At 73.3% G+C, this 115,343-nt stretch carries 73 protein-coding genes, 1 pseudogene and 1 riboswitch (1 of these 75 running past the window's edge); of the genes and pseudogenes, 17 read left to right on the top strand and 57 right to left on the bottom strand.

From position 1 onward, the window contains the following. Nucleotides 1-744, bottom strand: part of the annotated coding region (locus ACMA1D_RS24315) for an acyl-CoA carboxylase subunit beta (protein ID WP_414726140.1) (this coding region is incomplete at its 3' end). 727 nt of the annotated region lie to the left of the window's left edge; 744 of its 1,471 annotated nt are in view. Nucleotides 745-1,005: 261 nt separating this feature from the next. Next, nucleotides 1,006-1,536, bottom strand: a complete 531-nt coding sequence (locus tag ACMA1D_RS24310; RefSeq protein WP_414726139.1) for a hypothetical protein — start codon at nucleotides 1,534-1,536, stop codon at nucleotides 1,006-1,008. Nucleotides 1,537-2,303: 767 nt separating this feature from the next. On the opposite strand from ACMA1D_RS24310, the gene ACMA1D_RS24305 reads away from it, so the two are divergent. Then, nucleotides 2,304-2,954 carry a YceI family protein gene (locus ACMA1D_RS24305; RefSeq protein ID WP_414726138.1) on the top strand — a complete coding sequence of 217 codons (651 nt, stop codon included), beginning with the start codon at nucleotides 2,304-2,306 and terminating at the stop codon, nucleotides 2,952-2,954. A gap of 475 nt (nucleotides 2,955-3,429) precedes the next feature. Here the strand turns inward: ACMA1D_RS24305 and cimA are convergent, their stop codons facing one another. From cimA to ACMA1D_RS24290, 3 genes are all read right to left on the bottom strand, one after another. Continuing rightward, complete coding sequence (cimA, locus tag ACMA1D_RS24300) at nucleotides 3,430-5,028, bottom strand: citramalate synthase (protein WP_414726137.1); 1,599 nt, start codon at nucleotides 5,026-5,028, stop codon at nucleotides 3,430-3,432. Between the two features lie 566 nt (nucleotides 5,029-5,594). Further along, nucleotides 5,595-6,692, bottom strand: a complete 1,098-nt coding sequence (locus tag ACMA1D_RS24295) for a branched-chain amino acid aminotransferase (RefSeq protein WP_414726136.1) — start codon at nucleotides 6,690-6,692, stop codon at nucleotides 5,595-5,597. A 660-nt stretch (nucleotides 6,693-7,352) separates the two neighbouring features. Continuing rightward, entirely contained in the window at nucleotides 7,353-8,393 is a 1,041-nt protein-coding gene (locus tag ACMA1D_RS24290) for a 3-isopropylmalate dehydrogenase (protein ID WP_414726135.1), read from the bottom strand. Between the two features lie 138 nt (nucleotides 8,394-8,531). Here ACMA1D_RS24290 and ACMA1D_RS24285 point away from each other — a divergent pair, with 138 nt between their 5' ends. Next, on the top strand, nucleotides 8,532-10,151 hold the full coding sequence (locus ACMA1D_RS24285; protein ID WP_414726134.1) for a purple acid phosphatase family protein: 1,620 nt from the start codon (nucleotides 8,532-8,534) through the stop codon (nucleotides 10,149-10,151). Between the two features lie 474 nt (nucleotides 10,152-10,625). On the opposite strand, the gene ACMA1D_RS24280 is transcribed toward ACMA1D_RS24285, so the two are convergent. From ACMA1D_RS24280 to ACMA1D_RS24270, 3 genes are all read right to left on the bottom strand, one after another. Continuing rightward, nucleotides 10,626-10,754: a hypothetical protein gene (locus ACMA1D_RS24280; protein ID WP_414726133.1), complete on the bottom strand. Its 129-nt coding sequence runs from the start codon at nucleotides 10,752-10,754 to the stop codon at nucleotides 10,626-10,628. A gap of 693 nt (nucleotides 10,755-11,447) precedes the next feature. Further along, nucleotides 11,448-13,079 (bottom strand): L-glutamate gamma-semialdehyde dehydrogenase, encoded by a 1,632-nt coding sequence (gene pruA, locus ACMA1D_RS24275; protein ID WP_414726132.1) that lies wholly within the window; start codon nucleotides 13,077-13,079, stop codon nucleotides 11,448-11,450. A 350-nt stretch (nucleotides 13,080-13,429) separates the two neighbouring features. Next, nucleotides 13,430-14,356, bottom strand: coding sequence for a proline dehydrogenase family protein (locus ACMA1D_RS24270; protein WP_414726131.1), 927 nt, complete (start codon nucleotides 14,354-14,356; stop codon nucleotides 13,430-13,432). A gap of 892 nt (nucleotides 14,357-15,248) precedes the next feature. On the opposite strand from ACMA1D_RS24270, the gene ACMA1D_RS24265 reads away from it, so the two are divergent. Then, nucleotides 15,249-16,856 (top strand): helix-turn-helix domain-containing protein, encoded by a 1,608-nt coding sequence (locus ACMA1D_RS24265; RefSeq protein ID WP_414726130.1) that lies wholly within the window; start codon nucleotides 15,249-15,251, stop codon nucleotides 16,854-16,856. 335 nt (nucleotides 16,857-17,191) lie between these two features. Here the strand turns inward: ACMA1D_RS24265 and ACMA1D_RS24260 are convergent, their stop codons facing one another. The 9 genes from ACMA1D_RS24260 to ACMA1D_RS24220 form a co-directional block, all read right to left on the bottom strand. Beyond that, the gene (locus tag ACMA1D_RS24260; protein WP_414726129.1) at nucleotides 17,192-18,112 is read right to left on the bottom strand and encodes an SAM-dependent methyltransferase; all 921 of its coding nucleotides are present in this window, start codon (nucleotides 18,110-18,112) and stop codon (nucleotides 17,192-17,194) included. Nucleotides 18,113-18,393: 281 nt separating this feature from the next. Then, a complete protein-coding gene (locus ACMA1D_RS24255; protein WP_414726128.1) occupies nucleotides 18,394-19,953 on the bottom strand; it encodes an MFS transporter in 1,560 nt (519 codons plus the stop codon). An 81-nt stretch (nucleotides 19,954-20,034) separates the two neighbouring features. After that, a complete protein-coding gene (locus ACMA1D_RS24250; RefSeq protein ID WP_414726127.1) occupies nucleotides 20,035-20,790 on the bottom strand; it encodes a TetR/AcrR family transcriptional regulator in 756 nt (251 codons plus the stop codon). Nucleotides 20,791-21,644: 854 nt separating this feature from the next. Next, the gene (gene serA / locus ACMA1D_RS24245; RefSeq protein ID WP_414726126.1) at nucleotides 21,645-23,249 is read right to left on the bottom strand and encodes a phosphoglycerate dehydrogenase; all 1,605 of its coding nucleotides are present in this window, start codon (nucleotides 23,247-23,249) and stop codon (nucleotides 21,645-21,647) included. Between the two features lie 653 nt (nucleotides 23,250-23,902). Then, a complete protein-coding gene (gene ilvC, locus ACMA1D_RS24240) occupies nucleotides 23,903-24,901 on the bottom strand; it encodes a ketol-acid reductoisomerase (RefSeq protein WP_414726125.1) in 999 nt (332 codons plus the stop codon). A gap of 355 nt (nucleotides 24,902-25,256) precedes the next feature. After that, nucleotides 25,257-25,781 carry an acetolactate synthase small subunit gene (gene ilvN / locus ACMA1D_RS24235; RefSeq protein WP_414726124.1) on the bottom strand — a complete coding sequence of 175 codons (525 nt, stop codon included), beginning with the start codon at nucleotides 25,779-25,781 and terminating at the stop codon, nucleotides 25,257-25,259. A gap of 50 nt (nucleotides 25,782-25,831) precedes the next feature. Beyond that, nucleotides 25,832-27,697, bottom strand: a complete 1,866-nt coding sequence (locus ACMA1D_RS24230; RefSeq protein WP_414726123.1) for an acetolactate synthase large subunit — start codon at nucleotides 27,695-27,697, stop codon at nucleotides 25,832-25,834. Between the two features lie 202 nt (nucleotides 27,698-27,899). Then, nucleotides 27,900-30,794, bottom strand: a complete 2,895-nt coding sequence (locus ACMA1D_RS24225; protein WP_414726224.1) for a putative bifunctional diguanylate cyclase/phosphodiesterase — start codon at nucleotides 30,792-30,794, stop codon at nucleotides 27,900-27,902. A gap of 374 nt (nucleotides 30,795-31,168) precedes the next feature. Then, nucleotides 31,169-32,131 (bottom strand): 2-hydroxyacid dehydrogenase, encoded by a 963-nt coding sequence (locus ACMA1D_RS24220; protein ID WP_414726122.1) that lies wholly within the window; start codon nucleotides 32,129-32,131, stop codon nucleotides 31,169-31,171. Nucleotides 32,132-32,205: 74 nt separating this feature from the next. On the opposite strand from ACMA1D_RS24220, the gene ACMA1D_RS24215 reads away from it, so the two are divergent. Together ACMA1D_RS24215 and ACMA1D_RS24210 are read left to right on the top strand one after the other, a co-directional pair. Next, entirely contained in the window at nucleotides 32,206-33,225 is a 1,020-nt protein-coding gene (locus ACMA1D_RS24215) for an aldo/keto reductase (protein WP_414726121.1), read from the top strand. Between the two features lie 712 nt (nucleotides 33,226-33,937). After that, nucleotides 33,938-35,131 carry a PQQ-dependent sugar dehydrogenase gene (locus ACMA1D_RS24210; RefSeq protein WP_414726120.1) on the top strand — a complete coding sequence of 398 codons (1,194 nt, stop codon included), beginning with the start codon at nucleotides 33,938-33,940 and terminating at the stop codon, nucleotides 35,129-35,131. Between the two features lie 167 nt (nucleotides 35,132-35,298). Here the strand turns inward: ACMA1D_RS24210 and ACMA1D_RS24205 are convergent, their stop codons facing one another. The 4 genes from ACMA1D_RS24205 to ACMA1D_RS24190 form a co-directional block, all read right to left on the bottom strand. Beyond that, nucleotides 35,299-38,895 carry an AAA family ATPase gene (locus ACMA1D_RS24205; protein WP_414726223.1) on the bottom strand — a complete coding sequence of 1,199 codons (3,597 nt, stop codon included), beginning with the start codon at nucleotides 38,893-38,895 and terminating at the stop codon, nucleotides 35,299-35,301. A 702-nt stretch (nucleotides 38,896-39,597) separates the two neighbouring features. Continuing rightward, the gene (locus ACMA1D_RS24200) at nucleotides 39,598-39,786 is read right to left on the bottom strand and encodes a hypothetical protein (RefSeq protein WP_414726119.1); all 189 of its coding nucleotides are present in this window, start codon (nucleotides 39,784-39,786) and stop codon (nucleotides 39,598-39,600) included. Between the two features lie 762 nt (nucleotides 39,787-40,548). Next, nucleotides 40,549-43,044, bottom strand: coding sequence for an MMPL family transporter (locus ACMA1D_RS24195; protein WP_414726118.1), 2,496 nt, complete (start codon nucleotides 43,042-43,044; stop codon nucleotides 40,549-40,551). Nucleotides 43,045-43,407: 363 nt separating this feature from the next. After that, complete coding sequence (locus ACMA1D_RS24190) at nucleotides 43,408-45,651, bottom strand: phosphocholine-specific phospholipase C (RefSeq protein ID WP_414726117.1); 2,244 nt, start codon at nucleotides 45,649-45,651, stop codon at nucleotides 43,408-43,410. Between the two features lie 722 nt (nucleotides 45,652-46,373). On the opposite strand from ACMA1D_RS24190, the gene ACMA1D_RS24185 reads away from it, so the two are divergent. Further along, entirely contained in the window at nucleotides 46,374-47,084 is a 711-nt protein-coding gene (locus ACMA1D_RS24185; RefSeq protein ID WP_414726116.1) for an SDR family NAD(P)-dependent oxidoreductase, read from the top strand. A gap of 1,123 nt (nucleotides 47,085-48,207) precedes the next feature. Next, nucleotides 48,208-49,491, top strand: a complete 1,284-nt coding sequence (locus ACMA1D_RS24180; protein WP_414726115.1) for a hypothetical protein — start codon at nucleotides 48,208-48,210, stop codon at nucleotides 49,489-49,491. 320 nt (nucleotides 49,492-49,811) lie between these two features. On the opposite strand, the gene gatB is transcribed toward ACMA1D_RS24180, so the two are convergent. The 5 genes from gatB to ACMA1D_RS24155 form a co-directional block, all read right to left on the bottom strand. Next, on the bottom strand, nucleotides 49,812-51,320 hold the full coding sequence (gatB, locus tag ACMA1D_RS24175; protein WP_414726114.1) for an Asp-tRNA(Asn)/Glu-tRNA(Gln) amidotransferase subunit GatB: 1,509 nt from the start codon (nucleotides 51,318-51,320) through the stop codon (nucleotides 49,812-49,814). Nucleotides 51,321-51,334: 14 nt separating this feature from the next. Further along, nucleotides 51,335-51,577: a hypothetical protein gene (locus ACMA1D_RS24170; RefSeq protein WP_414726113.1), complete on the bottom strand. Its 243-nt coding sequence runs from the start codon at nucleotides 51,575-51,577 to the stop codon at nucleotides 51,335-51,337. A gap of 103 nt (nucleotides 51,578-51,680) precedes the next feature. Then, nucleotides 51,681-53,183: an Asp-tRNA(Asn)/Glu-tRNA(Gln) amidotransferase subunit GatA gene (gene gatA / locus ACMA1D_RS24165; RefSeq protein WP_414726112.1), complete on the bottom strand. Its 1,503-nt coding sequence runs from the start codon at nucleotides 53,181-53,183 to the stop codon at nucleotides 51,681-51,683. Nucleotides 53,184-53,188: 5 nt separating this feature from the next. After that, the gene (gatC, locus tag ACMA1D_RS24160; protein WP_187060759.1) at nucleotides 53,189-53,485 is read right to left on the bottom strand and encodes an Asp-tRNA(Asn)/Glu-tRNA(Gln) amidotransferase subunit GatC; all 297 of its coding nucleotides are present in this window, start codon (nucleotides 53,483-53,485) and stop codon (nucleotides 53,189-53,191) included. A 722-nt stretch (nucleotides 53,486-54,207) separates the two neighbouring features. Further along, on the bottom strand, nucleotides 54,208-54,567 hold the full coding sequence (locus ACMA1D_RS24155; RefSeq protein WP_414726222.1) for a winged helix-turn-helix transcriptional regulator: 360 nt from the start codon (nucleotides 54,565-54,567) through the stop codon (nucleotides 54,208-54,210). 432 nt (nucleotides 54,568-54,999) lie between these two features. Here ACMA1D_RS24155 and ACMA1D_RS24150 point away from each other — a divergent pair, with 432 nt between their 5' ends. Continuing rightward, complete coding sequence (locus tag ACMA1D_RS24150; protein WP_414726111.1) at nucleotides 55,000-55,377, top strand: VOC family protein; 378 nt, start codon at nucleotides 55,000-55,002, stop codon at nucleotides 55,375-55,377. 198 nt (nucleotides 55,378-55,575) lie between these two features. Here the strand turns inward: ACMA1D_RS24150 and ACMA1D_RS24145 are convergent, their stop codons facing one another. The 9 genes from ACMA1D_RS24145 to ACMA1D_RS24105 all read right to left on the bottom strand — a co-directional run bounded on the left by ACMA1D_RS24145 (nucleotide 55,576) and on the right by ACMA1D_RS24105 (nucleotide 69,007). Further along, nucleotides 55,576-57,735, bottom strand: a complete 2,160-nt coding sequence (locus ACMA1D_RS24145; RefSeq protein WP_414726110.1) for a putative bifunctional diguanylate cyclase/phosphodiesterase — start codon at nucleotides 57,733-57,735, stop codon at nucleotides 55,576-55,578. 195 nt (nucleotides 57,736-57,930) lie between these two features. Next, nucleotides 57,931-60,129, bottom strand: coding sequence for an NAD-dependent DNA ligase LigA (gene ligA / locus ACMA1D_RS24140; protein ID WP_414726221.1), 2,199 nt, complete (start codon nucleotides 60,127-60,129; stop codon nucleotides 57,931-57,933). 138 nt (nucleotides 60,130-60,267) lie between these two features. Continuing rightward, nucleotides 60,268-61,269: a methionine synthase gene (locus ACMA1D_RS24135; RefSeq protein ID WP_349994317.1), complete on the bottom strand. Its 1,002-nt coding sequence runs from the start codon at nucleotides 61,267-61,269 to the stop codon at nucleotides 60,268-60,270. Between the two features lie 402 nt (nucleotides 61,270-61,671). Then, nucleotides 61,672-63,162, bottom strand: coding sequence for a DHA2 family efflux MFS transporter permease subunit (locus tag ACMA1D_RS24130; protein ID WP_414726109.1), 1,491 nt, complete (start codon nucleotides 63,160-63,162; stop codon nucleotides 61,672-61,674). Between the two features lie 466 nt (nucleotides 63,163-63,628). After that, complete coding sequence (locus ACMA1D_RS24125) at nucleotides 63,629-64,099, bottom strand: MarR family winged helix-turn-helix transcriptional regulator (RefSeq protein WP_414726108.1); 471 nt, start codon at nucleotides 64,097-64,099, stop codon at nucleotides 63,629-63,631. Nucleotides 64,100-64,593: 494 nt separating this feature from the next. Further along, complete coding sequence (locus ACMA1D_RS24120) at nucleotides 64,594-65,283, bottom strand: SDR family oxidoreductase (RefSeq protein WP_414726107.1); 690 nt, start codon at nucleotides 65,281-65,283, stop codon at nucleotides 64,594-64,596. A 104-nt stretch (nucleotides 65,284-65,387) separates the two neighbouring features. After that, nucleotides 65,388-65,930 carry a TIGR00730 family Rossman fold protein gene (locus ACMA1D_RS24115; RefSeq protein WP_414726106.1) on the bottom strand — a complete coding sequence of 181 codons (543 nt, stop codon included), beginning with the start codon at nucleotides 65,928-65,930 and terminating at the stop codon, nucleotides 65,388-65,390. A gap of 207 nt (nucleotides 65,931-66,137) precedes the next feature. After that, nucleotides 66,138-67,301 (bottom strand): tRNA 2-thiouridine(34) synthase MnmA, encoded by a 1,164-nt coding sequence (mnmA, locus tag ACMA1D_RS24110; protein ID WP_414726105.1) that lies wholly within the window; start codon nucleotides 67,299-67,301, stop codon nucleotides 66,138-66,140. Between the two features lie 536 nt (nucleotides 67,302-67,837). After that, the gene (locus ACMA1D_RS24105) at nucleotides 67,838-69,007 is read right to left on the bottom strand and encodes a cysteine desulfurase family protein (protein WP_414726104.1); all 1,170 of its coding nucleotides are present in this window, start codon (nucleotides 69,005-69,007) and stop codon (nucleotides 67,838-67,840) included. 541 nt (nucleotides 69,008-69,548) lie between these two features. On the opposite strand from ACMA1D_RS24105, the gene ACMA1D_RS24100 reads away from it, so the two are divergent. Beyond that, nucleotides 69,549-70,475 (top strand): alpha/beta fold hydrolase, encoded by a 927-nt coding sequence (locus tag ACMA1D_RS24100; RefSeq protein ID WP_414726103.1) that lies wholly within the window; start codon nucleotides 69,549-69,551, stop codon nucleotides 70,473-70,475. A gap of 365 nt (nucleotides 70,476-70,840) precedes the next feature. Here ACMA1D_RS24100 and ACMA1D_RS24095 read toward each other — a convergent pair whose 3' ends face one another. The 15 genes and pseudogenes from ACMA1D_RS24095 to ACMA1D_RS24025 form a co-directional block, all read right to left on the bottom strand. Then, nucleotides 70,841-71,452, bottom strand: coding sequence for a hypothetical protein (locus ACMA1D_RS24095; protein WP_414726102.1), 612 nt, complete (start codon nucleotides 71,450-71,452; stop codon nucleotides 70,841-70,843). Between the two features lie 188 nt (nucleotides 71,453-71,640). Next, nucleotides 71,641-77,691 (bottom strand): BTAD domain-containing putative transcriptional regulator, encoded by a 6,051-nt coding sequence (locus tag ACMA1D_RS24090; RefSeq protein ID WP_414726101.1) that lies wholly within the window; start codon nucleotides 77,689-77,691, stop codon nucleotides 71,641-71,643. Continuing rightward, nucleotides 77,688-78,773, bottom strand: a complete 1,086-nt coding sequence (locus ACMA1D_RS24085) for an AAA family ATPase (RefSeq protein WP_414726100.1) — start codon at nucleotides 78,771-78,773, stop codon at nucleotides 77,688-77,690. Before ACMA1D_RS24085 ends, ACMA1D_RS24090 begins: the two co-directional genes overlap by 4 nt. A 637-nt stretch (nucleotides 78,774-79,410) precedes the next feature. Then, nucleotides 79,411-82,230, bottom strand: a complete 2,820-nt coding sequence (locus ACMA1D_RS24080) for a serine protease (protein ID WP_414726099.1) — start codon at nucleotides 82,228-82,230, stop codon at nucleotides 79,411-79,413. A gap of 6 nt (nucleotides 82,231-82,236) precedes the next feature. Continuing rightward, nucleotides 82,237-82,737 (bottom strand): CU044_2847 family protein, encoded by a 501-nt coding sequence (locus ACMA1D_RS24075; protein ID WP_414726098.1) that lies wholly within the window; start codon nucleotides 82,735-82,737, stop codon nucleotides 82,237-82,239. 88 nt (nucleotides 82,738-82,825) lie between these two features. After that, the gene (locus ACMA1D_RS24070; protein WP_414726097.1) at nucleotides 82,826-83,716 is read right to left on the bottom strand and encodes a thioesterase family protein; all 891 of its coding nucleotides are present in this window, start codon (nucleotides 83,714-83,716) and stop codon (nucleotides 82,826-82,828) included. Nucleotides 83,717-84,413: 697 nt separating this feature from the next. Next, the gene (locus tag ACMA1D_RS24065) at nucleotides 84,414-85,082 is read right to left on the bottom strand and encodes a trimeric intracellular cation channel family protein (RefSeq protein WP_414726096.1); all 669 of its coding nucleotides are present in this window, start codon (nucleotides 85,080-85,082) and stop codon (nucleotides 84,414-84,416) included. A gap of 490 nt (nucleotides 85,083-85,572) precedes the next feature. Beyond that, complete coding sequence (locus ACMA1D_RS24060) at nucleotides 85,573-86,754, bottom strand: ABC transporter ATP-binding protein (protein WP_414726095.1); 1,182 nt, start codon at nucleotides 86,752-86,754, stop codon at nucleotides 85,573-85,575. A gap of 11 nt (nucleotides 86,755-86,765) precedes the next feature. Then, complete coding sequence (locus ACMA1D_RS24055) at nucleotides 86,766-87,935, bottom strand: ABC transporter ATP-binding protein (protein WP_414726094.1); 1,170 nt, start codon at nucleotides 87,933-87,935, stop codon at nucleotides 86,766-86,768. Further along, complete coding sequence (locus ACMA1D_RS24050; RefSeq protein ID WP_414726093.1) at nucleotides 87,932-88,930, bottom strand: ABC transporter permease; 999 nt, start codon at nucleotides 88,928-88,930, stop codon at nucleotides 87,932-87,934. The genes ACMA1D_RS24055 and ACMA1D_RS24050 overlap by 4 nt, the downstream gene beginning before the upstream one ends. A 158-nt stretch (nucleotides 88,931-89,088) precedes the next feature. After that, entirely contained in the window at nucleotides 89,089-90,858 is a 1,770-nt protein-coding gene (locus tag ACMA1D_RS24045; protein WP_414726092.1) for an ABC transporter substrate-binding protein, read from the bottom strand. A gap of 70 nt (nucleotides 90,859-90,928) precedes the next feature. Then, on the bottom strand, nucleotides 90,929-91,936 hold the full coding sequence (locus ACMA1D_RS24040; RefSeq protein WP_414726091.1) for an ABC transporter permease: 1,008 nt from the start codon (nucleotides 91,934-91,936) through the stop codon (nucleotides 90,929-90,931). 1,058 nt (nucleotides 91,937-92,994) lie between these two features. Then, the gene (locus ACMA1D_RS24035) at nucleotides 92,995-93,735 is read right to left on the bottom strand and encodes an enhanced serine sensitivity protein SseB C-terminal domain-containing protein (RefSeq protein ID WP_414726220.1); all 741 of its coding nucleotides are present in this window, start codon (nucleotides 93,733-93,735) and stop codon (nucleotides 92,995-92,997) included. A 199-nt stretch (nucleotides 93,736-93,934) separates the two neighbouring features. Then, entirely contained in the window at nucleotides 93,935-94,726 is a 792-nt protein-coding gene (locus ACMA1D_RS24030) for an enhanced serine sensitivity protein SseB (RefSeq protein WP_414726090.1), read from the bottom strand. A 601-nt stretch (nucleotides 94,727-95,327) separates the two neighbouring features. Continuing rightward, a pseudogene (locus ACMA1D_RS24025) lies at nucleotides 95,328-95,990 on the bottom strand (AAA family ATPase); the annotation flags it as partial. Between the two features lie 615 nt (nucleotides 95,991-96,605). Then, nucleotides 96,606-96,724, top strand: a riboswitch (glycine riboswitch). Nucleotides 96,725-96,873: 149 nt separating this feature from the next. On the opposite strand from ACMA1D_RS24025, the gene gcvT reads away from it, so the two are divergent. From gcvT to ACMA1D_RS24005, 4 genes are all read left to right on the top strand, one after another. Beyond that, nucleotides 96,874-98,010 carry a glycine cleavage system aminomethyltransferase GcvT gene (gene gcvT / locus ACMA1D_RS24020; protein WP_414726089.1) on the top strand — a complete coding sequence of 379 codons (1,137 nt, stop codon included), beginning with the start codon at nucleotides 96,874-96,876 and terminating at the stop codon, nucleotides 98,008-98,010. A 159-nt stretch (nucleotides 98,011-98,169) separates the two neighbouring features. Continuing rightward, nucleotides 98,170-98,547: a glycine cleavage system protein GcvH gene (gene gcvH / locus ACMA1D_RS24015; protein ID WP_349997867.1), complete on the top strand. Its 378-nt coding sequence runs from the start codon at nucleotides 98,170-98,172 to the stop codon at nucleotides 98,545-98,547. Nucleotides 98,548-98,592: 45 nt separating this feature from the next. Then, nucleotides 98,593-99,852 carry a serine hydroxymethyltransferase gene (gene glyA, locus ACMA1D_RS24010; protein ID WP_414726219.1) on the top strand — a complete coding sequence of 420 codons (1,260 nt, stop codon included), beginning with the start codon at nucleotides 98,593-98,595 and terminating at the stop codon, nucleotides 99,850-99,852. Nucleotides 99,853-100,268: 416 nt separating this feature from the next. Further along, on the top strand, nucleotides 100,269-101,666 hold the full coding sequence (locus ACMA1D_RS24005; protein ID WP_349997868.1) for an L-serine ammonia-lyase: 1,398 nt from the start codon (nucleotides 100,269-100,271) through the stop codon (nucleotides 101,664-101,666). A gap of 98 nt (nucleotides 101,667-101,764) precedes the next feature. Here ACMA1D_RS24005 and ACMA1D_RS24000 read toward each other — a convergent pair whose 3' ends face one another. From ACMA1D_RS24000 to ACMA1D_RS23990, 3 genes are read right to left on the bottom strand one after another with little or no spacing between them, the layout of a single operon-like run. Next, nucleotides 101,765-101,896 carry a DUF397 domain-containing protein gene (locus tag ACMA1D_RS24000; RefSeq protein WP_414726218.1) on the bottom strand — a complete coding sequence of 44 codons (132 nt, stop codon included), beginning with the start codon at nucleotides 101,894-101,896 and terminating at the stop codon, nucleotides 101,765-101,767. Between the two features lie 11 nt (nucleotides 101,897-101,907). After that, entirely contained in the window at nucleotides 101,908-102,132 is a 225-nt protein-coding gene (locus tag ACMA1D_RS23995) for a DUF397 domain-containing protein (protein ID WP_414726088.1), read from the bottom strand. Continuing rightward, entirely contained in the window at nucleotides 102,132-103,001 is an 870-nt protein-coding gene (locus ACMA1D_RS23990; RefSeq protein ID WP_414726087.1) for a DUF5753 domain-containing protein, read from the bottom strand. The genes ACMA1D_RS23995 and ACMA1D_RS23990 overlap by 1 nt, the downstream gene beginning before the upstream one ends. A gap of 253 nt (nucleotides 103,002-103,254) precedes the next feature. On the opposite strand from ACMA1D_RS23990, the gene ACMA1D_RS23985 reads away from it, so the two are divergent. Beyond that, complete coding sequence (locus ACMA1D_RS23985; RefSeq protein WP_414726086.1) at nucleotides 103,255-103,926, top strand: hypothetical protein; 672 nt, start codon at nucleotides 103,255-103,257, stop codon at nucleotides 103,924-103,926. 142 nt (nucleotides 103,927-104,068) lie between these two features. Continuing rightward, the gene (locus ACMA1D_RS23980) at nucleotides 104,069-105,064 is read left to right on the top strand and encodes an alpha/beta hydrolase (RefSeq protein ID WP_414726085.1); all 996 of its coding nucleotides are present in this window, start codon (nucleotides 104,069-104,071) and stop codon (nucleotides 105,062-105,064) included. 133 nt (nucleotides 105,065-105,197) lie between these two features. On the opposite strand, the gene ACMA1D_RS23975 is transcribed toward ACMA1D_RS23980, so the two are convergent. Together ACMA1D_RS23975 and ACMA1D_RS23970 are read right to left on the bottom strand one after the other, a co-directional pair. After that, the gene (locus ACMA1D_RS23975; RefSeq protein ID WP_414726084.1) at nucleotides 105,198-106,484 is read right to left on the bottom strand and encodes an MFS transporter; all 1,287 of its coding nucleotides are present in this window, start codon (nucleotides 106,482-106,484) and stop codon (nucleotides 105,198-105,200) included. Nucleotides 106,485-106,935: 451 nt separating this feature from the next. Next, complete coding sequence (locus ACMA1D_RS23970) at nucleotides 106,936-107,673, bottom strand: SDR family oxidoreductase (RefSeq protein ID WP_414726083.1); 738 nt, start codon at nucleotides 107,671-107,673, stop codon at nucleotides 106,936-106,938. Nucleotides 107,674-107,843: 170 nt separating this feature from the next. On the opposite strand from ACMA1D_RS23970, the gene ACMA1D_RS23965 reads away from it, so the two are divergent. After that, nucleotides 107,844-108,335, top strand: coding sequence for an RrF2 family transcriptional regulator (locus ACMA1D_RS23965; RefSeq protein ID WP_414726082.1), 492 nt, complete (start codon nucleotides 107,844-107,846; stop codon nucleotides 108,333-108,335). 137 nt (nucleotides 108,336-108,472) lie between these two features. Here ACMA1D_RS23965 and ACMA1D_RS23960 read toward each other — a convergent pair whose 3' ends face one another. Continuing rightward, on the bottom strand, nucleotides 108,473-110,587 hold the full coding sequence (locus tag ACMA1D_RS23960; protein ID WP_414726081.1) for an AMP-binding protein: 2,115 nt from the start codon (nucleotides 110,585-110,587) through the stop codon (nucleotides 108,473-108,475). A 1,869-nt stretch (nucleotides 110,588-112,456) separates the two neighbouring features. Between ACMA1D_RS23960 and ACMA1D_RS23955 the strand changes: the two genes are divergently transcribed. Further along, nucleotides 112,457-114,448 (top strand): sugar-binding protein, encoded by a 1,992-nt coding sequence (locus tag ACMA1D_RS23955; protein WP_414726080.1) that lies wholly within the window; start codon nucleotides 112,457-112,459, stop codon nucleotides 114,446-114,448. Between the two features lie 150 nt (nucleotides 114,449-114,598). Here ACMA1D_RS23955 and ACMA1D_RS23950 read toward each other — a convergent pair whose 3' ends face one another. Beyond that, nucleotides 114,599-115,054 carry a carboxymuconolactone decarboxylase family protein gene (locus ACMA1D_RS23950; RefSeq protein WP_414726079.1) on the bottom strand — a complete coding sequence of 152 codons (456 nt, stop codon included), beginning with the start codon at nucleotides 115,052-115,054 and terminating at the stop codon, nucleotides 114,599-114,601. Nucleotides 115,055-115,343 lie beyond the last annotated feature (289 nt).

Here is a 115,343-nt window from a genome sequence, read left to right as displayed (position 1 = left end):
GAGGCAGGTCTCTTCGTCGTCGTAGGCGAAGTGACACACGCCCGAGGTCTCGGCGTGCACGTCGGCGCCGCCGAGGCCGTTCTGGGAGACCTTCTCGCCGGTCACCGCCTGGACGACGTCGGGCCCGGTGATGAACATCTGCGAGGTCTCGCGGACCATGAAGACGAAGTCGGTCAGCGCGGGGCTGTACGCGGCGCCGCCGGCACACGGGCCGAGCATCACGGAGATCTGCGGGATGACGCCGGAGGCGCGGGTGTTGCGCTGGAAGATGCCGCCGTACCCGGCGAGCGCCGAGACGCCCTCCTGGATGCGCGCGCCGGCACCGTCGTTCAGCGACACCAGCGGGGCGCCGGCGGCGATGGCCATGTCCATGATCTTGTGGATCTTGGTGGCGTGGGCCTCGCCCAGCGCGCCGCCGAAGATCCGGAAGTCGTGCGCGTAGGTGAAGACGGTGCGGCCGTGCACGGTGCCCCAGCCGGTGATCACGCCGTCGGTGTACGGCTTCTTCGCCTCCAGGCCGAAGCCGACCGCACGGTGCCGTCGCAGGGGCTCGACCTCGTTGAAGGAGCCCTCGTCCAGCAGCAGCTCGATCCGTTCCCGAGCCGTCAGTTTGCCCTTGGCCTTCTGCGCCTCGGTGGCCCGCTCACTCGGGCCGCGCCGAGCCTGCTCGCGAATGGCTTGCAGCTCGGCGACGCGCCCACGGACGTCACTCGCCGCTACGGGCGCACCTTCGAGATTGGTCATGCCAAGACGGTACGTTCCTTGGGCCCGGGAACCTCATGTCGTTTTCCTACAACGTCATGCTCGTTTTCGTGTCACAGGCGACAGAACCGTCCAGCGCACTTCCCGCATCGCGGGGACCTTAACCCCCATTTTCCCCTGTGTATACCCCACAAAGGATAAGGGGCTCCCCCAGCGGGCCCGCACAGCCGGGGCATGCCGCCGGCCCCGTTCGCCGCCCGAGCAGGGCGGAGAACGGGGCCGGCGACCTAGGGGGTCGACGGGTCAGCAGCCCCCGCAGTTGTGGAACGTGACGTCCCAGTGGTTGCTCTCGCGGTAGTAGATGTTGCCGGAGGCCGACTTCCACTTCGACCCGCCGATGGACGTGAACGTCTTGGTGATGTAGTTCGTCAGGCAGGTGGAGAGGCTGAAGTCGAGCTTGTAGCCGTTCCAGTGGCTGTAGGTGCCGCTGGCGTGGCCGGTCTCCGTACCGCCGGTGATGTTCAGGGCGCAGCGGCTGGCCGACTTGAGCGTCTGCGCGCCCTGCGCGGAGCTGAGGTTGAGCTGCGTGAAGGACGTGCAGTTCGGCTTGTTGCGGTCGGAGCAACCACCGGAGGACGACCAGGTGATCCCGGCGCTCCGGAACATCGCGGTCGCCTGCTCATGGGTCAACTTGCTGACCGCCTGCGCCTCACCGGCGCCGCTGACGACACCGACACCGGGCGCGAACAGCGCACCGAGCGTCAGCGCGAGCGCGGTGAGAAGGGAACGGACACCGCGCCGGGGGCGCGGACTGCCGTGCGTCGCGTGATCCATGGGGGGCCTCCTGCTGAGGACGGACCTGACGGTTGACGGGCCTGTGGTGCAGGTGGAGCCCCAGGATGATGCCCGAGTTCTACGCGCGTCGCCAGAGCCTTCACATGAACAGGGCATCACGGGCTGCGGAACGGGGCGGCGGGGACGCGGGCACGGAGCCCCGGGGCGCGGGGCACGGGTGGGCACGGGGCACGGGGCACGGGGCACGGGGCACGGGGCACGGGGCACGGGGCACGGGGCATACGAGGCTAGGCCCAGGGAGCACGGCACGGGCCCCGGCGTACGGGGTCGACAGGGCAAGACCCGACATTCGGGGGTGTGAGCTGCGCGTGGCGCGGCACTCGGAAGGGTGCGGGCGTGGACGACCGCGGTGCGGGGCCGCCCGCTCCGCAGCAGCGTCCGGGCCGGAGGGCGGACCGGCCGACCGGATCGGAGCCCGACCCGGAACCGGGGCCAGAGCCCCGGGCCGGGTCCTCCGACCGGCGCCTTGGACTGGGAGCCCGGGGCCAGGAGCCCGGCCCCGACACGGAGCCCGGGATCAGACCCGGGACGGGGCCTGCGACCAGGCCCGAGACCCGGCCTGAGACCCGATTCGAACCAGGTCCGGGACCGGGACCCGAGACCCGAGACCCGAATCGCAGCCTGCGGCGAGATCCGGAACGAGGTTGCCGAGTGAGGGCCCGAGAGGAGAAGTTGAAAATTGAACGGAATGCCTCTACGGTAGATCTCGTTGAAGCTTGAACAACAACGTCCCCCGAGGAGGAGCCATGGCTCTGTTCAACCGCAAGCGCAGCACCGCTCCGGCAGCCCACGCCGCCACCGGCACCGCCGTCACCGACGCCGCGGCGCCGCAGCAGGCGAACCCGGCCCTCGCGGGGCTCACCGGTGACTACACGATCGACCCGGCGCACAGCAGCATCGGATTCACCGTCCGGCACGCGATGGTCACCAACGTGCGGGGCTCGTTCGGCGAGCACGAGGGCACGCTGCACCTCGACGGGGCCGACCCGACCCGCTCCACCGCTTCCATCGACATCAAGATCGCCAGCGTGGACACCGGCATCGCGGACCGCGACGCGCACCTGCGGAGCGACGACTTCTTCGCCGCCGACACCTTCCCCCTGATGTCCTTCCGCAGCACCCGCGTGGAGCAGGTCGACGACGAGAGCTTCCGCGTCACCGGCGACCTGACCATCAAGGACGTGACCCGGCCGCTCACCATCGACCTGGACTTCAACGGTGCGGCGACCGACGTCTACGGCGCCGAGCGCGTCGGCTTCGAGGGCAGCGCCACGATCCTGCGCTCCGAGTGGGGCCTGACCTGGAACGCCGCGCTGGAGACCGGCGGCGTGATGGTCAGCGACAAGGTGAAGCTCACCTTCGACATCTCTGCCGTGAAGGCCACCCCGGCCGCCTGATCCGCCACGCCCCCCATACCCCGCGGCCCCGTCCGAGCCTTCCCCCCCGTAGGCCGGCCGGGGCCGCGGCCTGTCCACCGCCGCCCCGGGGTGTCCACCACCGCCCCGGGGCCCCTGCCGATCCGACCCGCGCCAAGCAGTCCGCGCCGCCCCGTGCGTACCGGGCGGGTCCGTCCCGTACGCCCGACGCGCCGGCTCCGTACGGCGCGCGTCTGGCGCGTGGGCCCCGGGGCCCGGGGCCGCCACGTAACCGCCCCGTCCGGCCACGGCGCCGACGGGGCGGGGCACAGCCGCGCCGACCCCATCGCCCGCGACTGCGCGCGCACGCGCGCGTACCTGCCGGGTCCGGAGGGTGGGCGAAGGATGGCCACGGACGGAGAGATGGCTACCGTTCGCGCGCACGCGCGCACGTACGTGCCCCGGGAGCCGGGGCACGTACGGACGGCCGTTCGGCGCCGCACCCGCGCCGCGCGGGCTACTCCTGCGGATCGACGCCCGCGCGCAGCAGGCCGTAGGTGTAGGCGTCCTCCAGCGCCTCCCAGGAGGCGGCGATCACGTTGTCGCCGACGCCGACGGTGGACCATTCGCCCCGGCCGTCGCTCATCGACACCAGGACCCGGGTGGTGGACTCGGTGCCGTGCCGGCCCTCCAGGATGCGCACCTTGTAGTCGACCAGCTCCAGGTCGGCCAGGTCCGGGTAGATGCGCTCCAGGGCGACACGGAGCGCCCGGTCCAGCGCGTTGACGGGGCCGTTGCCCTCGGCGGTGGCGACGATGCGCTCGCCCTTGGCCCACAGCTTGACCGTGGCCTCGTTGGCGTGGGCGCCGTCCGGGCGGGTCTCGACGATGCCGCGCCAGGACTCCACCCGGAAGTAGCGGCGCGCCCGCCCCTCCGCCTCGGCGCGCAGCAGCAGTTCGAAGGAGGCGTCGGCGGCCTCGTAGGTGTAGCCCGCGAGTTCCCGTTCCTTGACCCGTTCGACGACCCGGGTGACCAGTGCGCGGTCGCCGCCGAGGTCGACGCCGAGTTCCTTGCCCTTGAGCTCGATGGAGGCGCGGCCCGCCATGTCGGAGACCAGCATCCGCATGGTGTTGCCGACCTGCTCCGGGTCGATGTGCTGGTAGAGGTCCGGATCCACCTTGATCGCCGACGCGTGCAGGCCGGCCTTGTGGGCGAAGGCCGAGACGCCCACGTACGGCTGGTGGGTGGAGGGCGTGAGGTTGACGACCTCGGCGATGGCGTGCGAGATGCGGGTCATCTCGGCCAGCGCGCCGGCGGGCAGCACGGTCTTCGCGTACTTCAGCTCCAGTGCGGCGACCACCGGGAACAGGTTGGCGTTGCCGACCCGTTCGCCGTACCCGTTGGCGGTGCACTGCACGTGGGTGGCGCCCGCGTCGACGGCGGCGAGGGTGTTGGCGACGGCGCAGCCGGTGTCGTCCTGGGCGTGGATGCCGAGGCGGGCCCCGGTTGCGGCGAGCACCTCGGCCACCACGGCCTGGACCTGGGCGGGCAGCATGCCGCCGTTGGTGTCGCAGAGCACGACCACGTCGGCGCCCGCCTCGTGCGCGGCGCGCACCACCTGGAGCGCGTAGTCGGGGTTGCCCCGGTAGCCGTCGAAGAAGTGCTCGCAGTCCACGAACACCCGGCGGCCCTGCGCGCGCAGGTGGGAGACGGTGTCCCGGACCATCTCCAGGTTCTCCTCCAGGGTGGTCCGCAGGGCGAGTTCCACGTGCCGGTCATGGGACTTGGCGACCAGCGTGATGACCGGCGCCTGCGCGTCCAGCAGCGCCTGGACCTGCGGGTCGTCCTGGGCCCTGGTGCCCGCCCGCCGCGTCGAACCGAACGCGACGAGTTGCGCGTGCTTGAAGTCGATCTCGGTACGGGCCCTGCTGAAGAACTCCGTGTCCCGCGGATTGGCCCCCGGCCAGCCGCCCTCGATGAACCCCACCCCGAACTCGTCCAGCCGCCGGGCGATGGTCAGCTTGTCCGCAACGGTGAGGTTGATCCCCTCACGTTGCGCCCCGTCGCGCAGCGTGGTGTCGAACACGTGGAAGTTGTCGTCGGGTGCGTCCGTCATGCTGATCTGGCTCCTGTCGGGATCTCGGTCTACCGGAATGACCGGCTCCACCGCCCCCACTATGCTCCGTGCGCTCCGCCCCCGGGTGCAGATGGCCCGGGAAACGAAAAGACCCCTCGCGGGTGCGAGAGGTCTGCGCGCGGGTCTGGGACGACGATGTCCGCGCCGTACTCGGTTCGTACGGGGCGGTCACTGCGGACCGGCGCGCCTGCTGCCAATAATGCTGGCGAACGAGAGCACGGCAGGAGTGTGCCACACCGCACGCCCCACGGCCCCACCGTCTCACCATGCGGGAGCCGCGCCGCGGGCGCCGCATTCGGCCACGGCTGACCATCACGCGGGCCGCTCCGTCGGACCGCGGGGTGGGCTCCGTCGGACCGCGCGGTGGGAGCACGGGCGGGCGGCGCGGCCTCGCGCGCGGGGCGCCGGCTCGGTGCAGGCCGTCCGCTCGTACGAGGAGATACGCGGCGGCCCGCTCGCACTCGCCGGGTTCGGCGGTGCGGGCGGGCCGTCGTGTCCGCTGGGGCGGAAGCCGTCGGGGGGCCTTCGCCACTCAGCGGGGTGCCTCAGCCGAGCGGGTGGCGCCAGCCGTGCGGGTCCGGGGCGGCACCGGTCTGGATGTCGAGCAGCGCCTGGCGCAGCTTCATGGTGATCTCGCCGGGCTGGCCGTCTCCCACCGTCCAGTCGGCACGGGCGGACTTGACGGAGCCGACCGGGGTGATGACCGCGGCGGTGCCACAGGCGAAGACCTCGGTCAGCGTCCCGTCGGCGTTGGCGTTCTTCCAGTCGTCGACGGAGATCCGGCCCTCTTCGAAGCCGTACCCGAGGTCCTCTGCGATGCGCAGCAGCGACGCGCGCGTGATGCCGGGCAGCAGCGAGCCGGACAGTTCGGGGGTGACGATGCGCACCGCGTCGCCGTCGCGGTAGACGAAGTAGAGGTTCATGCCGCCCATCTCCTCGATCCACCGCCGCTCGATGGCGTCGAGCCAGACGACCTGGTCGCAGCCCTTCTCGGCGGCCTGGGCCTGGGCGACCAGCGAGGCGGCGTAGTTGCCGCCGGCCTTGGCGGCGCCGGTGCCGCCGGGAGCCGCCCGGACGTACTCCTCGGACAGCCACACCGAGACCGGCTTCACACCGCGCGGGAAGTACGCACCGGCCGGCGAGGCGATGACCACGAACAGGTACTCGTTGGCCGGGCGCACGCCCAGCCCCACCTCAGTGGCGATCATGAACGGGCGCAGGTACAGGGACTGTTCGCCGTTGGCCGGCACCCAGGCCCGGTCCTGCTTGACGAGCGCGTCACAGGCCGCGATGAAGGTCTCGACGGGGAGTTCGGGCATGGCGAGCCGGCGGGCGGACGCCTGGAAGCGGGCGGCGTTGGCGTCGGGGCGGAAGGTGGCGACGGTGCCGTCGGGCTGCTGGTACGCCTTGAGGCCCTCGAAGATGGTCTGCGCGTAGTGCAGCGTCATGTTCGCCGGGTCGATCGACAGCGGCGCGTACGGAACGAGCTGCGCCTCGTGCCAGCCGCGGCCCTCGGTCCACTTGATGGTCACCATGTGGTCGGTGAAGTGGCGGCCGAAACCGGGGTTGGCCAAGATCGCCTCGCGCTCCGCGGCCGGCAGCGGATGCGAGGAGGGCTTGAGCTCGATCGTGGTCGTCGTCATGAGAACGTGTCCTTCGCCATATGGGTTCGACGGACCGCGCTCACTTCCGTCCCTGTCAGTCGGCTATAACGTCCAAGTTTCGCCTTGTGCTGCGGCCCCACGTTCGATTATCGCTCGCGCGGAACCGTCCAGGGAACACAAGGCCACTCTTCGGCATGCGCGGGCCTGACCTCGATGGTCGCACCCCGCCGCGCGGAAGCACAGCGACGGTGAGCAGGCTCTCGAACCGGGTTTTCGCCCTCCAGCGCCGTATCGCCGCCGCGTCCGTACGACTCAGACGTACGCTTTGGGCCGCCCCGCCACATCCATCACATCCGGAGGCCGAGCCACCGCTCTGCGCCCGCGCCCCGGAGCGCGGGCAGGGGCGCGACCGCGGGCGCACCACGCTGGTGCCGCGGCGCCGGCCGTGGTGCTGGAGCCCGCCCGTACCGGTCATTCCCGCCGCTCCGTGGCCCGTGCGGCCGGCACGGAGGCAGGCGGCGCGGACGCGGATGCGCCGCGCGGAACGTACAGCGGGTACGTTCCGCGCGGCGCACCGGTACGGAGTGGGCGGGCGAGCCGCGGCGAGGTGTGGGTGATGTCACGGCCCGCGCGCCGACAGGCGGCGCGGGGCGGCGCGTCAGCCGGCAGCAGGAACGCGCCCGCCGGCGGGGCGGGGCGTCAGGCCGTGACGCGTACCGCCAGCGCGTCGCCGATCTCGTCCGTGGTCCTGGTCACACCGGCACGGCCGGCCAGGTCGTCGGTGACGGCGTCCTCGACGCGGGTGGCCTCCGCCTCGTACCCGAGGTGACGCAGCAGCAGGGCGACCGAGAGCACCGTGGCGGTGGGGTCGGCCTTGCCGGTGCCGGCGATGTCCGGGGCCGAGCCGTGCACCGGCTCGAACATGGACGGGAAGGCGCCCGACGGGTTGATGTTGCCGCTGGCGGCCAGGCCGATGCCGCCGGTGACCGCGGCGGCCAGGTCGGTGATGATGTCGCCGAAGAGGTTGTCGGTGACGATCACGTCGAAGCGCTCGGGCTGTGTGACGAAGAAGATCGTCGCGGCGTCGACGTGCAGGTAGTCGGTGGTGACGTCCGGGTACTCCTGGCCGACCCGGTCGAAGGTGTTCTTCCACAGGTGCCCGGCGTAGACCAGGACGTTGTTCTTGTGGACGAGGGTGAGCTTCTTGCGCGGGCGGGCGTTGGCGCGCTCGTACGCGTCGCGCACCACCCGCTCCACCCCGTACGCCGTGTTGACGCTGACCTCGGTGGCCACCTCGGCCGGCGTTCCGGTGCGCAGGCTGCCGCCGTTGCCCGTGTACGGGCCCTCGGTGCCCTCGCGGACCACCACGAAGTCGATGTCGGGGCGGCCGGCGAGCGGCGTCGGGGTGTTCGGGAAGAGTTTGGACGGGCGCAGGTTGACGTAGTGGTCGAAGGCGAAGCGCAGCTTGAGCAACAGGCCGCGCTCCAACACGCCGGAGGGCACGGAGGGATCGCCGATCGCGCCGAGCAGGATGGCGTCGTGGTCCTTGAGCGAGGCCAACTCGGCGTCCGGCAGGGTCTCCCCGGTCGCGTGCCAGCGGCGGGCGCCCAGGTCGTACTCCCTGGTCTCCAGCTTCACGTCCTGGGGAAGCACGGCCGAGAGCACCTTGAGGCCCTGGGCCACGACTTCCTGGCCGATTCCGTCACCGGGGATCACTGCGAGGCGAATGCTGCGAGACATGCGAGGACCCTACTCGTCGTCCCAACGGTTGACACGTGGCGTCCACCATGCGGACTCGACCTGCCAGACGGGTGGCGTTCACCCGCAGGACGACCGTCATGCAGGGCGCAGTTGGTCATGACTGGGAACTTTTCTGTCATGACCGCTCATTCCCGCCAGTCGGGCCCCCACTCCCCTGGTTCCGCCGACCTCCCGCGCGTCGGCATCCCCGATGAGCTCGCCGGCCGAATGTCGATGCCGGAGCAACACGCGTACCTGCGCGCGAAGCTGTCGCGCCGCGGCGCCCTGCGCACCAGCGTGGCCACCGCCGGCGCGGTGGCCGGCGCGGGCCTGCTCGCCGGCTCCGCCAGTGCCTCCCCCCACTCCGCCGGGCCCGCGACGGGGCAGGTGAGCGGCGCGTTCGTGGCCCCGTTCGGGCGCCACCTCGCGTTCGGTGCCGACCCGCGGACGCAGATGCGGATCTCCTGGCAGGTCCCGTTCGCCGTGCGGCGGCCGTACGTGCGGATCGGGCTCAAGCCCTGGCAGTTGAGCCGGAAGATCGAGGCGGAGGTGCGCGACCTGCACACGCCCGCGCTGTCCAGCAAGCTGCCCGCGGTGGAGCAGTACTACCTGCACGCCGCGCTGGACGGGCTGCGCCCCGGCACCACGTACTACTACGGCGTGGGGCACGACGGTTTCGACCCGACCGAACCCAGCAGGCTCTCCACGATCGGCAGCTTCCGCACCGCCCCCGCCCGGTCCGAGGAGTTCGTCTTCACCGCCTTCGGCGACCAGGGCGTGAGCTACCACGCGCTCGCCAACGACCAGGTGATCCTCGGTCAGAACCCGTCCTTCCACCTGCACGCGGGCGACATCTGCTACGCGGACTCCTCGGGGCGCGGCGCGGCCACGGACGTGTACGACACGCGGGTGTGGGACCAGTTCCTGGCGCAGACCGAGTCCGTCGCCGCCCGGGTGCCGTGGATGGTCACCACCGGCAACCACGACATGGAGGCGTGGTACAGCCCCAACGGCTACGGCGGCCAGCGCGCCCGTTGGACGCTGCCGGAGAACGGCCCCGACCCCCGCGAGTCGCCCGGCGTCTACTCCTTCACCTACGGCAACGTCGGCGTGGTCGCACTGGACGCCAACGACGTCTCGTACGAGATCACCGCCAACCTCGGGTACTCCGGCGGTCGGCAGACGGCCTGGCTCGACCGGCGGCTCGGGGAGTTGCGGCGCACCCGCGGGATCGACTTCGTCGTGGTCTTCTTCCACCACTGCGCCTACTCGACCACCAGCGCCCACGCCTCGGACGGCGGCGTGCGCGACGCCTGGGTGCCGCTCTTCGACAAGCACCAGGTGGACCTGGTCATCAACGGCCACAACCACGTGTACGAGCGCACCGACGCGCTGCGCGGCGGCGCGGTGGCCAAGGCGGTGCCGATCGGCGAGACCGTGGACCCGGCGCGCGACGGCATCGTGTACGTGACGGCCGGCGGCGCGGGCAAGGCGCTGTACAGCTTCCCGGTGCCGGACAGCTTCGAGGGGCACGTCAAGGACCTGGACAGCGTGCACACCTACCACTGGGTCAAGGGCGCCCAGAAGAGCGAGGAGGAGGTGGAGTGGTCCCGGGTGCGGTACACGGGCTTCTCCTTCCTCGCGGTCGCCGCCCGGGGCGGCGCACACCCCCGGCTGCGGGTGACCACCCTCGCGGAGACCGGCGAACGCGTCGACCACTTCGACATCGTCCGCCGGCGCCGCCCCGGCCATCACTGACGGAGGCCGCGTACGGGGCGCGGGGCGCCGCGGAGGCCGCGTACGGGGCGCGGGGCGGCGCGGAGTACGGGGCGGGGCACGGGGCGGCGCGGGCCCCGTGCCCCGTCCGCGTGCTCCGTACCTGCGCCCCGTACGGCTCCGTGCTGTACGGCTCCGTGCCGTACGGCTCCGCTCCGCTCCGTGCCCCTGTACGGGCTCTCTGCCCGGCGCCCCGTGTCTGTGCTCCGTACGGCTCTACTCCGTGCATGTGGCGCTGTTCCTTGAGGGGCTGCCCCGCGCGCCCGTGCCTCGTGCAGTTCCGCGCTCCGTACGCTCCGTGTCCCCGCAACGGGGACCGCGCCCCGCCTGTCGGGTACGCGCCCGCAGCACGGCGCCGGCACCGTGCTGCTCCGCGCGCCCCCGCAGACGCGGTCCCGTGGACGGGGCGGGGTGGCGGGACGAGGAGTGGGGCGGGAGGACCGGGCGCGGGTCCGGTCAGTGACCGGTGGCGCCGCCGTTGTCGCGGCGGTCCAGGGCGCGCTGGAGTGCGGCTGCGGCGTTCTTGCGGTCGGTGTCGTCGTCGCGGCGGGTAGCGTGCCGGATCTTGCGAACGGTGTCGGCCATGATGCACGTCTCCAATGCCAATGCCAGTACCCGAGGGGAATGGAATCGCCGGAAGGGGCGGGAGCGTGGATACGGCAGGGGTCACCTGCGTCGCGTAGCCGGCTCATCCGCCGTCGCTGATGGAGCGAGACGTTCGGCTTCCACAAACGTAAGCCAGCGGAGCCGTGCTGTCTGCACCATTACTCGGACTTCCTACTATCTGAGACGGCGCCGCTACTGAAACTCCGCTGGCACATGCCATGGGCGTCCCGCAGACCGGACCGCTGCGGGCACCGTGCACGGTGCGGCGACAGCCGGTGTACTCAGCCGCGCGGCCTTCGCGGGTGCCTTCCGGATCGGCGGTCGGACGGGGCGTCCGGCACGCCCCACGACGGGGTACACGGACGTGCCCGCCTGTTGCTCCGATGTGGTAGGCCGCACGGGGCACGGGGCACGGGGCACGGGGCACGGGGCACGGGGCACGGGGCACGGGGCACCCCGCAGCCGACGGAGCACGGAGCGCGGAGCACCACGCAGCCGACGGAGCACGGAGCGCGGCGCCCAGCAGGGGCGTGGTGGGCGACGGGGCCGCCCTGACATACCTCCGCCCCCGGCCGGTTGGGGGACCGGACGGGGGCGGAAGCTGACGGTGCGCGCGGCATCGCGGGCACCGGGCCGGCCCGGTGGGTGGGCCGGCCGGTGTGCGGGGCTGGATCAGCCCATGTGCGGGTAGCGGTAGTCGGTCGGCGGGACCAGGGTCTCCTTGATGGAGCGGGTGGAGGTCCAGCGCATCAGGTTCTGCTTGGCACCGGCCTTGTCGTTGGTGCCCGAGGCGCGCCCGCCACCGAACGGCTGCTGGCCGACGACGGCGCCGGTCGGCTTGTCGTTGATGTAGAAGTTGCCCGCGGCGAAGCGCAGCGCCTCGCAGGTGGCGGCGGCAGCGGCGCGGTCCTGCGCGATGACGCAGCCGGTCAGGCCGTAGGCCGAGGCGGACTCCATCTGGGTCAGCATCTTGTCGTACTTCTCGTCGTCGTAGACGAAGACGCCCAGGATCGGGCCGAAGTACTCGTCCTTGAAGATCTCGTTCTCGGGGTCGGTCGAGACGAGGACGGTCGGGCGGACGAAGTAGCCCACGCTGTCGTCGTAGGTGCCACCGGCGACGACCTCGATGGTCGGGTCGGCCTTGGCGCGGTCGATGGCCGCCTTGTTCTTGGCGAAGGACCGCTCGTCGATGACGGCGGACATGAAGTTCGTCAGGTCGGTGACGTCACCCATGGTCAGGGCGTTCACCTCGGCCGCGAACTCCTCCTTCAGGCCGTTCTCCCACAGCGACCGCGGCACGTACGCGCGCGAGGCCGCGGAGCACTTCTGGCCCTGGAACTCGAAGGCGCCGCGGGTCATCGCCGTCTTGAGCACCGCCGGGTCGGCGGACGGGTGGGCGACGATGAAGTCCTTGCCGCCCGTCTCGCCGACCAGCCGCGGGTAGGTCTTGTACTTCTCGATGTTGGTGCCGACCGTCTTCCACAGGTACTGGAAGGTCTTGGTGGAACCGGTGAAGTGGATGCCCGCCAGGTCGGGGTGGTTCAGGGCCACCTCGGAGACGGCGATGCCGTCGCCGGTCACCAGGTTGATGACGCCCTTCGGCAGCCCGGCCTCCTCCAGGAGCTGCATCAGCAGCACGGCGGCGTGGGTCTGGGTCGGGGACGGCTTCCACACGACCGTGTTGCCCATCAGCGCCGGGGCGGTCGGCAGGTTGCCCGCGATGGCGGTGAAGTTGAACGGGGTGATCGCGTAGACGAAGCCCTCAAGCGGCCGGTGGTCGCTGCGGTTCCACACGCCCGGGGCGTTGGCCATCGGCTGCTCGGCGATGATCTGGCGCGCGAAGTGCACGTTGAAGCGCCAGAAGTCGACGAGCTCACAGGGGGTGTCGATCTCGGCCTGCTGCGCGGTCTTGGACTGGCCCAGCATGGTGGAGGCGGCCAGCGTCTCGCGCCACGGGCCGGAGAGCAGCTCGGCGGCCTTCAGGATGATCGCGGCGCGGTCGTCGAAGGAGAGCGCGCGCCAGGCCGGAGCGGCGGCCAGCGCGGCGTCCACGGCGTCCTGCGCGTCCTGGGCGGTCGCGTTGCCGTAGGTGCCGAGCTTGGCGGCGTGGTTGTGCGGCTGCACGACGTCGAAGCGCTCGCCGCCACCCAGCCGCTTCTCGCCACCGATGGTCATCGGCAGGTCGATGGGGTTCTCGGCAAGCTCCTTGAGCTTGATCTCAAGGCGAGCACGCTCGGGAGTGCCGGGTGCGTACGTGTGCACCGGCTCGTTCACCGGCGCGGGGACCTGGGTCACAGCGTCCATGGCCGTGTCTCCTTCGATCGTCGGGTCTGCGTACGAAAACGTTCTGCGTACGGAACGTAAGGGCGGCGGCACGGGGCCACCAGGGCGCGGGGCGCGCGGGCTCCGCTCCGGCCCCGTCCCGCGGGGTCGGCCGGCGCCGTGTGCACCGGGGCCGCCGCGGCGGTCTGCCGGGCGGACCGGCGCGGGCCGGACGGGGAGCCACCGGCCACGCCGGGTGCCCCTGCCAGTCTTACTCTTCTCGGCCGCCAGCCACGGGCGACGGGGCGGCCGAGCAGGGCCTACGGGGCCGGGCCGCGGCGCCCCACGGAGCGGCCGGAGCCGCCGTGGGGCCCAGGGCCCGGCGCGGGCGATCAGCCCCGGCTCACCAGCGAGCGCAGGAAGAACACCAGGTTGGCGGGGCGCTCCGCGAGACGGCGCATGAAGTAGCCGTACCAGTCGGTGCCGTACGGGACGTAGATGCGCATCTGGTGGCCCTCGGCGCGCAGCCGCTCCTGCTCGGCGACCCGGATGCCGAACAGCATCTGGAACTCGTACTCGTCCAGCTTACGGCCGTTGCGGCGGCCGAGTTCCTGCGCGATGGCGATCAGGCGCGGGTCGTGGGAGCCGATCATCGGGTACCCGTCGCCCGCCATGAGGATCTTCAGGCAGCGCACGTACGCCTTGTCGACCTCGCGCTTGTCCTGGAAGGCGACGTCCGCCGGCTCCTTGTACGCGCCCTTGACCAGGCGGACCCGCGAGCCCTCGGTGGCCAGCGCGTGGCAGTCCTCCTCGGTGCGGAACAGGTAGGACTGCACGACCGCACCGGTCTGCGGGAAGCGCTCGCGGAGCTCGCGGAGGATGGCCAGCGTGGAGTCGGTGGTGGTGTGGTCCTCCATGTCGAGGGCCACGTTCATGCCGGCCTCGGCCGCGGCCTCCACGACGGGGGTGACGTTCGCCAGCGCGAGGTCGTGCCCGCCGGGCAGCGCCTGGCCGAACGCGGAGAGCTTGACCGACATCTCCGTACGGGCGCCGAGGCCCAGCGGGGCGAGCGACTCGGCCAGGGCCAGGTAGGCGTCGCGGTTGCGGCGCGCCTCGGCGGGGTCGGTGATGTCCTCGCCGAGGAAGTCCATCGTCACGTCGAGGCCGCGCTCGGTCAGGCCCTGGATGACCGACATGGTCGGGTCCAGGAGCTCACCCGCGACGAAACGGTCCACCATGGGGCGGGTGACCGGCGCGGCCGAGACGATACGGCGGATGGCGTCGCTGCGGGACGCAGCGAGCAGCACGGGACCCAGCACGGGGCACCTCCACGTTGCGGTTGTTCTTGTCAAGGCTGATCGCACCGGGCGGCCGGTGGCCACGACGGCAAGGTGAGCCACTGTGAAACCTAAGGAGCAGATCCGGTGCACGACCATCGACACCTGTCACGCATCGGTGGCTGAGATCTCAGACAGATGTATGACAATGGTGTAGGTGATGCACTTCGTTGTCCGCCGGGCGTACGCCGGGGCGAAACAGGGGGCGCTGGTCGTGATCCGGCCAGTGCTCTCGCAGCGGCGCTCCCGGGGTCGTGCGCGCACCGCCTGTTCCTCGCGCCGGCCGGCTGTCCGGCCGGGTGCCCGTGCCGCGTGGCGGGTCGCCCGTCCGGCCGTACGGGGCGTACGCCGCCTGCGGGGTGCCCCGTACCGCCGGCACACGGCGCGACGGAGCACGGAGCCGCGGGGCACGGAGGGGCCCCGTGCGGGACGGGTCCGCACCGCAGGGGCGACACTCCGCGGAGTGCGGCGCAGCCATCGGGACGGAGCAGGCACGGACGTCGGCACGGGGTCGTGCGCGGCTCCGGGGTGCGCCGTTGCCCGGTCCGTGCTCGCCGGCCCACGCGCGTGTGCGCGCGGGAAGCTCCCGGACCGGGGCGGCTGCCGGTGGAGACGGGAGAAGGGCGCACGGAGCCGCGAAGCAGCGAGCACGAGGCGGTGCACGGCCAGCACCAGGCAGTAGTCGGTAGGTAGCAAGCAAGAGGTGGAGCGGGGCGGAGGAGGAGAGAGTGAGGGCCCGGGCCGGGGCCGCCCGATCCCCCTCCCCCACACGCCCCCGCACCGCCCGGACGCCGTCCCGTACGGGGCCCGCCGGGCAGCGGGGAGTCCGGGGGTCCGGACGGCACACGACACATCGAAGGGGGCCACGCGACGGATGCGCGGCGACTACCAACAACTCGTGGACGAGATCTCGGCGATCCTCGGCGCCCCCGCGACCCTGGAGGACCGGGACTTCGGGCTGATCGCCTTCGGCGTGCACGACAGCGACGACGACCTGGCGATGGACCCGGTGCGCACCCGGTCGATCCTCCAGCGCCGTTCGACGGCCGCGGTACGGGCGTGGTTCGAAGGCTTCGGCATCGCGCGCGCGCAGGCGCCGTTGCGCATTCCGCCGGACCCGGCGGCCGGGGTGTTCATGGGGCGCATCTGCCTGCCCGTGCGGCACCGGGGCGTCGTGCACGGCTATGTGTGGCTCCTGGACGACGGCCACCTCTCCGACCTCGAACTGGGTCACCCCGGCGCCCCGGCTGACCCGCGGCTCACCCAGGCCATGGAGACGACGGCCCGCATCGGCGCCCTGCTGGCCGCGGAGGCGCGCAGCGGGGCGGAGCTCGGGGAGCTGCTGCGGGCCCTCCTGGTGGGGCCTTCCGGCGGCCGGGACGAGGCGGAGGCGGGGCTACGGGCCGCGCTCCGTTCGGCCGCGCGCGGCCCGCTGGCGATCGTCGCGGTGACCCCGTGGGACGCCGAGAACCCCGCCGAGGCCGGCCCACTGCCCAACCTGCCGGGGCTGGCCGCCGTCTGTGCCATCGCCGATCAGGCGCGCCCCGGGGCGTCGGGCGGACAAGGCGGCGCGGCCGGCGGGCCGAACCCGGGCACGAGCCTCGCGGCCCTGGTACGGCTGCGCTCCGCGGCGTCCGTCGACCCGGCCCTGGCAGCAGCGGAGCAACTCCTGCGCTCCCCGCGCGCGACGGCCACCGGAAACGGGGCGCGCAACGACGCACCGGGCACGACGGGGCACGGAGCCCGGAGCACGGGCACGGGGCACGGGGCGGGAGCGCCGACGGAGGCCCGGCACGGAGCACGGGGCGCAGCCCACGGAGCGCGGGGCGCCGACGTCGGCGGAGGCCCGGCACGGGGCACGGGGCACGGGGCCGGCCCCACGGCCCCGTCAGGTGACGACGCCGCAGGCGGTACGGGGCGCCCTGAGCGCGGCACGGAGGGCGCCGCACGAGGCGCGGAACACGGAGCACGGAGCGGTAGACCGGAGGCGCGGGGCACGGGGCACGGGGCACGGGGCGGGGACGCCGACGGAGCCCTGGCACGGAGCACGGGGCACGGGGGCGGGAGCGCGGCGGCCGGTGTGAGTGACGTACGGCGCGAACTCTCCGACCTGCCGGCCGCCTGGCGGGAGGCGCTGGCCGCGGCGCGGGCGGCGCGCGCCGACGAACGGCTCGGGCCCGTCGCCAACTGGGCCGACGTCGGCCCGTACCGCCTCCTCACCGGACTGCCGTGCACGGCCCCCGACCCCGCCGTGCGTCCGCTGCTCGAACACGTCCACGCCGAACTCGCGCGTACCGCTGAGGAGTTCCTCGACCGGGCCGGCCAGGCCGGCCGTACCGCCCAGGCGCTCGGCATCCACCGGCAGACGCTGTACTACCGGCTGTCGCGCGTGGAGCAGCTCACCGGCCTCGACCTGGGCGCAGGCGAGGACCGGCTGCTGCTCCACATGGCGCTGAAGAAGGCGCGGCTGACGCGCGGTTAGCGCCTGCCGGTGAGACTGCCGTACGACGGGCCCCGTACGCCCCTTCCTCCTCTCAGGCGGAGGGCCAGGTGTTGGGAAGGGCGCCCGAACGGACGGACAGGCCGGCGGACAGACGCTGGGCGGACCGGTGGGACGGAGCACGGGGCACGGGGAGGGACGGAGCACGGGGCACAGGCGGGCGGGTGCGGGCGACGCCCCGTAGCGCGTACAACCGCCCGCACGACACCTCAAGACGGGGCCGGCACCCCGACAACGGAGCCCGCGCAACAGAGCCCGCGCAACGGAGCCAACACAGCGGGGCCACAACCGACGAAGCCAGCCCGCCGGGGAAGGCGCTACCCCCGCTGTGGCTGCCGGTCGGCCCCCGCGGGGAGTGGCCGGCGCATGGCGTGGATCAGCCAGCCGCGGCCCGTACCCGGCAGCAGCGGGTCGAACGCCCGGGGCGTGGGGCGGCCGTAGTCCGCCGCGACCAGACCGATGTCCCGCAGCTCCGGGGCCCATCCGTGCTGGCGGAACCAGGTGTCCAGGTCGGTGCGCGGGCCGCCGTGCCACAGGTCGGTGAACTCGGTGGAGATCGCGGTACGGGCGGCGCGTAGCCGTTCGCCGTCCTCGCCGTGGTCGAGTTCGAGCGTGCTGCCGGGAGCCGAGAGCTCCCCGATCGCGTCGAGCAGCCCATCGGCCGCGACCGACGGCAGCCCGTACAGCAGGCCCTCGGCCAGCCACGCGGTGCGCGCCGTGGGGTCGAACCCGGCCGCACGGAGCGTGGCGCCCCAGTCCTCCCTGAGGTCGGCGGCGACGTCCACGAGCGTGCACCGCGGGCTCGCTCCGGTGGCGTGCAACGCCTGCGTCCGGAACTCCAGCACCGGCGCGAAGTCCACCTGGAATACCCGGGTGCCCGTCGGCCAGTCGAGCCGGTAGGCCCGGGCGTCCATCCCACAGGCGAGCAGCACGACCTGGCTGCGGCCCGCCCGCACGGCCGTCAGCAGCGCGGCGTCCAGTGCCGCGGTGCGCACCGCCACCTGTTCGGCCATCAGCTCGCGGAAGTCGTCGCTCGCCGTCGCCGTGGGCGTCTCGGTCCAGAAGGTGCCCGCGCCTCCGGCGGAGTCCAGGAACACGCGCGCGTACGGATCGTCGAACAGCCGGTCGGTACGGCGCTGCTCCAGCTCGCGCAGGAACGCGACCCACAGTGAGGTCTCCGCGAGCCCCCTGAGCGCTCCGTGGCGCGCGTCCCGTGGTGTGGGCGCTACCTGTGTCATGACGTTCTCCTCTCTCACCACTGCTCTCTGGCCGATGTCTGTTTCCGTGCGTCTTCGGGAAGTGCCAGCGCGTCCCCCTGGTGCTTTGGGGCAGGCTCGTGGCCCGCTTCTCCTGCGGATTCGGTTTCGGTTTCGGTCGGCTCCGTGCGGGCGTCGGGCCATGGCCCCGGCCGCTCCGCGCGGGCCCGCGGCCGTCCCTGGCCGCGGCTGGGACACGACCGTCCCGACCCCGGCCGGCGGGCCCCGTGTGCCGCCCGCCGCAGGGCATTGCCGCGCCGGCGTTAGCCCAGGTGTGTGGCCATCGGTTCGGCACTCGCCGCCGTGTCGCGGGTGGGGCGCGGGGTGTTCATCAGGGCCGCCACCAGCGCGGCGGCCACGGTCAGGATCACGGCGGCCACCACGAAGGCGTCCGAGAATCCCTCCGTCAGGGCCCGTTGGGCGACCTCGGGGGTCGGCGGGTGGTGGGCGGCCAGGTAGTCCGCGGTGGCGCTGGTGGCGATCGTGTTGAGCAGTGCGGTGCCGATCGAGCCGCCGACCTGCTGCGCCGTGGTGACCGAAGCGGAGGCGATGCCGGTGTCCTCGGCGCGCACGCCGTGCGTGGCGTAGTTCATCGCCGGCGCCATCACCAGGCCGAGCCCCATGCCGACCAGGATCTCCGCGGGCAGCACCCGGGCCGCGTACGAGCTGTCCGGTGTCAGCGGGATCAGCCAGGCCACGCTCGCGGCGGAGAGCAGCAGCCCGGGGGCGATCAGTGCGCGCGGCGGCACCTTCGGGATGAGGCGCGCCGCGATGCCGCCCGCCGCGAACAGGACGCCCGCCGTCATCGGCAGGAAGGCCACGCCGGTGACGACGGCCGAATAGCCCTTGACGGTCTGGAGGTAGTACGTGAGGAACAGGAACATCGCGAACATGCCGACCATCGACAGGCCCACCGCCAGGTAGGCGCCGCCCCGGGTGCGGTCGGCGATGACGCGTAGCGGCAGCAGGGGCGTGGCGGCCCGCCGCTCCACCAGTGCGAACGCCACCAGCAGCAGCACACCGGCTGCCAGCAGACCGAGCACCCGGCCCGAGTCCCAGCCGGCGGACTCCGCCTCGCTGCACCCGTACACGACGCCCACCAGGCCGGCGACGGCGAGCAGGACGCCGGGAACGTCGAACCTGGCGCGGCTCCGGCCGCTGTGGGCGTCGGTGGGCAGCGCGTACCAGCCGCAGACCGCCACCACGGCGATCGGCACGTTGACGTACAAGCACCAGCGCCAGTTGAGGCATTCGGTGAGGAAGCCGCCGAGCACCAGGCCGATGGCGCTGCCGCCGGCCGCGATGGCGCCGAAGATCGCGAACGCCTTCGCCCGTTCCTTCGCTCCTGTGAACATCACCGCGAGCAGTGACAGCGCCGACGGGGCCAGCAGTGCGGCGAAGGCGCCTTGCAGGGCTCGGGCCCCGAGCAGGACGCCGAAGTGGCCCGCCGCGCCGCCGAGCGCGGAGGCCCCGGCGAAGCCGACGAGGCCGATGGCGAAGGCGCGGCGGCGCCCCGTGTAGTCGGCGATGCGACCGCCGAACAGCAGGAGGCTGCCGAACGCGAGCGTGTAGGCGGTGATGACCCACTGCCGGTCCCCGTCGGAGATGCCGAGGTCGCGCTGGGCGGAGGGCAGGGCGATGTTCACGATCGTGATGTCGAGCACGATCATCAGTTGGGCCAGGCCGACGAAGAGCAGGGCGATCCACCGTCGGGGGTGCGCCTCGGCGGGGTGGGCCGCGGGGTCGGACCGGGCTATCGGTACGGGGGCGGATGCGGAGGTCGACCCGGCCGGGTCGCCGGGTCCGTGGTCGCTGGCGGGCATCTGCTTGCCTCTCTGTGCTGCCCGAGCCGCGCCGGGCTTCGTGGGTGGGGCCATGAGCCAGGTCGCAGCTCGGGCCGTGGGTCAGGCCGTGGGTGGCGCCGGCGGCGGGGTCGTCAGTGCGGCCGTCGGTCGTGTCGGAACGGGTTCGGTTGGCGGGCGGGCGCCGATCACCCGGGCCCTGATGCGCTTGAACCAGTCGAGGCCCACGGCGGGGCCCGGCAGCGGCGCGCGCCGCCCCTCGCGCCCCGGAGCGCGCAGGCCGTCGATGTAGATCTCCAGTTGGCGGTGGGCCAGTTCGCCGTCCTCGGCGAACTGGCCACCTGGCAGCGGTCGGGAGACCCGCATGAGCATCAGGGCGATGTCTCCGAAGAGCACGTCGGGGCGGAGCGTCCCGGCGGCGTGGGCGCGGGCGATCAACTCCTGGACGGGGTCGGCGGCGTCCTGTCGTGCTCCGCCGACGACCTCGTCGAGCGCGATCTGTCCGATGAGCCCGGGGATGACGGAGCCGAGCCGAAGGTCGAGCGCGGCGTGGAGGAACGTACGGAGCGCCTCGAAGGGCTCCGCGGGATCGCGCTGCGCCGCCGACGCGGCCTCGCGGAGCGCCGCGAACACGTCGACGGCCACCGCCCGCAGCAGGTCGGCGCGGTCGGGAAAGCGCCGGTAGAGGGTGGCCGCGCCGACGCCGGCCCGCCGGGCGATCTCGTCCAGCGGGGCGCCCGGGCCGTACTCGGCGAAGACCTCGCGGGCCGCGCGCAGGATCTGTTCCCGGTTGCGCCACGCATCGGCCCGCATGCGCGGCGGCTGGGCGTCGCCGGCGGTGGTGGGCGCTGCGGTCACGGCTCCTCCTTCGCGGGCCGGAAGTCGACCCGGGCGGGAGCGCGGCGGGCGCCCGGCACGGCCGAGCGACGGCCACCACACCCCCGTAGCTGGATGGTTTTTCTCCGCTTAGACCAGCGTAGGCCCTCCGCCGAAATAATTCATCACCCGTTGAGTAAGTGGGCGGAAAAGAACCGGGTCCCACCGCCCCAGCGGTGCGGACCCGGTCACTGACGTCACTGACGGCCCACGTCTCGGCCCCGTGCCTCGGCCCCGTACTGGCCCCGAATGGCCCTCTCCCCCGCGCTCCCCGGCCCGATGGCGCGGGCCTGTGCCCTCCCCGTACGACACCCCCGGCGCCGCGCCCCGTACCTGCCCCGTTCGCCGTCCACCGCCCACGGCCCGTGCCCGCCGAGGCCCGGGCACGGGGGGGCAGTACGGACCGGGTACGGGGCGCCACAGCCGGCCGACACGGGGCGCCGTGGCGCGGACGCGGGGCGCCGCGGCACGTACCGAGGGAGCCGGGGCACCGGCCGTACGAGGCAGCGGTGGGCGGGCCCGGCGCATGGCCGGAACTGGTGCCTGGCGGGGCCGGAGCGGGCCCGGGCCCCGTCTGACGGACGCCCGTGCGTGGGTCTGACCGATGCCCGACCGGAGCCGGAGCGGGCCCCACCGGTGTCCCCGCCGGGCACCGTTCGCAGAGCTTGCTGCGCACGAGAGGCGTACGCGCAGGACGCCGACGCACGGAGTGCGCACGCGAGAGGCGCGTACGCGACGACGCGGAGCGCCCCGGGCGGGTGCGGGGCCGGGGCGCGGGCCGTCGGTCTCGCCCGCCCGTGCCGCCCCGTGGGTGCGGTGCCGGGCGGGCGTCTGGCTCAGTCCGTGAGGTTCACCGCACGGGCGGAGGTCGCACCGATCTCCACCGCGATCTCGGTCATCACGGCCGCCGGAACCGAGTCGTCCACGGTCAGCGCGACGAGCGCTTCGCCGCCCGCCGTCGAGCGCGACACCTGCATGCCGGCGATGTTGATGCCGGCCTCGCCCAGCACCCGGCCGACGGTGCCGACCACGCCGGGCCGGTCCCCGTACCGCAGGAACGCCATGTGGTCGGCGAGCGCCAGATCCACGTCGTGGTCGCCGACCGCGACGATCTTCTGCTGGTGCTTCGGGCCGGCCAGCGTGCCCGAGATGGAGACCTCCTGACCGTCGGCGAGGGTGCCGCGCACCGTCACCACGTTCCGGTGCTCGGGCGACTCGGAGCTGGTCGTCAGCCGCACCTCGACGCCACGCTCCTGCGCGAACAGCGGCGCGTTCACGTACGACACGGTCTCGGCCACCACGTCCTCGAACACGCCCTTGAGCGCGGAGAGTTCGAGCACCTTCACGTCGTGCTGGGTGATCTCGCCGTAGACCTCCACGTCGAGGCGGACCGCGACCTCGCCGGCCAGCGCCGTGAAGATCCGGCCGAGCTTCTCGGCCAGCGGCAGCCCGGGGCGCACGTCCTCGGCGATGACGCCGCCCTGCACGTTGACGGCGTCCGGCACCAGTTCGCCGGCGAGCGCGAGCCGCACCGACTTGGCGACGGCGATGCCCGCCTTCTCCTGCGCCTCGCCCGTCGAGGCCCCCAGGTGCGGGGTGGCGACGACCTGGTCGAACGCGAACAGCGGCGAGTCGGTGCACGGCTCCGTGGCGTACACGTCCAGGCCAGCGCCCGCGACCCGGCCCTCCTTGAGCGCCGCGGCGAGCGCCTCCTCGTCGACGATCCCGCCCCGGGCCGCGTTGACGATCCGCACCTCGGGCTTGACCTTGTGCAGCGCGTCGTCGCCGATCAGCCCCAGCGTCTCGGGCGTCTTGGGCAGGTGCACCGTGATGAAGTCGGAGACCGCGAGCAGTTCGTCCAGCGTCAGCAGCTTGACGCCCATCTGCGCCGCCCGGGCCGGCTGCACGTACGGGTCGTACGCGACGATCTTCATGCCGAAGGCGGACATCCGCTGGGCGACCAGCACCCCGATGCGGCCGAGGCCGACCACGCCCAGCGTCTTCTCGCTCAGCTCGACGCCGGTGTACTTGCTCCGCTTCCACTCGCCGTTCTTCAGCGCCGTGTTGGCCTGCGGGATGTTGCGCGCGGTGGCGACGATGAGGCCGCAGGCGAGTTCGGCGGCGGTCACGATGTTGGAGGTCGGCGCGTTCACGACCATCACGCCCGCCTTGGTGGCGGCGGCGACGTCAACGTTGTCCAGGCCCACGCCGGCGCGGGCGACGACCTTCAGCTTGCGCGCCGCGCCGATCGCCTCGGCGTCCACCTTGGTGGCGCTGCGCACGAGGATGGCGTCCACGTCGGCGATGGCGGGCAGCAGCTCGGCCCGGTCCGCACCGTTGCAGTGCCGGATCTCGAAGTCGGGGCCGAGGGCGTCGACGGTGGCCGGCGAGAGTTCTTCAGCGATGAGTACGACAGGTTTGCTGGACGTAGCAGTGCTCACGTGGTCCTCAGTCCTCACTAGTCCTTTGCGGACGGCCGTCCCGACGGCCGCAGGCGGTGAAGGGGTCAGCCGCGTGGAAGACGCACGACGCTGTGAGCCTGACGCGCTTGTGCAAGCAGTGTAGTGGCGTACGAGCCGGAGTCTTGCGCTGTCACGCAACATCACCCGGTTGTGGCCGGCACGCCCCGCAACGGTCGCCGCGCAGCCGCCACGGAAGGCGTGTTACAGCAGGTCAGAACGGTTTCGATGGATGCTGCTCGGGGTCTTGTGGGCCGCGGCTCGGCCCGGGTCCGCAGGGCCCCGGCGGCTGCCGCGGGCGGCCATCGGCGGCCGTCGGGCGTCCGCTTCCCGCGACGCGTGGACGCGACGCGTGGGCGCGACGCCACCGCGCCCCGTACGAGTCGCAGCCGCGGGCCGGGGCCGTACGGCTCCGGCCGGATGACGCACGGCACCGCACTGGGGGCGCGCGGCCGACCGAACGCGCCCGCGAGTGATCGGATGCACCCACGGGTGCCCGGAGCAGCCGGACGGGGCGCCCGGGGCGGTCCGACGGAGCGGTGCCCGGGCGGCCCCGCGGGATGGCTCCCGGGGCGGGCAGGCTCCACCGGCCGGCCGGTGCCGACCGCGCCCGCCCGCCCCGGGCCCGTCCGTGCCTACTCGTTGTCGTCGACCCAGCTCATGAGCTTGCGCAGGTCGCGGCCCGTGGTCTCCAGGAGGTGGTCCTGGTCGGCCTTCTTGTACTCGTTGTACTTCGGCAGACCCGCGTGGTACTCGGCCATCCAGTTCTTGGCGAAGGTGCCGTCCTGGATCTCCCCGAGCACCTTCTTCATCTCCGCCTTGGTGGCGTCGTTGACGATGCGCGGGCCCGTGACGTAGTCGCCCCACTCGGCGGTCTCGGAGACCGACCAGCGCATCTTCTCCAGGCCGCCCTCGTACATCAGGTCCACGATGAGCTTGAGCTCGTGCAGGCACTCGAAGTAGGCGATCTCCGGCTGGTAGCCGGCCTCCACCAGGGTCTCGAAGCCCGCCTTGACCAGCGCGGCGGTACCGCCGCACAGCACGGCCTGCTCGCCGAAGAGGTCGGTCTCGGTCTCCTCGGTGAAGGTCGTCTTGATGACGCCGGCCCGGGTGCCGCCGATGGCCTTCGCGTACGAGAGGGCCAGGGCGAAGCCGCCGCCCGTGGCGTCCTGCTCGACGGCCGCGATGCACGGCACGCCGCGCCCCTCCTCGTACTGGCGGCGGACCAGGTGGCCCGGGCCCTTCGGGGCGACCATGGCCACGTCCACACCGGCCGGCGGCTTGATGAAGCCGTACCGGATGTTCAGGCCGTGCCCGAAGAAGAGCGCGTCGCCCTGCTTGAGGTTGTCCTTGACGGACTCCTCGTAGACCTTGGCCTGGATCGGGTCCGGGACCAGCATCATGATCACGTCGGCCTCGGCGGCGGCCTCGGCCGGGGTGGTCACGCGCAGCCCCTGCTCCTCGGCCTTGACCTTGGACGCCGAACCCTCGTGCAGGCCGACGCGGACGTCCACGCCCGAGTCGCGCAGCGACAGCGCGTGGGCGTGGCCCTGGCTGCCGTAGCCGAGAACCGCGACCTTGCGGCCCTGGATGATGGACAGGTCGGCGTCGTCGTCGTAGAACAGCTCGGCCACTTCGGGTATCTCCTAGCGTTTCGGGTGGTGCGGCCCACCGTATGACGGCTGGGCGGGGGAAGGATTTCAGGTCTCGCCATCCGGTCCCGCGCCGCGGCCGGAACCCGCCGGGTGGGGCGGGTGCGATCGGCCGGACAGGGCCGCCCGCGGGGCGCGTACGGATGGCATACGGCGCGGCGCGTGCGGCGCGGTGACGCGCGATGGCTGCGCCGTGGTGCGGGGGTTGCAGTGCCGTGGTACGCGGGTGGGCGGCGGCACTGCGGTGCCCGGGGGTACGGGCGGACGTCAACTACTCGGCTGTGTGGCCGTTCGGCTGTACGGCGTACGGCCACTCGGCCATTGCTCGGCCGTGCGGCTACGCGGAGCGGTCGAGGGCGCGCAGGCTCCGGTCGGTGATGGAACGCGCGCCCCGTCCGATGGCAATGGTGCCGGACTGCACCAACTCCTTGATGCCGAACGGCTCCAACATCTTCAGCATGGCCTCCAACTTGTCACTGCGCCCGGTGGCCTCGATGGTGACGGCCTCCGGGGAGACGTCCACCGTCTTCGCGCGGAAGAGCTGGACGATCTCCACCACCTGGGAGCGGGTCTCGTTGTCGGCCCGGACCTTCACCAGGACGAGTTCGCGGTGGATGGCCGAACTGTCCTCCAGCTCAACGATCTTCAGCACGTTGACGAGCTTGTTGAGCTGCTTGGTGACCTGTTCGAGCGGCAGTTCCTCGACGTTGACCACGATGGTGATGCGGGAGATGTCGGGGTGCTCGGTGACGCCCACCGCGAGGGAGTCGATGTTGAAGCCGCGGCGGGAGAACAGGGCGGCGATCCGAGCGAGGATGCCGGGGGTGTTTTCCACCAGAACGGAGAGCGTGTGCTTGGACATGGGGGCTCGGTTCTCTCTTCTCGGCGTGTGCTCGGGGCGTGGGGCCGGTCTCAGTCGTCTTCGCTGTCGCCGAAGTCGGGGCGGACCCCGCGGGCGGCCATGACCTCGTCGTTGGAGGTGCCGGCGGCGACCATCGGCCACACCATGGCGTCCTGGTGGACGATGAAGTCCACCACCACGGGCCGGTCGTTGATGGAATTGGCCTTCTCGATGACGGCGTCGAGTTGCGCCGGGTCCTCGCACCGCAAACCGACGCAGCCCATTGCCTCGGCCAGTTTCACGAAGTCCGGGACCCGGGTGCCGGCCGGCCTTTCCACATCCGCCGACGAGCCATCGGCGCTGGAATGCAGCGTGGTGTGTGAATAGCGCTGGTTGTAGAAGAGCGTCTGCCATTGGCGGACCATGCCGAGGGCACCGTTGTTGATGATGGCGACCTTGATGGGAATGTCGTTCAGCGCGCAGGTGACCAGTTCCTGGTTGGTCATCTGGAAACAACCGTCACCGTCGATGGCCCACACCGTACGCTCCGGGCGTCCGGCCTTCGCACCCATCGCCGCCGGCACCGCATAACCCATCGTGCCGGCCCCACCAGAATTCAACCAGGTCGCCGGCTCCTCGAAGTTCAGGAAATGCGACGCCCACATCTGATGCTGCCCCACACCCGCCGCAAACACCGTGCCTTCCGGCGCCAACTGACCCACCCGCTCAATCACCTGCTGCGGCGACAGACTGCCATCCGCCGGCAGGTCATAACCGAGCGGATACGTCGAACGCCACCGCTCCAGATCAGCCCACCACGCGCTCAGGTCATTCGCCTGACCCTCAGCGTGCTCGGCCTGCACCGCAGCCACCAAATCCGCGATGACCTCCCGCGCATCCCCCACGATCGGCACATCGGCCAACCGGTTCTTTCCGATCTCCGCCGGATCGATATCCGCATGCACCACCTTCGCCAACGGCGCGAAGGAATCCAACCGGCCCGTCACCCGATCATCGAACCGCGCCCCGAGCGCCACGATCAGATCGGCCTTCTGCAACGCCGTCACCGCCGCCACCGTGCCGTGCATCCCCGGCATCCCCAGATGCTGCCGATGCCCGTCGGGAAACGCACCCAACGCCATCAACGTCGTGGTCACCGGCGCCCCCGTCAACTCCGCCAGCACCCGCAACTCCGCACTGGCCCGCGCCTTGAGCACCCCACCACCCACGTACAGCACCGGACGCCGCGCCTGCGTGATCAACCGCGCCGCCTCCCGGATCTGCTTGGCGTGCGGCTTGGTCACCGGGCGGTATCCCGGCAGCTCCGTCTGCGGCGGCCAGGAGAAGCGGGTACGGGCCTGGAGTGCGTCCTTGGCGATGTCCACCAGGACCGGCCCCGGCCGGCCGGTGGAGGCCACGTGAAATGCCTCCGCGATCGTCCGCGGAATGTCGTCCGCGTTCGTCACGAGCCAATTGTGCTTGGTGATCGGCATGGTGATGCCACAGATGTCCGCCTCCTGAAAGGCGTCCGTACCGATGGCCTGTGATGCGACCTGTCCCGTGATGGCGACCAGCGGCACCGAGTCCATGTGCGCGTCGGCGATGGGGGTGACCAAATTGGTTGCGCCGGGACCGGAAGTGGCGATGCACACGCCGACCTTTCCGGTCGCCTGCGCATAACCCGTCGCGGCGTGCCCCGCGCCCTGTTCGTGACGCACCAGCACATGGCGCACCCGCGAGGAATCCATCATGGGGTCGTAGGCGGGCAGGATCGCCCCGCCCGGAATTCCGAAGACGGTGTCGGCGCCGACCTCCTCAAGCGAACGAATGAGGGATTGCGCGCCCGTGACGTTCTCGGTGGTGACGGGTCGCTGCCCGCCATTTCGGGCCCGCGGCTGGGGATGGGGGGCCCCGGTGGCCTGCTCGGTCATCGGCATTCTCTTCTCGAAGATGAGGTGGTGCGGGGGTGGGGAGTGCGTCAGTGCAACAAAAAACCCCTCGTGCCGTGAGGCAATCGAGGGGAGCGCGTCGGGAGGAGGTCCGCAGGGCCTTTTTCTGGCCCTGCTCAGCCGACGCGCTGTCCAAGTACGAGAATTCGGGTGCGCATGGCTTGACCCTCCCCCCGTCGCCTAGCAAGTGTCAAGTGGGTGGGACGGGCGTCTCATTATTTGAACGCAATGGCGTATGTGCCAGTGGCTCGTGCCGCCGCGTCCCGTGCGATCCGCTGTGCCGTACGGGCACCGCTCCGCCGGCGAAGGCGGGGGGTTCGGTGCGCTGCTCGGGGGCCTGCAGATCGGCCAGGACCTCGGTACGCGCCGTGAGACGGGGCTCCGGGCGCGGCAGCGGGTAGTCACCCACGGCCAGCGCGCGGCGCAGCCGCTGCTCGTCCAGCGGGCCGCAGAAGACGGTGCCCTGGCCGTGGGTGCAGCCCATGGCGCGCAGTGCGGCCAACTGCTCGGGCAGGTCCACGCCCTCGGCCATGGCCTGGGTGCCCAGATCGTGGGCGATGCGCAGCAGGCCGGCGGTGATCTTGTAGAGCCTGGCCGACTCCAGTACCCCTTCGACCAGGGCCCGATCGAGTTTGACCAGGTCGATGGGGAGTTTGCGCAGGGCGTTGATCGCCGCGTACCCGCTGCCGAACCCGTCCAGGGCGATGCGCACGCCCAGCCGGCGCAGCGCCATGAGGCGGTGTTCCAGGTCGCCCAGCGAGGCCCGGGGCTCGCTTTCGGACAATTCAATGATCAAGCTGCCGGACGGCAGCCCGTGCTCGACGAGCAGTCCCTCAATGGCCTTGGGCGGGATCGCCTTGTCCGCCAGTTGGCTCGCCGGCAGCCGTACGGACACCGCGACGCCGTGCCCGGCGCGGCGGCGGCGTGCGGCCTGCCGGATGGCTTCCTCTAGCGTCCAGCGGCTCAGCTCCACGCTGGGCGCCGTGTCCTCGCTGCCGCCCCGCCCTCCGCCCCGGCCGGTTCCGGTGACCCGGAGGAACTCCGCCGGGGTGAACAGGATGCCCTGTGCGGAGCGCCAGCGCGGTTGTGCGGAGACCGAGCTGATCCGACCGCTGTGCAGGTCCACGACGGGCTGGTGCAACAGCACGAACTCGCCATCCTTGAGCGCGGCGCGCAGCCGGGTCGCCAGCTCCGCGCGGCGGGTGACGTCGGCCTGCATCTGCGGGGCATAGAGCTCGACCCGGTTCTTGCCACCGGACTTCGCGCGGTACATCGCGAGGTCGGCGTTGCGCATCAGGTCGCCGGGGTTGATGCCGGGCTCGGCGAAGGCGACGCCGATGCTCGCGGCCACCCGCACCTCGGTGCCCTGGACCCGGTAGGGCCGGGAGAGGGCGATGCGCAGTCGCTCGGCGATGTCGTGCACCCGGTACTCGTGGGCGGCGCGGTCGGGGCCGCCGTCACCCATGATCAGGGCGGCGAACTCGTCCCCGCCGAGGCGGGCGGCGATGTCCCCGGAGCGCACCGACTCCTGGAGCCTGCGCGCGGCCTGCACGAGCAGTTCGTCGCCCGCCTGGTGGCCGACGGTGTCGTTGACCGCCTTGAAGCCGTCGAGGTCGATGTAGAGCACGGCGGTGCCGGGGTCGGTGCGCCGCCGGCCGCCGAGCGCCTGGCGTACCCGGTGGGTGAACAGGGCGCGGTTGGGCAGGTCGGTGAGCGGGTCGTGCTCGGCGTTGTGCTGGAGCTGGGCCTGGAGCCTGACGCGCTCGGTGACGTCGCGGCTGTTGAGGATCAGCCCGCCGTGGTGCCGGTTGACGGTGGATTCGACGTTCAGCCACTCGCCGCTGCCCGAGCGGAACCGGCACTCGATGCGGGTGGTGGGTTCCTGGCTCGGGTGGGCGGCGAGGAACCGGCGCACCTCGTGGACGACCGGGCCCAGGTCCTCGGGGTGGATGAGGGAGGCGAGCTCGGAGCCGGTCAGTTCCTCGGGGTCGCGGCCGTAGACGCCGACGGCCGCCGGGCTGACGTAGCGCAGTATCCCGGTGGGAGCGGCGATCATGATGACGTCGCTCGACCCCTGCACCAGGGAGCGGAAGTGGTTCTCCTTCTGGGCGAGTTCCTGGGTGAGCGCGATGTTGTCCATCAGCATGATGGCCTGCCGCACCACCAGCGCGAGGACGACGGTGCATCCGGTGAAGAGCACGACGCGGTCCACGGCGCGGCCGTTGAAGACGTTGTAGATGATGCCGAGGACGCACACGGTGGCGGCCAGGTAGGGCGTCAGGGCGGTCAGCGAGTTGGCGATGGGCCGGCCGGCCGGGTGCGGGCGGCGCGGGCGGTCCCACTCCTGGCCGGCGCGGCTGGAGACCCAGGGCGCGTAGGCCAGCAGCAGCGAGCCGGCGAACCAGCCGGCGTCCAGCGGTTGGCCGGAGTTGTACTGCTGGCGCAGCAGCGGCGAGGTGAACAGTGCGTCGCAGAGCACGGTCAGCGCGAGCGCGCCGATCGCGGTGTTGACCGCGGACCGGTTGGCCGACGAGCGCCGGAAGTGGACCGCTAGGACGACGCTGACCAGCGCGATGTCCAGCAGTGGATAGGCCAGCGAGAGTGCCGTACGGGCGACGCTCTCGCCGTCGAAGCGGGCGGTGTGGGCGAGCGCCAGGCTCCAGGAGAGGGTCAGCAGCGAGCCGGCGATCAGCCAGGAGTCCAGGCTCAGGCAGAGCCAACCGGCCCGGTTGACCGGGCGCTTGGCCAGCACCAGCAGCCCCACGATGGCGGGTGGCGCGAAGAGCAGGAAGCAGAAGTCGGCGAGCGACACGGAGGGCACCGGCTGCGCCAGCACCACCTCGTACCAGCCCCAGACGCCGTTGCCGAGGCCGGCCATCAGCGAGGAAGCGGCGAACATGAACCAGGCCGGGCGCGAGGGCCCCGAGCGCGTGCGCGCGTAGACGAAGCAGGAGATGGCGGCGGCGAGGGCCGCCGCGCAGAGTCCGAAGTCCCCCATGATCGTGGAGAGTTCGCGCGATCCCCAGCCGAGCACCGACCCGACGGCATAGCCGCCGCACAGCAGGGTCAGCAGGAGTTGGTGCATCATTCCGGCGCCACCGTCCGTCGCCCTGGGACGCGCGAGCACCCCTGCCCAGGCGCTCACGGTGCCACCGCCGTCAGCTCGCGATCGGCCGCGCTGCGGTTCGCGAGGCGGTGTAGTGGTCGACGCGTGAGCCGCGTCGGGTCGTTCATCCATTGGCCGTACATCGCCCGTCGCCCCCCTCGGTTCCGGTCCGTCACCCACGCCGTGTGGTGCGTGGCGTGGGTCCCCGTTCCGGACGATACACCAGGTTGGTCACTCAGGGACATAGCCCATCTACGCAGCGTAATCGACGGGGGCAATGTCGACACTTTGCGCAATCACTCGATTTCGCAGTGTGCCGGAAGTGTGGATTCCGGGTGATGCTCCGATGCGTTTCAGCCAGCCGTCACGACCACGTTGCGCAGGGGATCGCCCGCCACGAAGCGGTGGAGTTGATCGCGGAGCAGGCGTTCGGCGCGCGGCCTGAAGGCAGAGGACGGACCACCCACGTGCGGGGTGATGAGGACTCCTGGAGCGTGCCACAACGGGTGCCCGGGCGGCAGTGGTTCCGGGTCGGTGACATCGAGCGCGGCACGCAACCGGCCCGTCTCCACCTCCGCGAGCAGCGCCTTGGTGTCGACGATCGCGCCGCGGGCGACGTTCACCAGCAGCGCTCCATCCTTCATCCGCGCCAGGAAATCGCCGCTGACCAGGGAGCGGGTGGCCGACGTCAGCGGCAGGGCCAGGATCACCACGTCCGCCTGCGGCAGCAGTTCGGGTAGCGCGGTGAGTGGATGCACGGGGCCGCGCTCAGACTCGCGGGCGGAGCGCGCGACGCGCGCCACCCGCGCACACTCAAAGGGTGTGAGCCGGGCCTCGATCGCGGCCCCGATGGCGCCGTACCCGACAATCAGCACAGAACGGTCAGCAAGCGCTGGCTTGAATTCGGTGCTCCACTGCCCGGCGTCCTGCTGACGGACGAAGCCCGGGACGTCACGCAGCGCAGCGAGGGTGAGGGTCAGTGCGAGCTCGGCCGTACTGGCGTCGTGGACGCCCCGTGCGTTGCACAACTGGGCGCCCGGCGGCAGCGTGGGCACCGCGGGCTCGATGTGATCGACCCCGGCCGTGAGCGTCTGGACGACCCGTACGTGGCGCATCTGCGCGAGCGGGCGTACGACGGGCTCGGCGCCCTTCATGTAGGGGACCCCGTAGAACACGCAGCGCGCGGGGTCGGTCGGATAGTCCTGCCCGGTGTCCCAGAACGCGTACTCCAGGTCGGCCGGCAGGCCGTCGATCTCCTCGGGTGGCAGGGGCAGCCACACGACGGGGCGGGCGGGGGCACTGTCGTCAATCGGCATGACAGGAGGCTATGCGAAGGCCGCCCGGCAGCAGACGTTACGTTGGGGACCGGGAATGGGAGGGGTACGGGCAGGTGGAGCGCAGAACAATCGGTGTGGGGGCCCGGTCGGTGGGTGCGATCGGGCTCGGCTGCATGCCCATGAACTGGGCGTACACCAGCTCCCAACAGGGCGGCGAGGGCTCCTTGCGCACCGTGCACGCGGCGCTCGACCAGGGCGTCAACCTGCTGGACACCGCCGACATGTACGGGCCGTTCACCAACGAGCTGCTCATCGGCCGGGTGCTCAGGGAGCGGCGGGCGGACGCCTTCGTCTCCACCAAGTGCGGGCTGCTCGTGGGGGAACAGCACATCGTGGCCAACGGCCGCCCCGGCTACGTGAAGCGGGCCTGCGACGCCTCGCTGCGCAGGCTCCAGACGGACCGGATCGACCTCTACCAGTTGCACCGCGCCGACCCCGAGGTGCCCATCGAGGAGACGTGGGGCGCGATGGCCGAGCTGGTCGCCGCGGGCAAGGTGCGGTCGCTGGGGCTGTGCGCGGTGGGGGCGCGCGGGGAGCTGCGCCGGGCGGCGGCGCGTACGAGCGTCACGACGCCGGCCCGGCTGCACGACGCGACCATCCGCCAGTTGGAACGGATCCAGCAGGTCTTCCCCGTGAGCTGCGTGGAGGCGGAGCTGTCGGTGTGGTCTCCGGAGGCGCTGGACTCCCTCGTGCCGTGGTGCGCCTCACGGGGCATCGGGTTCCTCGCGGCCATGCCCCTGGGGAACGGTTTCCTCACCGGCACGCTGACGCCGGGTCAGGGCTTCGAGCCGGACGACGCGCGCGCCCGACACCCGCGGTTCACGGCCGAGATGATGGCCGCCAACCAGCCCATCGTCGCTGGTCTGCGCCGGGTAGCGGCGCGGCACGGGGCGACGCCCGCACAGGTGGCGCTGGCCTGGCTGCTGACCCGGGGGCCGCACGTGGTGCCGATCCCCGGCGCCAAGAAGGAACGTTGGGTCACCGAGAACGTGGCGGCCGAGCGGCTCCGACTGACCGGTGCGGACCTCGCGGAGATCGCCGCGCTGCCGCCGGCGCTCGGCTCGTGGGACTGATCGCTCGCAGAACCGGGGCGGACGCGCTCCGTCACGATGCCGGCGCGGCGCGGCACGATGGATGGAACAAGGCGCACAATTCGCCTGTCCGTGGATAAAACTCCGCGCGAATTGGCGCGAAAAATATCGCAGTTATCACTGTGCGTAGAGAACTTTGAGCGTGATTCCGGTCGTACGTCACGGTGCGTGCGCGATTCTGGTCGCCGGAAGCGGTCTGGAAGGGCCCGGTACGGCGGCTGTGGCGCCCGCACGGAGCGGACGGAGCGGACGGAGCGGAGCGGTCAGGGGCGCGGGCGGACCGCGGCTCCGTGGACGTACGGTCCGTGGGCGTACGGGGCGGGGACGGGGGACGAGGTGGCGGGGACCTGAGCTCGACGGGGGCAGGGCCGGGGACGGAGCCGAGCGGGGACGAGAGCCGCGGCGGGGTGGGATGAGCCGGGCCGCGGCGGGGTGGCGGTGGCCTCAGCACGGTCGGGGCGGGGCCGAGCCGGACCAAGGACGGGGCGGGGCCCGGAGCGGGAGCAGGAACGGGGGCAAGGCGCCGACGGGGCGGGGGCCAGCGGCGAGCTGGGGCGGGGCGGTCGGTGTGCTGGTGGTGGCCGCGGGAGCACGGTGTATAAGGAACGAGGGCTGCGCCCGGCATGTCGTCCCACACGTCTCGCCCCGGTCACTCGTGGCCAGTTGCTCGTGCTCAGTGGAAGGAATCGCCATCGTGCGACGTACCGGTGTCACCGCCGCATTCGCCGCGGCCTCGCTGCTGTTCGTATCCGGTTGCTCGAACGACGGTGGCCGCTCGCCCTTCGCGCCGACGCCGAGCGCGCCGGCCGCGTCCTCGTCGTCCTCGTCCACCGGTGGCACCGGGCCGTCCGGGAAGCCCTCCCCCGTGCTGCCGCCCAAGCGGGGCACCGCGAAGGTGGTGGCGACGGTGGCGCAGAAGTTGGAGACGCCGTGGGGGCTGGCCGAGTTGCCGGGCGGCGATCTGTTGGTCGCCTCGCGCGATGGCGGCAAGGTGTTCCGGATCGGGGCCGAGGACGGCAAGCGGACCGAACTGGGCTCGGTGCCCGGCACTTCGCCCGGTGGCGAGGGCGGCCTGCTCGGGCTCGCCCTGTCGCCGACCTTCGGCGCGGACCGCATGCTGTACGCGTACTTCACCACCGAGTCGGACAACCGCATCGCCCGCATGATCTACGACGAGAAGCGGCCCGCCGGGCAGCAGTTGGGCGCCCCCGACACCGTCTTCAAGGGCATCCCCAAGGCCAGCATCCACAACGGCGGCCGGATCGCGTTCGGGCCGGACAAGATGTTGTACGTGGGCACGGGCGAGGGCGGGGACCGCGGGCTGGCGCAGGACGAGGAGTCGTTCGGCGGCAAGATCCTGCGGATGACGCCCGACGGGGAACCGGCCGAGGACAACCCGTCGCCCGACTCCGTCATCTACTCCTCTGGCCACCGCAATGTGCAGGGCCTGGCCTGGGACAAGGCGAAGCGGCTGTGGGCCACCGAGTTCGGCCAGGACACCTGGGACGAGCTCAACCAGATCAAGCCCGGCGGCAACTACGGCTGGCCCGAGGTCGAGGGACGGGGCAAGGGCGACGAGTCCGCGGCGCAGGGCTTCACCGACCCGGTGGAGCAGTGGAAGACCGACGAGGCGTCGCCCAGCGGCATCGCGATCGTCAAGGGCTCGGTGTGGATGGCCGGCCTCGGTGGCAAGCGGCTGTGGCGCATCCCGCTGAGCGGCACCCGGCCGCTGGCTGCCCCGCAGGAGTTCTTCGTCGGCACGTACGGCCGGCTCCGCACCGTAGCGGCGTCCGACGACGGCACGCTGCTGGTGACCACGAGCAACACGGACGGACGGGGCGACGCGAAGGGGCAGGACGACCGCATCCTTAGGCTGAAGGTGAGCTGACGCGCCGGCAGCCCCCGCCCCGGTGGTCCGCCGCCGCCCCTGCCGCGCCGCCAGATCCGTGCGCCCTTAGGTGATGAACTCGTACGTGGCGAACCCGGCTTGCACCCGTTTGAGCCCGGTCGGGTGGGGCCGTGCGGGCGGGCGCGGGGCGTAGCTGGGGCGTGGGGTCAGGCGGGGGTGATCAGGCGCAGCCGGTGGGCCATGGCTGCGGCCTCGCCGCGGCCTGAGACCTCCAGTTTGGCGAGGATGTTGGAGACGTGGACGCTCGCCGTCTTCGGCGAGATGAAGAGTTCCTCGGCTATCTGCCGGTTGCTGCGGCCGACGGCGACCAACCGGAGCACGTCGCGCTCGCGCGGGGTCAGCCGGAACGCGTCGGCCGGGTCCTGCACGGGCGGCGCGGTCCCGGCCAGGTCCGCGGCCCCGGTGGTGGGCGGGCGGCCCGCCCCGGCGTCCTGGGCCCGGCCGTCGCCGGCACCGGGCCGGTGGGCGGCGGGCCCGGGGGCGGGCAGCAGGTCCCGGGTGGCGCTCTCGGCCGGGGCGGGGGCCTGGTCGCCCCGGCCCGCAGGGGTGTGGCCCGCGCCGATCTCGCGCAGCGCCGGGGCGCTCGCCACCCCCGGCCCGGGGCGGCCCGCGCCCCGCACCGGGAGGGTGAGCCGGGCGCGGGCGGCGAGCAGGGTGATGGCTTCGCACAGCGGGTGCGCCGCCAACCGCTCGGCCGTCGCGTACGCGCGCGCGAGGAGCGACGCCGCGTGCTCGCGCGCCGTGCCGACCTCGGCGGGCTCCACGGGTGCGGCGTACGCGGCGGCGTCCGGGCGCGCGCCGTGCCCACCGTGGTACGTGCCGGGCCAGTGCGGTCCGGACGGGTGCGGCCCGGATGGGAGCGCGGTCGCTGCCGCACGGTGCTCGTCACCGTCGGGGACGTCGCCCGCGTGCGCGCTGAGGGCGCATCCCACGGGCACCTCGTCACCTGCCGCATCGGGCCCTGACGGACGGGCCCCCCGCACGCCGGATGGCCACGCGCCGGCGTCGGGCCCCTCACCCGCCGCGGCGGGCCCCGTAGCGGCGCCTACGCGCGCGTCGGCCGACCGGTCGCCGGCGGGGCGGCCGGCGACCGGTGGGTCACCCGCGGTCAGACGGGCCTCCGCCCATCGGTAGCGGGCCTGGGCCAGTTGGTACGGGCGATCGAGCGGCGCGAAGGCGGCGGCCACCTCACTCCAGTGCGCGGGCGTGTCGCGCCCCTGGGCGCGCAGCAGTTCGGCGGCGACCATCAGGGCGAACGCCTGCCACACCGGCACCGGCTGCGCCAACCGCTTGGCGGCCAGGTAGATGCAGTGCAGCACCTCTTCGCGGCCCGGTTCGGCCAGGGGCAGACCGCGGGCGTCGGCCTCCACGGTGGCGGCGGCGAGCAGCAGTGGCCAGGCGTACCGCTGGGTGCCGATCGGAATGCCCGCGTCCAGCGTTTCGACGAGGATGGCGCGGGCGCGCGCGATGTCGCCGTCGTGGGCGGCGAGGGTGAGGGCGTGCCGGGCGATCGTGATCGTGTACTGCGGCTGCGGGTCGTGGCTGCCGTAGTACGCGCGGGCCGCGGCGTGTTGGACGTGGGCGGTCGCCCAGTCGCCGCGGTCGAGCGCGAGCTGCGCCCGCCGGTTGGCCGCCGCACCGCGCGGCTTGGCGCCCTGGGCGTACCGCTCGGCCTCCTGGGCCGCCTCCAGCGCCTCGTCCCAGCGGCCCAGCGAGATCAGCGACTCGGCCATGTTCCCGTACGTCCACGCCTTGGTGTCCACGAGCCCGAAGGTCTCCGCCGCGCGCACCCCCGTGCGGGCCGCGTCGACGGCCTCGGCGGAGCGGCCGATGCTCTCCAGGGCGGATGCCAGGTTGATGTAACAGCGGGAGATCACGCTGATGTGCCCGCCGTCGACGGCCCGGGCGGCGGCGTCGGCCATCTCGGTCAGGCCGCCCTCCACATCGCCGGAATTGATCATGAGCCCGCCGAGCGTCACGCGCGCGTGGAGCTCCAGATCCGCCGCGTCGACCAGTCTGGCCAACTCGACGGCGCGCTCGGCGGTGGCGTAGTTGTCGGGCCCCGGTTCGTGCACCGCGAGCCAGCCGGCCGCGGCGGCGAGCACCTCCGCGTGCACCACCGACGGGGGCAGGCCGCGGACCAGCTCCTGGGCCCGGCTCAGCTCCGCCCAGCCGTTCCCGCGGGTCAGTCCCTCGATGCTCTTCGACGCCTGGGTCCAGAACCAGGCGGCCCGCAGCGGGTCCCGCGCCTCGTCGATGGTGCGCAGCGCGCGCTTGGCGAGGGCCAGCGCGCGCTCCCGCTGCCCGGAGAGGTAGGCGGCCGTGACAACTTCGGCGAGCAGGTCGAGGTGGCGGAGCTGATCGTCCTCGCAGGGGCTGCACACCGGGTAGGCGCACGACTCGGCCAACGGCCACTGCGCGGCCCTGACCTCGGCCGGTGTGTCCTCCCACAGCTCCATGGCGCGCTCCAGAAGCCGCAACTGCTCCGCGTAGGCGTGCCGGCGGCGGGCCGCGACGGAGGCGGCGAGCACGGCGGGCAGCGCCTTGGCCGGCTCGTGGGCGTGGTACCAGTAACTGGCCAGCCGGGCCCCGTACTCGTCGCTCCGTACGAGGGTCGGATCGGCCTCAAGGGCCGTGGCGTACTGCTGGTTGAGGCGGGTGCGCTCGCCGGGCAGCAGGTCGTCGGCGACGGCCTCGCGCACGAGGGCGTGCCGGAAGCGGTAGCCGCTGTCGTCCCCCGTCGGCAGCAGGATGTTCGCCCCGACGGCGGTGCGCAGCGCCTCGATGAGTTCGTCCTCGCCGAGCCTGGCGACGGCCGCGAGCAGCCCGTGCTCGACCTGCGAGCCGCCCTCCGCCACCGTCCGCACCACCCGCTGGGTAGTGTCGGGCAGTGCCTCGACCCGCACCAGGAGCAGGTCGCGCAGCGTTTCGCTGAGGCCCGACTGGCAGCCGTCGTGGATGCTGCGCGCGATCTCCTCGACGAAGAAGGCATTGCCGTCGGTGCGCTCGAAGACCCGGTCCACCAGCAGCCGGTCCGGCTCGGCACCGTAGATGCCGGCGATCTGCGCCCGGACCTCGGCCCGGCTGAACCGGCCCAGCTCGATGCGGCGCACCGTGCGCATCCGGTCGACCTCGGCGACGAACGGGCGCAGCGGGTGGCGGCGGTGGATGTCGTCCGAGCGGTAGGTGGCGACGATGACCAACTGGGCGCGCTGCACCGACCGGAAGAGGTAACCGAGGAGCTCGCGGGTGGACCGGTCGGCCCAGTGCAGGTCCTCGATGACGATCACCAGCGTGCGGTCGGTGGCCAGGCGCTCCAGGAGCCGCGCCGTCAGCTCGAACAGCCGCGCCCTGCCGTCCTCGTCTCGCGCCTCGGGCGCGGTCTCCCCCAGCTCGGGCAGGAGCCGGGCCAACTCGCCCTCCTGGCCCGCGGCGGCCTGGTCGAGCTCGTCCCCGAGCTGCCGGCGCAGGGCGCGCAGCACGGTGGAGACCGGGGCGAACGGCAGTCCGTCCACCCCGATCTCGACGCAGCCGCCCAGCGCGGTGACCGCCCCCGCGGCCCGTGCCACGGTCGCGAACTCCTCCACCAGGCGTGTCTTGCCCACACCGGCCTCGCCGCCCATGAGCAGCGCCTGCGGCTGCCCGTGCGCGGCCCGAGCGAGCGCGTCGGTGAGCGCGCCCAACTCCTCGGTACGGCCGATGAAAACCGAACTGACGGACGTGGTGTACACAGGGCCGAGCATGGCACAGAGGTCTGACATCACGGCGAGAACACCTCCGACGGACCGCCGAACACGTCGTACGCACGGTCGGGTACGGGCTGGGGACGCCGGAGCGAGCCCGGCCGGTACGCATTGCCTGCACGCCCTGCCCACCGGCCGCAGGGGGCCGGGCCCGTGTCCCGTACGGCACGTGGGGTCCCCGTCGTACGGGACACGGGCCGGTGTTGGGGCCAGGGGCTACGGGGCCCTGGCCATCACGGGTCAGGGTGTGGAGGTGCAGCCCGTACGCCCGGGGCAGACGTCCTGCGCGCAGGACGGTGGGGCGACGCCCCGGTACGGGGACGGGTCGAGCAACCTCGCGCGCGGAGCGCGGCCGGCCTCGCCCACCCGACGAGCAACCTCGCGCGCGAGGCACGTCCGACTCCCCGCACGGGGCACGGGGCACGGGGCACGGGGCACGGGGCACGGGGCACGGGGCACGGGGCGAACGCGCTGCGGTGCGTACGGGGCACGGGGCTGGTGGTCCGTCATGGTGGGTGGCCGGGGCCGGGGATGAGCCGGGGCGGGGCCCATGCGGGGTGCGGCCCGTGCGTGCGGTAGGTCGTCTCGGCGCGGAGAGGGACACCAGGCACCGGGGCGATGAGGAGGGGTGCCCCGTACGGAGCCGTGGGGTGTGTCGGCTCCGTACGGGGCGACGGGGCGAGCGTCGGGTCAAGGGCCCCGTCAGACGGTGGCACGGCGGGGCGACGCCGCGCCGCGGCCGAGGGGCGGATTCACCCGCCCCTCCCCCTCGTACTCCCCAGAGCGGCGGGGGATGAAGCGGCTTCGGCCGGCCTCGCGTGCCCGGCGGGCGGCGGTGGCCTCGGAGACCAGGTCGTGCTGGCGGAGTTGGTGCAGCTCGTAGTGGAACATCAGGTTCTCCTCGGGTGGTGACGAACGGCTGCGGGGCCCGTCTGCCTCGGCTGCGGTTCGTTCGGCGTGCTTCCACCCTGCTGGCTCAGGAGGTACCACCGCATGGGGAGAGTGCCTGATTTCGCGGCCTCAGAGTGCCTTAGACGCCGCCCACCGGCCGGTGCGGACCGGCCTGAGTGACGGTTGGAGAGCCTTAGGTACGGGGCCTAGGTGGGATGGGCAGCGGGGTACGGGGCCGTGCCGGGCCCCGTTCGGTCCTCGGGATCACCGACTGCCTAAGGCACCTAAGCCATCGCCCGTCCGTGGGCCTCCGGGCGGCAGGTGTGCTCTGGTCAGAGATACGGAGCCAGCGGTGGGCGCTCGGCGCGGGTGCGCCACGGAGCGCACGGCAGGGCGCAGCGATGGAGCGCGCAACGCAGCCGCATCGCACCCGGCCAGGACCTCCGCGCGGCCGGTGTGCTCCGGCTGCGGGCACGGCCAGCGGCGGGCGGGCCCCGCGCGGGTGCGCCACGGAGCGCACGGCGCGGCGCGGCGGCAGAACGCGCAACGCCGCCACGCCCGCGCCGGTCCCGTACCCGTGCTGCCGTACCCGGGCTCCGCGCCCCAGCCCCAGCCCCAGCCGGCGGGCCGCGGCGCGGAGCCGCAACACGGGGTCGCCGCCGGCTCCGTACGAAGCCGCGGCACGGGGCCGCCACCATCGCGGCGCAGGCCGCGGGGACCGGGCCGCGCGGAGCGGGGTCGGGCGGCGGCCACCGCGCGGGATCAGGCCGAGGGGCGTTGCTCCGTGTCGCGTTGTGGTGGGAGGAGGGCGGCGTTGGTGGGGTGCGCCGTCTGGGGCAGTACGGGGGCCGCCTCGCGCGCGCGGACGCGCGAGGGTGAGGACGGGGCGGAAGCAGATGGGGCGGAGACGGCTGGTGCGGGCTGTGCCCCGGCGCGGCCGGGGTCGTCCGATGGGCCCGGGTGAGCGGCGCCCGCCAGGACGAGGTCGCGGGGTGCCGGCTGCGGCGCCGGGTGGGGCGTGGCGAGGTCGCGCTCGGGCGGCTCGATGCTGAGCCGGGGCAGCCGGCGGTCGAGCCAGCCGGGCAGCCACCAGTTGGCGCCGCCCAACAGGTGCATCAGGGCGGGGACTAGGAGCGTACGGAGCACGAAGGCGTCCAGCGCCACCGCGACGGCCAGGCCGATGCCGAACATGGCGATGATGCGGTCACCGCTCAGGACGAAGGCGGCGAAGACCGCGATCATGATCACCGCAGCGGAGTTGATGACCTGGCTGGTTTCGGCCAAGCCGACCCGTACGGCGCGGCAGTTGTCGCCGGTTTCCAGCCACTCCTCGTACATCCGACTGACCAGGAACACCTGGTAGTCCATCGACAGGCCGAACAGCACCGAGATCATGATCACCGGCAGGAAGGGTTCGATCGGGCCGGCGCTGCCCAGGTCGAGCAGTTCGCTGCCCCAGCCCCACTGGAAGACGGCGACGACGACGCCGAAGGAGGAGGCCACGGCGGCGATGTTCATGACCGCGGCCTTGAGCGGGATGCCGACGCTGCGGAAGGCCAGGAGCAGCAGGAGGCAACCGAGGCCGATGACGACCCCGACGAACAGCGGCAGCTTGCCGACGATCACCTCGGCGAAGTCGTCGTAACCGGCGGTGATGCCGCCCACGTACACGTCGAGCGAGGTGCCCCGTTCGGCCGCCGGAATGATCTCGTTGCGCAGCCGGTCGACCAGTTCGCTGGTCTGCCGGGACTGCGGGGCGGTCTCGGGGATGACGGTGATCACGCCGGTGTCCGTGCTGTGCGCCTGCGCCGTGTCGCCGGCCGGGCCCTGTACGGAGGCGACGCCGTCGGTGTGGCGGAGGGTGTCCTCCAGGCGGTTGAGCGCCACCCGGTCGGCGGCGCCGTCGAGGTGGGCGACGAGGGTGAGGGGCCCGTTGGCGCCGGGCCCGAAGCCGCTGCCGGCGCCCTCTACCCCGGCCGCTCCTCCGCCCCGTCCTTCGGCCCCGTGCGGGCCCTCGCCGGCGAGCAGGTCGTATGCCTTGCGGGTGGTGCTGCTCAGTGGGTTGTTGCCCTGGTCGGACGTGCCGAGGTGGAGCGAGAGGGTGGGCAGGGCCAGGACGAGCATGACGGCCGCTGCCAGCCCGCCGAGGAGCCGCGGATGGCGCTCGACGAAGCCGGACCAGCGGACGGCGAGCCCGGTGGGCCGTTCGGGCTGTGGTCGGCCGGCGGCGAGCCGGCGCCGTTCGCGGCGGCCCAGCGCCCGGTGGCCGATCACGCCGAGGAGGGCCGGGAGCAGGGTGACCGAGGCCGCGACGGTCAGCACCACGGTCAGCGAGGCGGCGATGGCGACGCCGTTCAGGAAGCTCAGCCGCAGGATCAGCATGCCGAGGAGGGCGACACAGACGGTGCCGCCGGCGAAGACGACGGCGCGCCCCGTGGTGGCCACCGCGCGTTCGGCCGCCTCGGGCACGGACAGCCCGGCCCGTAGCCCCTTGCGGTGCCGAGTGACGATGAACAGGGCGTAGTCGATGCCGACGCCCAGACCGATCAGCATGCCGAGCATCGGGGCGAAGTCGGCGACGGTCATGACGTGGCCGAGCAGGGTGATGCCGAGCGTGGCGGTGCCCACCGCGACCACGGCCGTGACGATGGGCAGCAGGCTGGCCGCGAACGAGCCGAAGGCGACGAAGAGCACCACTGCGGCCACGGCGATGCCGATCAGTTCGCTCAGGTGGGTGGCGGGCTTCTCGGTGAGCGCGATGGCGCTGCCGCCGGCCTCGACCTGGAGCCCGTCGCCGGCGGCGGACCTGGCCGCGTCGACGACGGCGCGCGGCTGGCTCGCCGGCAGGTCGTCGGCGGGGCGCTCGAAGGTGACGGTGGCGTACGCGGTGTGCCCGTCGGGGCTGATCTGGCGGGCCCCGTCGGGGCCCTGGTACGGACTGCCGACCGCGGCGACCCCCGGCAGCTCGGCGATCCGGTCCAGCGCCGCGGTCATGCGGGCTTCGACGGTGGCCGCGTGGACGGGTTCGCGGCCCGGCCCCGTGTGCCACACGATGCGGTCGCTGTCACCGGCCTGGCCGGGGAACGCCTCGGCGGTCAGCGCGGCGGCCTTCGCCGACTCCGTACCGGGCACGTCGTAGTCGTTGGAGTACGCGCTGCCGGCCACGGCCGCAGCCGCTGCGGTGCCGGCGAGCACGGCCAGCCAGAGCGCGATGACGACGAGACGGCGGTTGAGGCACCACCGGGCGAGTGCGGCCATGGAGTGCTGATCGCTTCCGGTTTTGGGCACCGCTCTTCGCCTGGGGGACGGAGTTGCCGAGCGTGCGCGAAGGTACGGACGGGAACGCGTGGGACCCGCCGCCTGCCGACGAAGGAGCGGCGGGTCCCGTGCAGCACTGTGACACCCGATGGAGATCCTTTGACCGGTTTGTGGGTTACCCCACAAGTGTTCCCGTCTTTCCGGTTCACCTGGCTCTGGTGGGGCCGCTGGCGTTGTGAGCCCGGCTGCGGCCGACCCGGGCCCAGGGGGTGTGGCCCGGGCCCGGGCGATGGCTGCGGCTGCGGCTGCGGCTGCGGCTGCGGCTGCGGCCGTAACGGTGAAGCGGCAGCGGCAGTGTGGGACTCAGCCCGTGACGGACTCCGCCCCGTTCTCGATGTGGCCCATCAGCCGGCGCCGGAAGGAGGCGTCCTGGGCGACGGTGAGCTCCAGGTCGTACCAGCCGTGCGCGCGGGCGGCCGGGAACGGCACGGTGCGGGTGCGGCCCGGTGCGACGGTGACGGTACGCGCGCCCGCGCCCGCGTAGGCCAGCGGCTTGAGCGTGAACGTCAGCGCCGTCCTGCCGGTGTTCTCCAGCGTGAGGTGGAGCTCGCGCCGCCGGGCGTCGGTGCGGCTGCGGACGGCGGTGCCCGCGGCGGCGCCCCGGGCGGTGCCGGCGAACTCGCGGCGGAAGCCGTTCGGGCCGGTGAGCGTGAACCGGTACGCACCGTTCTTGACCGGCACCTCCCAGGACTCGTCCCGCCCGGGCCGGCCGGAGCCGTGTCCGGCGGCCTCCTGCGCCCCGTTCTCCGCCCCGTCGGCCCGGTGCTCCGTCGCTCCGCCCGGCTCCGTCGCCTCGGCCCCGTAGGGCCGCCGGCCGGCGCCGGGCAGGTCGCGGTGTTGCGGCGTCGCGTACTCGTCGGCGTACGGGTACAGCGCCAGGTGTGCGCTGGCGCGGCCGGCGTTGCGCAGCGCCAGCTTGAACACGCCGGCTTGCGCGTCCAGGCGGCCGTCCGCGTCGGGCGCGTACGGCAGCGGGCGGGCCGGCCGCGCGCCCCGTTCGGGCCGCGGCAGTCGCTGGTCGGCCGGCGGCGCGGGGCGCCAGCGCCCTTCGAACGGCGGGATCGGCCCCGGCTGCTCGACGGCCGGCAGTCCGCGCCGCCGGGTGAAGTCGAAGGCGGAGGTCAGGTCACCACAGACGGTGCGCCGCCAGGCCCCGATGTTGGGCTCGTGCACGCCGAGCCAGCGCTCCATGAACCGGACGATGGAGGTGTGGTCGAACACCTCCGAGCAGGCGTAGCCGCCCACCGTCCACGGCGAGATCACCAGCATCGGCACCCGGATGCCGAGCCCCGTCGGCTTCCCCTGCCAGAACTCGCCCTCCGTCCCGGCCGGCGGCACCGGCGGCGGCACGTGGTCGTAGAAGCCGTCGTTCTCGTCGTACGTGAGGAAGAGCGCGGTGTGCCGCCACACCTCGGGGTTGTTGCCGAGGGCGTCGAGGATCTTGTAGACGAGCGTGGCGCTGGCGATCGGCGACGAGGCACCGGGGTGCTCGGAGTCGGCGGCCGACGGCACGATGTAGGAGACCTTCGGCAGCTTGCCGGCGGCCACGTCCGCGGCGAAGGCGGTGGCCGTGCTCCCCGGCTCGCCGCGCCGCAGCGCCCGCTCGAACAGGCTGCGCTCCGCGGCGCTCAGGCTCCGCAGGCCCTCGTCGAGCAGGCCCGTCAGGCGCTGCCGGCCGGCGGCGTCGGCGGCGCCGAGCTTCTCGTAGTAGGCGGTCATGTTCTGCACGCCGTCGACCTTGGCCAGCGCCTTGCGCCCGACCGCCTTGAAGCTCGCGTAGAACTCCAGGTTGTTGTCGGTGAAGTTGTCCCATTCCTGGTAGACGCGCCAGGAATGGCCGGCCTCTTCAAGCCGCTCGGCGTAGGTGGGCCAGGCGTAACCGGGGTGGGTGTCCTCGTCGTAGGCATCGTTGCCCACGGCGCGGGCGCCCCCGGGCTCGAAGCCGGTCCAGCCGCTGACCAGGTGGTTGCGGTTGGGGCTGGTGGAGGAGTGGATGGAGGAGTGGTACGCGTCGCAGACCGTGAAGGTGTCGGCCAGCTCGTAGTGCAGCGGAATGTCCGACCTGTCGTAGTACGCCATGGTCGCGGCGGTCTTCGCGGTGACCCAGCCGTCCATCCAGCCGCCGCGCCACGCCTTCGCGCCGCCCTGCCAACTGTGGTCGAGGTCGCCGATGTACTGGAGTTCCTTCTGCTGCGCCGCGGCGGCTGCCCGGACGCCGAACGGCAGCACGGTGCCCGCCCCGAGCGCCCCCGGCTGCTCGAAGACGCTGTTACCGCCGGGCAGTTCGATGGCGTTCCGGTCGCCGAAGCCGCGCACGCCGCGCAGCATGCCGAAGTAGTGGTCGAACGAACGGTTCTCCTGCATGAGCACCACGACGTGCCGGACGTCCCGCAGCCCGCCGCCGTGGTGCCGCTCCGCCCCGTACTCGGCCGCCTGGTTGGCCACCGCCTGTTGGAGCGAGGGCGGCAGCAGCGACCCCGCCGCCGCGAGCCCCGCGCCACCCGCGCCCAGTGCCAGCGCCCGCCTACGCGAAATCTCGGATGCCACGCTCTTCCTCCCGATCGATGGCCAACGCTCTACCCGCCGCTCTACCCCCGCCCTGGGCGGCCGGGTGGTCGGGACCGTACGGCAGCCGCGTGGCAGCCGGTGGGGAGCGACATGTCGCCCGGGTGAACGAGGCGGGGCGGGGCCGGCTCCCTGGGGGCCCGGCGTGGGGCCGGCTCCGCCGGGGCCCAGGGGGGCGGAGTGGGCCGAGGGCGGGGCGGGGGCTTGCGCTCCGTGCCCGTACCGCGGGGCGGGGCATGTGTTGGCGCCCTACTCCGTGCCACCGGGCGAAGGTGGAGCCTGCCCCGTTCTCCACACCCCGCGCGCGAGGCTCAGCCATTCCGCGCCTCACGCTTCGCGCCCCGTGCCGTCGAGCGAGGGCGAGCTCCGCTCCGTTCCCTCTCCCCCCACGAGGCTCCGCGCTCTGCCCCCAGCCCCGCGGGCCCGCGGCTCCGTGCTCCGTGCTCCGTGCTCCGTGCTCCGTGCTCCGTGCTCCGTGCTCCGGCGGGAGGATGGCTCGGCCCGTCGCCGAGCCGTACGGCTCCCTGCCCTCGCGCCCGCGTCACCCCCCGCCCCTGAGCCCGTACGCCCCGCGCCCCGCGCCCGCGCCCGCGCCAAGGTGACGTGAACCGCAGGCCGTCGGCGGCCCCATCGGTTGACCTTCACATCGGTGTCAACCCCTACCGTCGCGGCGTACTCGTTCGTGATGGGAAGGGAGATGCGTCGTGGCTGGTGCAGTTGTGGTGGGGGCGGGGCCGGGGATCGGACAGGCGGTGGCGCGGCGCTTCGCGCGGGCGGGGATGCCGGTGGCGCTGATCGCGCGCTCGCAGGCGTCGCTGTCCGGGGTGGCGGAGGCAGTGCGGTCCGCCGGTACGGCGCCGGACGACGGTGCCGATGCCGGTGGCAGTGCCGGCGACAGCACCGAGGTGGCCTCGTTCCCGGCCGACGTGACCGATGAGGACGGCCTCAGGGCGGCGTTGGACGCGGCGGCCGACCGGTTCGGGGTGCCGGACGTCGCCGTCTACAACGCCGCCGTCGTCCGGCCGGACCGCATCGGCGGCCTCAGCGCCCGCGGCCACCTCGACGCCTGGGCGGTCAACGTGGTGGGCGCGCACACCACCGCAGCCCGGGTCCTCCCGGCCATGGCGGAACGCGGCACCGGCACGTTCCTCATCACCAGCGGGATGCCGCATCCCAAGCCGGACTACGTCAGCCTCTCCCTCGGCAAGTCCGGCGTCCGGACGCTGGTCTCCCTGCTCGACCAGGAGTACGGGCCGACCGGCGTCCACGTGGCGGCCGTCACCGTGGACGGCCCCGTCGCCCCCGGCACGGAGTTCGACCCGGACGACATCGCCGAACAGTACTGGCGGCTGCACCGTCAGCCCCGGCACGCCTGGGAGCACGACGTGCTCTTCGGCGGACAGCGCAACGGCTGAGCCCCACCAACCGGCTCCGTACCGCCCCGTCCTCGCCCGCCCCGTACTGCGCCACGCCCACGCCGACGCCCGCGCGCAGCGGCCGGCCTCGCCCGCCCGGGCTCCCGTACGCGCGCAGCCGCCCCGGCCGGGCCCCACGGTGGCGGGACGGGGCCCGACGTACGGCGACCGACCACCGGCCCAGCCGCCCCGGGCCGCCGAGCCAGCCGACCGGCAACCCCCGCCCCAGGGGGACCGCAGCCGGTCGCGGCAGATGGGCGAGCGGCGCCGCCACCCAAGGCACACCAGGGCAGTTGCCCATCGGGCAACCACAGAGTTCCCCTGCGGCGCGCAAGCGCCCGCCCCACGCCCCGGAGCGCAGGGCGGCGGGCGGGGCGGCGCAGGGCGCCCGGCCGACTCCCCCATACGCGCCCCTTCCCTCTTTTCCCTCCCCCTTCCCCCTTTTTCTCTTTTTCCCATTTCCCACACTCCTCTACTTCCGCCCCCTCCCCTATCCCGTGAGCCCCCCCTAACTCCCATACAAGAACGAGAAAACGTTGTCGCTGGCGTTCCGAAAACATCCGAAAGAGGCTCCACTACTCCCGATTCCCCCGAACCCGGCTCGCGCGCTTCGGGCATTGTCAGTCGCGGATGGTAGAAAGAAATCCCGCAATTGCACTGCCAGTTGACCGAGAAATAACGGACACCCTTTCCGATTCGCTTCTTTTCCTGGGGTTTTCAGGCCGCCCCTGGTCATGCGGGGGGAATGCGTACGGCACACCGTGTCCGACCTAGGGGAACACCCATGACCCAGCCGCCCCCTCCGCCGGGCCCGCCGCCACAGCCGCCGGCCGGCTACGGGTACCCGCCACCGCCCGGGCCGCCGCACCCCGACGCCCCGTACGCAGCCCCGCCCGGCGCAGCCACGCCCCCGGGTGCAGCCCCGTACTCCGGCCCGGCCGCCCCGCCCCCGGGCGCAGCCCCGTACCCGAGCGCGGCTCCGTATCCCGGCGCCACTCCGGCCCCGGCGGGCGCCCCCGGCGACCCCCTCGGCAGCGGCGAAGGCCGGACAGGTCGCGGCGGGCGGCGGCGCAGGAACCGTACGGCCTCCCTCGTCATCGGGGCCCTGGCCGCGATCGCACTCGTGGCCGGTGGCATATGGTTCGCCGCCAGTGGTGACACCTCTTCCGGTGCCGACGGGGAGAAGACCCCGCAGGCCCGTATTCTCAGCGAGATTCCGACACCGAAGGTGGGGAAAGACCCGGTAAGGGTGGAGGGCCTGTGGACGACCGACCGGCACTTCGTGAAGGCCGGCGTCAAAAAGGTCACCGGATATCCACTGGCGGGCGGCGCCGCGCAATGGGAAATATCATTGGGCGGCGAAATATGTTGGACCACGCCGCACGTCACGCCCGATGGGCTGACCCCGGTGCTGTTCCACGGCGGCGATCGGGACAATCCGGTCTGCACGCAGATCGGGCTGCTCGACCTGCGGCAGGGCACCCTGCGTTGGCAGCACGAGGTCACCGGCGAGTACGGGCACCGGGTGATGTTCGACGAGGTGACCGTGGGCGGCGGCACCGTCGCGGCGGGCGGCTCCGACGGCGGGGCCGCCTGGTCGCTCGACGGGGCAGCGCTGTGGAAGCCGGAGGAGGACGCGGAGTGCCGCGACGTGGGGTACGGCGGCGGGGCGGGACTGGTCGCGGTGCGCCACTGCGGCGACATCTCCACGCCCACCGTCGACGTTCAGACGCTCGACCCGAAGACCCGGCAGGTCCGCTCCACGTACCAGGTGGCCAAGGGCATCGAGTACCTGCACGTGCTCTCCACCGCTCCGCTCGTCCTCGGCATCGAGGACGAGCGAAAGCAGTCCACCGGCGTCACCGACCTGCTGGCCATCGACGACGGCGCCGCCCGCGCCACCGTGCGCAGCACGATCGGGGTGGGCGGCGACCGGTACGAGGTGGACTGCCAGCCGTCGGTCGTGGAGAGCTGTACGGGGCTGGCCGTGAGCAAGGGCGCGGACGCGGCCTTCCTCGCCACGGAGCAGGACGTGGACGCCGCCACCAGGAACGAGGTCGTCGCCCTCGCCCTCGGTACCGGCAAGGAGGCCGGGCGCACGCCCGGCTCCCCCGACGCGAACCTGCGCGTCCTGGGGCTGGACGCGGACGGTTCCGTCCTCGCCTACCAGGAGACGACGCTGGGCGGTGACGGCGGCGCCGTCTGGCGGATCGACCCGCGCAGCCACCGCAAGACCCCGCTGTTGCGCAACGGTCCCGAAGGACGGGACACCGAGGCGTCGTTCGAGGCCGGCGGCCAGGTCCACTACGCGCGCGGGCGGCTGTACCTGGGCCAGGAGCTCATCAGCGACCCGGACGAGCCGACGGAGCGCAACGGCCCGCTCGCGATCGTCATCGGCGTGCCGTAGCGGGCCCCGTCGGGCCGCCCGCGTCGGTGCGCCACGGGGCCACGCCCGGCGCGCCGTACGCACCCGCGCGCGAAGCGGCCCGGCCGGTGGCCACCCCGGAGCCCACCACCACGCGTACGCCCTCGCGCGCGAAGCCGCCCCTATCGCTCCCGCGCGCGGTGCCGCCCCGTACCGCACGGCCCCGTACGCCCTCGCGCGCGAAGCGACCCGTACGCACAGCCCCGTACGCACGGCCCGTGAACCACGAGTGGCCCCGTCCACCAGGACGGGGCCACTCGTACACAGGCATCCGGGACGCCACCCGCAGGCAGCGGCGGTTGCTACTCCGTCACGCCGAGCCGCTCCAGGATCAGTTCGCGCACCCGGGCCGCGTCCGCCTGGCCGCGGGTGGCCTTCATGACGGCGCCCACCAGCGCGCCCGCCGCGGCGACCTTGCCACCGCGGATCTTGTCGGCGATGGCCGCGTTGGCGGCGATGGCCTCGTCCACGGCGGTGCCGAGCGCGCCCTCGTCGGAGACGACCTTCAGGCCGCGCTTGTCGACGACCGCGTCCGGGTCGCCCTCGCCCGCGAGCACGCCCTCGATGACCTGGCGGGCCAGCTTGTCGTTGAGCGCGCCCTCGGCGACCAGCGCCGCGACCCGGGCCACCTGGGCCGGGGTGATCGGCAGCGCGGCCGGGTCGATGCCGTCCTCGTTGGCACGCCGGGCCAGCTCGCCCATCCACCACTTGCGGGCCGACGCCGCGTCGGCACCCGCCTCGATGGTGGCGGTGATCAGGTCGATGACGCCCGCGTTGAGGACCGACTGCATCTCGTGCTCGGAGATGCCCCACTCCTCGCGCAGCCGGTTGCGGCGCACCCGCGGCAGCTCGGGCAGGCCGGCGCGCAGCTCCTCGACCCACTCGCGGGCCGGCGCCACCGGCACCAGGTCGGGCTCGGGGAAGTACCGGTAGTCCTCGGCCTCCTCCTTGATCCGGCCGGCCGTGGTGGACCCGTCCTCCTCGTGGAAGTGGCGGGTCTCCTGCACGATCGTGCCGCCGCCGGAGAGCACCGCGGCGTGCCGCTGGATCTCGAAGCGGGCGGCGCGCTCGACGGAGCGCAGCGAGTTGACGTTCTTGGTCTCCGAGCGGGTGCCGAACTTCTCGACGCCCTTGGGGCGCAGCGAGAGGTTGACGTCACACCGCATCTGGCCCATTTCCATCCGGGCCTCGGAGACGCCGAGCGCCTTGATCAGCTCGCGCAGCTCGGCGACGTACGCCTTGGCGACCTCGGGCGCGCGCTCGCCCGCTCCGACGATCGGCTTGGTGACGATCTCGATGAGCGGGATGCCGGCCCGGTTGTAGTCGAGCAGCGAGTGCGAGGCGCCGTGGATGCGGCCGGTGGCGCCGCCCACGTGGGTGGACTTGCCGGTGTCCTCCTCCATGTGGGCGCGCTCGATCTCGACCCGGAAGACCTCCCCGTCCTCCAGTTGGACGTCCAGGTAGCCGTTGAAGGCGATCGGCTCGTCGTACTGCGAGGTCTGGAAGTTCTTCGGCATGTCCGGATAGAAGTAGTTCTTCCGGGCAAAGCGGCACCATTCGGCGATCTCGCAGTGCAGGGCGAGGCCGATCTTGATGGCGGACTCGACGCCGACGGCGTTGACCACCGGCAGCGAGCCGGGCAGGCCGAGACAGGTGGGGCAGGTCTGCGCGTTCGGCTCGGCACCCAGGGTGGTGGAGCACCCGCAGAACATCTTGGTCTTGGTGCCGAGTTCCACGTGCACCTCAAGCCCCATGACGGGGTCGTAGGTGGCCAGCGCGTCCTCGTACGACACCAGTTCAGTGACGGTCACGGAAAACTAACCTCTCAGCCCAGCAGGACGTCGTCGTCGCCGAGCCGCTTGAGCTCACGGAAGAGCAGGGCGACACCGGTGGCGATGGCCGCGGCGGAGACCACGGCGTCCACGAGTTGCAGCGTGTCGTTGTCGACGCGGGCCTTCTTGCCCTGCTTGATGACGCTCACCGCGCCGAACAGCGTCGTACCGATGGAAAGGTAGAGGCCGGGCTTGGACTTCTTGAACCCCTTGGCCTTCTCCAGCTTGCCACTCACAGGCTGCTCCTCTTCGCTTCCCCGCCCGCAGGGTGCAGCGGGGCGGATGTCGTAGTCGGGCGCGGCCCGGCGGGCGTGCGCGCGACACTCACGGGGTTGGCGCTCACAACGACGGCGCCTCCTCCAGCAGACGGTGGCCCCAGCGCTCGACGAACGCCGCCTCGACGGCCGCGCCGACCCGGTAGAGCCGGTCGTCGGCCATGGCGGGCGCGATGATCTGGAGCCCGACCGGCAGCCCGTCCTCCGGCGCGAGGCCGCAGGGCAGCGACATGGCGGCGTTCCCCGCCAGGTTGGCCGGGATGGTGCACAGGTCGGCCAGGTACATCGCCATCGGGTCGTCCGCGCGCTCCCCGATCGGGAAGGCGGTGGTCGGCGTGGTCGGCGAGACCAGCACGTCGACGGTGGCGAAGGCGCGCTCGAAGTCGCGCGTGATGAGCGTACGGACCTTCTGCGCGGAGCCGTAGTACGCGTCGTAGTAGCCCGATGAGAGGGCGTAGGTGCCGAGCATGATGCGGCGCTTGACCTCGTCGCCGAAGCCGGCCTCGCGGGTCAGCGCGGTGACGTCCTCGGCCGAGCGGGTCCCGTCGTCACCGACGCGCAGGCCGTAGCGCATGGCATCGAAGCGGGCCAGGTTGGAGGAGCACTCGGAGGGCGCGATCAGGTAGTACGCGGCCAGCGCCCGGTCGAAGGACGGGCAGGAGACCTCGACGACCTCGGCACCGAGTTCGCGCAGCAGCTCCACGGACTCGTTGAAGCGCTGCATCACGCCGGCCTGGTAGCCCTCGCCGCCGAACTCCTTCACCACGCCCACGCGCAGCCCGCGCACGTCCGCCTCGCGGGCAGCCGCCACCACGGACGGCACCGGGGCGTCGATGGAGGTGGAGTCCAGCGGGTCGTGGCCGGCGATGACCTCGTGCAGCAGGGCGGCGTCCAGCACCGTACGGGCGCACGGGCCGCCCTGGTCGAGCGAGGAGGAGAAGGCCACCATGCCGTAGCGCGAGACGGCGCCGTAGGTCGGCTTGACGCCGACGGTGCCGGTGACGGCCGCGGGCTGCCGGATCGAACCACCGGTGTCGGTGCCGATCGCGAGCGGCGCCTGGTACGAGGCGAGCGCGGCGGACGAGCCGCCACCGGAGCCGCCGGGGATGCGGGTCAGGTCCCACGGGTTGCCGGTCGGCCCGTACGCGCTGTTCTCGGTGGACGAGCCCATGGCGAACTCGTCCATGTTGGTCTTGCCGAGGATGACCACGTCGGCGGCCTTCAGCCGCTGCGTGAGCGTGGCGTCGTACGGCGGGATCCAGCCCTCAAGGATCTTGGAACCGACGGTGGTCGGCACGCCCTTGGTGGTGAAGATGTCCTTCAGCGCCAGCGGCACGCCGGCGAGCGGGCCCAACTCCTCGCCCCGGGCACGCTTCTCGTCCACGGCGCGGGCCTGGGCGAGCGCGCCCTCGCGGTCCACGTGCAGGAAGGCGTGCACCTTCTCGTCGACCGCGGCGATCCGGGCCAGGTGGGCCTCGGTGACCTGCACCGCGGTCACCTCGCCCGCGGCGATCTTGGCGGCGGTCTCGGCCGCCGTGAGCTTGATCAATTCGGTGGTACCCGGCACGGCGGTCACTCCTCCCCCAGGATCTGCGGAACCTTGAAACGCTGCTGCTCCTGCGCCGGGGCGCCGGACAGCGCCTCCTGCGGGGTCAGCGACGGGCGGACCTCGTCCGGCCGCATGACGTTGGTCAGCGGCAGCGGGTGGGAGGTCGGGGGGACGTCCTCGGAGGCGACATCGGAAACGCGGGCGACCGCGCCGATGATCACGTCGAGCTGTTCGGCGAAGTGGTCGAGCTCTTCGTCCTTCAGCTCAAGACGCGACAGCCGAGCGAGGTGGGCGACCTCCTCGCGCGTGATGCCAGGCATGCAGCGATCCTCTGGGTTCTTGGCTTGGGTTCTGGGCTTCGGTTCTTGGCTTGGCTGGGTTCGTGGGTCTGCGGCGTCCGGGTTCCGACTCGGGTCCGGGCCGGCATCGCGGGCCGGAACCAGCGGTACGGGGCCGAGAGCGCCCCGCACGCCGAGCCGTGACGCCCGCCCAATCCTATGCGCCACGCCCCGCCCCCGACGAAGCGCTTCCCGCCGCCCCACCCGCGCGGCCCCCCTCACGACCGCGTCAGCCCCGGAACGGGCGACTGCGCGAGCGGTGGGCGTGGGCACGCGTACGGGGGCCGTACGGGGCGGGGCCGGGCCTTGCGGCTGCCCCCGGAGACGGGTGGGGACCGGGCACGACGGAGTGGGGTAGCTCTGCCTCGTACGGGGCACGGGACCTGCGCGCGCGGGCGCGCGCGACGACCAGGCAACGGTGGGCGGGGCGATCACCCCAGGGGCGGGATTGCGGACCGTATGGGGCGCGGGGCGCCTCGCCGCACGGAGCACGGGGCTGCGCGTATGGGGCGCGGAGCACGGGCGGCTCGCAGTCGGCCGTACGGGTCCCACGGGGCACGGAGCCACGGGGCACGGGGCACGGGGCACGGGGCACGGAAGCCTCGCACCGTACGGAGCACGGAAGCCTCGCACCGTACGGAGCACGGAAGCCTCGCACCGTACGGGGCGCAGAGGAGCACGGCACACGCCGCCCCGGCCGTGCATCAGCCCGTCGCCGTGCGGGCACCCTGCTCCGGGCCGGGTCCGGCGTCGAAACGGTGGCGCGCCGTTTCGATCTCGTCCAGGTAGTGGCGGGTCCAGGCGCACATGCCGTTGACCGTCGCCCGCAGCGCCTGGCCTGGCGCGGTGAGCCGGTACTCCACCCGGGGCGGCACCGACGGGTACACCGTCCGGTGCACCACGCCGTCGCGTTCCAGGTGGCGCAGGGTCTGGGTGAGCATCTTGTGGCTGATGCCGTCCACCTCGGCGTGCACCTCGGTGAAGCGCAGCGTCCGCTCGCCCAGCGCGTTGATGACCAGTAGCGCCCACTTGTTGGCCACCGCGCCCAAGATCTCGCGCGCCAGCGAGCCGGCCCGGTGCGGATCGCCGCGCCCCGGATCGCCGCACCCCGGATCGCCGTGCCCCGGATCGCCCTGCGGACGGTCGGCGCACCTCGGCTCCACGCGCGCGAGGTCGGCGCGGAGGGGGCCGCCGTGCCGGGAGTCGACGGGGGTGCGGTCGGCTTCGGTGGCATCGGGGTGGGCGGGGGCGGTGCGCGGCTGGGCGTGGGTGAAGTCGGCGCACGGATGGGCGTGACTGTGGGCGGGGGCGGTGCTGCCGACGCCGCGGTCCGGGCCGCGGGCGTACTCGGTTCCCAAGGCGTGCCCCTCTCACCAAAAAGTGCGTTCTTCCACGTCAGAACATACGTCCCTAGCGTTTCAACCGACCGCACGTGATCGTGAACGGTCGCCGTCGCCCACCTGCCGTGGGCGCGGTCGACCAGGACGGGGAGACCCATGAGCATCCTCAAGACGTACGCCCGGCTGTGGACGGACGACCTCGACCGCGCGCTGCCGCTGTTGCGCGAGTTGACCGGCGCCGAACCCGATCTGCGGCTCGGCTTCGAGGCCGTCGAACTGGCTGCCATAGGCGACTTCCTCGTCATCGCCGGGCCGGCCGACGAGCGTGCGAAGTACGCGCACGCCTCGGCCACCGTGGTCGTCGCGGACCTCGACGCGTGCCGGGCGACCCTCGCCGCCGCCGGTGCCACGCTCACCACGCCCGTCACCCCCAGCCCCACCGGACGCTTCCTCTACGCCCGCCACGCCGACGGAGCCGAGATCGAGTACGTGGAGTGGGTCCCGGAACTGGTCGAGCGCCTCATCCCGCGCTAGCGACGCCTCCGCCCCGCCGGCCGGGGCGCCCCTGCCCGTCCCTGCACGCGCCGCTGGGCGGCAGGCGGGGGCGGGGCCCGTGAGCAGACCCGTGGCCGGCCCTGCGTGGGACCGTTGCGGGTGCCGGCCGCTGGGGTCGGTGGACCTGCCCGGCCACCGACCCCAGGCAAAACGTTGCGGCAACAACCGATGTGACGGCTATGTCACCGGCTGGTCCGCTTCCTTGCCCACCGTCGCGGCGGGAGCCTTCTCCTCGGCCGGCGCCGGCACGACAGGTTCCGCCGTCGGCGCCGGCCGCACCTGGGCCCGCTCGGCCTCGCGCTGCCAGCCGCTCTTGCCCCGGAGCTTGAGCCAGGCCGTCGTCTCCTCGGGCGGCATCGCCGCGGCGACCAGCCACCCCTGCACCGCGTCGCAGCCCAGGTCGCGCAGCCGCTCCCAGGTCTCGTCGTCCTCCACACCCTCCGCGACGACCAGCAGCCCCAGCGAGTGGGCGAGGTCGAGGGTGCAGCGGACGATCTCCGCGTCCTCGTTGTCCACCACCAGACGGGCCACGAACGACCGGTCGATCTTCAACTCGCTCACCGGCAGCCGGCGCAGGTGGACCAGCGAGGAGTAGCCGGTGCCGAAGTCGTCCAGCGACATCTTGACCCCGTGCCCGGTCAGCCCGGCCATGGTGTCGGCGGCCCGCTGCGGGTCCTCCAACAGGACGTGCTCGGTTATCTCCAGTTGCAGCGCCCCCGGCGGCACGCCGTGCCTGGCCAGCCGGGCGGCGACCGCGCCGGCGAAGCCGGGGGTGTGCACGTCGCGCGGGGAGACGTTCACCGCGACCGGCACGTCGAGGCCCGCCGCCCGCCACTCGGCGACCTGGCCGAGCGCCGTCTCCAACACGTACTCCGTCAGCTTCGGCATCAGGCCCGAGCTCTCGGCCATCGCGATGAACTCGTCCGGTGGCACCTTCCCTCGGTCCGGGTGCACCCAGCGCACCAGCGCCTCAAGCCCGGCGACGTGCCCGTCGAAGCCGACCTTGGGCTGGTAGTGCAGCTCCACGTCGCCGGCGTCCAGGGCGCGGCGCAGGTCACCGAGGAGGCCGAGCCGGTCGGGCGTGTTGCCGTCGCGGCGCGCCTCGTACACCTCCGTGCCGCTGCGGTCCCGCTTGGCCTGGTACATCGCGACGTCCGCGCGGCGCAGCAGGCCCTCCGCGTCGATGGCGTGGTCGGGGAAGACGGCGACGCCGGCGCTGGCCTCCAGGACCAGGGTCAGCCCGTCCAGGTCGAGCGGTGAGCCGAGAGCGGCGATCAGCGAGCGGGCGGCGCGCTGGGCGCTGGTCAGGGAGTCGGCGGTGGGCAGCAGTACGGCGAACTCGTCGCCGCCGAGCCGCGCCACCTCCGCGCCGCGCGGCAGCGCGAGCCGCAGCCGCTCGGCGATCTGCAACAGCAGCCGGTCGCCGGCGAGGTGGCCCAGGGTGTCGTTGACGGAGCGGAACCGGTCGAGGTCGATGAGGACCAGGGCCGACCGGGTGCCGGCCCGCTCGGCCTCGTCCAGCGCCGACCAGGTGCGCTCCAGGAGCCATTGGCGGTTGGGCAGGCCGGTGAGCGGGTCGCGCAGTTGCTCCTCGGCGCGCACCCGGGCGATCCACAGCGTGGAGTCCAGCGCTATCAGCGGCACGGCGAACAGCGGCAGCAGCATGGGGGTGTGCACGCCGACGACGACGATGAGCGGCGCGATCCCCAGCAGCGCGATGCCGACCAGCGCCTGGCGGACGATGGCGGTCCGCACGACGGTGCGCAGGCCGCCGCCGCGCGGGGCCATCGTGTACCAGTGCAGGGCCCGGGTCACCAGCAGGTAGGCGAAGGCGACCAGGGCGATCTGCGGGATGACGTACAGGTTCCACGCGGCGGGGCGCCAGGGGTGCTCCACCGAGGGGATGGTGCCGAGCGCCGCCAGGGCAAGGCCGGCGGCGCCGATGCCGAGGATGTCCACGGCGCCGTGCAGCAGGGCCTGTCGCCAGCGGTGCCGCCGGGCCGCGCCGACCAGGACGACGACGGCCAGGCTGATGACGACCGCAGGCAGCCATCCGTACAGCAGCAGGGCGGCCAGGGTCAGGGCGGCACCGGACCCGGTGCCGCCCCACCAGCGGTCGCGCCCGAGCGCCACCAGGTGGCCGACGATCGCCCCGGTCAGCACGGCGAGCGACCAGCCGACGGTGCCGCTCGGGAAGAGCGCCGTATCGGTCCTCAGTACGCGGAAGACGCCGACCCCCAGCGCGATGGCGGCCAGTGCGACGACCGCTACCGGTAATCCGGGCAGAGCGATCCGGCACAGCCGCGACACTGGGGCGGCGCTGTCGGTCGGTTTCATACCCGTCCCTCTCACAGCCGGCGGTGCCCGCGCCACGGCAGGCGCACATCTCAACAGTAGGCCGCACCAGGCTACGAGGAGCAGCGATCGTCTGCGGTTGCCCGAATGCGCCCGCGCTCTCCGTAACCATCTGATATGCGCTATAAGAGTGATGCCCGCTGACTATCGCAAGACCACTCCTAGAACGCCTTTGAACTATTCCGTCTCTTCTGGTGGTGTGAGCGCAACCTCACGGGCGGCATCGGGTCCCTGACCGAGCAGCACGCCGAAGCCCTGATCGTCCAACACCGGCACCTTCAATTGCATGGCCTTGTCGTACTTGCTGCCGGGGTTGTCGCCGACGACGACGAAATGCGTCTTCTTGGAAACCGACCCGGTCACCTTTGCCCCCTGGTTCTGTAGGGCCGCTTTCGCGCCATCGCGGGTATACGACTGGAGCGTTCCCGTGACGACGACGGTGAGCCCGGCAAGTGGTCTGGGACCTTCATCCTCGCCGGCCTCCTCCTCGAAACGCACCCCCGCGGCCCGCCATTTCTCTACGATTTCCCGGTGCCACTCCTCGGCGAACCACTGCTTCACCGACGTGGCGATGATCCCACCGACGCCTTCGACCGCCGCCAGTTCCTCTTCGCTGGCCTCCGCGATGCGGTCCAGCGAACGGAATTCACGGGCCAGCGCCTCGGCCGCCACCGGTCCGACGTGCCGGATGGACAGTCCGGTGATGATGCGGGCCAACGGGCGTTCCCGGGCGGCCTGGATGTTCTCCAACATGGCGAGCGCGTTCTTCTTCGGCTCGCCCTTCTGGTTGGCGAAGAAGGTGACGATCTTTTCCTCGCCGGTTTCCGGGTCGCGCTTGGGCAGCCCGCTGTCCGGGTCGAGGACCGGGGAGCGAATGGGCAACAGGGCGTCGATGTCGAGGTTGAAGAGGTCTCCCTCGTTGCGCAGCGGGGGTTCTTCGGGCTCCAGCGGCTGGGTCAGTGCGGCGGCTGCCACATAGCCCAGGTGCTCGATGTCCAGGCTCTTGCGGCCGGCGAGATAGAAGATGCGTTCTCGGATCTGGGCCGGGCAGTACTGCGCGTTGGGGCAGCGCAGGTCGATGTCGCCTTCCTTCATCGGCTGGAGCGCGGTGCCGCAGTCGGGGCACTCGGCCGGCATGACGAACGCCCGCTCGCTGCCGTCCCGCAGGTCCACGACCGGGCCGAGGATCTCCGGAATGACGTCGCCGGCCTTGCGGAGCACCACGGTGTCGCCGATGAGCACGCCCTTGGCCTTGACCACGTCCTGGTTGTGCAGCGTGGCGAATTCCACTTCGGATCCGGCCACTGTGACCGGCTCGACCACCGCGTACGGCGTGACGCGCCCGGTGCGGCCGACGCCCACCCGGACGTCCACCAGCTTGGTGTTGACCTCTTCGGGCGGGTACTTCCAGGCGATCGCCCAGCGCGGCGCCCGCGAGGTGGAGCCGAGGCGGCCCTGGAGCGGGATCTCGTCGAGCTTGACGACGACGCCGTCGATCTCGTGCTCCACCGAGTGCCGCGCCTTGGGGTCGCCGTAGCGGGCGATGAAGGCCCGTACGTCGGCTGGCGTAGCGACCACCTCGTTGTGGTCGGAGGTCGGCAGGCCCCATCCGTGGAGCAGTGCGTACGCATGGGACTGACAGTCGATGTCGAACCCCTCGCGGGCGCCGATGCCGTGCACCACCATGTGCAGCGGTCGGCTGGCGGTGACCTTGGGGTCCTTCTGCCGCAGCGATCCGGCCGCCGCGTTCCGCGGGTTGGCGAACGGTGCCTTGCCCGCCTCCACCAGGCCGGCGTTGAGCTCCTCGAAGCGCTCCATCGGGATGAAGACCTCGCCGCGCACCTCGACCAGGGCGGGCACGTCATCGCCGTGCAGCCGGTCGGGGATCTCGGCGATGGTGCGCACGTTGGGCGTGATGTCCTCGCCGGTGCGTCCGTCGCCGCGGGTGGCGGCGCGGGTCAGCCGGCCCTGCTCGTAGGTGAGGTTGACCGCGAGGCCGTCGACCTTCAGCTCGCACAGGAAGTGGTACGGGGTGCCGTCGCCGACGTCCTTGGCGATGCGGTCGGTCCAGGTGGCCAGCTCCTCCTCGTCGAAGGCGTTGTCCAGGCTGAGCATCCGCTCCCGGTGCTCGACCTCGGTGAACTCCGTCTCGTACGCGCCGGCGACCTTCTGGGTCGGCGAGTCGGGCGTCCGCAGTTGCGGGTGCTCCTCCTCCAGCGCTTCCAGCGAACGCAGCAGCTTGTCGAACTCCGCGTCGCTGACGACGGGAGCGTCCTTCACGTAGTACCGGAAGCGGTGTTCCTCGATCTGCTCGGCCAGGAGTTGATGCCGCTCCCGGGCCTCGGATGGCACCTCGGAGCGCGCCTCGGCGGGCATCGCCGGGCGTCCGCCGTCCGCCGTGTCCTGCGCCGGGCTCTCGCCTCCGGCCACCGTTTCGCCAGCCACCGTCTCGACCTCCGTAACCTCATCCGTCCAACGCCCCGCGGATCACCGCACCGCGGGGCGGGCGCGCCCTCACTCAGGGTTGTCCACGAGTGATGTCGCCGCCCGGACGCAGTGGGCGAGCGCGGCCCGCGCATACCTCGGCGAGGCACCCGCGAGACCGCAGGACGGGGTGACCACCACGGACCCGGCAAGGGTCCCCGGCGCCAGCCCCAACCTGCGCCACAGCGTCCTGACACCCATGACGCTACCGGCAGGGTCTGACAATGCCCCCGATTGCGGGTCCGTGCCCGGCACGACGCCGGCGAACAGCGTCAGCCCGCCCTCGACCGCGACGCCGAGCGCCTCGTCCTCACGCTCCGTGAGGAGGGAGAAGTCGAAGGAGACGCCCGCGGCCCCGGCCCGGTGCAGCAGGGCGAACGGCACCTGCGGCGCGCAGCAGTGCACCACCACCGGCCCCTCGTTGACCGCGAACACCTCGCGCAGCGTTCCCTCCACCACGGCCCGGTCGATCGCGGGGTGGGTGCGGTAGCCGCTGGCCGAGCGGACCCGGCCGGTCAGTACGGCGCCGAGCGAGGGCTCGTCGAGTTGCAGCACCAACCGCGCGCCCGGCACCCTGCGGCGCACGTCTGCGAGGTGCCCGCGCAGCCCTTCGGCCAGCGAACCGGCCAGGTCACGGCAGGCTCCGGGGTCGCTGAGCATGGCCTCGCCGCCGCGCAGTTCCAGCGCGGCGGCCAGGGTCCAGGGCCCGACGGCCGACACCTTCAGCGTGCCGGTGTACCCCTGGGTGTACTCCTCCAGGGCGTCCAGGTCCTCACCGAGCCAGGACGTGGCCCGCCGGGTGTCCCGCCCCGGCCGGTCCCCGATCCGCCAGCCACTGGGCTCCACGCGCGCGTAGAGCTCGACGAGCATTCCGGCGGTGCGCCCGATCATGTCCGCACCGGGGCCCCGTGCGGGCAGTTCAGGCAGGTACGGCAACCGCTCCAGCGACCCGGTGACGGTCTTGGCCGCCTCCCGCGCGTCCCCGCCCGGCATCGAACCGATGCCGGTGGCGGCGCCCGCGCCCCAGCCCATCTCGTCGTTCTCGCTCACACTCACGCAGGAAGCGTACGAGGCGCGCCGCGCGGGGTCGCGCCGACCCACACCGCAACGGCCCCCAGCGCCCCGGGGCCGTCCGCCGGCTCCGTACCGCGGCACCACGCCCCGCGGGGCTCCAGACGGCGCGCGGACCGGACGCACCTACGCGCGGGGGCGCGGCCGTAGTGGGGTGCGGCGACGAGGGCGCGGGCGCTCCCGCAGCCGGCACTCCCCGCTCGCGATGCGCCCGCCTCGCCCCGTCGCGGCAGGCTCACCCGGGCGACGTATGCGTGCCGCGTGGCAGCGGAAGCAGCGGCCGTGCGCTCCGGGGCGCGGTGGGCTGTGGCGGGTGGCTCCGGTGGGGGCTGAGGTCGGGGCGGGCGCTCCTGATCGCGCTCGCTACGCTCCGGGGCGCACCCGGGCCTGCTCGCGCGCCTGCTGCTGCGGGGCGGCCGGTGGCCCGTCCCGGTCCGGCCCGGTGGCACCGTCCGGGTGCGGGCCGGTGGCGCCCTGCTGCTCCTCCGCCTCGCGCGCCGCGCCCCGTAGGCCGTACCAGGCGATGAGGGCCGCCACCAGGTACGCACCGGAGGCGAGGGCGAAGGACGCCGTGGCGCCGCCGTACCAACCGCCCGCGCCGGCGAGTACGGCGCCCATCACGGCGATGCCGACCAGGGTGCCGATCTGCCGGTTGGCGTTGAGCGTGGCGCTGGCGATGTGGGCGTGCTCGCGCCCGGCCGCGCCCATGAGCGCCCCCGTCATCGCGGGGGACGCCACGCCGAGGCCCGTGTTGGCCACCGAGAGCACCACGGCCAGCACCCAGTAGGGCATGCCGGGCGAGACAGTGAGGGCGAGGGCGAGCGTGCCGGCCGCGGTGAAGGCCAAGGAGCCGACCAGTGCCCTGCGGTCGCCGACCCGGTGCCCCAGCCTGGCGTACAGCAGGTTGCCCAACAGGAACACGAGTTGGGTCGGCAGCATTTGCAGCCCGGCGGTCATCGGGCTGGCGCCGCGGGCGTTCTGGAGGAACAGGCCGAGCATGAACATCCCGCCATAGCAGCCCATGTTGAACAGGAATCCGACGAGGTTGGCGGCCGAGAAGGCGGGTCGGGCGAACAGTTCGCCGGGCAGCACGCGGACGGCCGCGCGCTTCTCCCGCGCCAGGAACGCGGCGCTGGCCACCACGGCCACGCCGAAGCCGACGAGCACCGGGGCCGCGGTCCAGCCGGCCTCGGGGCCCTCGATCAGCCCGAAGGCGAGGGCGGCGAGCGCGAGGAGGCCGAGTGCGTGGCCGGACGCCCCGAGCGGCGCACGCCGGCCGGGCACCGGGGCCACCACGCGCCGGGCCAGCAGCAGCCCCACGACACCGATCGGAAGGTTGATCAGGAAGATACTGCGCCATCCGAACGCGCCGACCAGCACGCCGCCGATCGCGGGGCCGAGGCCGGCCGCCGTCGAGATGATCGCCGACCAGAGTCCGAGCACCCGGGCGCGCCGCGTCGGCTCCGGGAAGGCGTTGAGCAACAGCGTCAGCGAACTCGGCATGAACAGCGCGGCCCCGGCTCCCTGCGCCAGCCGTCCGGCGACGAGCACGGCGGCGTTCGGTGCCAGCGCACAGACCAGCGATGCGGCCGTGAACAGCGCCAGGCCCAGCAGGTAGACCCGCAGCGCCCCGTACCGCCCCGCGAGCGAACCAGCCAGCAGCAACAGCGCCGCGAAGACGAGCACGTACCCGTCGACGACCCAGGTGAGCCCGGCCAGGGACAGATCGAGGCCGCTCCGCAACTGCGGCCCCGCCACGTTCATGACGGTGACGTCCAGGGTCGCCATCACGAACCCCAGGGCGAGCGCGAACAGTTGCGCACCGCCGCGCCGCGGTGTGGTCTGCTTGATCATGCGTCGAAGTTATAGCTGTAACCAAGTAGCCAACAATAGTGACAGCTATAACTTTGCTCGTTCATGAACAGCGCCTCAGGACGGACGGGGAGGGCGAACCCGTCGGAACGACCGCAACGGAGCGACCGCGACGCGGCGCGGGGTGGATCGGGCGGCAGAGCAAGTGGGCGGTACGTACGGGCGACGGGGCGAGCGGGGAACGGAGCACGAGGATCCGCGGGCCTTGCCCTTGTTGCACGGAGCGCCGAGCCGGCAGCCGACCCGCCCCACGCGCCGACGGGGCCCTACGGGGCCACGCCCAACGACGCGCACGCACGGGCTCCGCTGCACGGAGGACGGAGCGCCGCGGGGCCGGGCACGGAGCACGGAGCACGGAGCACGGAGCACCAAAGGGTCGCAGCCGCTCCACGCAACGGCCACTCCGCGCCGCGGCACTGCCGTGTGGCGTCCCGTCGCGCGCGGTGGGTTACTCGGCGCGGTCCAACGCACGGAGCAGGTGGGTGCGCAGTTCCCGGCGCGCCTCGTGGGTCAGGTGGTCCAGGGGGCTGTCCTGGCCCATGCGCTCCAGGAGGTCGAGCCGCAACTCGCGCCCCGCGTCGGTCAGTACGAGTTGCTTGGCGCGCCGGTCGCGGGGATCGGGGCGGCGCAGCACGAGGCCCTGCTTCTCCATCTTGTCGATCACGTAGGTGACGTTGGGCGGCTCGCAGCACATCACGGCTGCCAACTCGCGCGCCGTCCGCGGTTCGCCGAGCTCCTCCAGCGCCTTCGCCTGGGTCGGGGTGAGGTCGAGTTCGGCGATCCGGCTCCGTCGGTGCGCGTCCATGCGCCGGGTGAGCTCCGTGACGAGGCCCCGGATCTCCCTGATGCCGCACCCCGCCTGGGCTGCGGGTGCACCCGGCCCTGTCTGCGCGCCCAGTACCGCTCTGCTGCTGCTCACCCGGCCAGCGTACGTCGCCGGCCCACCGTTCCCGGCGGCTTCCGGGCCGCTTCCCGCACCATGAGACGCGCGGCCTGCACGGAGCGGCGGCCGGGGCCGGGCGGGCTCCAGGTCCCAGCACGATCGCGCACCGGCACCGCGGCGAGCGCCCCGCGATCCGGTCGCCCCGGGTGCGCTGCCCGCGAGGCCGGGGCCCGCCTCAACGCGCCGGTCAGCGCGCCACGGAGCGTACGGCCCCGCGCCCCGCGCCCACCGCCCTCCGAGCCGCACCACTCTCCACCCGGCCCGGCCCCGACCAGACACATCGCACCCGCTACCGGGTGAGCCGTCCGCGGAACGACAGCCCGCTGGAATGGCCGCCTACGCGTGCGCGCGCACGCGTAGGCAGTACGTCGTACGGTCAGATGCCCCCCACCCCGCCAGCGCCGCAACCGCGGCCACTCCCCCGGCCACCGGGCGTCGGCTGCATCAGCCGCCCGCACCGGCCAGGCGCATCAGCCGACAGGACGTACCGAAAGGTCGGTGATCTCCGCGTCGCGGGGCAGGTCCAGGGCCGTGAGCACGGTGGTGGCCACGGACTCCGGGGTCATCCAGCGCTCGGGGTCGTACTCCTTGCCCTCCTGCTGGTGAACCTTGACCTGCATGGGCGTCGCGGTGCGGCCGGGGTAGACGGTGGTCACGCGCAGGCCGTTGCCGCTCTCCTCCCAGCGCAGGGCGTCGGCGAGCGCCTTGAGGCCGTGCTTGCTCGCGGCGTACGCGCCCCACTCGGCGTTGGTGCGCAGGCCCGCGCCCGAGTTGATGAACACGACGTGCCCCTTGGCCAGCCGGAGCTGCGGCAGCAGCAGGCGGGTGAGCTCGGCCGGGGAGACGAGGTTGGCGGCGAGCTGCTGGTTCCACGCCTTCGGCGTCAGCTCGCCGACCGTACCGAGCTCCACGATGCCGGCGACGTGCAGCAGCGAATCGAGCCGCTCGGGCACCTGCTGGTGGCCGAACGCCCAGGACAGCCGCTCCGGCTCGGCGAGGTCGCCGACGAGCGTCCTGGCCCCGGGGAACCGCTCCGCGAGCTGCTTCGCCCGGCCGGCGTCGCGCGCCAACAGCCACAGTTCGTCGCCGCGGGCACACAGCCGCTCCGCGACGACGGTCCCGATGCCGGAGCCTGCCCCAGTGATCAGATGCGTAGCCATGGGGCGATCCTAACGACGGCGGGCGGACCGCCGGGGCGCCAGGGGCCGGGCGGGCACGGGGCGGATACGGGGGCTGGAAGCACGGCGCCGGCGCGCGGGGCGCCTCACGCCACCAGGCCCGCCTGCTCCTCCAGATAGGCCAGCGCGCCCACCCCGTCCTCGGCGAAGAAGACCAGGTCGGTGAGCGGGATCGGCAGGAAGCCTTCCTTCTCCATCCGCTGGAACTGCTGCTTGAGTCCGTCGTAGAAGCCCGCCGCGTTGAGCAGGACGACCGGCTTGGTGTGCAGCCCGTGCTTCTTGAGCTCCAGGATCTCCGTCGCCTCGTCCAGCGTGCCGGTGCCGCCCACCATGATCACGATCGCGTCGGCGCGGGCAAGCAACTGCGCCTTGCGCTCGGCCAGGTCCTTGGTGATCAGCATCTCGTCGGCGTCCTGCCGCGCCTTGTCCCGGAGGAACTCCACGGAGACGCCGACCAGCCGCCCGCCGTGCTGCTGCACACCGTCTGCCATCACCTTCATCAGGCCGGCCTCCGACCCGCCCCACACCATGGTGTGCCCGCCCTTGCCGATGATCTCGGCGAACTCGCGGGCTGGTGCGACATAGCGTTCGTCGAGGTCGGCGGCGGAGCAGAAGACACAGATGTTCATACGCGTCACTGTACGAGAGGCCGACCCGACCGCCCCGTGGCCGCCCGGCCGGCGCCCGCGCGTCCCTCTGTTGCGTGCCCGGATCTACGCCTCGGCCAGTTGCGCGGCTCGGCCGGCCGCCGTCGGCTGCGCTCCGGGGCGTACGCACGAAACACGGCACGCACGAAACACGGGGCGCAGCCCGGGCCCCACAGTCGGGCTCTGGTCTCAGGCCGGCCCGGCCGTGGCCCGCTCCCGGCGCTCCGTGCGGGCGATGGTGGCCGAGCCCACCACGCGCGTGCCGTCGTACAGCACGATCGCCTGCCCCGGCGCCACGCCCCGTACCGGCTCCGTGAACCGCACCTCCAGCGCGTCGTCCACCAGTTCCGCCGCGACCGGCGTCTCGCTGCCGTGCGCGCGGAGCTGCGCCGTGTACGTGCCGGGGGCGGACGGCGGGGTGCCGCACCAGCGGGGCTTGATGGCGGTGAGCGCGACGATGTCGAGCGCGTCGGCAGGGCCCACCGTGACGGTGTTGTTCACCGGGGAGATGTCGAGCACGTAGCGCGGCTTGCCGTCGGCGGCGGGGACGCCGAGCCGCAGCCCCTTGCGCTGGCCGATGGTGAAGCCGTACGCGCCGTCGTGGCTGCCCAGCTTCGTGCCGTCCTCGTCGACGATGTCGCCCTGCGCCGTGCCCAGTCGCTTGGCCAGGAAGCCCTGGGTGTCGCCGTCGGCGATGAAGCAGATGTCGTGGCTGTCGGGCTTCTTGGCCACCGCGAGCCCGCGCCGCTCCGCCTCCGCGCGGATCTCGTCCTTGGTGGTGCGGGTGTCACCGAGCGGGAACATCGCGTGCGCGAGCTGCCGGTCGTCCAGGACCCCGAGCACGTAGCTCTGGTCCTTGGCGAGGTCGGTGGCGCGGTGCAGCTCCCGGCCGCCGTCCTCGCGGGTGACGACGGTGGCGTAGTGGCCCGTGCACACGGCGTCGAAGCCGAGCGCGAGCGCCTTGTCCAGCAGGGCGGCGAACTTGATCTTCTCGTTGCAGCGCAGGCAGGGGTTGGGCGTGCGGCCGGCCGCGTACTCGGCCACGAAGTCGTCGACCACGTCGGCACGGAACCGCTCCGCCAGGTCCCAGACGTAGAACGGGATGCCGATGACGTCGGCGGCGCGGCGCGCGTCCCGGGAGTCCTCGATGGTGCAACAGCCGCGCGCGCCGGTGCGGAACGACTGCGGGTTGGCGGAGAGCGCGAGGTGCACGCCGGTCACCTCGTGGCCGGCTTCGACGGCCCGCGCCGCGGCCACGGCGGAGTCGACGCCGCCGGACATGGCGGCGAGCACACGGAGGCGACGGCCGTCGCGCGGAGCGGAGGGATCGGGGGCGCCCGGGAAGTCAGTCATAGCCGTTCCAGGGTACGGGTGTGCGAGGTGGTACGTCGCGACGATTGCCACCACGCCGAAGCATCGCCCCCGCGCGGGCGGGGAAGCGGGCGGGGGGACGGGTGCAACGCCTCGCGCGACATCGCGTACGGAGCACCGCGCCCGCGCGCGGGCGGGAGACGGGCACGGGGCGGGGAGGGCGGCGCTCCGTACGGGGCGCGGGGTGCGGGACCTCGCCGCGGAGCGCCGGGCACGGAGCGCCGGCAGAAGATGCGGGGCGCTGAGCGCTCGTACGGGGCACGGGGCAGTGGCAGTGGGGGCGGGCGCTCCGTACGGGGCGCCACGGGTGAGGTCGGGCGCTGCGAACGGGGCGCCCGGCGGCGTACTCGCGGCGTCGCACCAGAACGGTTCCCCGGGCGGCCCGCCCCGCAGGGCCGTCGCCCCCGCCCCCGCGCGCGAGGCCGGACGGCGCGGTGCTGGCCTGTAGACCCGAGGGCCGGGCGGAAGCAGACGGGCCGAGCGGCGCCGTGGCCGGCGCTGCCCGCCCGGGCCGCTGGTTAGCTCAGGCCGGCGCTGCGGGCCCGGGCGACGGCGGGGCCGATGGCCGCGCCGACCGCCTCCACGTCCGCCTTGGTGGAGGTGTGGCCGAGTGAGAACCGGAGCGTGCCGCGGGCGAGTTCCGGGGACGAGCCGGTGGCGAGGACCACATGGCTGGGCTGGGCGACGCCCGCCGTGCAGGCGGAGCCCGTGGAGCACTCGATGCCCTGCGCGTCGAGCAACAGCAGCAGCGAGTCGCCCTCACAGCCGGGGAACGAGAAGTGCGCGTTGGCGGGCAGCCGGCCCGCCGGGTCCGGGTCGCCGCCGAGCACGGCGTCCGGGACTGCCTCGGTGACGGCCGCCACGAGCGCGTCCCGCAGCGCCCCGACCTCGCGGGCGAAGTCCTCGCGGCGAGCCGCAGCGAGTTCGCTGGCGACCGCGAACGACGCTATGGCCGGCACGTCCAGCGTGCCCGAGCGCACGTGCCGCTCCTGGCCCCCGCCGTGCAGCAGCGGCACCGGCGCGTACGCCCGGCCGAGCAGCAGCGCGCCGATCCCGTACGGGCCGCCGATCTTGTGCCCCGTGACCGTCATCGCAGCCAGCCCCGAGGCCGCGAAGTCCAGCTCGACCTGGCCGAACGCCTGCACCGCGTCGGCGTGCAGCGGTACGTCGAACTCGGCCGCGACCGCAGCCAGTTCCGCGACCGGCATGATCGTGCCGATCTCGTTGTTGGCCCACATCACGGTGGCCAGGGCCACGTCGGACGGATCGCGGGCGATGGCCTCGCGCAGCGCCTCCGGGCTCACCCGGCCGTGGGCGTCCACGGGGAGCCACTCCACGCGCGCGCCCTCGTGCGTGGCGAGCCAGTCCACCGCGTCGAGCACCGCGTGGTGCTCGACGGGGCTGGCGAGCAGCCGGGTACGGGCCGGGTCGGCGTCGCGGCGGGCCCAGTACAGGCCCTTGACGGCAAGGTTGTCGGACTCGGTCCCGCCCGCCGTGAAGACGACCTCGCTGGGGCGGGCACCCAGTGCCGCGGCGAGCGATTCACGGGACTCCTCCACGGTGCGGCGGGCGCGCCGACCCGCGGCGTGCAGGGAGGAGGCGTTGCCGGTGACGGCGAGCTGGTCAGTCATCGCCCGCACCGCCTCCGGAAGCATCGGGGTGGTGGCGGCGTGGTCGAGGTAGGCCATGATGCCGTCGATTCTACGAGCCGAGGCGGCACGCACGAGAGGCGCGTGGGGGCGCACGGTCACGAGGTGCGCCGGGGCGGTCCCGGGCACTGGGTGTCACAGCAGGTGGTGCGAGGTCCGCGGGCGAGCGCCGGTTGCGCCACGGGGCGCACGACGAGCGCGGGCCGTCGGGTGGCCGCACCGCCCACCCTGCGGCCAGCCGCCCCGCGCACCGCGCGGCACCCGCGCCGACCGCGGGTTCGGCCGAGGGCCGGCAACCGGTTCGCCACACGCGTCGGCGCGACCGTCCCGGCAACTCCTGCCTCGCCTGCCGCCACGGAGCGGAGCCGCTCCGCCCCGACACCGGCGCGGGGCGCGTCAGCCGCCCCCTGCGGCGCACCTTCGGCGGTGCGCGGCGCCGCAGTACACCTCGGCGCCATCCCGCCCCAGCAGCACCAGCACCAGCACGGACGACGCCACCAGCACCCCTGGGGCCACCGTCGACCCGCCACGAACCGATTCGCCTCGACGCCCCACGTCATGAGTGTCTAGCATTACGCTCATGACATGGGACCTGGTCCGAACGTTCCGTTCCTCGTCCGGCACCGTGCGGTGGGCTGAGTTCGGCGCGCCGGACGCGCCGCCCGTCGTCCTGCTGCACGGCACGCCGTTCTCGTCGTACGTGTGGCGCGGGGTGGCCCGTGCGCTGGCCGTCCGGCATCGCGTGCTGGTGTGGGACATGCCGGGCTACGGGGCGTCCGAGCAGTACGCGGGGCAGGACGTCTCGTTGGCCGCGCAGGCCGAGGTATTCACGGAGCTACTGGCGCACTGGGGGCTGCTGCGAACGGAAGGGGCCGACGACGCCCCGGAGGCGCGCAACGGGGGTGCGGCGCCCGGCCCGTACGTGATCGCGCACGACTTCGGCGGCTGCGTCGCGCTCCGCGCCCACCTGTTGCACGGAGCGGCCTACGGGGCGCTCGCGCTCGTCGACCCGGTGGCGCTCGCCCCGTGGGGCTCCGACACGTACCGGCTGCTGGGCGCGCACTCCGCGGTCTTCGAGCAACTGCCGCCCGCCCTGCACCGTGCGCTGGTGCGGGAGTACATCAGCTCGGCGAGCGCGCCCGGGCTGCGGCCGGCCGTCCTCGACCAGTTGGTCGCCCCGTGGTGCGGTACGGCGGGGCAGCCCGCCTTCTACCGACAGATCGCCCAGAACGACCAGCGCTTCACCGACGAGATCCAGGACCGGTACGGTGAGCTGCGGCTGCCGACACTGATCTGCTGGGGCACCGACGACGCGTGGATTCCGGTGGCCAAGGGGCACGAATTGGCAGCCCGCATCCCAGGCGCCCGCCTCCGGCTCGTCGAAGGCGCCGGACACCTGGTTCAGGAGGACGCACCCGCCGAACTGACCGGTGCCCTCACCGAGTTCCTGCACGAGGTGGCCCACGGCACGGGCGACGCCGACGGAAGGGCCCGGACCGCCGGCTGACGCGGCCGGCCCGGGCGCCCCGTGCGGCACGCCCCGCGCGCGAGGCTCCGTGCTCCGCCCACAGCCCGCTCCGTGCTCCGTGCTCCGTGCTCCGTGCTCCGTGCTCCGTGCCACGAGCGAACCACTCCGCCCCGTGCCCCGTGCCCCGTGCCCCGTGCCCCAGATCCTGCCGTTGCTGCCGTAGTTCCGCGGGCGCGCGCGTGCCGAACCCTTTCCAGCGGCGCACGGGGCGGCGCGGGGCGCAGCAGACGCGGCGAACCTCGCGGAGCCGCAGACTGCCCGGGGTCCCGGGTGGCGGGGCGTAGCGGGGACGGGCCACGGAGCGGCCCGTCCCCGCGTTCACGGCGCCGTGCGGCCGTGCGGGGTCAGTCCCCGGCCAGCGTCGTGCACAGGTCCTCGTACGGGCCGTACAGCGCCAGCAGTTGCTTCGACGTGCCGCCGGTGGCCTCGGCGGCCGGGTCGAGCTTGACCGACATGTAGCCACGGCTCACCAGCCACTTGCTCGCGGGCCGGTCGTGGTAGTGGAAGCCGGCCGCCCAGTTGTCGCCGCTCATCACGTACACGTCGGAGCTGGGGTACTCGGGGTAGGTGATCGTGGCGGTGCCCGACACCTCGCGCTCCACCGACTTGCCGGTGTCCAGGTTGATGGCGCGCAGCACCAGCGGCCCGTCCTCGATGGCGAAGACCGGCCGGCCCTCCTTGTCCGTCCAGGTCCGCAGCCGTAGCTCGCTCACGGGGAACTCGGCCCGTGCCCGGAACGGGCACACCTCACCGGCCCGGTACTCGAACGGCTGGGACGCCGGATGGGTGACGATCGGCCCTTCGAGCCCGGCGGGAACGCGGCCCCCCGGCGCCCCCTGGCCCGGGGTGGCGGCGCTCGTCGGGCCCGCCGCGCCCACCGTCAGCGCGGCGGCCAGTCCAATGGCCAAGGCGGTCGCAGCGGCCGTGCGCCCGCTCCGTCGACATCGCTTTCCCATGGTGTGCTCCTCCTTGCGGTCAGGTCGTACTGGTCCTTGCCGTCGAGCCGTTCCAGCGTGCACCGGGGCGCGCCCGAGCACGCCCCGCATGGCCCGAACCGGGCGCTCCCGCGCCGCCCGGCCGGAACGTGGAGGCGGGGTACGCGCGCGTGGGCGCGCTGGTCGTGAGGCACCTGGCCGGGGTGCGGTCACCGATCCCGGTCCTGCTCGCCGGCCGTGCCGTCGTCGGCCGCGCTCCGTTCCAGCAGTGCGGTGACCGTGTGCACCTGTGGGGAACCGATCGCCCGGTACCCGTCGCGCGCCTGCCACCAGCACTGGACGGCCCGCGCGCGCTGGCCCGCTTGGAAGAGCACTCGGCCGAGTACCACCAGCGCGTCCGCGCGCCGCCAGTCGCCGCCGTGCCGTTCGACGTCGCGTACGGCCCGCTCCGCGCAGGCGAGCGCGTCGTCCACCGCGCCGACCGCTAGGTGGGCCTCGGCCAGCCGGGCCCGACTGGCTGCGGCGGCCAGATGCAGGCCGACGTCTGCGAACCGGTCGCGGGCCTGCTCCAGAGGCTCCAGCGCCACCGCCGCCCCACCGGCCGCGGTCAGCGCGCAACCGAAGGCGTAGTCGGCGTGCGCGGCGGCGAGCCCAGGCCCCGGCGGCTGCGGCCCCGTCCGTACGGCCCGTTGTCGCCCGCCCCGTTCGGCCTCCCGTAGGGCGCGCCGGGCCGTACGCAACGCCGCTGTCGGCATCCCCAGCGCCAGCCACACCCGGGACCGGTCCGCGCACACCCGCGCGAGGCCGGACAGGTCGCCCAGCGCCTCGTACGCCGTCTCGGCCGCCAGGAGCAGCGGGAGGGCCGCCCGGGCGCGCCCGCCGCCGTAGACGGCGATGGCCTGCTCGTGGGCCGCGTGTGCGCGCACCAGCGGGTCGGGAGGGGCCCCGTCGCCGTCGGGCCGCAGGGCCAGGGCCGCCGTCTGCTCCGCGTCGGCGAACCGGTCCGCGCGGTTGTACGCGTACGCGAGCGCGGTCCTGGCCCGCCCGTGCGCCACGCCGTCGTGCGGCCCGTCCGCCGTCCGTACGAGGGCTTCTGCGGCCTCGATGAGGGGGCGGGCGTACGACGCGTCGTCGGCCAACGGCCGCGCGACGAGCAGCAGATCGGCCAGCCTGCGGTAGAGCGGGGCCGGCGGGTGCGGGAGCGCGGCCCCCGCGCGCACGGTGCACAGCAGTCGGGTCGCCTCCGTGCGCAGCCAGTCCGCGGCGGGGCCGGTGCGCCCGGTGGGGGTCCACGGCGCCGGTTCGACGTGGTCCGCGAGGTGGTGGGAGGTGGTGTCGCCCGGGTCGGTGGCGCGCACCGTGTCGGCGCCGGCGAGCAGGTACAGGTCGGTCAGCCGGGTCAGGGCCCACTCGCGTTCCAGGTTGCCCGGTCGTTGTGGGCCCCCGCGCGCGATGCTGAACGTTTGGGTCACCAGCATCTGTTGGGCGAAGAGCAGCGTCAGTTCGTTGAAGCGGTACCGGCCGCGCCCCACCCGGTGCAGCAGCGAGGCGGTGGCGAGGTCGTCGAGCAGCGGCTCCGTGTCGGCCGGTGGCAGGCCCACCAGGGCGCTCGCCGCGAACGTGCTGACGTCCGCGTGCCCGAGGGCCGACAGCAGGGACAGGGCCCGCTGTTCGTCGCTCCGCAGCCGCCGGTAGGTGTGCTCGATGCCGGCGGCGACGGAGAGCCCACCGACGCTCAGGCCGGCCAACCGGCGCTCGGGGGTGGCCAGCCGGTCCGCCAGGCGGGTCAGCGGCCAGGGGTAGCGCTGGAGTTGGCGGCGCACCAGTTCGCCGGCGATGTGCAGGGCCAGGGGCAGCCCGCCGCAGTACTGGAACACCCGGTGCGCCCCGTTGGCGTCCTGGTCGAGCCGGGCGGCGCCGACCCTGATGCGGAGCAGTTCGAGCCCCTCGGGCTCGGTGAGCTCGCGTAGTTCGACCCGGTGCACCACCTCGTCGCCGGCCAGCCGGCGGCGGCTGGTGACCAGGGCCGCACAGCCCGGGGCGGTCGGTAGCAAGGGGGCCAGTTGCGCCCCGTCGTGTGCCCCGTCGATGACCACGAGCACCCGCCGCCGCGCCAGCATCGCGTGGTAGCGCAGCCGGCGGGCCTCGGTGCCGTCCGGCAGTTCGGACGCGGGGCAGCCCAGGGCGCGCAGGAACGCCTCCAGCACGTGGCTGGTGGAGCGGCGTTCGGGCTCGCCGCCGCGGAGGTCGATGAAGAGCTGCCCGTCGGGGAAGGCGGCGGCGAGGCCGTGCGCGACCTCGCGGGCCAGCGCCGTCTTGCCCATGCCGCTCAGCCCGCTGATCACCGCGACCGGTGCGGTATGGGGCTGTGGCGCGGTCAGTGCCCGCCGTAGGCCGAGCAGTTCCTCGGTCCGGCCGACGAAGTACGCGAGTGGCACCGGGAGGTGGGCCGAGAGCCGCCGCGCCCCGGCCCCGTCCCCCGGGTCGGGCCACTCGGTCGCGGGCGGTCGCGACCCCTCGTCGCGCACGATGCGCTCGTACAGGTCCCGTAGCGGTGCGTTCGGCTCGACGCCCAGTTCTTCGGTGAGCAGGCGGCGGCAGTTGCGGTAGACGGCGAGGGCTTCGGCGGTGCGGCCGGTGCGGTACAGCACCGTCATCAGCAGCAGGTGCAGCGATTCCCGGAAGGGGTGTTGGGCGACCAGCCGGGTCAGCTCGGGCACGACGTCGGAGTCGTTGCCCAGGTCGAGTTCCAGGCCGAGCCTGCGTTCCAGGAGCCTCAGTCGCCACTCGGTGAGTTGCTGGCGCTGGCTCTCGGCGAACGGGCCGGGTACGCCGTACAGCGGCGTGGTGTCCCACAGGCTCAGCGCCTCGCCCAGCAGGGTGTGCGCCCGGCGCCGGTCCCCGCGGCGCAGTTCCCCGTCCGCCGCCTGCTCCAGCCACCGGCACTCTTCGAGGTCGGTACGGGCCCCGTCCAGGACGTAGCTGCCGGTGTCGGTGCTGCGCAGCGCCTCGGTGCCCAGGACGGCGCGCAGTCTGCGCAGGTAGGTGCGCAGGGTTGCCTGGGCTGCCGGTGGGCGGTCTGCGGGGCTGCCCCAGACGGCTTCGACGAGTGTGTCGGCGGTGACCGGCTGTCCTTGGTGGAGGAGCAGGAAGCAGAGCACCGCGCGCTGTTGCGGCGAACCGGTGGGCAGGCCCGTCGCTCCGCGGTAGGCGCGTACGGGGCCGAGCAGTTCGCAGCGGAGTTCGCCGGCCCGGACCGGCTGCGTGGTGGGGGGCTCGGGCGGGGACTGCGATGTGGCCGATGCCCCGCGTGCGTCGTCGGGTTCGGTCTCGCGCGCGCCGTCGAAGCGCTCCGGGGCGGTGGCGGGGGCGTGCGGGGCCGGGGCCTGCGCCGTCGCCGACGGACTCGCGGGCGGGGCGGCCGGTTCCGGTGGTGTCGAGCCCTCGGACCGCTCCCGGCGCGGTACGGCGGACTCCGGCGCGGTCGGGGGCCAGGGCGGGACGGGGCGGCCCGCGCGGGGGCGAGCGGGGGCGTCTGGCCGGGCGGTGGCGTCCGTGGCCGCGGGTCCCGCGGTCTGCCCGGGCCGGTCCGTGCTGGCCCCTTGCGGCTCCGTCCCCGGGCCGTTCGGCGACGGCGCAGGTGCTTCCCGGACGGTCGGCGACGGCGCCGGGGCGGGCAGGGCCACGATCGGATAGCCGAGGCGTTCGCACACCGGGGCCGCGAGCATGGCGAACGCCCGGGCGCTGTCTTTGAGTCGCAGTGGCCCGTCCGGGTCGGCCACCAGGGCCGGGAAGTCGGGCAGCCGGCCCAGGTAGGGCGCGAGGGCCCGGCCGACCGCCTCGACCACCTCGATGGAGCGCTCCACACCGAGGCCGCTGAAGAGGAGTTCGCGCACGCCGGGGGCGAAGTCGTAGATGGGCTGGGCGGGATCGGCGGGGGCCAGCCGGCGGCTGAGCGCGTGGATCTCGGGCATCCGGTCGGCGGCGGTGGTCGCCGGGGTGAGCTGGGTGAGCAACCCGCCGAGTTGGACCTCCGCCACCTGGGCCGCCGTCGCCTCGGGCAGCGCGGCCGAGCGGACCAGGTGCATCACCGGGGTGGTGAGCGGACGGATCGCGGACAGCCGCACCGCCAGCCGGTACGCCTCCGGCGAGAACGTGCTTCGGAAGCGCGCGATGCGCTCCTCCGGAGAAGGCTCCGAACCCGCAGCCGGGAGAGCGCCCGGCGGGCCGTAAGAGACGCCGTAAGAGCCTCCGTGCGAGCCGCCGTGGGAGTCGCCGGGCGGGGCGCCGGCCAGGTCGCCGAACGGTGCGGTGAGCGCCTCGTCGGCCGGCGCGCCGGTCCCGCCGGCGCGCTCCGGAGCGTACGGGTCGGCGGCCCCGCCGGCGACCGGGGCGGCGTCGCGGAGTGCGCCCGGGGCGCGCGCCGTGGCCGAGGGCGGGGCGGCACCGGCCGCTGCGTACGGGGCGGTGCCCGTGGGGTCGTACGGAGCGGCGGCGCCCGCGGGGGCCTCGGGGTGCGGGGCCCCGGACCACCGGAGCGGCACGGAGCACGGGCCCTTCGCCCGGCGGCCCGTGGACACCAGCACCGTCTCGATGTGGCGCGGGCTGCCGGGGCGGGTCTGGAGGGCGACCCACGGGGCGAGCGCGGCGGGGGTCAGCCTGAGCACCGGCAGCGCCGCCCGCCCCGCCGCGGTCGGGTCCACCGCGCCGGTCAGCGGGTCGGCCACGTCGAGCCGGTGCGCCGGGCTGAGCGGTCCCGGAGCGGTGAGCAGGCGCGGCTGGGCGTTCAGCCCGCTGCCCCGCCACAGCCGGCGGGGCAGGGCGTGCAGCACCGCCAGCGGGCCGCGACGGTGCTGGGCCAACAGCGCACCGAGCGTCCGCGGGTCCCGCCACGCCGGATGCACCGCGTCGGTGAGGACCAGGACGACCACGCCGGGCCCACCGGCGGCCGGCACCGCGCGCGGGCTGCGTGCCGCGAACCCGGCGGGGTCGAAGCGCTGTTGCCGTACGGAGCGGAAGGCACCACTGCGGCGCAGCACGGCCCGTACCTCGGAGGCGAGCGGATGCCACACCCGCATCGACGGCGTCTGGTCGACCAGCAGCACGGCGGTCAGCGCGCGCTCCGGGACCGCCGCGGTCACCAGGTCGAACAGCCCCGTCTCGGCCATCAGCCGCACCGTGGCCTCCACGTCGGCCGTGCTGTGCTGCGGGTCGTCGTGGTAGCGGGCCAACGGGCGCAGCGCCCTGGCCAGCCGCTGCGCGTCGGGGAGCACCCGCCCGCCGGGCACCCGGCCGGAGCGGGCCCCCCGCCCCGTCCGTCCGCCGCCCGCGCTGCCCAGCGGGAACAGCAGGGCCCGCCGGGCCGGTTCGACGCCTCCCGCGCCCTCGTGCGCGCGCGTGGTGGGTGGCCCGCCCTGGAACGGGTCGGGCCCCGGGGTCTGGAACGCGCTGGGCGGGCCGGTGCGGGCGGGGCCCGGGGCCGCGACTCCGGTGGGATCGACAGGTTCGGCGGTGGGCCGGGCCGCGTCTTCTGCCGCCGTCCCGGTGGGCCGGGGCGAGCGGTCCACGACCGGCCCGGTGAACGGCCCCGTCAGCAGGTCATCGGCGGGCGCGTTCGGGGGCGCGCCCGCCCCGGTCGACGTGCCGTCCGACGGGGCCCCGTCACGCCGTACGGCGGGCGCCCCGGCCGCTCCGGGCTGCGACGCGTCGGAGGGGCCGGAGGGTGCCCGTACGGCGCCGGGCTCGGCGTCGTCGGCCGCGGCCTGCAAGGCGGGGCCCACGCCCGAGGACAGCGGGCCTGATGTGGAGTCCGTCGGCCCGGCGGGGTCGGGCCCTAACGGCGATGCGGGGCGTGCCGGTGCGGCCGGTTCCCGGCCGGGCGCCGGCCCCGTGGCGGGCCCCGGCGCCGCCCCCGGCTCCACGCCCGGGGACGGCGCCCGGTCGGCGGCGGGCGGCGGGCCCGATCCGGGCCCCGTGTCCGGCCCGGGCAGCGCGCCCCGGCCCGCTGCGTGCTCGCCGCGGGCACCGTGCTCCGTACCCCGCGCCCCGTGCCCCGTGTCGCCCCGCTGCCCCAACCCGCTCTGTTGCTCCCGCCCCAACCCGCCCGCCCGCGCCTGCCCGGCCCCGCCCTGCGCTCCGTTCCGCGGCGCGTCCTGGTCAGCCCCTGCCATCAGCCCGGCGAGCCACAGCACGTCGAGCAGTTCGTCGGCGCCGGGGTCGTACCCGATGCCGACCAGCGCCTGCCGCAGCCGGTCGATCATGTCGGCAGCGTCTCGTCGAGTCGGTGCAGCACGGCGGCGAGCAACTGGTCCCGGCTCATGTCGGCGCCGGCGAGCCTGAGGTGGACGGCGGCCAGCAGTTGGTCGGTGGCGAGGGTTTCGGTGGCCGAGCGGCGCAGGAACGTCTCGATCAGGTCGTCGGCCTCGGCCAGCCCCGCCTCGCCCAGGCTGCCGCGGACGATGTCGCGCAGCCGGTCCGCGTCCGGGTCGGGCAGGTCGAGGCGGACACAGCGGCGCAGGAAGGCCGGTGAGAAGTCCCGTTCCCCGTTGCTGGTCATCACCACGATGGGGAAGTGCGTGCAGGAGACCACGCCGCGGCGCACCCTGGCGCGTTCCCGGCCGCCGCTGACCATGACGTCCACGTCCTGCTGCTGCTCGGGCAGCCGGGCCAGTTCGGGGATCTCGAACCTGCCCTCCTCCAGCACCACCAGCAGGTCGTTCGGCAGGTCGATGTCGGCCTTGTCGAGTTCGTCGATGAGTAGCACCCGTGGCCGGTGCGCGGCGGCCAGCGCCGTGCCCAGTGGGCCGAGGCGCAGGTACTGGCCGATGTCGGGCTCCACGGCCGGCGGCGCCACCGGTGGCCGCCGGGCCGCGTGCGGGCTTGGCTGCGCGCCGCCTTGGGCGCCCCGGAGCGCACGGGCCGAAGCGCCCTTGCCGCGCGGCCCGTTGCCACGCCGGGGACCGCGCCAGACGGCGGCGCTACGGGCCCGCTCGCGGCGCAGCGAGGCTTCCCGCAACCGACCCACCGCGTCGTACCGGTAGAGGGCGTCCGCCAGGGTGGCGCGGCTGTTGACGGACCAGCGCAGCACGGGGCCGAGGTGCAGTTCGCGCGCGATGGCGTGCGCGAGTTCGGACTTGCCGGTGCCGGGCCGCCCGGTGACCAGGAGCGGGCGGTGCAGGTGCAGGGCGGCGTTGACGACGGCGATCTCGTCGTGGCCCATCAGGTACGGCGGCGGCGACCCGGTGCGGCGGTTGGTGGAGAACCGGCGCCAAGGTGGCGGGGGCGGCAGCGTGGCGGGCCCGCGGAAGACCCACCAGGGGTCCGGCGCCGGGCCTTCGCCCACCCCCTCGTCCCGCCCCGCCCCGTCGCTCGGTCCGTCGGATGTCCCACCGGCTGCCCCGTCGCCCCGTCCCTCGCCCGCCCCGCCGGCCGCTCCGTCGACCGGTCCTGCGGTCGGTCCTGCGGTCGGTGCAGTGGCCGGCCCTCCGGCTGGTGGGGAAGTCGGTGCTCCGGGCGGTGCGGTGGCTCCACGGCCGGCCGTGGTGGACGCGGACGGGTCGGGGTGGCGGCTCCCGTCCGCCCCCGTCGCCGGGGTGGGGGCCGACGGACGACCGCCCGATTCCGCGGGGCCCTCGGGAGGGTTGCCCATTCCGGCTGTTGGGGCCATGGCGTGCTCTCCTTGGTCGTCGTACGGCAACGGGGCGGGGTGTCGAGCGCGTGCGGCGGTCGGCGGGACGGCGGCTGCCCCGCGGTACGGGCACGGCCGGCGGACACCGGCCGCCCCGGCGAGTGCCGACGGGGGCACCGCGGGCCGTAACGGGGCGGGACCCGGCGGGACGGCCCGGACCGGACCGGAGCCTGACGGCAGGGCCCGCAACGGAGCGGGGCGCGAAGGCGCGGGTGGCGAAGGGCGCGAAGGGCGGCAGCGCGGGGCGCGACGGGGCGGCGGGGCACCGTCGGCGGCGGGGTGGTCGCGGCCCTCATCGCGGCGGCTCCGCGAGGACCCAGGACTCCGGGGCGAGCGGGGGCGGCCGGTGGTCGGGCGGGTCGTGGAGCAGCGAGAGCTGACCGCCGCGGTGGGTCGTGCAGCCGGGTTCGGCCATCGCCTTGGCCCGCTCCAGGCGCACCGCCTCCGGCACCCCGTGCGGTTCGGTGCCGTGGAGCACGCCCGACAGGTCGGCGCCGACCTGCGCCCCGTGGTCGGCACGGTGCCAGAGCACCGTGTGCACACCGGCTTGGACGCACTGCCGCAGGAACTGGCCGTGCCGCCCCGGTTCGCAGCACAGCACGACGGTGCCGACGTCGGGCCGTACCTCCAGCTTGGCGCGGGCGACCTTGTGGTCGATGCACCCGTCGTCCAGGACCAGGTGTTCGGACGTGGTCAGGGCGGCGGTGCGCCGCTTCCACCCCGCGTAGCACTCCGGTGTCCTGGCCGTCGTGCGCACCACGAGGCGCCGGGTGAGGCCGGGCACGAAGCCGCCCCCGTCCTCCGCCTCGTCCGACTCCCAGGTGTCGACGGCCAGTCCGAGCCATTCGGGCGCCAGGAAGAACTCCACCAGCGCCGTCTCCGGGTCCTCGCGCACCTCGGTACGGAGCACCCGCTGGATGTCGTCCACCACGCGGGAACTGGCCGAGTCGCGGTCCTGGACGACGACCAACCGCGGCTGGGCGCCCGCGTCCCAGGCCCAGATCTGGTACGTGAAGAGCTGGCTCGCTCCGGTCGGCAACAGTTCGACCTGTACACGGGGTACGGGGCGGCGGTTCGAAGCACCGCCGCCGGCCGCTCCGTTGGTGGCTCTGTCGGCTGTTCCTGCGGCTGCACCTTCGGCGGCCCGGTTGACCGCCCTGTTGGCCGTTCCGTCAACTGCTCCGTCGGCTGCCCTATCAGCGGCACCGTTGGCTGCTCCGCGGGCTGCCCTGTCGACGGTTCCGTGGGCTGCTCGGTCAGTGGCTCCGTTGACCGCTGTGTTGCGTGGTCCGTCGGCTGGTCTGTCGGTCGGTCCGTCGGCCGTCCCTGGTGCGGCCCCGTCGGAGCCCCCGTGCTGTGCGCCGGTGCCAACGCCCGCCGCGGCCCCGTGCCCGGCCCCGCCGCCCGCTCCGTGCCCCGTCCCCCGGGGTACGCCGGCTGCCGTCCCGTACCCTCCACCGGGGCCGCTCGGCGCGGGCGGCAGCTCCGGCGGCGTCACGCCACCCTGCGCGGGGGCGGCCGGCGCGGGAACGGCCGCTACGGGAGCGGCCGGCAAGGCGGCACCCGCCCCGCCGCCAACCTCCGCCCCGACGCCAACACCTGCATCACCGCCCGAACCCGCCTCGCCACCGATCCCCGCCCCACCACCGACACCGGCGCCCGCCCAGCCCCCGGCAACAGGCGCGGACACGGCAGGCACCGGCTGCGCCACGGTGCGCCCGAAGCCCGGGGCGGCGACGGGGCCGTCGGCGACGTCCGCGTGGAACTGGCGTACGGCGGCCCACTCGACGCCCATCCGGCGCGCCACGCGCTTGATCCAGGCCCACAGGTCGTCGGCGAGGAAGTCCGGCGCCTGCCGCTCCGCGTAGGCGACCAGAGCGACCGCCCGCAGCAGCGGCGGTATCGGCTGCCGTTCGGTGGGCCCGTGGGTCTCCAGGACGTCGATGGCGTCGGCGAGTCCGGACAGGGCGTGGGGCTCCTCGTCGTACGGCAGGACGGTGGCGAGCAGGGCGTCCGGGGGCCAGGGCCCGCAGCGGGCGAGCAGTTCGGCCAGGTCGCGCCGTTGGTCGAGGGTCAGGCACTCGGACGGGCTGACGATGCGCGCGGCCCTGTGCAGCCGGACCAGCGCGGCCCTGGACGCCTCCGCACGCGCCTCGCCGTGCCCGGGGTGCCGGGCCAGGGTCGCGCGGACGGCCTCCAGGAGTTCGGGCACCCCGCGGCGGGTGGCCCCGGCGAGCCCCACCAGACGCGCGTGGTCGGCCCCGGCGCCGCGGGAGGGGAAGCCCAGACGGTCGGCCAGCCGCTGTTCGCAGTCGACCACCGCCGCCGGGCTCTCCAGCACCTCTTCCAGGGCGGCCAGCAGTTGCTGCACCCCGCGCCGCGCGGTGGGCACCCGGAAGGGCGGCACCCGCGGCAACTCCGCCTCGATCGCCGGCAGGCTGATGCCGTACAGCAGGGCGGCGGGCCGCTGCGGGGTGGCCCCGGCGCCCTGCTGGTTGGGGGCGGGCCGCTGGTCCTCGTGGACGGCGACGACGAGCCCCACCACCGCCTGCCGGGCCCGGTCCCACAGCGGGCCACCGCTGAACCCCTCGTTGACGCCGGCCCCGCCGACCACGTCCAGCGCGATCCACGGGGCGGCCAGTACGCGCGGGCGCGCACGCGTGGCGGTCAGCGGGTGTCCGCTGGCCCACAGGGCGATCACGTCCCGCTCGCAGTCGTGCAGTTGGAAGGCCGCCGCCCCGGTGTCCGGGGGCGCGCCGCCGGCGAGCCTGAGCACGGCGAGGTCCCCGTGGTAGGCGAGCCGGCCCGGTGGCACCGGAGCCATCCCGGTCGCCTCCGCCCGTGGCGGCCTCCACCACCCGGGCTCCACCCGCGCGCTGACCGGCGGCCCGTGGCCGAGCAGCGGGAACGTCAAGGTGAGCGTTGCCGTACGGGGCGGGCACGCCTGCTCGTACCGGCCCCGTCCCAGGGCGCTGTTGACCACGTGCGCGCAGGTCAGCACCAGGTCATCGGCGATGAGCACACCGGCCCCGACCGGGGTGGCGCCGGCGAGCACGCAGACGAACGCCCTACACAGCGCGGCGTCCTCCGCGCCGGCCCGCATCTCGTTCATGCTGCCTTACGCGGGGTTGGAGCCGAGGTTCCAGGTGGCGGAGACGGTGAAGGTGGCCTCGCCCTTGCCGGAGAAGACGCCGAGGCTGAGATCGGCGCCGAGGGTGACGCCGAACTCCACGGTCACCTCGTCCGGGCGGCGTGCCGAAGTGGCGAGCGAGTGGTGGATGCTCTCCAGCACCCCGCCCAGCGGGCGCAGCGCCTGCACCAGTGCCTCACCGCTGGTGGTCAGCGCCCGGGCGGCCCGGCTGTCGGCGCTGACCGGGCGGGCTCCGCCGAACCCGTCGGGCAGTTCGAGGTCGGGCTGCGCCGCCCCGTACCCGCCGTCGCCGCCGGCCGGCGGTCCGCCGGAGGGCCCGCCGTCCGCGCCGCCCTCCCCCGCTCCGCCGGGCCCTGCGGGCGGCGCTCCGGGGCCGGCCGGTGGTGCGGTACGGGCGTCGTCTGCCACCGGAGCGAGGTGCAGCCAGGCCACGGTGCCGTCGTCAAAAGTCAGCGCTAAGTCCCCCATGGCGATCAGTGTGGCACGCGGGGGCGGGGCACGGGGAGCACCGGGACGCCTCCGCGCCGCGCTCCGTCGCGCCCCCGTGCGTGCGTCGCTACCCCAGTGAGACCCGCGCCAACTGTCGTGCCTGGGCAACCAGTTGGTCCGCGCTGTCCCAGACCTGGGTGTCCTCCTCCAGGAAGCCGCCGGCCAGGTTGCGGGTGGTGATGGCGACCCGCAGCCGGCCGGGCGCCGGACGGCGGCGGACGTGCACGGTGAGTTCGACCGTGGGCACCCAACCGCTCAGCCCGAGGTCGAACGCCGTGGGCGGCAGCGCGTCGACCGCGAGCAGCAGCGACAGCGGATCGGGGTCCCGGCCGTCAGCGAGGCCGAACCAGGCGCGCATGTCACCGACCCCGCTCGGCTGCCCGATCGCCCACCCCGCGGTCGCCGGGTCCAGGCGCATGTCGAACCGGCCGACGATCTCGGTGCTGTTGCCCAACGGAGCCGCGCCGCTCGGGGCGTCGTCGGCGCCCAGGCAGTCCGCGTAGTCGGGCATGGCCGGTGGGGTGGCGGCGGTGCGGACGTCGTTGGGGAGCGCGCCGAGGTCCCCGTAGGTGGCCAGCACGCGGATGCGCTCCACCTCTGCGCCGTCCTCGTCGAACTGGACGAGGGACGCCTGTCCGGTGGAGAGGGTCCGACCGGTGCGCACCGTCTCGGTACGGATCACGGCGGGGCCCGGCTGCGACGCGGTCAGGTAGTGCGCCGTGATCGAGAACGGGTCGGGGTGGGCCAGGGTGTCCCCGAGCGCCCGGCCGAGCACGGCCAGCAGGTAGCCGCCGTTGAGCGCCTTGAGGATGGTCCACCGTGCCGACAGGTCGGCGTCGTACGTCGCTGCGGGCCCGGCGGGGGCAGCGCCGGCCGCGGCGCCTGGGCCCGCCGGGGCGCGACGGGTCACCGCCGTGTCCCGGTCGAACTCGCTGTTACCGATGGTTGCCTGTGCCATGCTCCGCACGGTACACGGATCAATTACTGGCGGGTAGGTTTCCGTCGGAGGGCTTCATCACGCCGTAATGCGGGCCGTGGGAGCGCCCACCCCATCGGTGCGCCTCCGCACACGCTCCGCGGCGCACCCGGCCCCACCCCCTCGGACGGGCCCAGCCCCGTGCCCCGTGCCCCGTGCCCCGTGCCCCGTGCCCCGTGCCCCGTGCGAGGATCGCCCCGTACTCCGCACCACGCGCGCGAGGCTCCGTGCTCCGTACCGCCGGGCGAGGGTGGGGCCTGATCCGCGCCCCGCACACGAGGCCCCGCCGCTCCGCGCCCCGCCGTGCCCCGTACTCCGCACCACGCGCGCGAGGCCGCGCCGCCCGCCCCGTGCTCCGTGCTCCGTGCTCCGTGCTCCGTGCTCCGTGCTCCGTGCTCCGTGCTCCGGCAGCAGCTTGCCCGCGTACCTCGCAGTTCCGGCCCCGGCCCGTAGACCGACGATCACCCGAGCCACACTCGCCCCCACCCCACGCCGCACCGCCCCCACACCGCCGCACCCACACCCACGCCCCACACGACACCCACCCGCCCCACCGCCGCACCCACACCCCACCGGCGCCACCCCCGCGCCGCGCCCGGACGGTGCACCCGGCCGCTGCCGCAACCCACCCCGCAACCCACCCCGCAGCCGCAACCCCGCAACCCCGCGCTCGGCGTCCCTACGCCCCGTCCGCGCCCTCCCTGGCCGCGCTGCGGCGGTTCCAGGCTCGGGGGGCGCGCCAGCCGAAGCGCATGGCGCACAGGCGGAGGGCGAAGGCCAGGAGGGCGGCGAGGGCGCTGGTGCCGCCGGTGAGGGCGTCGAAGTGCAGCAGCAGGGCCACCACCGACGAGCCCACCAGGGCCGGTACGGCGTAGATCTCGCGGTCCCAGCGCAGCAGTGACGGCACCTCGTTGGCCAGCACGTCGCGCAGTACGCCGCCGCCCGCAGCGGTGGCCACGCCCAGGGTGACGGATGCGGTCAGGCTGAGCCCGTACTCGTGCGCCTTGGTCGTACCGGCAACGCAGAACAGGCCGAGGCCGGCCGCGTCGAAGACCCCGACCGCGCCGTTGATCCGCTCCACCTCGGGATGGAGGAAGAAGACCAGCCCGGCGGCTATCAGCGGGGTCACGAAGTAGCCGAGGTCGGCGAAGGCGGCGGGCGGTACGGCGCCGATGATCAGGTCTCGGAACAGGCCGCCGCCGAGCGCGGTGACCTCGGCCAGTACCGCGATGCCGAAGACGTCGAAGTTCTTGCGCACGGCGAGCAGCGCGCCGGAGATCGCGAAGACGAAGATCCCGGCGAGGTCCATGGAGCGCAGCACGGATGGCGTGAACAGGTCGGTGAGCACCCGCTATTTTTACCCCGCGGTCCGGGTTGCCCCACTCCGGCCCGACTCGTGGGCCCGGCTTCGGGCGAATTCCCCCACCGCTTCCGCCGGCCCTCCCCGCACCACTCGCCCGCCGTACGGACCGTTTCCGGCCACACCCATTCCCGCGGGCTCCCCCACTCTCCCGCGCCCTCCGCAAGTTGAACCGGTACGCCCCACCCACACACCCTCAGCCGCCCACGCCCCACCCACACCCACACCCACACCCACAAACATCCCCCCACCAGCCACCCAACCCCAGACACACCCACCCCCGCGCGCCCACACCCCCGCACCCCCGCAACCACCCCACCTCACCTCACCCACCCACACCACGCACCCACCCCCAAGACGACCGATGCCCCGACCACTACGTGCAGCGGCCTCGCGACACCGCCGAGGGGCTCGTGTCACAGGGGTCGCGCACTGGTCGGGGCCATGGCCTGCGCGGCCATCGGTCAGCGGCGGGGCATCAGTCGGTGGCCTCGGACTCCTTGCTCACGGCGGCCTGGCCGGGCACCCGAGCGCTACCCGCACCCGAGCCCGCCCCGGCACCGGCGCCGGCGCCCGCGTCCACCTTCACATCGCCCCCCGCACCCGGCAGCTCCGCATCGCCCGGACGCAGGTCCTCGTGGTTCTCCGGGTGGTGGCAGGCGACCTGGTGGCCGGGCTGGAGCGCGTCCAGCTTGGGTTCCTCGATCGTGCACACCACCGTCGCCTTCCAGCACCGGGTGTGGAAGCGGCAGCCGGTCGGCGGGGCGATGGGCGAGGGCACGTCGCCGCGGAGCAGGATGCGGTCCCGCTTGCCGCGCCGCTTGGGGTCGGGCACCGGGACCGCGGAGAGCAGCGCCCGGGTGTACGGGTGCATCGGCCGCTCGTACAGCGACTTGCGGTCCGTCAGCTCGACGATCTTGCCCAGGTACATCACCGCGATCCGGTCCGACACGTGCCGGATCACCGACAGGTCGTGCGCGATGATCACGTAGGTGAGGCCCAGTTCCTCCTGGAGGTCGTCCAGCAGGTTGACCACCTGGGCCTGGATCGACACGTCCAGCGCGGAGACCGGCTCGTCCGCGACGACGAGCTTGGGGTTGAGCGCCAGGGCGCGGGCGATGCCGATGCGCTGGCGCTGCCCGCCGGAGAACTCGTGCGGGTAGCGGTTGTAGTGCTCCGGGTTGAGCCCCACCCGGGCCAGCAGCCGCTGGACCTCGGCCTTGACGCCGCCCTCCGGGGTGATGCGCTGGAGCTTGAACGGGGCGCTGACGATGGTGCCGACGGTGTGCCGGGGGTTCAGCGAGGAGTACGGGTCCTGGAAGATCATCTGGACGTCGCGGCGCATCGGCCGCATCGCCCCGACGCCCAGGTGCGTGATGTCCTTGCCCTGGAACTCCACCGAGCCGCCGCTCGGCTCCAGGAGGCGGGTGATCAGCCGCCCCATGGTGGACTTGCCGCAGCCCGACTCGCCGACCACGCCCAGCGTCTCGCCGGCCCGCACGTCAAAGGTCAGCCCGTCCACCGCCTGCACGGCGCCCACCTGCCGGCGGAGCAGCCCCTTGGTGATGGGGAAGTGCTTGACCAGGCCGTTCACCTTGAGCAGGGGCTCGCCGGGGGCGGTCCGCTGCTTCTGCAACGACGTCACGTTGTCCTTAGACACAGCTTGGTCCTTCACAGCTTGGGCGCAATCTCTTCGGTCCAGATCCGCGTCCGTTCCTCCTGCGGCATGTGGCAGGCGGAGAAGTGGCGGTTGCCGACCTGCTGGAGCTCGGGCCGCTGGGTGCGGGTGATGTTGTCCTTCGGCACGTCCGCGTACGGACAGCGCGGGTTGAAGGCGCACCCGCTCGGCACGTTGATGAGGCTGGGCGGCGAGCCCTGGACCGGGATGAGCCGGTCGGACTCCTCCCGGTCGATGCGCGGCATCGACCCCAACAGGCCCCAGGTGTACGGATGTTGGGGCTCGTAGAAGACCTGCTCGGCCGGGCCGCGCTCCACGCACCGGCCGCCGTACATGACCAGGATGTCGTCGGCGAGTTCGGCGACGACACCCAGGTCGTGGGTGATGACGATGACGGCGGAGCCGAACTCCTTCTGGAGGTCCCGGATCAGGTCCAGGATCTGCGCCTGCACGGTGACGTCCAGGGCGGTGGTCGGCTCGTCGGCGATGAGCAGTTCCGGGTTGTTCACCAGCGCCATGGCGATCATCGCGCGCTGCCGCATACCGCCGGAGAACTGGTGCGGGTAGTCGTCGACCCGGCGGTCGGGCTGCGGGATGCCGACCCGGTCGAGCATCTCGATCGCGCGCCGCCTGGCCTTCTTCTTGTCCACGTCGTGGTGGACCCGGTACGCCTCCATGATCTGCGCGCCGACCGTGAAGTACGGGTGCATCGCGGACAGCGGGTCCTGGAAGATCATCGCCATCTCACGGCCGCGCAGTCGGCGCACCGTGTCCGGGTTCGCGGCGAGCAGGTCCGTGCCGTCGAAGCGGATCTCGCCGGAGATCTGCGCCTTGCCGCGGCCGTACTGGCCGACGGTGTGCAGCCCCATGATGCCCAGCGAGGTGACCGACTTGCCGGAGCCCGACTCGCCGACGATGCCGAGCGTCTTGCCGCGCTCCAACTGGAAGGAGAGCCCGTCGACGGACTTGACCAGGCCGTCCTCGGTGGGGAAGTGGATCTTGAGGTCGCGTACGTCGAGGAAGACGCCGGAGTCGGCGGAGCGGGCGGCCACCGGTTCGCCCAGCGCGCCGGTCTTGCTGACGGGCCTGCTGGCCGGGCCGGCCGGTTCGCCGCTGGTCTTGCTGACCGCGCGCCCGGCCCCGGGGGTGGAATCCGTCGTCATGAGAGCCTCACTCGGGGGTCGATCACGGCGTACAGGAGGTCCACGATGAGGTTGGCGATGACGACCGCGCTGGCCGTGATCAGGGTGACCCCCAGGATGAGCGGCAGGTCGCGCTCGTCGATCGCCCGCACCGCCGCCTCGCCGAGACCCGGCAGGCTGAACGTGCTCTCGGTGAGGATCGCCCCACCGATCAGGGCGCCGAGGTCCATGCCGAGGATGGTGAGCACCGGCGTCATCGTGGAGCGCATCGCGTGCTTGCCGATGACGACCGGCTCCCGCAGCCCCTTGGCGCGGGCGGTACGGATGTAGTCCTCGCCGAGCACTTCGAGCATGGTGGCCCGGGTGAGCCGCGCGTACATGGCCGCGTACAGGAAGGCGAGCGTGACCCAGGGGAGGATCATGCCGCTGAACCACTCCATCGGGTCCACGCTGAACTCGGTGTACTCGTTGCTGACCCAGTCGAGCTGGTACGAGAAGAGCGCCATCGAGGCGACACCGGTGAAGTAGATGGGGAGCGAGACGCCCGCCAGGGCGACGGTCATGGCCGAACGGTCCCACAGGGTGCCGCGCTTGAGCGCCGACAGGATGCCGGTCACCACGCCGCCGATCACCCAGATCACGGCCGCGCCGGCGGCCAGGCCCAGGGTGACCGGGAGCCGGTCGGTGAGCACCGGCCAGATGGCCTGCTCGTTCTTGAAGGAGTAGCCGAAGCAGGGGGCCGAACAGTGCAGGGTGTCGGTACCGCTGGTGTAGTCCCGGCCCACGAACAGGCCGCGCAGGAAGTCCCAGAACTGCACGATGATCGGGTCGTCGAGCCCGAGCTTCTGCCGGATGGCCTCGATGGCCTGGGCGTCGGACTGCTTGCCGACGTACATCGTCGCCGGGTCGACGCCGGTCCACTTCGGAATGATGAAGAAGATGCCGAAGGTCACCAGGATGACGACCATCAGCGTCAGGACGACGGCGAACAGCCGCCGGATGAGGTATGCGAGCACTGCTCTCGGCCCGGCCGTGGCGGGGGAACCACCGGCTTGTGACCGGTGGTTCCCCCGCCGCGGTACGCGGCCCTCACCTGCCCTTCGTGCCTAGCGGCGGGTGCGCCGGGGGGCGGCTGGCCAAGCGCCAGACCTGCGGATACGGGTGGGGGTGATCATCACTTGACGACACCGAGCGCCTGGTAGTCGTAACGGCCGTTGTAGGCGTCGGACGTGTAGACGTTGGTGAGTCGGCTGCTGCGCCAGATGATGTTCTTCTCGAAGACGAACGGCAGGTAGACCGCGTGCTCGGAGACCAGCTTGTTCATCTCGGTGTAGATGCTGGCGGCCTTGTTCTCGTCCAGCTCGGCCTGGGCCTTCTCGAAGAGCTGGTCGATCTTCGGGTCGTTGAGCATGCTGTAGTTGTTGTTGCCGTTGTCCAGGATGTACTTGCTGTGCACCAGCGGCTGCGAGAAGCCCTGGCCGGTCGGGAAGTCCGGGCCCCAACCCATGATGATGATGCCGAAGTTGTGCTTCTTCACGTACTCCGGGTTGCCGATGATGCCGGAGGTCTGCGAGCCGTCGTACTGCTCGATCTCGGCCTGGATGTTGATCTTCTTCAGCGACGCCTGGAGCGACTCGGCGGTGGCGACCTCGACGGGCTTGTTGTTACGCACCGCGATGGTGGTCTTGAAGCCGTCGGGCTTGCCGCACTTCTTCAGCGCGTCCTTGGCCTTCGCCACGTCGGGCGCGCCGCCGTTGGCCACCGCGCCGTACGGGTCGTACTTCGGGTCGGAGCCCTTGACGATCGGCGGGAGCATGTTGGTGGCGATGTCGCCACCGGCCTGCGGGCCGCCGCGGGCGGTCTGGAGCGACTTCTTGTCGGCGCCGTAGATGACGGCCTTGCGGCACTCGATGTTGTTGAACGGCGCGACGTGCTGCGGGAAGACCGCGTACCGGATGAAGCCGGTGAGCGGGTTGTCCAGGTTGCCGCGGTGCTTGCGCAGCGCCTCCACGCGGCCGGCCTGGCCGATGCCGGTGGCGTTCAGGTCGACGTCGTAGTCGCCCTTGATCAGGCGCTTGTCCATCTCATCGGAGTTCTTGATGAGGGTCAGCGTGACCTTGTCCGGGAGCGCCTTGCGGACCGGGTCCGAGCTCTGCTTCCAGTTGGGGTTGCGGGTGAGCTCCATCGACTTGTTGGCCGTGTAGGAGACCCACTGGTACGGGCCGGAGGAGAACGGCTTCTGGCCGTAGCGCGAGCCGGTGTCCTTGTCCGCACGGGCCGGGGAGGCCGCGGGCATCGCCAGCATCTGCTCGAAGTCACCGTTGGGCTTGGGCAACTTGAAGATGATGGTGGTGTCGTTCGGCGTCTCGATGGCCTTCAGACCGAGCTTGTCCGGGTCCTTGTCCTTGTACGGGCCCTTGTACTCGCCCTTGGGGTCGAGGACCTCCTTGAGGTAGATCGGGCCGCCGGACAGCACGTCCTGGGCCCAGATCCGCTCGATGCCGTACTTGATGTCCTTGGACGTGATCGGCTTGCCGTCCTGCCAGGTCAGGCCGGGGCGCAGGGTGTACTCGTAACGCTTGCCGCCGTCGCTGATCTTGGCCCGGGAGGTGGCCATGTCGGGCACGAGCTCCTGGCTCTGCTCGCCCGGGGCCGACTTGTGGGTGATCAACTGACGCGTGTAGAAGCGCGCGTAGTCCCAGACGAAGCCGTAGTAGCCGCGCTGCGGGTCCCACGAGTCGGCGTCCTGCGTGCCGATGAACTTGAGCGTGCCGCCCTTCTTGTCGGACGGGTTGGCGATCTTGTTCTGGGCGGCGTTGAAGCCGGGCCCGTCGCCCTTCTTCTTGTCGTCACCGCCTCCGCAACCAGCGGTGGTCAGCAGAGCCGCGACGACGACGGCCGACCCTACGGCCAGTCTGCGCTTCGATGTGCGATGGGTTGTCACGATCTCGCAACCTCCGTGGTGGTGACGTTTCTTTGCCTAGCGTTGTTGCACTGCGAGTGGGGCGATGGGGTCAACGGTTCCCCTTGGGGTCGAGGGCGTCGCGGACGCCGTCACCGAAGAGGTTGAAGGCCAGCACGGTCACGAAGATGGCCAGGCCCGGGAAGATCATGAACATGGGTGCGATCTCGTAGGTGCGCACCGCCGTCGACAGCATCTGGCCCCAGGAGGCAGTGGGGGGCTTGACGCCCGCGCCCAGGAAGCTCAGGGCGGCCTCGGTGAGGATGTTGGTCGGGATCATCAGGGTCATGTAGACCGTGATCGGCGCGACCAGGTTGGGCAGCAGCTCCTTGAAGAGGATGTAGCGGCGGCCGGCACCCAGGCTCTGGGCGGCCTCCACGTACTCGCGTTCGCGCAGTGACAGCGTCTGGCCGCGCACGATGCGGCCCACGTACGGCCATCCGAAGAAGCCGATCACCACGACCAGCACGCCGATGCGCACGCCCGAACCGCTCAGTCCCCACAGTTCGCTGGGCACCACGGAGACCAGCGCCAGGATGAACAGCAACTGCGGGAAGGCCAACAGCAGGTCCATGGTGCGGCTGATGATCGCGTCCACGATGCCGCCGAAGTAGCCGGCGATGATGCCGAAGACGGTGCCGAGGAGGACGGCGACGACGGCCGAGAGGAACGCCACGATCAGCGAGATCCGGGTGCCGTAGACGACGCGGCTGAAGGTGTCGCGGCCGTTGCTGGGCTCGACGCCGAACAGGAAGTCCTTGCTGATCCCGCCCCAGTCGCCGACCGGTTGGCCGCCGAGCAGGGCGTCGACGGTGCCGGGGTCGTCGTGGAACTCGTTCGGCGGGTGACCGAGCAGCTTGACGATCAGCGGGGCGAAGATCGCGACCAGGACGAGGAACAGCACGACGCAGCCACCGGCCAGCGCGAGCTTGTCCCGCTTGAGCCGCGCCCAAGCGATGCGGGCGGGCGAGCGCCCGGAGATCTCCTTGGCCGGGGCGTCAGCCGCGACATCGACAGCCGCGGTCTTCTCCGCGCTCGTGTCGTGCAGTGGTGCCGTCATCGTGGTGGGGACCCCTCTCGGGCCGGCAGTGACCGGCCCACGACCGCCGCTGTAGCGGCTTGGTTCACATCAGTTGGTGCGGAGGTTGCTGGACTGCGGTGGTGCGACGTGCGGTTGAGCAGACGGTGGAGCCGGGTACTGCCGAGTTGGTGCACACACGGGCCGAGCTGGACGGGGGCGCTGCGCGAACGGTGGCGCGAGAGCCGGGTTGCGGACGCCCCTTCGCACGACGGCACGGGCCGCCGCGCGAGAACGCTGGCACGGGTTCGGTGCAGGAGTGCGGACGGACCGGTTATTTCACTCGCAGCGCGTCACCCGTTCGGATCGTGTGACGCGCCACACGACCCCTGGAGCGGGAGTCTTCAACGCTGCTGCGATCACCCGCCAGACCTCATCGGTAATGGATGCGCAACTGTGATGTGGCCAGGAAGGTTCCGTTATCCGAACAGTGTTGACGGATGAGCGGGGCGGCGCCGGCCGGGTGCACGCCCGCCATCAGCGCGTCTGACGGGCCGCCCGACCGTGCGGCACCCGGACGGAGAGCCTCCTTCGCGCCGCGCTGGACGGGGCCGGGCGCCGACGGCGCACACCCGGGCGGCGGCGACCCGGCCACCGAACCTTTCTGGGGTTGACACCGGGGCGCCACCGGCGCACACCCATTCCCGGCCACGACCCCGCGCCGCACGTGGCCCGTTGCGGCCCAACTCGCCCGGCACGGTGGTCACATCGCGGGTATCTGCGGATTTCTGGCTTCTGGTGAGCCTGGGGGGATTCACTCTCGTACGGGGCGGTACGGGATGGCACGGGGTCGTACGAGATGGTGTGCGGCGATACGGGAGAGCACCAGGCAGTACGAGGCGTTACGGGGCGGCGACAACCCTTGCCAGGCGGTACGGATCAGTAGAGATCGCTACGGTGCGGTACGCGGAAGTACGGGGTGGTAAAGGTCGATTTGAGGTCGCGTGGCACCCCGCGCGGCACCCGCGCCGCCCTCCACCCGCGGAGCAACCCGCCACCTGCGCAGCACTCGCCACCTGCGGGGCGTAGCTGCCAGCGGCTCAGTACGGCTGGGGCTGGGGCGGGTAGCCGTATCCGGCGGTGGGTGCGGGGGCCGGGCCGTAGAGGTCGCGGTCGAAGAAGGGGCGGCTGTTGGCCCGCAGCCACATCGCCACCGGGTCGTACGCGTCGGCCATCGCGACCGTGGAGACCGGCAGCCCGTCGGGCACCGCACCGATGGACTGACGCATCATCAACCGTACGGATTCCACGGCGGCTTGGCTCGTGTCGTACAGATCGAGACCGATCGCCAGGTACGGGCTGCCGAGCGCGGGCTGCACCCAGGCGCGACGCAGGGAGCGTACGGCGGGAGTGCGGTGGGCGTGTTGGCCGAGCAGCGCGTAGAACTGGTGCAGTTCGAGGGTGGGTTCGCTCAACCGGAGCGGACCTGCGGGCAGCCGGTCCAGGCCGGTGGCGATCCGCCGCAGGTCGAGCCAGGGGATGCCGACGCCGCCGCCGGGGGCGTGCGGGTTGAGCCACAGGCCCCAGCGGTCGGGGAAGAGCGCGGTCGCCACCTGTCGGCCGCCGACCACCTCGTGGGCGCGGCTCCAACCGCTGGCGGCGAGCTCCCGCGGGGAGGTCACGCAGGGGGCGTAGCCGTGGCCTTCGACGTCCATGTTTCCGTACTGGGCATCGGGCGAGCCCGGCCCGCCCTGCCACAGCAGCATCCAGAGCTGCCCGTCGACGAGGGCGTGCAGCAGGCGTTCGTACGCGTCGAAGCGGCCGGGCGCGACGTGCGCCAGCGCCTCCTCGACCCGCCCGGCGGGCTCACCCGCCCCGCCTCGCCCGCCGCCGAGATACGAGTCGCTGCGCACCCCCCTGTCCGCGCCCGCGCTCACCTGGTTACGCCCCTTCTGTCGGCCGCTGGGCGGGGCGCCATCGCACGCCCCGTCCGGTCATCCAACCAGCTTACGAGTCCCCGTCGACAGCTCCCCGGCGACGTCATACGTCCCGATCGAAGAACGGACGCACGCGCCCCAGGATCCAGTCCGCCACCGGGTCCTGGGCTATGTCCAGCAGCAACAACTGCACCGGCCAGGGGACCGGGACCGCGCCCAGCGCCCGGCCGAGCGCGTCCGCCACCTGCGCCTGGGCCTGCGGGTCGGGGCGGTCGAGCTGGACGCCGACGAAGAGCGCGGGCGGTTCGCCCTCGACGCTGGCCAGCGCCCGGCGCGCGGTGCGCACGCCCGGGGTCGCGGTGAACTCAAGGCCGGCGGCGGCCAGGAAGTCCACCGGCTCGTCCTGCCAGTCGGGCTCGTAGAGCAGCACCCGGCCGCCGGTCGCCGCGCCGTCCAGCGGGGTGCGGCCGGCGCGGCACAGCTCGGCGACGGCGGGCGGCGGCAGCGGGGCGCCGACCGCGCCGCCCGGGTTGATCGCGATGCCGACCTGGGGCGGCAGTCCGCGGGCGAACTCGACGGCCGGGGCGACGGTGAAGGACAGCCGGCCGCCGGTCACCTGCTGGAGCTGTGCCTCGGAGCTGAAGACCGGGACGTAGGCGGCGCCGTCCAACTCGATGGTGGCCAGGTCCAGGTGCGGGCTGGTCTGATCCCCGCCGCGGGGCAACGGCACCCATATCGGGCTGCGCCCGAGTACCTCGACGATGCGGGCGCCGGCCGCGGCCTGCTGCTGCCCCTCGGGCCCCAGCGCGAGCGAGGCGGCCAGCACCTCTTCGAGCTCGTTGCACGGGAAACCGCTGGCAGCCGGGGTGGTTTCGTGTCGCTCAGGGATGCTCATCTCGTCCAACCGCCGTCTCGTCCGACCTGCCTACGCACCTTAACGGCTCCGTACGACACCGCTGGTCCGCCCGCCGCCCGCACGGCGGGCGGCGCGCGGCGGGCAGTCTCCCGGGAGAGGACGCCGCAGGGTGCGGCCCCGTTGCTCGCCCGGCCACCGAGTGTGCGCGGGCGCGCTCCCACCCCTGCCACACGCCCGGGCGAGGCCCGATCTTCCGTACCGCCGTGCCGCCCGTGACTTCCCGGGCCGTGGCCTCGTCGCCCGGCTGCGCGGATCGCGGCCCCGCGGCCCGGCCGCCCCCGTCCGTGACGCCCGGCGCACGGCCCTGCCGTCCCGCCGCCCCGCTGCCGTGCCGTTCTGCCGTTGTGTCGTTATGCCGTTGTGTCGTTATGCAGCCCGCGCGCGGTAGCCCAGCGTCCCGGCGGCCCGCTGACCGGTGGCCCGCTGAGGCGCCGGCTCAGTCGCGGGTGACGCCGGAGCCCGTGTCGAGAGCCGCATCGCAGGTGAGGTCAGAGGCGGCGGCGCAGGCAGCGCCGCAGCCCGGGTCGGGGGTCGCCCCGCAGGCGGCGGCACAGCCGGCGCCGGACGTCGTGTCCGGGGGCGCGTCGAAGGTGATCGCGGCCAGGGCCCCGGCCGCCGCGCGGTCCAGGAGCACGGTCGAGGCACAGCCCGGCGGCGGGCTGCCGGCCAGGGCGCGGGTGCGCAGCCGGGCCGCCGCGGCCCGGTGCCTGCGGAAGGCGTACGCGGAGACCCTGCGGCCCCGGGCCGCCTGCCCGGCCAGTGCCAGGCCGGGGTCCACGTCCAGCAGCACCAGGTGCAGGGCTGCGCCGCGGCGGCGGGCGCCGCGGGCCAGCCAGTGGCGCACCCAGGGCAGGGTGCCGCAGTCGTGGACGACGACACTGGCCCCGGAGCGCACGGCGCGGCGCAGCCCCGCGTAGTGCGCCAGGCGCACCAGTGGTCGGTAGACGGGGTAGCCGACCCATGCGGGCATTAGCCGCTGCCAGCGGTCCCTGGTGTCCTGCGAGTCCACCCGCCGCACCGGGGCACTGGCAGCGCCCTGGCCTAACACCAGCCGGCTCATCAGGGTGCTCTTGCCGCTGCCGGGCAGCCCGGAGACGACCAGCAGGTCCCCGGTGGCGTACCGCAGCTCCCGCACCGGGACGGCTCCGTCCGGCCGCGCCGCGGGGGCGGGGGCCGCCGGGGCAGGGGTGGCCGGCGCGGCCGGGCGCGGGGCCGGGGCGGCGGATCGCACCGGGGTCGGCACTGCCGGGGCGGCCGGGACCGCGCCACCTTCGCGGGAACGCGGGACCGCACCGCCTTCATGGGAGCGCGACTCCACTCCGCTCTCATGCGAACGCGGGGCCACACCACCCTCGCGAGTGCGCGGGACCGCGCCACCCTCTCGGGAACGCGGGACCGCACCGCCTTCACGGAAGTGCGTAACAGCGGCCGGGCGCGGGGCCGGAGCGCCGGGCTCCGCGGGGGCGAGCCCCGCGGCGGCCAGCTCCGAGGCGGCGGGCCCCGGGCCCGCGGGCTCCACCCGTCGCCGCCCACCCCCACGCAGGTCAATGACGGTGGGCCCGCGCCCCATCGGCAGCGTCTCCCCGGGGTGCCGCTCGCGGGGCCGCACGGGTGGCGGCGCCAGCGAAGAGGAGGAAGCTGGAGGTGGTACCAGCGCGGGCACCTCGGGCCCCGCCTGCATGCCCTGACCCTGCAACGTGATCATCCTCCCCGAGCGCAACGGCGGCGGTCACCACGGTTCGTGTCCACCGAGTGTAAAGAAGAGGTAATGAACCCCACAGTGAATCGGATGCCGGACCGGGGGTCCATCGCACGGCCGTCCGTGTCATGATGTGCGCGCAACTGCATACCGGCCGCTCGAATCCATGCGGGAGAGTTCCCGGACCTGCGGTGATCCCCGTGATCGCCCGCCGCCCTGGACGCCGAAGGAGCAAGTCCTCCCTTGAATCTCTCAGGCCCCGATACCGCGTGGACGAGGCAGATCTGAAAAGCGAGCCGTTCCTACGGCTCCACCCAAGGTGCAAGCCGGGCCCCACGCCAGGGGTCATGGCGAACCTCTCAGGTTCCGATGACAGATGGGGAGGATGTCCTCGCCAGCCCTGCCCACCCTTGGGAGTCCGCAACCGATGAGCAGCCTGCCCGATTCTCCGCGCCGTACCGCCCTGGACGCGACCCACCGCGCGCTCGGCGCCACCATGACCGACTTCGCGGGCTGGGACATGCCGCTGCGCTACGGCAGTGAGCGCGAGGAGCACACCGCCGTCCGTACCCGCGCCGGCCTCTTCGACCTCTCCCACATGGGCGAGATCACCCTGACCGGCCCGCAGGCCGCCGAGGCGCTGGACTTCGCGCTGGTCGGCAACCTGTCGTCGGTGGCCGTCGGCCGCGCCCGGTACACGATGATCTGCGACGCCGACGGCGGCATCCTGGACGACCTGATCGTCTACCGGCTCGCCGACCAGACGTACCTGGTGGTCGCCAACGCCTCCAACGCCCAGGTGGTGCTGGACGCGCTGACCGAGCGCGCCGCCGGCTTCGAGGTCTCCGTACGCGATGACCGCGACGCCTACGCGCTGCTCGCCGTGCAGGGCCCCGAGGCCCCGGGCATCCTGAAGTCGCTGACCGACGCCGACCTGGACGGGCTCAAGTACTACGCGGGCCTGCCGGGCACCGTCGCGGGCGTGCCCGCGCTGATCGCCCGTACCGGGTACACCGGCGAGGACGGCTTCGAGCTGTTCGTGGCCCCCGGCGACGCCGAGCCGCTGTGGCAGGCGCTGACCGCGGCCGGCGAGCAGGTCGGGCTGATCCCGTGCGGCCTGGCCTGCCGCGACACGCTGCGCCTTGAGGCGGGCATGCCGCTGTACGGGCACGAGCTGACGACGTCGACCACCCCGTTCGACGCGGGCCTGGGGCGCGTGGTGAAGTTCGAGAAGACGACGAACGAGGGCCGCTTCGTCGGCCGCGAGCCGCTGGCGGCGGCGGCCGAGCGGGCCGAGCAGGCCCCGCCGCGCAAGCTGGTCGGTCTGATCGCCACCGGCCGCCGGGTGCCGCGCGCCGGCTTCTCGGTGGTGGCCGCGGACGGCACGGTGATCGGCGAGGTCACCTCCGGCGCCCCCTCCCCCACCCTCGGCAAGCCGATCGCCATCGCCTACGTGGACGCGGCGCACGCCGCCCCCGGCACGGAGGGCGTGGCCGTCGACATCCGCGGCACGCACGAGCCGTACGAGGTCGTCGCGCTCCCCTTCTACAAGCGCCAGCGCTAGCCGCCCACGGGCGCCAGCACCAGCCGCGGGCCGGCGGCCCCGGCCGAACCGGAGCATCCCTTTCGCAACGGCGCGATGGGGTCCGGCGGCTTTGGGCCGTTCCACCCGTTTTCCCACCCCCTCGCACCACCACGCCATCGCGTACAGGAGAATCAGGTCATGAGCAACCCCCAGCAGCTTCGCTACAGCAAGGAGCACGAGTGGCTGTCGGCCGCCACGGACGGCGCGTCGACGGTCGGCATCACCGAGCACGCGGCAGGTGCGCTCGGCGATGTCGTCTACGTCCAGCTCCCCGAGGTGGGCTCGGAGGTCACCGCGGGCGAACCCTGCGGTGAGCTGGAGTCGACCAAGTCGGTCAGCGACCTGTACGCGCCGGTATCGGGCGAGATCACCGAGGTCAACCAGGACGTCGTGGACGACCCATCGCTGGTGAACACGGCCCCCTTCGAGGGTGGCTGGCTCTTCAAGGTCAAGGTGTCGAGCGAGCCGGACGACCTGCTGTCGGCCGACGAATACACCGCCTTCACCGGCAACTGAGCAACCTTCCACCGCCCTGACGACTCTGATCTGATCGGGATGCCGATGTCGCCTTTTAACAGTTCCCTCCACGAGTTCGACCCGGACGTCGCCGCCGCCGTCGACGCCGAGCTCCACCGCCAGCAGTCCACCCTGGAGATGATCGCGTCGGAGAACTTCGCTCCGGTCGCCGTCCTGGAGGCCCAGGGCTCGGTCCTCACCAACAAGTACGCCGAGGGCTACCCCGGCCGCCGCTACTACGGCGGCTGCGAGCACGTGGACGTCATCGAGCAGATCGCCATCGACCGCATCAAGGCGCTGTTCGGCGCCGAGGCGGCCAACGTGCAGCCGCACTCCGGTGCCCAGGCCAACGCGGCGGCGATGTTCGCGCTGCTCAAGCCGGGCGACACGATCATGGGTCTGAACCTGGCGCACGGCGGGCACCTGACCCACGGCATGAAGATCAACTTCTCCGGCAAGCTCTACAACGTGGTCGCGTACCACGTGGACGAGCAGACCGGGCAGGTCGACATGGACGAGGTCGAGCGGCTGGCCAAGGAGCACCGTCCGAAGCTGATCGTGGCGGGCTGGTCGGCCTACCCCCGCCAGCTCGACTTCGCCGCCTTCCGCAAGGTGGCCGACGAGGTCGGCGCGTACCTGATGGTCGACATGGCGCACTTCGCCGGCCTGGTGGCGGCGGGGCTGCACCCCTCGCCCGTGCCGCACGCGCACGTGGTGACCACCACCACGCACAAGACGCTCGGTGGCCCGCGCGGCGGTGTGATCCTCTCCACGGCCGAACTGGCCAAGAAGATCAACTCGGCGGTCTTCCCCGGCCAGCAGGGCGGCCCGCTGGAGCACGTCATCGCGGCGAAGGCGGTCGCCTTCAAGATGGCGGCCTCCCCGGAGTTCACCGAGCGCCAGCAGCGCACCCTTGAGGGTGCCCGCATCCTCGCCGAGCGGCTGTCGCAGTCGGACGTGGGCGAGGCGGGCGTGGCGGTGCTCTCCGGCGGCACCGACGTCCACCTGGTCCTGGTGGACCTGCGCAACTCGGACCTGGACGGCCAGCAGGCCGAGGACCGGCTGCACGAGGTCGGCATCACGGTCAACCGCAACGCCATCCCGAACGACCCGCGCCCCCCGATGATCACCTCGGGCCTGCGGATCGGCACCCCGGCGCTGGCCACCCGCGGTTTCCAGGCCGAGGACTTCCGCGAGGTCGCCGACATCATCGCGGAGGCCCTCAAGCCGTCCTACGACGCCGCTGCGCTGCGTGAGCGGGTCACCACGCTGGCCGCCAAGCACCCGCTGTACCCCTCGCTGTAACCTGCACGGCTTGGCGTCCTGCACGGGGCACCGCGCACACTGGTAGTGGGCCGGTGCCCCGTGCCACGTCCGGACGGGGCTCCCACCGGCCCGTGCCAGCGGCGGAGCCACCGTCGCCGGCAGCGGGCCCACCGGCCCCGCACGCCCCACACGCACCACGTACTCACCACGCTCCGTCATCCCCCGCACCCCTCACGAGCGGCCCCGCAGTGCCAGCGGGGCCCGCCCCTCCGCCGCCCACGGGGCGCAGCCGCCCATCCCACCGGGGCCGCCCCGGTCCGGCCGCCCGCGCGCCCCGGCCGCGAGGCATCTCACTCCCAAGCCCCATGCGCGCGGAACCCGCCCGTTCCCCGCGCCCCTCTCTCCCTCCGCACTCCCGAACCACCCACACCGAGCAGACAAAGGGGTCAGCCACCGTGGCCATCTCCGTATTCGATCTCTTCTCCATCGGCATCGGTCCCTCCAGCTCCCACACCGTCGGCCCGATGCGCGCGGCCCGGATGTTCGTACGCCGCCTGAAGAACGAGGGCCTCCTCGCCCACACCACCGCCATACGGGCCGAACTCTTCGGCTCGCTCGGCGCCACCGGCCACGGGCACGGCACGCCGAAGGCGGTCCTGCTCGGGCTTGAGGGGTACGCGCCGAAGACCGTGGACGTGGAGCGCGCCGACGACGAGGTCGCGCGCATCCGGCAGACCAAGCGGCTGCGGCTGCTGGGCGCGGAGATCGGCACCGACCACGAGATCGACTTCGACGAGCCGAACGAACTGATCCTGCACCGCCGCAGGTCACTGCCGTACCACGCGAACGGCATGACGCTCTTCGCGTACGACGCGGACGGCCTGCCGCTCCTGGAGAAGACGTACTACTCGGTGGGCGGCGGCTTCGTGGTGGACGAGGACGCGGTCGGCGAGGACCGGATCAAGCTGGACGACACGGTGCTCACCCACCCGTTCCGCACCGGCGACGAACTGCTGCGGCTCTCCCGCGAGACGGGCCTTTCCATCTCCGGCCTGATGCTGGAGAACGAGAAGGCGTGGCGCACCGAGGAGGAGATCAGGGCCGGGCTGCTGGAGATCTGGCGGGTCATGCAGGCGTGTGTCACGCGCGGCATGTCCCGTGAGGGCATCCTGCCCGGCGGCCTCAAGGTCCGCCGCCGCGCCGCGACGGCCGCCCGCGCACTGCGCGCCGAGGGCGACCCGGCGGCGCACGCGATGGAGTGGGTGACGCTGTATGCGATGGCGGTCAACGAGGAGAACGCGGCCGGCGGCCGGGTGGTGACCGCCCCCACCAACGGGGCGGCCGGCATCATCCCCGCCGTCCTCCACTACTACGTCAACTTCGTCGCGAAGAACTCGACCCAGAGCGAGCAGGAGGACGGCATCGTCCGCTTCCTGCTGGCGGCCGGCGCGATCGGCATGCTGTTCAAGGAGAACGCGTCCATCTCCGGCGCGGAGGTCGGCTGCCAGGGCGAGGTCGGCTCGGCCTGCTCGATGGCCGCCGGCGGCCTGGCCGAGGTCCTCGGCGGCTCCACGGAACAGGTGGAGAACGCGGCCGAGATCGGCATGGAACACAACCTGGGTCTGACCTGCGACCCGGTGGGCGGTCTGGTCCAGATCCCGTGCATCGAGCGCAACGGCATGGCCTCGGTGAAGGCCGTGACCGCGGCCCGGATGGCACTCCGCGGCGACGGCCGCCACCATGTCTCGCTCGACAAGGTCATCAAGACGATGAAGGAGACGGGGGCGGACATGAAGGTCAAGTACAAGGAGACGGCTCGGGGTGGGCTTGCGGTGAATGTGATCGAGTGCTGACGTACGAGGGGGACGCTGCCCCGCTCCGCACATACTGAGGTACGACGAGGCCCGGCCCCCGATGCAGGTTGGGGGCCGGGCCTCGGTGGTGTGCCGGGTCAGCCCGTGAAGGTGGCTGCGAACTGGGTGAAGGCGCGGAACTCAGCGGGGGTGAACGCCAGCGACGGGCCTTCAGGGTCCTTGGAATCCCGAACGTGGACTGTACGGGGGGGTCTGCGCGACCTGAGCACCACCCAGCGGATCAGATATCGAACTCGCCATTCTTGATGCCCGACACGAAGCCCGTGAACGAGCCAGCGGGAAAGAGCAGCACAGGTCCGTCAGGATTCTTGGAGTCCCGAACGTGGACCGCGCTGGCGGTCTCCGCGACCTCGACACACTGCCCCTGCTCCCCACCGCTGTAGGAAGACTTTCGCCAGGTCAGGCTGCCGACATTCGCTGCGTCGGTACGGATGTAGCCGGTCATTAAAAGTTCTCCTCAAGGTGGGTGTTGATGCGGTCCCGCGACTCATCCGCGGGAAGTGCGAGCTGGGCGATCTCCTCGAACACGACCGCGAGGTCACGAACTTCTGCCGGTTCGTCCAGGAAGCTGCCGCCGAGAGAACTGTCGATCGAGACGGTTCTGGGCCAGGGGTGATCGAAATTCAAGATGGTCATGGCTTGGTTCGCAGCCGCGTAGGCAGGGACGTCCACCGGAACTATCTGGATGGTGATATTGGGACGCACAGCGTCGTCGGCCAGCTTACGGAGCTGCTCCTTCATCACGCCCGGCGCACTAGGAAAACGGTGCAAGAGTGCGGCTTCGGAGATCAGTGCGTGAAGCTGAACCGGGTTCCCGGGGCGATGCAAGACCGCCTGGCGCGCCATCCGAATGGCACTCAGCATGTCCGACAACTCGCGGTTGTCAGGGTGAAGCGGGCTATTGAAGATCTCCCGCACATAGCCAGGGGCCTGAAGCAAGCCAGGAATGATCGCCGGGTGCTGGACCTGGATGGCCTTCGCCTTCGACTCAAGTACGACGAAGTCGAGTAGCGCATTTGAGACTTGGCCCACGTACGAGGCCCACCAGCCGGCACCCACTGCCCCGTTGGAGGCCGCCGCCATCTCGCGCACCGCCTCCTCGTCACCACGGATGCCGTAGACCTCCAGCATCTTGCGAATGTCGTCGGCGGCAACACGGTAGATGCCCCGCTCGATGCGACCCTGCCGGGTTGTGTCCCAGCCGAGTTGCTTGGCGGCTGCACCGGGGGCCAGGGCGGCTTGTTCGCGGTATTCGCGCAGCAAGCTACCCACGCGGCGCCTCATGACAGGCGGAGGGAGCTTCTTTTGCGTCATGAGGAGCATTGTGTCAGTCGCGGAGAGTGCTGACGATCACACATTTGTTCGCTCGATTCGATAGTTGGATACTCGATATTGCGCATCAGTGCTCGATTAGAGCATCCTAGGGTCATGGCGGGCATGACTGTCCATCAGGCTCCCGATCGCCTGCGGCGCACAGTCACAACCCACCGCCGTACGGACCAAGTTGCTTGCCCGGCTGGGCCCGTACCTCCTCGTGCGCCCGTCCCCTCATCCCGGAGGCACGCCCATGACCACCAGCGAAAGCACACCGCAGCGGTTCTACTGGCGCGGGCTACCCGTCCCCTTCATCGCTCCGTGGAGCGTGGAAAGGCTGCCTTCCTATGACGTCATCGAGACGTGCGGGCCGGATGGAAGCCGAGGAATCGGGTACGCCGACGAGCTTCCGCTCGACCGCAGGCGCGGCGTGCTGTGGATGCGGCGGGGGGTGAAACGGGGCGCCGGTACGCCGGACCTGGCCTCGGTACATCCGCTGCGGCAGCGGCAGGCGATGAGCCACCTGCTCTGTCAGGTGTGCGGCAAGTCCACGTTCGACGCGGACTACACGCGGTGGGGCAAACGCCATCTGGTCATCGCCCGCGACGTGTCGGGGCGGCCCATCGAGGAGGGGGAACTGACCGGGTCACCCCCGGTGTGCAGGCCGTGCGCCGTCGAATCCGTACGGGCCTGCCCGCATCTGCGGAAGGGGCACGTCTCGGCCTTGGTCGAGCGCATCGAACCGTGGGGCGTGGCCGGCATCCTCTACCGACCGACGGCGTTCTATCCGCTCCCCGCGCCGCCGGCGTACTCCCTGTCGAAAGTGGCGTTCACCAACCCACAAATCGGCTGGACCTTAGCAGCCCGCGACCTCGCAACCCTCCACGGCTGCACACCGATCGACTTGGATGAGCTCGCGGCGTAGGGGTCGGGGGCGTGAGTGAACGTCGCGTCCCGGCCGGAGCCCGGCCGTCCGCCCCCTACGTCCCGTACGACGGGGTGGTTCTGGGTCCACCCCCGCCGGGGTGGTGGGCCGCTAGTGAGGCCAACGGGCCTTCCCTAGCGTGGTGTTCATGAACGAAGACACGAACGAAGGACGACAGGGCGCCACCCGGCGGGCGGCGCTGCGGGGGCTCAGGCTCGCGGCGGGGGGCGTGGCGCTGGGTGGCGGGTTGGCCACCGGGCTTGGCACCTCGCCGGCCGCGGCGGCCCCGCGGCGGGGGACCGTGACGTACGTACTGGTGCACGGCACGCACAGTGCCGGCGCGTTCTGGCTGCCGATCGCGCGGGAGTTGACGCTGCGCGGGCACCGCGTCGCCATGGTGGATCAGCCGCTGCACGGCGCGGAAGCCTTCGTGGCGGAGTCCTACCAGCGGCAGGACCTCGCGGCGATGGCGGTCGAGCCATCGCCGCTGAAGGGGCTCGGGCTGGAGGAGTACGAGGCGCGCGTCACCGGTGTCGTACGGCGGGCCGCGCGGAACGGGCCGGTGGTGCTGGTCGGGCACAGCCTGGGTGGCGTGTCGGTCAGCCGGGTCGGCGACGCCGTACCGCACCTGCTGCACCACATCTGCTACATGGCGGCCTTCTGTCCCAGCCGCGCCATGCCCACGGCGGACGCCTGCACGGCGGCGCCGGAGAACGCGAACGCCGTCAGCCCGGTGGAGCTGACGGTGGGTGACCCGGACCGGCTCGGGGTGCTACGGCTGAACTTCCGTACGGGGGTCGGAAGTGAGCTGGCCCTGTTGAAGGAGATGATCTGCGCGGACTATCCCGACGCCGACTTCCGCCGGGTGCTGGCCGGCATGCAGACCGACGAGCCCGTCACCGCCTACGCGGGCCGCGCGGTCGGCCGGGCCGGCACCTGGGGGCGCATTCCCCGTACGTACCTGCGGTTCGGCAAGGACCGTACGATCGCCACCGCGCTCCAGGACAGGATGGTCGCCGAGGCCGACGCGGCCACGCCGGGCAACAGGTTCCGCGTGCGCGACTTTCCCGAGGCGTCGCACATCGGCCCGCTCGATCCCACGCCGGTCGCGGACGCGCTGCACGCGCTCGCGGGGTAGGCGCCCAGGTTCCGCCCGGCGGGTCTTGGGGCCGCCTGGTGGTCGCGGGGTTCGCGTGCTGGGGACCGGCCGCAAGTGGCCGGTCCCCAGGCCGGTTTCGCGTTAGCGGGGCGGGTCGCCGCGGGTGGCGGGATCAACCACTTCCGGTGAGGTGGGGCTGTTGCTCCGTCAGCCCCGCGTCCTTGGCGTGCCGGGAGCGCTCGGCCCAGGCGGACACGGGTGGGCCGGCCGCGCCGAGGCCCGCGAAGAACACGCCGAGGAGCAGCCAGCCCGTGTGCCCGAGGGCCAGCACCGCGCCGGTGAGGACCAGCGGGGCGAGGGCCTGGCCCGCGTCGAAGCCGATGCTCAGGAAGCCCTGGTACTGGCCCTGGGCGTGGTCGGGCGCCAGGCCGAAGCCGAGGGCGTAGCCGGCCGACGACTCCCACACCTCGCCGATGCTGTGCAGACACACGGCGAGGACGGCGAGCGCCGGCGCGCACCAGGCGGGCACGTCCGCCATCAGCGCGAACAGCGGGCAACTGACGAGGAAGAGCAGCCCGGCGCGGCGGAAGGCACGGCCGCCCTGGTGCATGGTCTCCACGCGGGAGCCGAGTCGGCTCTGGAGCAGCACGCACACCCCGCTGTTGAGCGCGTAGACCGCCGCCACCGTCCAGCGCGGGGCGTCCGTGTGGCCGGCGAGCCAGATCGGCACCAGCAGCGAAATCGTCTGGTATTGCAGGCCCATGGCGCTGTAGAGCGCGACGAAGGACACGTAGGGCCGATCGGCGAGTACGGACCACTGCCGGTGTTCCTTCGGCCGGGGCAGCGGCCCGAAGTGCGGGACGCGGAGGAGGCCGATCAGGGCGGCGCAGGCGAAGCTGGCGGCGTTGGCCAGGATCAGGACCGTATAGGCGGGGCGGGTGTTGACCTGGAGGGCGACGGCCGCACCCAACGTGCCGACGACGACGCCGAGGTTGACGTAGGTGCGGAGCCTGGCCCGGAAGGCCGCCGGGTGTTCCCCACCGACCCGGGCGATGAGCGCGCCGCCCGCGGCGTTGCTCGCCGTGGCGGCCAGCCGGTCCACGGTGGCGACGAGCGTGAAGACCAGCCACCCGTCGATGAGGACGAACGCCGTCATGGCCGCGGTCTGTACGGCGAGGGCCACCAGCCAGACCGTACGCGGCCCGTACCGGTCGGCCAGGTTCCCCGCCGGGATGCCGGCCGCCAGACCGCACAGCCCGGCGATCGTCAGCCCCGCCCCCACCTGGGTGGCGGGCAGGTGCACCACGAGCGTGAAGTAGAGGATGGCGGCGGCGTTGAAGAGCCCGTTGCCGACCCGGTTGACGAAGGCGGCGGCGATCAGGGCCCGTTGCACGCCGCGGGCCGAACTGTCGTCCGTACGCCGGTTGTCCGCACGCCGGCCCGTCCCCCGCCCGATCATGACGCCCAAGCTAACAGCGCAGCTCAGGGGCGGCGCCGGCCGGTCTGCGTGATCTCGCACACCGGGGGCGCGGGGTGCCTGTGCTCGCGGTCCGCCCGTGGCCGTGGGTCGCGCGCAGCCGTGGGTGGCCGACGGCCACGCGGGGGCGGCAGCAAACCCCCACAGTGGGGGCGGGCGCGTACGGAGGGGGACCCCGGCTCCGTACGCGCCCGCCCGCTTCCCCCGGGGGCCGCGGGCCCGCCCCGTACCGGCATGGCCTGCGGTCCCGCTGGCGCCCGGCCCGCCGCGCCGTCCCCGTCTGGTCAGGACGGGGGCGGCGCGGCCACGGGGGCCGGGCGCGGGGCCCCACCGCTGGTCAGTCGGGGGGCGAGGAGGGGCCGGGCGTGGTGCGCGGTGGTCAGTCGCGCGGAGTGGGCCCGGCCCACGGCGCATGTCGCCGCGGGGCGGCGGTTCAGCGGGTGCGGGTCAGCCAGTCCTGGTAGCGGGTGGGCGCCAGGTGGGCACCGGGGCCCGCGGTCAGGACGTCACCGGGGACGGCCGCGAACATCCCCGAGCCGCCGGTGACGACGGAGCGGACGTCGCCCTGGGCGGCGAGGGTGATCTTGCCGAGTTCGTCCAGCGGGAAGACGTCGGGGCCCGCGACGTCCCGGACGCCGTTCAGCGGGCTGCCGGTGGCGACGTCGACCACCGCGGCCACCACGTCGGCCGCGGCGATCGGCTGGAGGGGCGTGGCGGGCAGCCGGACGGTGGTGTCGTCGCTACTCCAGGAGAGGATCGCGTCGACGAACTCGAAGAACTGGGTGGCGCGCACGATGGAGTACGGCGTGGGCCCCTGCTTGAGCAGGTCTTCCTGGAGCACCTTGGCCCGGTAGTAGGCGAGGTCGGGCACCTGGTCGACGCCGACGATGGAGAGGATCACCTGGTGTCCGACGCCGGCCCGTTCGCCGGCGGCCAGCAGGTTGTCCATCGTGGTGCGGAAGAAGTCCAGCGAAGCTTCGTCGAAGGTCGGCGAGTTGGCGACGTTGACGACGGCGTCCGCCCCCCTCAGGGCCTGGTCGAGCCCTTCGCCGGTGAGCAGGTCCACACCGGTGGACGGCGCGGCGGCGACGGCCTCGTGCCCGGCCTCGGTCAGCCGCTGGACCACCTGCGAGCCGATCAGCCCGGTACCGCCGATGACCGTGAGCTTCATGGTTGTCACCTTTTCCCGCTTGCCCAGAGGGTGCCGGAGGGCACGCCAGAGGTCGTTGAGGACGCCGCCCCAACTCGGACACTTCCTGTCCGTGATAATAGTCGGATACGCTTTATCCGAGTCAAGTCGGGTAAGCCGAGCGGGTCACACAGGAGAGGCGGGGGTGGATCATGAAGCTGTCCGGTGGGGTCGAGTGGGCGTTGCACTGCTGCGTGGTGCTGACCAGCGCGACGACCCCGGTGGCCGCCGTCCGCCTCGCGGAGCTGCACGACGTGTCCGGCAGCTACCTGGCGAAGCAGCTCCAGGCGCTGTCCCGGGCCGGCCTGGTGGACTCCGTCCAGGGCAAGGCCGGTGGCTACGTCCTCACCCGGGCCCCGGAGTTGATCAGCGTGCTGGACGTGGTCCAGGCCGTCGACGGCACCCAGCCCGCCTTCGTCTGCACCGAGATCCGACAGCGCGGCCCCCTGGCGGCGACCCCCGAGAGCTGCACCAAGCCGTGCGCGATCGCCCGCGCCATGGCCGAGGCGGACGCCGCCTGGCGCGCCGCGCTCCAGGCGATCACCATCGCCGACCTCGCGCAGAGCGTCACCGACGACTACGGGCCCGACGCGCTGCCCGGCATCGGCAGTTGGCTGACGGGGGCCGGCGCGGCGGCTGACTGAGGCTGGCCGCGGGGCGGCCGATCCCGGGGCGGCGCGAGTGCCTGCGGGACGGTCTGCTGCGGGGTGGGGCGGTCGCCCACGGGGCGGCGGGGTGGCCGGTCGTTGGGCGGGGTGGCGCTCCGGGGCGGTCGTGCGCGTCATGGTTCGACCTTGCGGTGGGGGGCCGGTGCGCCGGGGTGGCCGGTCAGGCGCTCCGTACCGCGTGTTTGGTGAGGTGCCCCGTCCGGCGCGGGCGGGGCGTCGCCCTGGCGCGGGGCCGGCACGCCGTACCGGGGCGCCCGGCCCATCCGGGGTTCGGCGGGCAGCGGCGTCGGGGCCGGGGCGCCCTGGCGCGGAGCCGGCACGCGGCCCGGCACCGGGGGGTCCGTCGGTTCGGCGGGCGGGCCGGGCGGCGGGGCCAGGGCGGGCGGGCCGGGCGGCCGGGCGAAGTAGGCGCTCAGGGACTCGACGGTGAGCCGGGCGAAGAGTTCAGCCATGGGCACCTGGTGGCCGGTCGCCTCGCGGAGCAGGACCTGGGCGCGCTGGATCAGTTGGGAATCGCCGCCGAGGTCGAAGAAGTGGTCGCGCGGGCCGAACCCGTCGGTGCCCAGGAGTTCGGCCCAGACGCCGGCGATGACCTCCTGGAGCGGGCCGCCGGACGCCTGCCCCGCGCTCCGTCGGCCGGGCAGCACCCGGGCGGCCAGGCCCGCACGGTGCACCTTGCCGGTGGCCGTGCGCGGCACCGTGGTCGTACGGAAGATGCGGCGGGGGATGTGGTCGGCGGCGAGTCGGCCCGCGAGGAAGATGCGGAACTCCTCGTCGCTGGGGTCGTCCCGCTCGTGGACCACGACGGCGGCGCCGACCTCCTGGCCGAGCGTCGGGTGCGGCAGCGGGAAGGCGGCTGCGTCGAGCACCGCGGGGTGGGCCAGCAGCGCCCGGTCGACCTCGATCGGGGAGACGGCGACGCCGCCCCGGCGGATGACCTCGCCGAGCCGGCCGGTGAGGAAGAGATAGCCGTCCGCGTCGACGTGGCCGAGGTCTCCGGTGTGGAACCAGCCGTGCGCGAAGGCGTTCGCGGGGGCGGCCGGATGCGGCGCGTAGCCGCGGATGACGGTCGGCCCGCGCAGCACGATCTCGCCCGTGCCGCCCGCCGGGAGCAGCCTGCCGTCGGCGCCCATGGCGGCCACCTCGGGCCCGGTCGAGACGCCCACCGAACCCGGCTTGCGCAGACCGGGCGGCAGCGGGTCGGCGGTGATGACGGAGCAGGCTTCGGTCATCCCGTACGCGTCGATGACCGGCACCCCGAGGGTGCGTTCCATCCGCTGGGCCAGCGCGGTGGGCAGCGGGGAGGAGGCGGAGCGCACGAAGCGCAGCGGGCCGCGGCGGCCGGGGCGGGGCCGGCCGGCGAGCGCGTCCACGATGGCCTGGTGGACCGCCGGCACCGCGGAGTACCAGGTGGGGGCGTAACCGTCGAGCCAGCCGGGGAACGCCGCGGCGTCGAAGCCGGGCGGCACCACGACGCTGCCACCGGCCCACAGCGAGGCGAGCAGCGGGCCCATCAGGCCGTGGCTGTGGCAGAGCGGGGTGACGTTCAGGCACCGGTCGTGCTCGGTCAGGTCGAGGCTCAGGCTGCTGTTGTGCGCCGAGGTGCAGACGGCGGCGTGGGTGAGGGACACCAGCTTGGGCCGCCCGGTGGTGCCCGAGGTGTGCAGGGCGAAGGCCGGGTCGGTGGCGGCGCCGGCGCGCGGCACGGTCCGCTGTCTCCCGACTCTTCCGCTCGTCAACTCCTCGTCGCCACAGATGAGTTGGTAGGACCCGGCTGGTCCGCCCGGCAGGGCGACGAGGTGGACGACGCGGCGGCCCTGCGCCCGGGCGACGGCGGCGGCCAGCGAGTCGCCGCCGGCCGCGACGACCACGGCCGTGGCGCCGAGGTCAGTGAGCAGGGCGTCGAACTCCGCGGCGCGGCAGGCCGGGTCGAGCGGCGCGGCCTGCGCGGCGCAGCCGACGGCGAGCGTGGCCACCGCGGCGGCCGGGCCGTGCGGCAGGGCGAGTGCGACCCGGTCGGCCGGGGTGATCCGGGCCGTGCGCAGCGTCCGTACCGTCCGCTCGACCTGCTGGTAGAGCAGCCGGTAGGTCAGCGCGAGGTGGCCGGGCGCTTCGATCGCCACGGCGTCGGGCCGGCGCTCGCTCTGGCTGCGCAGCATCGGCAGGAGATGCCGCCAACGCGGCCGGTTGGCTCCCGGCAGCGGTGCGATGCTGCGGGCGTGGTTCATGGGTGCTCCTGTGACGTGGGGGGGCGGCGGCGGTCCGCTCGGGAGCCGTGGCGGTCGGGGTGTTGCGGGGTGGGGGTGGCGTGTGGGACGTGGCTCGTGGGGGGGGCGGGGTGTCGGGGTGAGGCGTGTGGGGCGAGATGTGACTCGCGGGGTTGGGGGGCGGGTGAGGCGTGGCGCCTGGGCTGTGGCGCGTGAGGGGGCGCCGGGTGAGGCGGGGTGCGGAGAGGGAGGGGTGGTGCGTGGGGGGGGCAGGTGAGGTGTGGGAGGCGGGGCGCGGGGTGTCGGGCGTTTCCGGGCGGTGCGTTTCGGCTTGCAATCGCCATTTCTGCAACGTGCTGCGGGGCGCCGGCGGGGGCGGAAACGCCGTTAACGCACGGCCGCAGGACCGGTCGACGGATGCGGAGGAGTAGCGGGCAGTGGGTCGCGGTGGATGCCGGGGCCGGTTGCGTCCGGGGAGGGGGCCGGCGTTGCGGATAGCAGCCTCGTGTGACGGCTTCCGATCTCATAGGCGGAGGTAAAGGGCTCTCCTTCAGTATTCCCCGGTATGCGTCCCATCCGCTTCCGGTGGACTTGGGTTCCTGCACTCCCGCTCCCCGTTCGGCCGCCATTTCGCGGCATTCTCCCCGCGCCCGGCGCGCACCCCGGAAAAGTGCCGCCCCGGCCCACTCCAAAAGACCTCCGGGCTCCCGTTCACCCTTTTCGAACGCTAAGGGGCGGCGTCGCTCGCGGCGTTCCGCACGGTCCGTCGTCGCCCGGGCCCCGGCCGTACCCGGCGGCCGTACGGAGCCCCGCGCGGCGTCCTGCCGATCGCCGCGGCGCCCTGCGCGGGCCACCGCGCCCACTGCGTACGGGCGGCGCGGTCAGGGCCGGTACGGGGCGGGGTACGGGGCGCAGCGCGGGGGCCTTGGGCGGGGCCGGTTGGGGCGTGCGGGGTGGTCGCGACATGCGCGGCGAGCTGCACGCCGGTCTGCGCGGCGGCCGTCCGGGGTTTCGCCGCGGCCACTGCCGCCCGGGCCCCCCTCCCCGTTTCCACGGCGCCCCCTTCGACTAAGGCGCGGAACCATTCCCACGGTCGGGTGCGCATCGCCCCGGATCGACACCGGGCAAGGGAACGGACCGGGCCGTAAAACCCCTGAATAATCAGGGTCCGTGCATGTTTCCGCATCGCACCGGAGCATGTCAATGACATATTGAACCGTTACGCACTCCCCGGACGGCTTCGCGCCTCCGGCGGGCGACGATCCCCGGAATTCTCCGTCCTTGCAGCGGCCGTACGGCATCGCGACAATGCGCCGGCGCGCGTACCGCGCTTTTCCTTGAACTCGCGAAGGGCTGGTACTGATGTGGCGCCCGGGACGGTCTTGGCGTCGTTTTCCGGAAATCCGACAGACAGCGGACCGGAATTCTGTCGGCCGGATTTCCGGTGAGGCGTACGCGGCGTGCGGCCGGACCGGCGAGGGGTGCGGCGACCGCGAAGTGCGGAGCCGAATCCGAGGGTCAGGGCGGACCGGGTGCGCGCCCGGTAGCCACTGGCGCACGCACCAGCGCATGGGCGCACCGCCGCCCGCCCCCTCTCCCCGTCCCGACACCCCGGCCGCGCCGGCACCCGCGCGTGCCCGTCCCCGCGCCATGCCCGCGCCCGCACGTCCCCGCCCCGGCCCCATGCCCGCGCCCGCACGTACCCATCCCCGTCCCGGCACCACGTCCGCATCCGCACCCGCGCCGCACATCCCCCCTCCATCCCACCCGTCTCCTCCGCGCTCTCCCCCACCATCCCCACTCGTCTCCCCGCGTCCCGGCTGTTCGGAGTACCCCTCCGGCTGGGCAGGGATGCAGCGACGTGCCGAGCCTCGTGAAGGAGTTGACTCCGTGTCAGTCGATGCCCCCTTCCCCGTACCACCAGGCGCCACGGGACCGACCGCGAGCGGCGGGCCCATGGACGGGACGCGGCGCCCGGACCCGCCGCCACGGCTACGCAGGACGAGGACGCGCCGCCCGGCCGCGCTCCGTGCCCGCCGTGGGGCGCTGGCCGGCGTGGTCATCGGGCTGGTAGCGGTCTGTGGGCTCGGGTCGACGCCGGCCGCCGCCACGGGCCCAACGGAGCCGACGGAGCAGACGGAGCAGAAGGGGCAGACGGGGCCAGCAGGACCGGGGCCCGACGGGGCCGGGGCGCCGGGCGGGCGGGCGCACCAGGACGTGCTGTTCATCGGGGCGCACCCGGACGACGAGTACGCGGCGCTCTCCACCTTCGGGCAGTGGCGGGAGCGGGACGGCCTGCGCACCGGCATCGTGACCATCACCCGGGGCGAGGGCGGCGGCAACGCCAGCGGGCCCGAGGAGGGCGCGCCGCTCGGGCTGATCCGCGAGCGCGAGGAGCGCAGGGCGGTGCGCCATGCGGGGCTGCGTGACGTGTTCTACCTGGACAAGCCCGACTTCTGGTACACGCTGTCGGCGCCGCTGACCGGCCGCGTCTGGGACCGGCCGGCCGGCGCGCGGGACACCCTGGAACGGCTCGTACGGCTGATCCGGGCCACCACCCCGCAGACCGTGGTGACGATGGACCCGCGCCCCTTCAACCAGCACGGGGCGCACCAACTGGCCGGGCGGCTGGCCGTGGAGGCGTTCCGGCTCGCCGCCGATCCCACCGCCTTCCCCGAGCAGCTCACCCGGGAGAAGTACCGCCCCTGGCGGGCCGACCGGCTGCTGACGCAGAACTGGCGGTTCGCCGGGCCGACGGGGCCGGCGTGCGCCAGCGCCAACCCGCGCGACCCAGCGACCGGCCTGCCGCTCCGGGGCGTGTGGGAGGGCGCGTGGTCGGCGCGGCACCGCACCACCTGGGCGCAGCAGGAACGCACGGCCGCGCGCGAGTACGTCACCCAGGGCTTCGGCGCGCTGCCGCCGAAGGTCACCACGCCGCGGGAGAAGCTGGGCTGCGACTGGTTCACGGTGCTGGCCGAGGACGGCGAGCCGGTGTCGGCCCCGGTGCGCGCGCAGGACGGGCTCCGGCCGGTCTTCGCCGAGTTCCGCGACTGGGCCGCGCGGGTCGGGCTGCCGTGGCTGGCCAACGACGCCCAGCCGGCGTACCCGCAGCCGCCGACCACCACCGTGCCGGCCGCGGCGCAGCGCCCGAGTGTGGACGGTTCGGCCGCGCCGGGCGAGTACCCGGGGCCCGAACTGCGGCTCGGCCACTGGGAGGGCGAGCGGTGCGGGCCGGCCGACTGCGGCGCGACGGCGCGCCTTACCCGGCACGGCGAGGACCTGTACGCCCTGGTGCAGGTGGTCGACGACGTCCCCGGGGCGGCCCTGGAGCGGGCGGACTGCAAGCGGCACTGGCGCACCGACGCGGTGGAACTCGCCCTCGATCCGCGCGGCGCGTCCGATGACACCGCATCCACGTTCAAGCTCGCGGTGCTGCCGCGCACCGCGGAGGGCGGCGCCTGTGCGGCCCGGGACGCCGACCACCACCAGGGCCAGGCCGCCACGACGGCGCCCGGCGTGAGCTGGGCGGCCACCGTCAGCGAGCCGTACGCCGGTTACACCGTCGAGGTGAAGGTTCCGCTCCGTGCGCTGCCCGGCCCCGTCGACCCGGCCGCGCTGACCGCGAACGTGCTGGTCTACGACTCGGACACGCCGGACAAGACGGGCCAGTCGCGGCTGGCCTGGGCCACGTTCGGCAGCGCGCAGGCCGATCCGTACGTCTGGGGCGCGGCGCGGCTCGACGGCTACCAGGCGCCCGGCGGGCCGCCGCCCGGCGAGCCGGTCATCCCGCTGGAGGCGGCGCGCAGCCGCGACTCGCTGCCCTCGGTGCTCCAGAGCCTGCGGACCGGCGTACCGCTGGCCGCCGGGCCGCGGGTGCGCTGAGCGCCTGCCGGCCGCCGTCGGCCCCCGCCCGGGATCACGGGCTCCGTGCTGGGGCGGGGGCGACGGGATGACCGCCCCGGCGCGGGGAGGGCGCCGTCTGGTGCGGCACGGTGCGCCGGGGCGGCCGGACCGGCGTCGCGGCGGGGCGGTCTACCAGCCCTTGCCCGCGACCTGGCGGGTGGCCACGTTGAACCGGTTGAACAGGTTGGTCACGCTGATCATGAGGACGAGCGCGGCCAGGCCCCGCTCGTCGTAGTGGCGGGCCGCCTCGTCCCAGACCGCGTCCGGCACCGGGTCGGAGGAGTCGGCGATCCGGGTCACGGACTCCGCGAGGGCCAGCGCAGCGCGCTCGGCGTCGGTGAAGTACGGGGCGTCGCGCCAGGCCGCCACCGCGAACAGGCGCTCCTCCGTCTCACCGGCCTTGCGCATCTGCCGGGCCCCGCCGTCCACGCAGAAGCCGCAGCCGTTGACCTGGCTGGCGCGCAGGTGGACGAGGTCGAGCGTGGACTCCGGAACACCGGCGTCCTTGGCCGCCTTCACCAGCGCCTGCGCCGGCTTGAGGGACTCCGGGAGGACGACGGCCGGGTTGTTGATGCGCTGCTGCATGTTGCTTCTCTCCTGTGCTCGTGGGTGGCCTACACCGACATGACGGGGCACGGCCGACGCGTGTGACATGGCGGCGAGTGACGTGCACCACTCCGCCCTGGGACAGCGCACGCGACGGAAGCGGCAGGACACGCAGCAGCGCCCCGGCCCCTGCCCCACCCTCACGACGGGGCGACGGGGCGACGGGGCGACGGGGCGACGGGGCGACGGGGCGACGGGGCGACGGGGCGACGGGGCGACGGGGCGACGGGGCGACGGGGCGACGGGGCGACGGGGCGACGGGGCGACG

This window comes from Streptomyces sp. 796.1 (assembly GCF_047525675.1).
In the GTDB taxonomy this organism is placed as follows: domain Bacteria; phylum Actinomycetota; class Actinomycetes; order Streptomycetales; family Streptomycetaceae; genus Streptomyces.
This window is presented reverse-complemented; position numbering and strand designations above follow the sequence as displayed.

What these genes read in the sequence shown, in the direction of transcription:
- ACMA1D_RS24230 (WP_414726123.1), bottom strand. Translation starts at nt 27,697, where the DNA reads ATGCCGATGACCGAGCAGGCCACCGGGGCCCCCCATCCCCAGCCGCGG.
- ACMA1D_RS24095 (WP_414726102.1), bottom strand. Translation starts at nt 71,452, where the DNA reads ATGGGAAAGCGATGTCGACGGAGCGGGCGCACGGCCGCTGCGACCGCC.
- ACMA1D_RS24310 (WP_414726139.1), bottom strand. Translation starts at nt 1,536, where the DNA reads ATGGATCACGCGACGCACGGCAGTCCGCGCCCCCGGCGCGGTGTCCGT.
- ACMA1D_RS24265 (WP_414726130.1), top strand. Translation starts at nt 15,249, where the DNA reads ATGCGCGGCGACTACCAACAACTCGTGGACGAGATCTCGGCGATCCTC.
- ACMA1D_RS24070 (WP_414726097.1), bottom strand. Translation starts at nt 83,716, where the DNA reads ATGGCACAGGCAACCATCGGTAACAGCGAGTTCGACCGGGACACGGCG.
- ACMA1D_RS24080 (WP_414726099.1), bottom strand. Translation starts at nt 82,230, where the DNA reads ATGAACGAGATGCGGGCCGGCGCGGAGGACGCCGCGCTGTGTAGGGCG.
- ACMA1D_RS24040 (WP_414726091.1), bottom strand. Translation starts at nt 91,936, where the DNA reads ATGACGGCACCACTGCACGACACGAGCGCGGAGAAGACCGCGGCTGTC.
- ACMA1D_RS24285 (WP_414726134.1), top strand. Translation starts at nt 8,532, where the DNA reads ATGACCGCTCATTCCCGCCAGTCGGGCCCCCACTCCCCTGGTTCCGCC.
- ACMA1D_RS24055 (WP_414726094.1), bottom strand. Translation starts at nt 87,935, where the DNA reads ATGACGACGGATTCCACCCCCGGGGCCGGGCGCGCGGTCAGCAAGACC.
- gcvH (WP_349997867.1), top strand. Translation starts at nt 98,170, where the DNA reads ATGAGCAACCCCCAGCAGCTTCGCTACAGCAAGGAGCACGAGTGGCTG.
- ACMA1D_RS24100 (WP_414726103.1), top strand. Translation starts at nt 69,549, where the DNA reads ATGACATGGGACCTGGTCCGAACGTTCCGTTCCTCGTCCGGCACCGTG.
- ACMA1D_RS24115 (WP_414726106.1), bottom strand. Translation starts at nt 65,930, where the DNA reads ATGAACATCTGTGTCTTCTGCTCCGCCGCCGACCTCGACGAACGCTAT.
- ACMA1D_RS24130 (WP_414726109.1), bottom strand. Translation starts at nt 63,162, where the DNA reads ATGATCAAGCAGACCACACCGCGGCGCGGCGGTGCGCAACTGTTCGCG.
- ACMA1D_RS24220 (WP_414726122.1), bottom strand. Translation starts at nt 32,131, where the DNA reads ATGCCGATTGACGACAGTGCCCCCGCCCGCCCCGTCGTGTGGCTGCCC.
- ACMA1D_RS24255 (WP_414726128.1), bottom strand. Translation starts at nt 19,953, where the DNA reads ATGCCCGCCAGCGACCACGGACCCGGCGACCCGGCCGGGTCGACCTCC.
- ACMA1D_RS24290 (WP_414726135.1), bottom strand. Translation starts at nt 8,393, where the DNA reads ATGTCTCGCAGCATTCGCCTCGCAGTGATCCCCGGTGACGGAATCGGC.
- ACMA1D_RS23965 (WP_414726082.1), top strand. Translation starts at nt 107,844, where the DNA reads ATGAAGCTGTCCGGTGGGGTCGAGTGGGCGTTGCACTGCTGCGTGGTG.
- cimA (WP_414726137.1), bottom strand. Translation starts at nt 5,028, where the DNA reads ATGACGGACGCACCCGACGACAACTTCCACGTGTTCGACACCACGCTG.
- ACMA1D_RS24145 (WP_414726110.1), bottom strand. Translation starts at nt 57,735, where the DNA reads ATGAAACCGACCGACAGCGCCGCCCCAGTGTCGCGGCTGTGCCGGATC.
- ACMA1D_RS24200 (WP_414726119.1), bottom strand. Translation starts at nt 39,786, where the DNA reads ATGTTCCACTACGAGCTGCACCAACTCCGCCAGCACGACCTGGTCTCC.
- pruA (WP_414726132.1), bottom strand. Translation starts at nt 13,079, where the DNA reads ATGGACGCTGTGACCCAGGTCCCCGCGCCGGTGAACGAGCCGGTGCAC.
- ACMA1D_RS24195 (WP_414726118.1), bottom strand. Translation starts at nt 43,044, where the DNA reads ATGGCCGCACTCGCCCGGTGGTGCCTCAACCGCCGTCTCGTCGTCATC.
- ACMA1D_RS23970 (WP_414726083.1), bottom strand. Translation starts at nt 107,673, where the DNA reads ATGAAGCTCACGGTCATCGGCGGTACCGGGCTGATCGGCTCGCAGGTG.
- ACMA1D_RS23995 (WP_414726088.1), bottom strand. Translation starts at nt 102,132, where the DNA reads ATGACCGGCTACATCCGTACCGACGCAGCGAATGTCGGCAGCCTGACC.
- ACMA1D_RS24260 (WP_414726129.1), bottom strand. Translation starts at nt 18,112, where the DNA reads ATGACACAGGTAGCGCCCACACCACGGGACGCGCGCCACGGAGCGCTC.
- ligA (WP_414726221.1), bottom strand. Translation starts at nt 60,129, where the DNA reads ATGCCCGCCGAGGCGCGCTCCGAGGTGCCATCCGAGGCCCGGGAGCGG.
- gcvT (WP_414726089.1), top strand. Translation starts at nt 96,874, where the DNA reads ATGAGCAGCCTGCCCGATTCTCCGCGCCGTACCGCCCTGGACGCGACC.
- ACMA1D_RS24205 (WP_414726223.1), bottom strand. Translation starts at nt 38,895, where the DNA reads ATGCTCGGCCCTGTGTACACCACGTCCGTCAGTTCGGTTTTCATCGGC.
- ACMA1D_RS24305 (WP_414726138.1), top strand. Translation starts at nt 2,304, where the DNA reads ATGGCTCTGTTCAACCGCAAGCGCAGCACCGCTCCGGCAGCCCACGCC.
- ACMA1D_RS24150 (WP_414726111.1), top strand. Translation starts at nt 55,000, where the DNA reads ATGAGCATCCTCAAGACGTACGCCCGGCTGTGGACGGACGACCTCGAC.
- ACMA1D_RS24225 (WP_414726224.1), bottom strand. Translation starts at nt 30,794, where the DNA reads ATGCACCAACTCCTGCTGACCCTGCTGTGCGGCGGCTATGCCGTCGGG.
- ilvN (WP_414726124.1), bottom strand. Translation starts at nt 25,781, where the DNA reads ATGTCCAAGCACACGCTCTCCGTTCTGGTGGAAAACACCCCCGGCATC.
- ACMA1D_RS24105 (WP_414726104.1), bottom strand. Translation starts at nt 69,007, where the DNA reads ATGGCCTACCTCGACCACGCCGCCACCACCCCGATGCTTCCGGAGGCG.
- mnmA (WP_414726105.1), bottom strand. Translation starts at nt 67,301, where the DNA reads ATGACTGACTTCCCGGGCGCCCCCGATCCCTCCGCTCCGCGCGACGGC.
- ACMA1D_RS24280 (WP_414726133.1), bottom strand. Translation starts at nt 10,754, where the DNA reads ATGGCCGACACCGTTCGCAAGATCCGGCACGCTACCCGCCGCGACGAC.
- ACMA1D_RS24075 (WP_414726098.1), bottom strand. Translation starts at nt 82,737, where the DNA reads ATGGGGGACTTAGCGCTGACTTTTGACGACGGCACCGTGGCCTGGCTG.
- ACMA1D_RS23950 (WP_414726079.1), bottom strand. Translation starts at nt 115,054, where the DNA reads ATGCAGCAGCGCATCAACAACCCGGCCGTCGTCCTCCCGGAGTCCCTC.
- ACMA1D_RS23985 (WP_414726086.1), top strand. Translation starts at nt 103,255, where the DNA reads ATGACCACCAGCGAAAGCACACCGCAGCGGTTCTACTGGCGCGGGCTA.
- gatC (WP_187060759.1), bottom strand. Translation starts at nt 53,485, where the DNA reads ATGCCTGGCATCACGCGCGAGGAGGTCGCCCACCTCGCTCGGCTGTCG.
- ACMA1D_RS23960 (WP_414726081.1), bottom strand. Translation starts at nt 110,587, where the DNA reads ATGAACCACGCCCGCAGCATCGCACCGCTGCCGGGAGCCAACCGGCCG.
- ACMA1D_RS24090 (WP_414726101.1), bottom strand. Translation starts at nt 77,691, where the DNA reads ATGATCGACCGGCTGCGGCAGGCGCTGGTCGGCATCGGGTACGACCCC.
- ACMA1D_RS24135 (WP_349994317.1), bottom strand. Translation starts at nt 61,269, where the DNA reads ATGGGCTGGGGCGCGGGCGCCGCCACCGGCATCGGTTCGATGCCGGGC.
- ACMA1D_RS24295 (WP_414726136.1), bottom strand. Translation starts at nt 6,692, where the DNA reads ATGACGACGACCACGATCGAGCTCAAGCCCTCCTCGCATCCGCTGCCG.
- glyA (WP_414726219.1), top strand. Translation starts at nt 98,593, where the DNA reads ATGTCGCCTTTTAACAGTTCCCTCCACGAGTTCGACCCGGACGTCGCC.
- ACMA1D_RS23975 (WP_414726084.1), bottom strand. Translation starts at nt 106,484, where the DNA reads ATGATCGGGCGGGGGACGGGCCGGCGTGCGGACAACCGGCGTACGGAC.
- ACMA1D_RS24120 (WP_414726107.1), bottom strand. Translation starts at nt 65,283, where the DNA reads ATGGCTACGCATCTGATCACTGGGGCAGGCTCCGGCATCGGGACCGTC.
- ACMA1D_RS23990 (WP_414726087.1), bottom strand. Translation starts at nt 103,001, where the DNA reads ATGACGCAAAAGAAGCTCCCTCCGCCTGTCATGAGGCGCCGCGTGGGT.
- ACMA1D_RS24030 (WP_414726090.1), bottom strand. Translation starts at nt 94,726, where the DNA reads ATGAGCATCCCTGAGCGACACGAAACCACCCCGGCTGCCAGCGGTTTC.